This window comes from Tardiphaga sp. P9-11 (assembly GCF_008329525.1).
In the GTDB taxonomy this organism is placed as follows: domain Bacteria; phylum Pseudomonadota; class Alphaproteobacteria; order Rhizobiales; family Xanthobacteraceae; genus Tardiphaga.
This window is the reverse complement of sequence record NZ_NPKQ01000002.1, coordinates 730165-845507: the sequence shown is the minus strand read 5'-3', so window position 1 is coordinate 845507 and position 115343 is coordinate 730165. Positions and strand designations below refer to the sequence as shown.

Here is a 115343-nt window from a genome sequence, read left to right as displayed (position 1 = left end):
TTCTCTCCTGGCGTGCCACTCCGGTGCTGCCTGTCGAGATCATGCTGCTGCCGATGTGGTTTCCGTTCCACCTCAACAAGATGTCCTATTGGGCGCGTACGACGATTGTGCCGCTCATGGTACTCGCAGCCCTGAAGCCGCGCGCGCAGAACAAGAAGGGCATCGGTATCGACGAGCTGTTCCTGGAAGATCCGTCCAAGGTCGGTGGCATCAAACGTGCGCCGCATCAGAGTCGCGCGATGTTTGCCTTCTTCACCGGCATCGACATTCTGCTTCGCGCTGCCGAGCCGTATTTCCCCAAGAAGCTCCGCGCCCATTCAATCGCCAAAGCGGTCGAGTTCTGCGAAGAGCGCCTGAACGGCGAGGATGGTCTCGGCGCGATCTATCCGCCGATGGCTAATATGGTCATGATGTATGAAGTGCTCGGCTTCCCCGCCGACTATCCACCCCGCGCCATCCAGCGCCGCGGAATCGACAAGCTTTTGATTGTCGGCGAGGTCGAAGCCTATTGCCAGCCTTGCGTATCGCCGGTGTGGGACACCGCGCTGACCGCGCATGCGATGCTGGAGACCGGGGGCGATGAGGCGTTCGGTCCGGCGAAAGAAGGTCTCGACTGGCTGGCAACGAAGCAGGTGCTCGACGTCAAGGGCGACTGGGCGGTGAAGCGGCCGGATCTGCGTCCGGGCGGCTGGGCGTTCCAGTACAACAACGCGCATTACCCCGATCTCGACGACACGGCCGTGGTGATGATGGCGATGGACCGCGCCCGCCGTCAGACCGGCGGCAAGGAATACGACGTCGCCCTCGACCGTGGTCGGGAGTGGATTCTGGGCATGCAGAGCAGCGACGGCGGCTTCGCGGCGTTCGAGGTCGATAACCTCGAATATTACCTGAACAACATCCCGTTCTCGGACCATGGTGCGCTGCTCGATCCGCCGACCGAGGACGTCACCGCGCGCTGCGTCTCGATGCTGGCGCAGCTTGGCGACACCGTCGAGACCTCGAAGCCGCTGGCAGACGGTGTGGAATATCTGCGCCGCACCCAACTCGCCGAAGGCTCATGGTATGGCCGCTGGGGCCTGAACTACATCTATGGCACCTGGTCGGTGCTGTGCGCGCTCAATGCTGTCGGCATCGACCACCAGGATTCGGCGTTCCGCAAGGCGGTGGCCTGGCTGCTGTCGATCCAGAACGACGACGGCGGTTGGGGCGAAGATGCGGTCAGCTACCGACTCGATTACAAGGGATTCGAGGCGGCACCCAGCACATCGTCGCAAACGGCATGGGCCTTGCTTGCGCTTATGGCGGCAGGCGAGGTCGATAATCCGGCTGTGGCCCGTGGAACGCGGTACCTGATGGACACACAGACGGAAAAAGGACTCTGGGACGAGGCCCGTTACACGGCCACCGGCTTCCCCCGTGTGTTTTATCTGCGTTATCATGGCTACTCGAAATTCTTCCCGCTCTGGGCGTTGGCGCGGTTCCGGAATTTGAAGAGCACCAACAGCAAGACCGTAGGGGTTGGGATGTGATTTTGGGCGATGGGGGCATTTCGACAGCGGGCGACGCCGACCCGCGACCGGTATTGATTGTCACAGGGCTGGTCCAGGAGGCGAAGATCGCAGCCGGACCGGGAATGACCGTCATCTGCAGTTCAAGTGATCCCGTCCAGCTCCGCAGCCTGCTGGCGGACTTCGATTCCGCCACCGTCCGCGGTGTCGTTAGCTTTGGCGTTGCCGGAGGCCTCGATCCCGATCTCAAATCAGGCGCCGTCGTCGTGGCCACGGAAGTGGTGGCCGGCATGAGCCGCTGGTCGGCTTCTGAAGCGCTTAGCGACGAACTGATCGCCGGTGCCGGCGTCGGTCGTCAGAAGGTGTTTCGCGGTGGTCTTGTCGGTGTTGAGAAGGTCGTCACCGGACAGGCTGGCAAGGCCGCGCTGCGCTCGGAATTTGGCGCAGCTGCCGTCGATATGGAAAGCCACATCGCAGCCGAGTTCGCCGCCAGGGCCGGTTTGCCCTTCGCCGCGCTGCGCGTGGTCAGCGATCCCGCCCATCGCGCCCTGCCGGAAATCGCCACCACCGCGATCAAACCCAATGGCGATGTCGATCTGCGCAAGGTGTTGCGCGGCATCGCCCGCAATCCGCTGGTGATCCGGGCGCTGGTTTCGACCGGGCGCGACTTCAATCGCGCGCTGCGCAGCCTGCGCGACTGCCGCAGCTATTTGCTGGGTCACACCAACCTTGTTTCCGCGGACGTCTGAGCGCTGCGCCGGCGGCGTTTGCCAGGCGTCTCGCGAATTCAATCTTCCAAAGAAAAAAGAAAAGGGCGCGATTTCCATCGCGCCCTTTTTGTATCCAGCTTGAAATCGCTCAGGCGGCGGTCGAAGCCTTCTGCGCCTTTTCTTCCGCCTTGGCGGCAGCGGCGACAGCTTCTTCCTTACGGATGTCCGACAGGCGCTTCTGAACTTCCGACGAGAACACGTACTGCGCCGGGCGCTGCTTGGTAAGGTCGATTTCCGGCGCCATCGGGCCCGACGTCTTCACGCCGCGCATTGCCACCCACATGGCCTTGAACGGGTTGCTGATGGCTTCGTCCGCGGCGGTCGGCTCGTAACCGCAATGGGCCATACAGTCGGCGCACTTCTCGTACTTGCCGGTGCCGTAGGTGTCCCAATCGGTGGTGTCCATCAGCTCCTTGAAGGTCTTGGTATAGCCTTCACCGAGCAGGTAGCAGGGCTTCTGCCAGCCGAAGATGTTGCGTGCGGGCATGCCCCACGGCTTGCACTCGTATTCCTGGTTGCCGGCGAGGAAGTCCAGGAACAGGCCCGAATGCATGATGTTCCACTTCTTGCCCTTGCCGAGCGCAAAGACGTCGCGGAACAGTTTCTTGGTCTTGGTGCGATTCAGGAAGTGCTCCTGATCCGGCGCGCGCTCATAAGCATAACCGGGCGACATCGAAACACCGACGCCGAGTTCCACGGTGAAGTCCAGAAACTTGGCGATGTCTTCAGCGGCATGGCCGTCGAAGATGGTCGCGTTGACGTTGACGGCGAAGCCCTTGGCCTTGGCGGCCTTGATCGCGGAGACGGCGCGGTCGAATACGCCTTCCTGCGACACGGCCTTGTCATGGTGGTCCTTGAGGCCGTCGAGATGCACCGAGAAAAACAGGTAGGGCGACGGCGTGAACAGATCGAGCTTCTTCTCGAGCAACAGTGCGTTGGTGCAGAGCGAGACGAACTTCTTGCGCTCGACCAGGCCGCGCACGATCTCACCGATCTCCTTGTGGATCAGCGGTTCACCACCCGGGATCGCAACCATCGGCGCGCCGCACTCATCGGCGGCGTCCCAGCATTCCTGGGCCGACATACGGCGATTTAGAATCGCGTTCGGATAGTCGATCTTGCCGCAGCCGACGCAGGCCAGGTTGCAGCGGAAGAGGGGCTCAAGCATCAGGACAAGCGGATACCGCTTCTGGCCCGTCAGCTTCTTCTTCATCAGATAGGCGCCGATCTTCATTTCTTTAAAAAACGGAATGGCCATTCGTATTTTCTCTCTGCGCATCACATCGTGACGAAGGTGGATCAAACCGCGGTCAGTTCGGCGGGTAGCTTGAATTCGATATTCTCTTCGCGTCCGGGCAACACCGAAACCGCAACCGGTCCGATCCGCCGCAAGGTCTCAATCACGTCATCTACAAGCACTTCTGGCGCCGAAGCGCCAGCCGTGATGCCTACGGCACGCGCGTCCTTCAACCAGGCGGGGTTGAGTTCGCTGCCATCGGCAATGAGGTAGCTCGCGACACCGACTTCGGTGCCGATTTCGCGCAACCGGTTCGAGTTGGAACTGTTTGTCGCTCCGACGACCAGAATGACGTCCACGAGCTTGCTAAGGTCTCTTACCGCAGATTGGCGGTTTTGTGTTGCATAGCAGATATCACGGGTATCGGGGCCCTCAATGTCACTGAAACGCTGTTCCAGGGCCAAAATGATGTCCTTGGTGTCATCCACGCTGAGGGTCGTCTGGGTAATATAAGCGACGGGTTCATCAGGAGAAATTGGCAGAGTTTGGACGTCTCCGACGCTTTGGACCAAGTGTACCGGGCCGGGAACCTGTCCCATGGTACCGTCGACCTCCGGATGGCCCGCGTGGCCGATCAGGATAACCGTACGGCCCTTGGACATGTACCGTTTGCCTTGGTTGTGGACCTTGGTGACGAGCGGGCAGGTTGCATCCAAAACGGGCAGGCCACGGGTAGCTGCTTCTTCCTCGACGCTCCGGGCGACACCATGGGCGCTGAACACGGTCATGGCGTTCGGAGGCACTTCAGAGAGTTCCTCGACGAAAATGGCGCCCTTGGCCTTTAGGCTCTCGACCACGTATTTGTTATGGACGATCTCATGGCGGACATAGACCGGCGCCCCGTAACGCTCGAGAGCACGCTCGACGATCTCGATCGCACGCACGACGCCCGCGCAAAAGCCGCGCGGCTGAGCCAGAAAGATTTCGAGGGGACGACGGTCAAGCACGTGGTACAAAGTCCATAATCGATTCCGGTATAATCGTTAATTCTGTACCATAATCAGGCACATATCCAGCCCAGCTGGATATTTGAGGCGCTCTGTGTGACAAAAATCACTCAGTATGCAATCACGAACCGAAAACGTGGTTTGCGACGTTTGGCCGGATTGCGGTAATATCTTGCAGTTGCGCCCCAAGAACCTGAAAACCCTCACTTGTTCGTCACTTTACGGCGCGACGAGGCGTCGCTAACACGGCCGTTGCTACGGTGATCAGCACGTTTTATGCCATCCCATCACATTGCTGAAAGCAAAGCGCACCCAATGCGAAAGTAATGGTTTGCGGAACACTCCTGCGTGAACTGCATTCTTTGCGAGCCCTGCCCAAATAGAAAGAAAAAGCGTGCTGACAAGAGTTGTCGTCTCGATCGTGAACTTCTGCACCCGGTTTGCCCTGCCGGTGGTGCTGTTCTGTGTGCTTCTTTCGATTGGCGCGAGCTATTACACGGCGAAGAATTTCTCGATCAATACAGACATCAACAAGCTGATCTCGCCGAATCTCGATTGGCGTCAGCGCGACATTGCCTTCGACAAGGCCTTCGACCAGGAGCGTCTGATCATCGCGGTGGTTGAGGCGCCCACGCCTGAATTCGCCAATGCCGCAGCCAATGCGATGGAAGCGAAGTTGGTCACCAACAAGACGGACTTCGACTCGGTTCGCCGACTGGATGGCGGAGCGTTTTTCGAGAAGAACGGCTTGCTGTTCCTTCCGACCAAGGAAGTTGCGCAACTGACAGGCCAATTCCAGCAGGCTGCGCCGCTGATCGAAATCATGGCGGGTGATCCCAGCCTGCGCGGTCTCACCGGCGCGCTGGAGACCGGCCTCACTGGCATTCGTCGCGGGCAGCTTCAGCTCGATGCCGCAGCGCCGACCTTCAACGCCGTCTCGCAGACCATCGAGGACGTGCTGAAAAACGGCAAGGGCACCTTCTCATGGCGCGGGCTGGTCAGCGACAAGCCTCTGACAGATGGCGACAAGCGTGGCTTCATCGAAATCAAGCCCATCCTCGACTTCAATGCGCTTGAGCCCGGCAAGACCGCGACAGATGCGATTCGGCAGGCTGCCGTCGACTTGAACATCGCTGGGGAATACGGCGCACGCGTACGGTTGACCGGCCCGGTCCCCATCGCAAACGAAGAATTCTCCACGGTACAGGATGGTGCCGTCGTCAACGGTATCGGTACGGTCTTGATCGTGCTGGTCATCCTCTGGATGGCGCTGCACTCGGCCAAGATCATCGGCGCCGTCTTCGCAACGCTTTTCGTTGGCCTCGCCACAACCACCGCCGTGGGCCTCATGATGGTTGGTTCACTGAATTTGCTGTCGATTGCATTTGCGGTGTTGTTCGTCGGCCTCGGCGTCGACTTCGGCATCCAGTTCAGCGTGCGTTACCGCTCGGAGCGGTACAAGAATGACAACCTGCCGCTGGCTTTGACGAAGGCCGCCGAATATTGCGCAGTGCCGCTGTCGCTCGCCGCTTTCGCGACGGCTGCCGGTTTTCTGTCGTTCCTGCCGACCGATTACAAAGGCGTGTCCGAGCTCGGCAAGATCGCCGGCGCCGGCATGATGATCGCGTTCCTGACCAGCATCACCGTTCTGCCGGCGCTGCTCGACCTCTTGAATCCCGCAGGCGAAAAGGAGCCCGTTGGTTATGCGTTCCTGGCACCTGTCGACCGTTTCCTGGAAGAGAAGCGCTTCTGGATTATCGGCATCACACTGGCGCTCACGATCGCCGGTCTACCGTTGCTCTACTTCCTGAAGTTCGACTTCAATCCGATCAACCTGCGCAATCCGAACGTTGAGTCGATCGCGACGTTCCTCGATCTGCGCAAGGATCCCAACACCGGCGCCAACGCCGTCAACATCATGGCGCCGAACGAGGCCGCTGCGAAACAGGTCGAAGAGCGTCTCTCCAAGGTGCCCGAAGTCGCTCGTACGATTTCGCTGGATAGCTTTGTGCCAGAGGATCAGCCCGCCAAGCTAAAGGCGATCCAGGATGGCGCGAAGATTCTCGAGCCGGCTTTGAACCCTGAGTCGATCGACAAGGCGCCGACCGATGCAGAAAACGTCACCTCTCTGAAGGACTCGGCGGCGAGCCTGCGCAAACTTGCTGGAACGCAGACGAGCCCCGGTGCTGTTGCTGCCAAGCGTCTGGCGGATGCATTGGCGAAAACGGCTGATGCCAGCCAACCGGTGCGTGATCAGGTCCAGGCAACCTTCGTGGTTCCGCTCAAACTTGCGCTGGGGCAGTTGCGTAATCTGATGCAGGCGAGCCCGATCAGTTTGCAGAACTTGCCGTCTGCCCTCGTGAATTCGTGGAAGACCAAGGATGGCCAGATCCGCGTCGAGGCGCAGCCCAACGGCGATCCAAACGATAACGACACCTTGCGTAAATTCGCCGATGCCGTGCTGAAGTCTGAGCCGCTCGCCGTTGGTGGTCCGATCTCCATCCTGAAATCGGGCGACACCATCGTCACCGCCTTCATTCACGCGGGCCTCTGGGCGTTGATTTCGATCTCGTTGTTGCTTTGGCTGGCTTTGCGACGCATCAGCGACGTGTTGCTAACTATCGTTCCCTTGCTCGTGGCGGGAACCGTCACGCTGGAAATCTGCGTGTTGATCGGCCTGCCGCTGAACTTCGCCAACATCATCGCACTGCCGCTGCTACTCGGCGTCGGTGTGGCATTCAAGATTTATTATGTGACGGCATGGCGGGCAGGCCACAAGAACCTGCTGCAGTCATCGCTGACACGCGCGATCTTCTTCAGCGCGCTGACGACTGCCACCGCGTTCGGCAGCTTGTGGCTGTCGAACCATCCGGGCACCGCGAGCATGGGTAAACTGCTCGCGATGTCCTTTGTCGTGACGCTGGCGGCTGTGCTGCTGTTCCAGCCGGCTCTGATGGGTAAGCCGCGCGAGACTAGTGAGTGACCTTGTTGATCTCGGGCAGCAGGCAGATATCGCCGATGTCGGCCGGCTGTCCCGGCGCCGTTGCTGCAGCGGTTTTCTGACCGGCAGGAGCGGTGGCCTTGGGTGCGCCAGCAGCAGGAGTTGGTGCAGCCTTGGGGGCAGCAGCAGAAGCCGTCGGAGCAGCCCCGGGAGCCATTTTTCCGCCAGTGGCAGCGCCCGCCTTGGGCAGGGCGCCCTTGGCGGTCAGGTTCGAGGGGCTCGATGGAATCGACGGGCCTACGCGTGTCCAGGTCTGACCGCCGCACAGGAAACCAAGGACGCAGCCTTCGATTTCGAGTTCGTCAGACGTATCACCGAGTTTGATCGTTGATTTATAGAATTTTCCATCTTTGGCATTGTAAACCTGACCCGACCATTTGTCGTTTGCGGCATTCTTCTTCATGTCGATCAAGGTCACGATGCCCAGAGTGGGGCGCGCCTTCTTGGTGGCATCGGGATTGTTCTTGTCGATACCGCCGGGGATCTGTTCCCAGGCTACGGCACCCCACATGCTGCCGCCGCATTCGGCAACACGGATGTGGGCGACGCCATCTTCGACCTTCCAATCGCCGGTCGGGTCTGCTGCAAATGCGGGGGACAGCCCTGCCGAAAACAAGCCTGCTGAAAAAAAGATTCCGCAATATGTGAGACTGCGCGTAGTAATGCGTGGGCGCTGCAACATGTTTAGACCTATGCTTAAGTAGCGGTTCTCGGCGAAGTCAAATCGCCGCATTTACGGTTTTCAGTTGACGAAGCGACCATCAACCGACGTATGTAACTCATGGTATATCCGAATCTAGACGTTTCCGAGATGTTTGTTGAACGGGAGGCGCAGCGTAGCTCGATGCATACGCGCCACCTTAATGAACAGCTTGTCCGAGTCCTCAAGACCATCGGATATGACGTTGGCTTTCAGCGGGGCACCGGCCAGTATTTGTTCGACCGGGAAGGCGCTCGCTATCTCGATCTATTGAGCGGATTTGGCGTTTTTGCGATTGGCCGGAACCATCCGGTGATGCGGAATGCGCTCAAAAGCGTGCTCGACGCCGATATGCCCAATTTGGTGCAGATGGACGTCTCCACACTCGCAGGTATTCTCTCCGAAAAGTTGCTGGAAAATGTCCCTTATATGGACAAGGTGTTTTTCGCAAACTCGGGCGCGGAAACAGTCGAGGCGGCGATCAAATTTGCCCGCAATGCGACCGGGCGCGACGGCATCGTTTATTGCGACCATGCCTATCACGGACTGACCTATGGCGCGCTGTCGCTGACCGACGATACCAATTTCCGTACGGGCTTTGGCCCGTTGCTGTCGGGCTGCACCACGGTGCCGTTCAATGACCTCGAAGCGCTGGAGAAGGCGCTGTCGTCCAAGCAGGTCGCCGGCTTCATCGTTGAGCCGATCCAGGGCAAGGGCGTCAACCTGCCCACCGACGAATTCCTGTCGGGGGCGGCGGCGTTGTGTCGCAAATACGGAACGCTGTTCATCGCCGATGAAATCCAGACTGGCCTCGGACGTACAGGCAAATTCCTCGCGATCGAGCACTGGAATGTCGAACCCGACATGATCCTTCTCGCAAAGGCTCTGTCAGGAGGTCACGTTCCCATCGGCGCGCTGCTGACGCGTAAATCCATCTTTGACAAGATCTTCAACCGTATGGATCGTTCGCTGGTCCACGGCTCGACCTTCGGCAAAAACGATCTGGCGATGGCTGCCGGCATTGCCACGCTGGAGATCATGAAGCACGAGAAGCTGGTCGAGAATTCCGCCAAGCGCGGCGCCGAGTTGCGGCTCGCTTTGCAGAACATGATTCCCGGTTTTGAGCTGCTTAAGGAAGTGCGCGGCAAGGGCCTGATGATCGGCATCGAATTCGGGCCGCCGAAGTCGCTGCGCCTCAAGGCATCCTGGAACATTCTGGAGTCGGCCAACAAAGGCCTGTTCTGCCAGCTCATCACGGTGCCACTGTTCAAGGAACAGAAGATCCTCACCCAGGTCTCCGGGCACGGTAGCCATACCATCAAGCTGTTGCCGCCACTGACGATCAACGAAGACGACTGCACATGGATCACGAAGTCGTTCGATACGGTGATCGCCGACAGCCACCGCGTCCCAGGCGCGATCTGGTCGCTCGGCAAAACACTGGTCGATAACGCCGTGCGGAAGTCAGCCTAGGTTTCAGCTCGCTCCCATCGCAAGTTCGAACTTGCTGCCAAAATCGGCAAGTTCGTCTGCGTTCAAATCACTGATTGCCCAGTAAGTCAGGCCGTGCTCGCTCCAGTGGCGAATGTTGAAGCCCTGAACGGTCTCGATCCTGGCCGCGCGTGATTCCGCATTTGTCGTCTGTGCAACGAACAGATTGATCACATGGGTGCGCCGCCGGTAGACGATGGCACCGATCGTTCGTCCATTAACATAATCAAGCCGTCCGCCGATCAGCGTGAAGCCCTGCGCGGTGAGATCGACAACCGGCGGTGCCACGTCAAGCCGACCGTTGAACCAGGGCTTCACCGTATGCTGATCAGTGGAGAGCACGTCGGTGAGGTGTCCGGCCTGCAGCGCGCGCAGATGCGCCGACACCACATCCGAAAGAATGCGCTGCTCGTCTTCATGGCGAAGCACGACGACGACGAGGCCGGTCGCAGCTACGGCGGACAACACCGATCCCATCGCGAAGCCTTTCAGCACCGCGCGACGATTTGGCGTGTGCGCTTTGGGAAGTGCCGCTTCGATGCGTCGGCGCAGTAGTGGAGGCGCCGTGAACTGCAGGTCGCTGCCAGCCATTGCGGATCGCATGTCGCGATACGTCTTCAACTGAATTGCACAACGCTCGCAGGTGGCAATATGCGCCTCGACCTCGCGGACATGTCCGGCGTCGAGCTCGCCATCGAGCAATGCATGAAGAAGGATCTCGGCCTCGTCGCAGGTCATTTTTGCGGCTCCTCTTCGGCCATCCACGCGGTGCGGAGCATCGCGCGTGCGCGGGCGAGGCGGGACATCACGGTGCCGATGGGCGCGCCGACGATGTCGGAGATCTCGCGGTAAGACAGGTTTTGCATTTCTCGCAGCACCAGGATTTCCCTGAACGGCTCGGCGAGCGTGCTCACCAGGCGCTGGATCGTGGTGGCATCGCGACGTCGGAGCAATTCCGCTTCCGGCGAAGCTTGTGCCTCATGCCAGAGCGGCGCCGCTTCCTGCGATTCTGCCTCGGCTATGTCAGCGATCGCGGTTGGTGAGTTCGTGCGACGGGCGAACTCCGCATGGCAGATATTGCGCAGAATGGCGAACAGCCATGGTTTGATGGCAGGGCCACGATAGCTGTCGAAATGTTTCAGCGCGCGCAGATAGCACTCCTGTACGGCGTCTTCGGCGGCGTCCGCATCGCGCAGCAGATAGCGGGCCAACGTATAGACCTCGTCGAGGCATGGCAGGGCAGCCTCGCGGAAACGATGCGTTCTCTCGCCATCGTCGTCGGGTTTGTGTGCTGGCATCGACTTATCCTTGCCGGCCGATGCCCGGCTGCTGGGTTTCCAGAGGCCGGGCATCGTTGTGATGCCTTGGTTTTGGCTGCTACTCAACCTTGATCATCCCCGTCATATGTGGATGCAGCGAGCAAAAATACTTGTAGTCACCCGGTGACGTGAACGTGAAGGAATAGCTGTCGTCAGTGTCGAGCGTTTTCGACCTGAATTTGCCGGCTGAGACCACGGTGTGCGGGATGTCGTCTCGGTTCTTCCAGGTGACGGTCGTGCCGACCTTGATGGTGAGTTGCGCCGGCTCGAAGGTGAAGTTGTCGATCATCACCGCGAGGTCTTCGCAGCGCGCCGCTGTCATGAAAGAGGCCATGACGGCAGAAATGGCGACACGGATGCAGATGTTGCGTAAGGCTAAGGATGTCATATTGCGATGCCCTTAGCCCTGCAACGGGGTGTCGATGATGGCGAGGCGTTCATCGCCGGGTTTGAAGATGATGCTGGCGATCCCGAGCAGCCCGCGTAGCTTGTCGTCGGCCACCTTCATCGGCCCGGGTGAGGGGGCCGTGCCAGGCGCCGGTTGCGGAAACGCAGTTGAGCGTGCGGTGTGAAATGTGACGTTACCTTCCACTTTCTGCATCACCTGATGGATATGGCCGTTCAGCACCGTGACTGAGCCGAAGCCCTTGAGGTAGTCCAGCGCCCGCGCGCCGTCTTCCGTGCCCCATCCCCAGGTCGGATAAACGGTCCAGAGCGGAATGTGCGCAAACACCACGATAGGTGTCGATTTCGATCGGCCGCGGAGATCATCTTCCAGCCACGCGAGTTGTTCGGCGCCGAGGTTTCCGAGCCCGCCGGCCTTGAGATCGACGACGTTCACCAAGCCAATGAAATGTACGCCGCTTGCATCGAACGAATACCAGCCGGAGCCCTTGGTCCCGCGCCCGTAGCGCTCGCGGTAGAGCTTGACCTCCTCGTCGATGAAATCATGCTCGCCGGGGACGTAATGCACATCAAGCCGCGCTTGCGAGATGATGCGGTCGGCGTCGTCGAATTCGGAGGCCTTGGAGAGATGACTGATATCGCCGGTATGGATCATGAACGACGGCTTCACCGGCATGGCTTTGATCCGGCCTATGGCTTCCTCGAGGGTGCCAATGGCATTGGGATTGGCCGGCTTGTCGAAGCCGACATGGCTGTCGCTGATCTGCAGGAACGTCAGGCCGGCGGGCTCTGCCGCTTGTGCTGAATCAATCAGCCCAAGGGCGTGCGGAACGCCCCCGGAAATGCTCCAGAGCACGCCGGTGCCGGCCCAGGTCATGCACTCCAGTACCTTTCGGCGGCTGAGCCTCGGATCGTCCTGGGAATGATCGTGATCGAATGCACTCATTGCCAATCTCCATCGCCCCGCATTGGGCTATGGGGACTGGATTGGCGAAGGCGGAAGTTTATTCCCGCGAAATGAGCTTATCGCGAATCCGTGATGATCATCGATGCGCCTTTTTCCGCGATCATGGCGGTTGGCGTGTTGGTATTACCCGACGTGATCGTCGGCATCACCGAAGCGTCCACGACCCGCAATCCGGCGATCCCGTAGAATCGCAGCCGTTCGTCCACAACGGCCATCGGGTCCGATGCCGTGCCCATCTTCGCCGTCCCGACCGGATGGAAGATCGTAGTGCCAATGTCCCCCGCGGCCTTCGCCAGCGACTCCGCATCATCGCCAACAGATGGCCCCGGCAGATATTCTTCGGGACGATAGGCGGCGAGTGCGCTCTGCTTCATCAGCCTGCGCGTGACGCGAATTGCATCGGCAGCGACCTGTCGGTCGTCTTCCGTCGAGAGATAGTGTGGAGCAATTGCCGGTGCATCATCAGGCTTCGCAGAGCGTAGCTTGATTTCGCCGCGCGATGTCGGCTGCAGGTTGCAGGCAGCGATGGTGATTGCCGGAAAGCGATGCAGTGGATCACCAAATTTGTCGAGCGACAGCGGCTGCACGTGAAACTGGATGTTGGCGCGTTCGCGATGGGCGTCGGAACGCGTGAAGATGCCAAGCTGCGATGGCGCCATCGTCAACGGCCCGCGGCGGCGCAGCGCGTAGTCCACGCCCATCCAGCCGCGGCGGAACAGATTGTAGTAGGTCTCGTTCAGCGTGCGGACGCCGGAGACCTTGTAGATCGCACGCTGCTGCAGGTGGTCCTGCAGGTTGCGACCGACGCCCTGACGGTCAAGCCTGAGGTCGACGCCAGCTGCGGACAGCCACTGCGCAGGTCCGATGCCGGAGCGCTGCAACAGATGTGGCGATCCAACGGCGCCAGCGCAAAGGATCACTTCGCCCCTGGCGCGCGCCTCAATCTCCTGGCCGTTCTGAACGAAACGCACACCGACCGCGCGGCCGTTTTCGATAATCAGGCGATCGACCATCACCTTGGTTTCGAGCCGCAGGTTGGGGCGGTTCAATGCCGGCTTGAGGAAGCCACGTGCCGATGACCAGCGGCGGCCGCGCTTCTGGTTGACGTGAAAATAGCCGATGCCTTCATTGTCGCCGGTGTTGAAATCGGCGGTCCTGCGAATGCCCATTTCGGCCGCGGCATTGCCGACGGCGTCGAGTACCTTCCAGGACAGCCGCGGCTCTTCGATGCGCCAGCCGCCGCCCGCGCCGTGATGTTCGCTGGCGCCTAGGAAATGATCTTCCAATTTCTTGAACGCCGGGAGCACGTCATCATAGCCCCAGCCATTGAGGCCGAGCTGTCGCCAGTGATCGTAGTCCGCTGCCTGGCCGCGCATCGAGATCATGGCATTGATCGCGGAGGAGCCGCCGATCACCTTGCCGCGCGGATAGGCCAGCGCGCGGCCGTTGAGGCCGGGCTCTGGCTCGGTGCGAAACATCCAGTCCGAGCGGGGATTGCCGATGGCGAAAAGGTAACCGACCGGAATGTGAAACCAGATCCAGTTGTCGTTGCCGCCGGCTTCAAGGATCAGGACGCGCTTTGTTGGATCTGCCGAGAGCCGATTGGCGACGATGCAACCGGCAGTACCCGCGCCGACCACGATATAATCGAAATCACCCTCAAGCCGTGTCGCCATCGTTTTCCTGCCGCATCCATTCACGGTCTCATGCGCCGTGCCGAAAGGGATTAACGAGGCGGCGGGGGTCTGTACAGTGTGCGCCGGGGCTGGTGGGGTGGGCCGTTGGCACGCGGCGTGCTAGAGAAAGATATCGCCGTTCCACCGCATCGAGACCTTGACCCATGCCCATCATCAATCGCGTCGCCGATCTGCAACCGGAAATCATGGCCTGGCGCCGTGACCTGCATGCCCATCCGGAACTGATGTATGACGTGCACCGGACTGCGGGCTTCGTGGCGGAACGGCTCAAGGAATTCGGTTGCGACGAAGTTGTGACGGGCCTGGGACGAACCGGTGTCGTTGGCGTCATCAGGGGCCGCAAGCCGGCCTCGGGCGAGCACAAGGTGATCGGGCTGCGCGCCGACATGGACGCGCTGCCGATCGAGGAAGAGACCAATCTGCCATATGCCTCGAAGACCCCCGGCAAGATGCATGCCTGCGGTCACGATGGTCACACCTCCATGCTGCTGGGCGCGGCGCAATATCTCGCGGAGACCCGCAACTTCGCTGGCGATGCCGTGGTCATCTTCCAGCCGGCCGAAGAGGGCGGTGCGGGCGCTGCGGCGATGATCAAGGACGGCCTGATGGATCGCTTCAAGATCGATCAGGTCTACGGCATGCATAACAATCCCGGCATGCCCGTCGGCTCCTTCGCGCTACGTCCGGGCCCGATCATGGCAGCGATGGACCGCATCTCGATCCAGATCGAGGGCAAGGGCGGCCATGCTGCCTATCCGCACAAGACCATCGATTCCGTGCTGGTCGGCTCGCAGCTCGTGATGGCGCTGCAGACGATAGTCTCCCGCACCGTCAATCCCCTGGAATCCGCGGTGCTGTCGATCTGCGAATTCCATGCGGGGCACGCCAGCAACGTCATCCCGGCCACCGCCGAGCTGCGCGGCACCGTGCGAACGTTGAACGCCGAGGTGCGCGATCTCATGGAGAAGCGCATGAACGAGGTGGTCAACGGCGTTGCGCTGCAAACCGGCGCGAAGATTGTGCTCGATTATGACCGCGGCTATCCCGTCGTGGTCAACCACCGTGCCGAGACCGACATGGCGGTGCGCGTCGCCAGCGAAATATCCGGGGCCGAGAAGGTCAATGTGGACATGCCGCCGGTGATGGGCGCCGAAGACTTCGCCTATATGCTGGAAGCCCGCCCCGGCGCCTTCATCTTCTGCGGCAACGGCGACAGCGCCGGGCTGCATCACCCCGCCTATAATTTCAACGACGATGCCATCGTCTACGGCACGTCCTATTGGGTGAAGCTGGTCGAGACCACGCTGGCGGCTTAGTCGACGTTAAAATCAAGCCACCCGCGATTGATCGCGGGTGGCTTTTTTTCTGTTACTCGGCGGCCTGCGCGTAGTCTTCCATCGGAGGGCACGAGCACACCAGGTTGCGGTCGCCATAGACGTTGTCGACGCGGCCGACCGGGCACCAGTATTTGTCGGTGCGCGAGGTGCCCGCCGGGAAACAGCCTTCCGCGCGGGTGTAAGCGCGCTTCCAGTCGTCTTCGGCGATATCGTGCACCGTATGGGGCGCATGACGCAGCGGTGACGCTTCGACGTTCCAACGACCACTCTCGATATCCGTGATCTCTTTGCGGATCGAGATCATCGCCTCACAGAACCGATCAAGTTCGAGCTTCGATTCTGATTCCGTAGGCTCGATCATCAACGTGCCCACAACAGGGAAGCTCATGGTCGGCGCGTGGAAGCCGTAGTCGATCAGCCGCTTGGCGATATCGTCGACGGTGACGCCGGCGGAGGTCTTGAATGCGCGGGGATCGATGATGCATTCATGCGCGACGCGGCCCTTCTCGTTGCGATACAGCACCGGGAAGTGCGGATGCAGCCGGGTGGCGATGTAGTTTGCGTTGAGGATTGCAAGTTCGGTGGCCGAGGTGAGGCCCGCGCCGCCCATCATCAGGATGTAGATGTAGGAGATCGTCAGGATCGACGCCGAGCCGTAAGGTGCGGCCGACACCGGACCGACCGGCATATCGCCGTTGGCCGAGGGATGACCGGGCAGATACGGCGCCAGATGCGCCTTGACGCCGATCGGGCCCATGCCCGGTCCGCCGCCGCCATGCGGAATGCAGAACGTCTTGTGCAGGTTGAGATGGCTGACATCGGCGCCGTAGTCGCCGGGCCGCGACAGGCCGACCTGTGCGTTCATGTTGGCGCCGTCGAGATAGACCTGACCGCCATTGGCGTGAACGATCTCGCAGATCTCGCGGATATGTTCCTCGAACACGCCATGCGTCGACGGATAGGTGATCATGATCGCGGCGAGATTGGCCGCGTGTTTCTCTGCCTTGACGCGCAGGTCGTTGACGTCCACGTCACCGCGCTTGTCGCAGGCGACGACAACCACATCCATATTGACCATGCTCGCCGAGGCAGGATTGGTGCCGTGTGCCGATGACGGGATCAGGCAGATATTGCGATGGCTGTCGCCGCGCGCCGCGTGATAGGCGCGGATCGCGAGCAGGCCGGCATATTCGCCCTGCGCGCCGGAATTCGGCTGCAGCGATACAGCGTCGTAGCCGGTGATGTCGCACAGCCACTTTTCCAGTGTCGCGAAAAGCTGGTGATAGCCGGCGGCCTGTTCGTGGGGCACGAATGGATGCAGCGAGCCCCAGGCGGGCCAGGTCAGCGGGATCATCTCGGTCGTCGCGTTCAGCTTCATGGTGCAGGAGCCGAGCGGGATCATTGCGCGGTCGAGCGCCAGGTCGCGGTCCGAGAGCTTCCGCATGTAACGGAGGAGCTCGGTCTCGGAGCGATGGCTGTGGAAGACGGGATGCGTGAGGAAGGCCGAGCTGCGCTTCAGCGAGGCGGGCAGCGCATCGCTGACGCCATGCTCGACGTCGCTATAGCTGAGCTTGCCACCGAAGGCGCGCCAGATCGCCTCGACGGTTTCCGGCGTCGTGGTCTCGTCGAGCGCGATGCCGATGGTGCCGTCACCGATGCGCAGGTTGATTTTCTCGGCTTGGGCTGCGGCAATGATGCCGTCGCGCTTGTCGCCGACGGTCACGGTAAGCGTGTCGAAGAAGGCTTCGCTCTCCGGCGCGAAGCCGAGCTTCTTCAGGCCGGCGGCCAGCACCAGCGTGCGACGATGGACCGTGCGGGCGATGTGCTTGAGGCCCTCGGGGCCGTGATAGACCGCATACATCGAGGCAATGACGGCAAGCAACACCTGCGCGGTGCAGATATTCGAGGTCGCCTTTTCGCGGCGGATGTGTTGCTCGCGGGTCTGCAGCGCCAGACGATAAGCAGGCTCGCCGCGGGAATCGATGGAGAGGCCGACGAGGCGGCCCGGGATCGAGCGCTTGATCGCGTCGCGCACCGACATGTAGCCCGCATGCGGACCGCCATAGCCCATCGGCACGCCGAAGCGCTGCGCCGAGCCGATCGCGATGTCTGCGCCGAGTTCGCCCGGGGAGGCCAGCAGCGTTAGCGCCAGCAGGTCTGCGGCGATGACGGCGAGCGCCCCCTTTGCTTTCAGCGCCGCAATGGCCGGCTTGAAATCGCGGACGGCGCCTGATGTGCCGGGATATTGCAGGATCGCGCCGAACACGTCGGCTTTGTCGAGATCGGTCAGCGGATTGCCGACCTGAAGCTTCCAGCCAAGCGGTTCGGCGCGGGTGCGCAGCACTGCCAGCGTCTGCGGATGAACTTCATGATCGACGAAGAAGGTCTTGGTCTGAACGTTCGAGGCGCGCTCGGCCAGCGCCATGGCTTCCGCGGCAGCCGTGGCTTCATCGAGCAGCGAGGCATTGGCGACATCGAGGCCAGTGAGGTCGCAGATCATGGTCTGGAAGTTGAACAGCGCCTCGAGACGGCCCTGGCTGATTTCCGGCTGATACGGCGTATAGGCCGTGTACCAGGCCGGATTTTCCAGGATGTTGCGCTGGATCACCGTCGGCAGAACCGTGCCGGAATAGCCCTGGCCGATCAGCGACGTGAACACCGCGTTCTTCGCCGCCATCTCCGTCATATGCGCGAGCGCTTCGGTTTCGCTGCGTGCGGGGCCGAGATCGAGCGGCGCCTTCTGGCGAATCGAGGCGGGGAGTGTCTCGCTCATCAGCGCGGACAGGCTTTTTGCGCCGACCGTTTCAAGCATCGCACGAATATCGGCTTGCGAAGGGCCGATATGGCGGCGGACGAAATCGGTGGCGACGTCGCCGGAAGATTTGTTCAGGGTCATCTGTTGTTCCTCGAACGAATTTCAGAAGCTCGTCATGGCCGGGCTTGTCCCGGCAATGACGACTAGGCGGTATGGGCTTTGTAGGCGTCGGCATCCATCAGGCCATCGAGCTCGCTCTTGTCAGCGATCTTGATCTTGAAGAACCAGGCCTTGCCGTCGGCATCGGAATTTACCAGCGCCGGCTCAGCCGCGAGGGCGTCATTGATCGCGACGACTTCACCGGTGATGGGCGCATAGACGTCGGAGGCGGCCTTGACCGATTCGACCACAGCGGCGGCTTCCGCCTTCTTGAGCGCGCGGCCGACTTTCGGCAGTTCGACGAACACGACGTCGCCGAGCTGCGACTGTGCGTAGTCGGTGATGCCAACGGTGACGACGTCGCCGTCGATAGCGAGCCATTCATGGTCTTCGGTATACAGGGTGGTCATGGGGCAGTTCCTCAACGCTTGTAGCTGTGGGGGACGAAGGGCATGGGTGACACTTTCATCGGCATGCGCTGGCCGCGCAGTTCGGCGAAAACGGTAGTGCCGTCGGCTGCCTGCGCGTTGGGCAGATAGCCCATTGCAATTGGCGCGCCGAGACTGGGGCCGAAACCGCCCGAGGTGACGCTGCCGATGGATTCGGTGGAGGTCGTATCCGCGAACAGCAACACACCTTCACGCACTGGCGCGCGACCTTCCGGCAGCAGACCGATGCGCTTGCGCGGTGCACCGCCATCGAGCTGCGCCAGGATCTTGTCGCTGCCGAGAAAACCGCCGGCGCGGGCGCCGCCGGTACGGCGGCTCTTCTGGATCGACCAGTTCAACCCGCCTTCGATGGGCGTAGTCGTCGTGTCGATGTCGTGGCCATACAGACACAGCCCGGCCTCGAGACGCAGGCTGTCGCGGGCGCCGAGGCCGATCGGCAGCACGTCGGGATGATCGAGCAAGGCGGAGGTAAGGGCCTCGGCCTGATCGTTCGGGATCGAGATCTCGTAGCCGTCTTCACCGGTATAGCCGGAGCGCGAGACGAAGCAGGCAATGCCGTTCACGCTATGCGGACCAGCATCCATGAACTTCATGGCCGGCGCTTCTGGGCAGAGTGTCGCCAGCACGTCGGCGGCCTTCGGGCCCTGCAGTGCAATCAGCGCACGATTGGGCAGCGTCTCGATGACGCATATGTCGGAGAGATGCGCGCGCAGATGCGCCTCGTCTTCATCCTTGCAGGCAGCGTTGACGACCAGAAAGAGGTGATCGCCGAAATTCGCCACCATCAGGTCGTCGAGAATGCCGCCGACCTCATTGGTGAACTGCGCATAGCGCTGGCGGCCAGGTGCCAGTGCTAGAATGTCCATCGGCACCAGCTTCTCCAGCGCCAGAGCGGCGTCCTCGAGTTTGCCGGACTTCGCGCGCAGGGTCATCTGGCCCATATGCGAGACGTCGAACAGGCCGGCCGCAGCACGGGTGTGGAGGTGCTCCTTCAGCACGCCGGTGGCGTATTGCACCGGCATGTCATAACCGGCGAAGGGCACCATCTTGCCGCCACGGGCGACGTGGAGGGCGTGCAGCGGTGTTTGCTTCAAAATTGAGGATTTATCGGTCGCAAGCGCATCAACAGCAGACATATGACGGGTCCTCGCGGTTCTCCGGGACCATTCCCGGAGTGCCTCTACGAGCCCCATCTGTCGCTGTGCCTGAGAGTATTATCCCGTCGGCGGACGCCATCGGCCCATTCGGGCTCAAAGGCATCTCTTTCCAGATGCTAACCTGTCACGCGGTCCTTTTGCCTGAGAGTTTCCGGGGCGGTTGCTCCTTCGGCGCCGGCCCAAACAGGGGCCAGTCTCTCCCGACGTGACGTCGTTCAACGCTGGCACAAGAGCATGCGTTCCCTGAATCTGTCAACGCGATTGCAGCACCTATCAACGGCCCTGTGCTGTTGCGGCAAGCCCCTGATCCGCTTGAATGATCCCATGTAATCCCCTTGCACAGTTTCTGGACAGGCCTAGTGCCCCCGGTCTAAAAGCAACCGGTTGTGGCATTGGCCGGCGGCAGGGCCGTGGGCGATTTTTAGGCGCAAAGTCTTAGGCGCGATGGGACTGATATGAGCGGCGTTAACGAGATCAGGTCGGCATTTCTGAATTACTTCGCGGCGAACGGCCACGAGATCGTGTCGTCGTCGCCGCTGGTGCCGCGCAACGACCCCACGCTAATGTTCACCAATGCCGGCATGGTGCAGTTCAAGAACGTCTTTACCGGGGTCGAGAAGCGGCCCTATCAGCGCGCCACGACATCGCAGAAATGCGTGCGCGCTGGCGGCAAGCATAACGACCTCGACAATGTCGGCTATACCGCGCGCCATCACACGTTCTTCGAGATGCTCGGCAACTTCTCGTTTGGCGATTACTTCAAGGAACGCGCGATCGAGCTGGCCTGGAACCTGATCACCAAGGAATATGGCCTGGCGAAAGATCGCCTGCTGGTCACCGTCTATTCCGAGGACGATGAAGCCTTCGCTCTGTGGAAGAAGATTGGCCTGCCGGATTCCAAGATCATCCGCATCCCGACCTCGGACAATTTCTGGCAGATGGGCGATACCGGCCCGTGCGGTCCGTGTTCGGAAATCTTCTTCGACCACGGCGACAAGATTCCCGGTGGCCCTCCCGGATCCCCGGATGAAGACGGTGACCGTTTCATCGAGATCTGGAATCTCGTCTTTATGCAGTTCGACCAGCTTGCGCCGGGCAACCGCATCTCGCTGCCGAAGCCGTCGATCGACACCGGCATGGGCCTCGAGCGCATCGCTGCGGTGCTGCAGGGCAAGCACGACAATTACGATATCGATCTGTTCGTTGCGCTGATCCGCGCCATCGCGGATCTCACCGGCGCCGATCCGCACGGCCCGATGAAGGCCTCGCTGCGCGTCATCGCCGACCATCTCCGCGCATCCTCGTTCCTGATCGCTGACGGCGTGCTGCCGTCGAATGAAGGCCGTGGCTATGTGCTGCGCCGGATCATGCGCCGCGCCATGCGTCACGGCCAGTTGCTGGGCGCCAAGGAGCCATTGATGTGGCGCCTGGTGTGGGCGCTGGTGCGTGAGATGGGCCAGGCCTATCCGGAGCTGGTGCGCGCCGAAAGCCTGATCGAGGAAACGCTGCGCCTCGAAGAGACCCGTTTCCGCAAGACACTCGACCGTGGTCTCGGCATTCTCGATGACAAGAGCGCATCGCTGAAGAAGGGCGATATGTTCGACGGCGAGACCGCTTTCACATTGTACGACACCTACGGTTTCCCGCTCGATCTGACGCAGGATGCGCTGCGCAACCGCGGTATCTCGGTGGACATCGCGTCGTTCACTGATGCGATGGAAAAGCAGAAGGCCAAGGCGCGCGCGTCATGGTCGGGCTCGGGCGATACTGCGACTGAAACCGTGTGGTTCGGCCTGCGTGAAAAGCTCGGCGCCACTGAATTCCTTGGTTATGAAACCGAGTCCGCTGAAGGTGCAGTCACCGCGCTGGTGAAGGACGGCAAGGAAGTCGACAACCTCAAGGCCGGTGATACCGGCGCGATCGTTCTCAATCAGACGCCGTTCTATGCGGAGTCGGGCGGTCAGGTCGGCGATCTCGGTGTGATGACCGGTGAGGGCGTGACGTTCCGAGTCACGGAAACCCAGAAGCGCGCCGGCGATCTGTTCGTGCATATCGGCACGGTCGAACAGGGCACGCTGAAAATCGGCGCGGCGCTCGCGCTGGAAGTCGACCACGCCCGTCGCTCATCGATCCGCGCCAATCACTCGGCGACGCATCTGCTGCATGAAGCGCTGCGTCAGGTGCTCGGCGATCATATCGCGCAGCGCGGCTCGCTGGTGGCGCCGGATCGGCTGCGTTTCGATTTCGTGCATCAGAAGCCGATCACGGCCGACGAGCTCCGCCGCGTTGAGGATATCGCCAACAATGTCGTGCTGGAAAACGACGCCGTCACCACGCGCCTGATGGCGGTGGACGATGCGCGCGAGGCCGGCGCACGCGCACTGTTCGGCGAGAAATACGGCGACGAAGTCCGCGTTGTTTCCATGGGCAAGACGCCACGCGAGAGTGGCAGCAACGCGCTCGGCTGGTCGGTCGAACTCTGCGGCGGCACCCATGTGAAACGCACCGGCGATATCGGCATGATCTCGGTCACCGCTGAAAGCGCGGTCTCATCCGGTGTGCGCCGTATCGAGGCGCTGACCGGTAATCATGCACGTCATCACGCCAACGAGACGATGCAGCTCGCCAAGACCGCTGCCAACGAGCTCCGCACGACGCTCGACGATATGCCGGCGCGCATCGCTGCGCTGATGGACGAGCGCAAGAAGCTTGAGCGCGAATTGTCCGAGGCGAAGAAGACCATTGCCATGGGCGGTGGCGCGGCGGCTGGTACCTCGGCTGCGGCCGGTGCCGGCGCGGACGTCAAGACTGTCGGCGACGTCAAGCTGATGGCCAAGAGCGTCACGGGCATCGAGATGAAGGATCTCAAGAGCCTCGCCGATGCCGGCAAGAAACAGCTTGGCTCCGGCGTGGTCGCGATCATCAATGTCGGTGAAGACGGCAAGGCTGGCGTCGTGGTCGGCGTCACCGAAGATCTCGTCACGCGCTTCAACGCGGTCGAATTGGTGAAGATCGCGTCGGAAGCTCTGGGCGGGAAGGGCGGCGGTGGTCGCCCGGATATGGCGCAGGCCGGTGGTCCGGATGGCGGTAAGGCCGAGGCCGCATTGGCTGCGATCACAGCAGCGCTGGAGAAGTAATTCGTCTCTGTCGCCAATACGTCATCATTGCGAGTGCAGCGATGCAGTCCAGTACCACACCTAAGAACTGGATTGCTTTGTCGCAAGCGCTCCTTGCTCTGATGGTGCACGTTTTTGCTGCGACTATGAGTAGCCTTTAACAAGGGTGGCATCCCAAGTTCCGATGCGGCAAAATGCGGCATGGATCATAACACCCCCCTTATGTCGACCGTCGTCGTCGGCCTCGTGCTCGCTTTCATTCTTGGTTTGGTTGCGCAGCGTATTCGCGTGTCACCGCTGGTTGGCTATCTCGTCGCCGGTGTGCTGATGGGCCCGTTTACACCCGGTTATGTGGCGGACCAGAACATCGCCAATGAGCTCGCCGAGATCGGCATCATCCTGCTGATGTTCGGTGTCGGCCTGCATTTCTCAATGAAGGATCTGCTGTCGGTCAAGAATATCGCGATCCCCGGCGCCATCGTGCAGATTTTAGTGGCGACCTTGCTGGGTATCGGTCTTGGCGAGGCGCTGGGCTGGAGTTTCGGCGGCGGGCTGGTGTTCGGTCTGGCCCTGTCGGTAGCTTCCACCGTGGTGCTACTTCGCGCGCTGCAGGAGCGCCGGCTGGTCGATAGCGAGCGTGGCCGCATCGCGATCGGGTGGCTGATCGTCGAAGACCTGGCGATGGTGCTGACGCTGGTGCTGCTGCCCGCGATTGCGGGACTGCTGAAAGGCGAGGGCAACGGCGCAAGTTTATCGTCGCTGGCGATGCCGGTGCTGATCACGCTCGGCAAGGTCGCGGGCTTCATCATCTTCATGTTGGTGGTCGGCCGCCGCGTCATTCCGATGTTGTTGCATTATGTGGCGCATACCGGCTCGCGCGAGCTGTTCAGGCTGGCGGTCTTCGCGATTTCGCTCGGTGTCGCCTTCGGTGCGGCCATCGTGTTCGACGTGTCGTTCGCGCTCGGTGCGTTCTTCGCGGGCATGATCCTCAGCGAGTCCGAACTCAGCCAGCGCGCTGCCAATGAGACGCTGCCGCTGCGCGATGCGTTCGCGGTATTGTTCTTCGTGTCGGTCGGCATGCTGGTTGATCCGGCGATCATCCTGCGTGAGCCGCTGCCGCTGCTGGCCACGGTGTTCATCATCCTGTTCGGCAAATCCATCGCGGCTTTCGGCATCGTCCGGCTGTTCGGCTATCCGAATTCCACCGCGCTGACGATTTCGGCGTCGCTGGCGCAGATCGGCGAATTCTCCTTCATCCTCGTCAGCCTCGGCGTTGGTCTTGGCCTGTTGCCGGATCGCGGCCGCGATCTGGTGCTCGCAGGCGCCATCATCTCGATCATGCTCAACCCGTTGTTCTTTGCGCTGCTCGATCGCGTGTTGGCCGATAGCGATGCCAAGGCTGCGAAAGCGGCCGATGCTGCAGCGGCTGACAAGAAAGAGAAAGCCGCCCCACGCGTGCCGCTGCCGGAAACCAAGCTCATCGATCACGTCGTGCTGGTTGGTCACGGCCGTGTCGGCAGCGTGGTGAGCAGGGCGCTGCGCCTCAATAATACTCCGCTGCTGGTGATCGAGGACACGCCGGGCGTTGTCGAGCGACTGCAGAAGGAAGGCGTCGAGGTCATCACCGGCAATGCCGCCGCACCCGACATGCTGCAGGCTGCGAATGTGATGGGGGCCAAGGGATTGCTGGTCGCCATCCCCGATGCTTTCGAAGGCGGGCAGATCGTCTCCAAGGCGCGCGCACTGAGCGCGACGCTGCCGATCATCGCGCGCGCCCATTCTGAAGAGGAAATCGCGCATCTCAGGCATCACGGCGCCAATGTCGTGATCATGGGTGAGCAGGAAATCGCCAAGGCGATGCTCGCGCAAATTGGCGCGACGGGCGTGGCTTAGCCTCGCCGTCGCTACCGGGTCATACCGACCGTGTCATGCCGCCATCGACGCGGATGTTCTGGCCGGTGATATAGCCTCCGCCGTCCGATGCGAGGAATGCGACCGTGGCGGCTATCTCCTCGCTCTTGCCATAGCGCTGCATCGGCACGCTCTGACGCCGCTCTTCAGTGGCGGGCAGGCTGTCGATCCAGCCGGGCAGCACGTTGTTCATCCGTACATTGTCGGCAGCGAAGCTGTCCGCGAACAGTTTCGTGTAGGACGCGAGACCCGCGCGGAAAACGGCCGAGGTCGGAAACATTGGCGAGGGTTCGAATGCCCAGGCGGTGGAGATGTTGATGATCACGCCGGACTTCTGCTTCTGCATGATCGGCGTCACCAGCCGTGTCGGGCGGATCACGTTCATCAGATAGACGTCCATGCCGGTGTGCCACTGCTCGTCGGTGATATCGAGCAGCGGCGCACGCGGGCCATGGCCGGCACTGTTCACCAGCGCATCGATCCGCCCCCATTTCTCCAGTGTGCTGTCGACCAGTCGTTTCAAATCGTCGCTCGACTGGTTGGAGCCAGTCACGCCAAGGCCACCAAGTTCTTGCGCGAGCGCTTCTCCCTTGCCAGACGACGACAGGATCGCGACCTTGAATCCATCGGCTGCGAGGCGGCGGGCAGATGCCGCGCCCATGCCGCTTCCACCAGCGGTGATGATCGCGACTTTACTTGCTGACATGAGATGGTCTCCCTTGGATTTTTTGACAGGTTTGTTGCCTAGCGGCAAATCGTTCGGCGTGGAAACGCAAACCCAGCGCCTTGCTCTGTGCCTGCTTGGCATTCTCCACCGCGCCGGAGTGTCCGCCGGCGAAATGTCCTTAGCCCTTGCGCAGGAACACGTAGTCGGCCGAATAGGGCTCGCTCTGTAAAGTGCCGGCGCCGCTGCAGGTGCCGCCGAGCGTACCGCCAACGGTGTTGATGCGCTGTACCGTGGTCACGCCGCTCAACATGCCGCTGCCGCGATGCGAGGCGGTTTCGAGGCGGAGCCACGGAATGTCCTTGGCAGTGGTGCCTGGTGCGTTGCCGGTCACCTTGCCGACCACCGCGCTGCCATCGCTGTATTCCCAGTTCGGTCCGGCATAGTGCCGCCCCACGGTCTTGCCATCGGCCATCAGCGTGGCGATCGGCTCGCGGAACGTCCATGTCAGCTTTCCTGAAGCGTCGGCTTTGCACTCATAGACTTGCGCGCCTTCAGCATGCAGCTTGGCGATCTGCGTCTCGCCGGGGGCTGCAATCGCATCCGGCACCTGCGCCAAAGCAGAGAATGCGCCCGCGACACTGAGCGAGAGCGTGACAATCGTGGTCAGGATCGGGCGTTTGAAAACATGTGGCGTATTGCAGGTCATGTGAACCCTCTCTTGCTCTGGTCGGTAGTTGCTCTGTCGTTCGTTTTACGCAGCTCCAATCGTCCGCTGTAGAAACGCAAATCCCAGAGCCTGGCTCTGTGCCTGCTTGGTATTGTCGACGGCGCCGGAGTGTCCGCCTGCCACCGTCTCGTTGAACCAGACGGGATAACCGAGCTCTTCGAGCTTCGCTGCCATCTTGCGGGCATGGCCGGGATGAACGCGGTCGTCGGTGCGGTTGGTAGTGATGAAAATCGGCGGATAGGTCTTGCCGGATGCGATCAGATGATAGGGCGAGAATTTTTGGAGATAGGCCCATTCCTCCGGGATTTCTGGATCGCCGTATTCGGCGATCCAGCTCGCGCCGGCGAGCAGTTTGGTATAGCGCGCCATATCGAGCAGCGGCACGCTGCACCAGATGGCGCCGAACAGTTCCGGATAGCGCGTCAGCATGTTGCCGACCAGAAGTCCGCCATTGCTGCCGCCGTGGCAGGCGAGCTTCTGCGCCGTTGTTATGCCAGATGCAGCGAGATCCCGCGCCACACTCGCGAAGTCGTCATGGGCCACATGCTTGGTGATCTTGCGCGACGCCAGATGCCACGCCGGGCCGAACTCGCCGCCGCCGCGGATATTGGCGACTGCATAGACATGGCCGCGTTCAAGCCACAGCTTCCCGGCGATGGCCATATAGGACGGCGTCAGCGAGATTTCGAAGCCGCCGTAGCCGTAAAGCACGGTCGGCCGCGGCGGCCCGCCTGCCGACAGGTTCTTGCCGATCAGGAAGTAGGGAATTTTGGTGCCGTCCGCAGCCACTGAGTGACGCTGCTGCACCTCGATGCCATCAGGATCGAAGTTGCGCGGCGAGCTCTTCAGCGGCTCGGGCGCACTTTGGCCGTTCCACAGCGCCGTCGTGGTCGGCCTGTCGAAGCCGGTGATCGTGAGCAGCAAATCGGTCCCTAAATCCGGATCGTCTTCCCCACCAAAGTTCTGTGCCGAGATCGAAGCATTATCAGGCAGGCCGGGCAGTGGCGCTTCCTGCCAGCCAGCTTCGCTCCGTTGCAGCAGTGCGAGGCGGCCGCGGACGTTGTCGAGGATTTCGAGGACGATGCCGTGCCTCGTTTCCGTCCATGACTGCAGCGCGCGGGTCGGCGATGGGATGAACACGATCTCGAAGTCGCGCGCGCCGGACAGGAAGCGATCGAGATCGATGACGGCAAGCGCGCCAGTCGGGATGGTGAGATTGCCGACAGTCCAGTCCTGCTTCGGGCTGATCAGGAGGTCATTGGCTTCGGCCGAGATCGAAATTTCTTCCGGCAGCTCGAGGCGCAGGCGCTGTCCGGCATGCGGACCGTGCTTGCGCTGGACGAAGATATGCGAGCGCGTGAAATCCAGCGCGCGCCAGTACATCACGCCTTCATGGCCTGGTCGGCGGTTGACCCCGAACCACGCGGCGACGTCGTGCTTTTCGACCTCAAAGACGGTTTCAGCCGCAGCCAGCGGCGTACCGCGCGTCCATTTGCGTACGGTGCGGGCATAGCCGGCCTCCGTACTGTCCTCGGGCGTCTGCGCGCTGCCGAGCAGCAACGTGTCCTGATCAACCCAGCTCACCTGGGTCTTGGCCTTCGGGATGACGAAGCCGTCAGCGACGAAGCTCTTGGTCGGGATATCGAACTCACGGACCTCGATGGCGTCAGTGCCGTTGAACGACAGGCTGATCAGCGCGCGGGTCTTGTCTGGCGAACGCGCGGCACCTGCGAAAGCCCAGGAGATATCTTCAGCCTTGTTGAGCGCATCGATATCGAGCAGCACGTCCCACTTGGGCGTATCGGTCTTGTAGCTCTCCAGCGTCGTGCGGCGCCACAACCCGCGTGGATGCGCGGCGTCCTTCCAGAAATTATAGAGATGATCGCCCGACTTGCCGACGAAGGGAATGCGGTCATCGGCGTTGAGGATCGTCAGCACTGCGTCGTAATCGCGCTTGTAGCTGTCGTCGCAGAGGAAGGCGTCGGTGCGTTTGTTCTGCACCTCGACCCAGGCTACGGCCTTGTCGCCCTCGATCTCTTCGAGCCAGAGCAGCGGATCGTTGTGGCCGTCGGCGGGATTTGGTGCAGTCATGGATCACCTCGGAAACAGGTCGTCTCAAAAAGAAAGTCCGGGTGCCTGAGGCAGCCCGGACTTTCGGATGGTGTCGTCAAGAGAGGGCGGAAATCAGGCCGCCATCGCCTTGGTCAGGTTTTCCGCGACCTTGTCGAGGAAGCCTGTGGTGGAGAGCCAGCGCTGGTCGGCGCCGACCAGCAGCGCGAGATCCTTGGTCATGTAGCCGGCTTCGACGGTCTCGACGCAGACCTTCTCAAGGGTCTTGGCGAACTTGGCCAGTTCGGCATTGTTGTCGAGCTTGGCGCGGTGAGCGAGGCCCTGGGTCCAGGCGAAGATCGACGCGATGGAGTTGGTCGAGGTCTCCTTGCCCTTCTGGTGCTCGCGGTAGTGACGGGTCACCGTACCGTGGGCGGCTTCGGCTTCCACCACCTGGCCGTCCGGCGTCAGCAGCACCGAGGTCATCAGGCCGAGCGAGCCGTAGCCCTGGGCCACGGTGTCAGACTGCACGTCGCCATCGTAGTTCTTACAGGCCCAGACGTAGCCACCGGACCACTTCATCGCCGCGGCGACCATGTCGTCGATCAGGCGGTGCTCGTAGGTGATCTTCGCGGCTTCGAACTTGGTCTTGAATTCCGCGTCGAAGATCTCCTGGAAGATATCCTTGAAGCGGCCGTCATAGACCTTGAGGATGGTGTTCTTGGTCGACAGGTAGACCGGAACGCCGCGCGACAGGCCGTAGTTCAGAGACGCGCGGGCGAAGTCGCGGATCGAGTCGTCGAGGTTGTACATGGCCAGCGCGACGCCGGCGCCGGGCGACTGGAACACTTCGCGCTCGATCACGGCGCCGTCTTCGCCGACGAACTTCATCGTCAGGGTGCCCTTGCCGGGGAACTTGAAATCGGTCGCGCGGTACTGGTCGCCGAAGGCATGGCGGCCGATGATGATCGGCTTGGTCCAGCCAGGAACCAGACGCGGCACGTTCGAGCAGATGATCGGTTCGCGGAAAATCACGCCGCCGAGGATGTTGCGGATGGTGCCGTTGGGCGACTTCCACATCTGCTTGAGGTTGAATTCCTTCACGCGCGCTTCATCAGGGGTGATGGTGGCGCACTTCACGCCGACGCCGTATTTCTTGATCGCATGGGCGGCATCGATGGTGACCTGATCGTCGGTCTTATCGCGGTATTCCATCCCGAGGTCGAAATACATCAGGTTGACGTCAAGGAACGGGTTGATCAGCTTGTCCTTGATGTACTGCCAGATGATCCGGGTCATCTCGTCGCCGTCGAGTTCGACGACGGGGTTGGTTACCTTGATTTTTGCCATGGGTGATCGGGCCTTCGCGTTGCGGGAGGGGTGGTTTGCAGGGGGGCTATAGCACCGCGCAGGACCCGGCGAAAGCCGGGGCGTTATGCAGTTTCGGCCAATTTTCAGCCCAAAACGCAGGCTGTTTTTGCTCAAAATGCAGCCTGCGCCGCGGTGCCCGCCACCACCTACCAGCTCACCGGCAGGCTGCCGTGCGGTTACGTCGCTTCGCGCCGGTACAGACCGCCGGTGGTCACCAGGAAGTCGATCCGCCTGTCGAGCAGCGCCCGCAGCGCTTCGTCCGGGCTGTTGACGATAGGCTCCTCGTGGACATTGAAGCTGGTGTTGACCAGCACCGGCAATCCGCTGGCCTGCGCAAACCCCTCGACGATGTCGTAATAGAGCGGATTGTCCGGCCGCGCGATCACCTGCGGCCGCGCCGATCCATCGACATGGACCACCGCAGGGATGCGGTCGCGCCATTCCGGCCTGACGTCGCAGGCGATGGTCATGTAGCGGCAGGCACGCGCATTGACGGGATTGACGTCGAACACCTCCGCAGCCCGTTCGGCGGTGATGACGGGGGCAAACGGCATGAATTCGGAACGGCTCAGCCGTTCGTTCAAAAGGTCGTGGGTGCCGCGCCGGGCCGGATTGGCGAGGATGGTCCGGGCGCCCAGCGCGCGGGGGCCATATTCCATCCGGCCGTTGAAGATCGCGCCGATCTCGCCCGCCACCAGCCGCTTCACCGCGCCATCGACCGGCGCCTCATCCACGCGCTCAATCCCCGGGGTGGCTGCGATGCCGGCGTCGAGCCCTGCCTGAAAATCGCGGCCGAGATAGACATCTCCGAGATCGCGGCGGCGGTCGAGCCATGGCACCAGGCCGTCGCGCTGCATCAGATAGGACAGCGCACCGCCGATCGGCAGGCCGTCGTCGCCCATCGCCGGGAAAATGAAGAGTTCATCGATCGGCAGTTGCTCCGCGAGCAGGCGGTTGAGCTTGACGTTGGCGAACACCCCGCCGGACAGGCCGAGATGGCGCGCCGGATGCCGCTGCAAAAGGCGCTGCAGCGACAGCAGCATGGTGTCTTCCAGCACCTTCTGGATCGATGCCGCAAAATCCGCACGGCCGGCCTGTTTGGCGAGCCGGCGCATCAACGCGTTCATCTGGTGATAGCTGCGAAAGCTGGACTGGATACGTCCGTCCGGGGCGACCGAAAAATACCCGGCGATCGTCCTGGCCACGGTTGGTTGTCCCATGGCCGCGAGCCCGGTCAGCTTTCCCTCGTGGCGGTTGGGGCGAAATCCGAGCGACTTGGTCGCCGCGCTATAGGCACGGCCAAGGCTATCGACGGGATTGGGCAGGAACAGACAATCGTCGTCGCCATAGACCGTCGTCAGGCGGTGGTCGGCGAAGTGCCGGTAGCTGTAATTGACATTGTCGCCGCCGCCATCGGCCGTCACCAGCAGGGCATCCGGCCACGGGCTGTAGAACAAAGTGGGAAGCGCATGCGCTTCATGGTGGTTGTAAAAATGGATTGCGGCGTCGTCGCGGAAACCTCCGTCGCGCCGCCATGCCGCGGCATCGAAGACGTCCTCTGGGCGCGGTGCGCGGTAGCGATGCTGCTCGGCGCCGAGCAGCAGGCGATCCTTGCCGACCCGGCTGCGATACTGCTCGCGCAGCCAGCGCAAGCCGGCGAGGCGCGGGAAGTACGCCTTGGGAAACATCGCGCGGCTGGCGGTAACGACGTCGACATCGCGCCGCGTGGCGCCGGCGATCGACAGCGCCTCGTCGATGGCCGCATCGGGGTGAACGCTGCCATCGCTTTTGCGCCGGGTCAGTCGCTCCAGCGCAATGGCGGCCTTCAGATCGTAATCTTCGAAAACGGCGGCGGCAGCGTCATGGACGCCGGAGTGAATGCTGAGGATAAGCTGGGGCATAAAGGCTGCAAGGTCATTCCAGGGGACGGGCACATTACCCAGCCCCTGCTACGACCGGCAAATCACGAGCGCTTGGCCGGGAACTCGCATCCGGATCACGAGGCGGCAGACAGGTCGCGTCTGGCATCCGCCGGCATTCGTCTCGTCGCCGCATGAGAGCGGCACGGTCCGTGGCCTCGCGCGCAGGACCCGGCGAAAGCCGGGCCCTTATGCAGTTTCAGCCCAATTTCTGGCCTAGAATGCAGCCTGCGTCGCGGTGCCCGCCACCACGTACCATGTCACCAGCAGGCTGCAGATCAGGGCTCCCGGCAGGCTCGATCCGGTGCGCCGCCAGGTGAAGGTGGCAATCACGGCCACAATCGCCATCAGGGGCACGAACTGGATCGCCACGATGGTGTTCAGCGGCACCGAGGTGATCACCGCCGGCGCCGGGTCGATCAACTGGCCGTTCAGCCACAGCGCGCCGTACTGGATGCCCAGCAACAGCACGAAACCGAGCGCCAGCGCCGCCATATTGGTCAGATAAACCGCCGGCCGCGAGGCTGACAGCGTCGAGAAATTCCGGTGCATCACATGCAGCGCGATGACGAAGAAGGCGGTGATCGGGGCCAGATAGATCAGCGCCATAACAGCCTGTTTGCCGTTCATCAGCTTCAGCGCCACGATCCAGAACCGGAAATCGACCGTGAAGATCAGACCGGCCAGCCACAGCGCCAGATAGCCTGCGGCCACGGTGGCCAGTGCGATGGCGAGCGACAGGCCGACGATGCCGCGGCGGCTGGCGCGTTTCGGCGCGAACGGCATCAACACCAGCGCGATGGCGGCGTTGATCAGGGCCCAGACGGCGATCTGGTTGGTGATCGCCTGCGGCAGCCAGGGCTGCGCCTTGACCCAATTCCCGGCCAGCGTGAAGGCGGGATAATAAGTGAGGGCCGGGATCAGCACCGACAGGGCGAGGGCGCCGAGCCAGCGGCCGCGATTGACCGGCACCTCCAGCGGCTTCGAACCGTCAGCCGGCTCCGGCAGGATCAGCCGGGCGAACATCCGGGCCTCCAGCAACCCGTCGAACATGCCGATCAGGAAGGCGACGAAACCGAGCAGCGCGATGCCGGTGCCGATCTCCTTGCGGAACCAGATCTGGTCACCCGCCGGCAGCGGCGTGCCGCCGGTCAGCGTCTTGCCGAACCAGTCCAGCGCGTAGCCGATCGCCTCATGGGAGATGTGCTCGGCGGGATGGGTGAGGGCCGGGGTATAGAGCACCCGGGCGGTGCCGGCGGTGAGGTCGCCATAGACCTTGCCCGGTTCGACCGCCGCATTCGTGCCGAACAGCGCCCACAGCTTCGGGCTGCTGACGGTGTCGCGGGCCTTCGGGACGCCCCACATCAGGGTCGAGAATTCCTCGTATTTGGCGAACACCAGTGCGAGGTTGCGCGGCCAGGTGGGGGTGCCGTCGGCGGCGAAGGGTTTGCCGGTGGAGGAGCCTTCGAGCACCATGGCCTTGTAATCGTTCGGCATGGCGGTGGCCGCGGCGAGCACGGTCCAGCCACCCATCGAGTGGCCCTCGAGCCCGATATTGGTCTTGTCCACGATGTCCAGGCTGCGGAGCTTGGCGAGGCCATCCGGTCCGCCGAACCCGTTGGAGAATGCCGGGCCGTCGCTATAGCCGTGGCCGGTCTGGTCCAGCGCCAGCACCACATAGCCGCGACGGGCGAATTCGATGGCGAAGCCGTCCTGGGTCTCGCGGGAATTGATATAGCCGTGGACCGCCAAAATGCCCGGCGCCGGGGTCTGCGCGGTGGCATTCGGCGGGGTGTAGAGCAGGGCGCTCATGGTGTTGCCCTTGGCGCCCTTGAAGCGGATGTCCTCGACCTTGATGCCGCCCGAGGTCTGCGTCAGATGCGCCAGCAGGCTGCCGGCGACCATCGCCACAGCGCCAACTATCGCCAATGTCCATCTTGCGCGCATCGCATTCCTCCCATAATCCCGCGTCAGCCCCACCAGCGATCGGGTTGCGGTTAGTTTCGTTTTAGCTTTGTTACTATCGCTAACCGAAAATAAAGCGAAAGCAAACGGGCTGCATGAGCGCTCGGACCGGTTTTAGGGGAAATCTCACAAGATCCCGCCAAACCCTTCGTTCCGCTCGCGAAAATGCCGTGGCTCAAGAAAGACCGGTAACGCCCGGATGAGGTGTTGAATCAAAACCTTCAGCGGTTGATTCAACACCTTCAGAGATTGAATCAGAAAGTGAAGTGTATGTCCGGTTCAGGCACCGACTCCACCAAAGCCCATACCGACCTGGTCGGCCCCGTCGTCATCCTGGTCGAGCCGCAGCTCGGCGAGAATATCGGCATGTGTGCGCGGGCCATGGGCAATTTCGGCCTGACCCGGCTGCGCATCGTCAATCCGCGCGACGGCTGGCCGAACGTCCATGCCCGCCGGGCGGCGTCGGGCGCCGACCATATCCTCGACAAGGTCGAGCTGTTCGACACCGTCGAGCAGGCGGTCGCCGACTGCACGCTGCTGTTCGCCACCACCGCCCGCGCCCATGACCAGGCCAAGCCGGTGGTCGCCCCCGAGGCCGCCGCCGCCGAGACCATCGCCCATGTCGCCAGTGGTGCCACCGCCGGCATCCTGTTCGGCCGCGAGCGCTACGGGCTGCAGAACGAGGAGGTCGCGCTCGCCAACCGGATCATCACCTTCCCGGTCAATCCCGCTTTTGCCTCGCTTAACCTCGCCCAGGCGGTGCTCCTGTGCGGCTACGAATGGTTCAAGCAGGCGACGGCGAACGCGCTGCCCTATGCCATGCCGGAGCGCTCCGAGCCGGCCTCCCAGCACCAGATGAGTGCGTTTTTCGACAACCTCGTCGGCGAGCTCGACAAGGTCGAGTTCCTGCGCCCGCCGGAAAAGCGCGACACCATGCTGGTCAACCTGCGCAACATCTTCACCCGGATGGAGCCGACCAAGCAGGACATGCACACGCTGCACGGCGTGGTGATGGCCATCGCGGAAGGGCGCAAGGGCCCGGCCAAGGGCGGCGTGCTCGACGGCGAACAGGCCACCCGGCTGCGGGCGCTCTTGGCCGAACATGGACAGGGCGCGCAGGCGCATGAGAGCGGCACGGTGCGCGGTCTCGCGCGCATGCTCCGCCGCAACCCGACCGATGCCGAGCGCCTGTTGTGGGACCAGCTCCGCGCCGACCGCCGCTTCGCCGGCCAGTTCAAGCGCCAGACCCCGGTCGGCCGCCACATCCCGGATTTCGTTTCGTTCCCCGAGCGCATCGCCATCGAGCTGGTCAACGCCGGCGAGACCGAGGTGATTGTCAGCGACCGCGCGGCCCGTCAGACCTGGCTGCAGGAGCGCGGCTACCGCGTCATCGCGATGCGGGCGGACGATGTGACCCGGGACATTGCGGCGGAGCTCGATCGGCTTGAGGCGTTGCTGGCCAGCGGGATGCCGGGGCAGGGCTGATCTGAACAAGGATGACCTGAAATCGGGTGGCGCTTCCGCCTTCGCTCTGCGAGCTACGGCGGACAAGCCGCTTGATCCGGGCTACGAACGATGTGACCAGCCGCGATCAACGCGGCGGTCGAAACAAAGCGAGACGATGAATGACCATCTCCACCGCCGAGAAGCGCGCGAACTTCCGCAAGCTCCACGAGTCCGGCTGCTTCGTGCTGCCCAACCCCTGGGATGTCGGCAGCGCCCGCTATCTCGCGCATCTCGGCTTCAAGGCGCTGGCCTCGACGTCAGCCGGCTATGCCTGGTCCACCGGCCGTCCCGATAACAAGGTCACGGCAGACGATGTCATCGAACACCTCGCGCTGCTTTCCGCCGCCACCGATCTCCCCGTCAATGCCGATTTCGAGGCCGGCTTTGCCGATGACCCCGCAGGCGTCGCGGCCAATGTCGCCCGCGCGGTCAAAAGTGGAATCGCTGGCCTGTCCATCGAGAACTCCACCGGCAAGGCCGACAAGCCGCTCTATGACGACGCGCTCGCCGTCGAGCGCATCAAGGCCGCCCGCGCCGCCATCGTTTCAGTCGATCCCGCGGTGATGCTGGTCGCGCGCTGCGAAGGTTTTCTGCATGGCGAGCGCAACCTGACAAAGACCACGGCGCGGCTCGTCGCCTTCGCGGAGGCCGGCGCCGATTGCCTCTATGCGCCAGGCGTCGCCACCGACGAGGAGATCACCACGCTGGTGAAGGCGCTCGGCGGCAAGCCGCTCAATGTCCTCACCGTGCAGCCGACCATGACCGTGCAGCATCTCGCCAGTCTCGGCGTCCGCCGCATCAGCGTCGGCGGCGCGCTGGCGCGCGTCGCCTGGGCCGGCTTCATGCAGGCCTCGCAGGAGATCGCCGGGCAGGGAACGTTCACAGCCTTTGCGCAGGGCGCGAAGGGCGGGGAGCTGAACAAGCTGCTTGGTGCGTAGCGAAATTCCGGTCAGTCCCCGACCGCCACTTGACGTGCTAAGGGCGTGCGCGGCTCTTTGCGCGCGAAGCTCAACCACTCCAGTGGGAGCGGGTTGGAGTCCCTGTGACTGACTGAGTAGAGCCTCACAATGCGGGCGAATTGTTCGATCGCTCGAAATCCGAGAGTTTGACGCTCGGATGCTCGCACCTGCTGGCGTGTGGGTATGATGCGAGGATCCGTCAAATGCGGATCTACGCGGGACAATCAATCAGTGTCTTCAAACGCTTTTGCGTACGGAACGCTGCCTTCAGACATCGCGCCACGTAGCTTGAGGATATCAGCAGCTGTCTGCAAGCCAACTACGTGAATCTTTGCAACGAGATTCAATCGCTCAAAAAGAGCATTAAGTTGATCGATGATGTGCTCGCGGAGAACTGCCTGAGACCATCTGAAAGTCATGATTCGATAGAGCAGTGCGAACTCAGTGCGCTTCTCTAATGTGGTGTCACGACCACTCCAGCCCCATGTTCGCGTAACACGATCTCGATAAATATCGATCTGCCGTCTGTACTCTGAAAAGTCGAAAGAGGGTTGCGTATGCATGCGCCCGCTGTGCAGGTCGCTTTGCCAGAAGTCGGGTGCGGTCCAATTAAACCGAGCAAGTTGGCGCAACGTGCGTCGATATCCACGGTGTCCGCCGAATTCTTTAGGCATAGATACTAGCCAGATGCTGTCGCGCGGAAGGACAATTATAGATCTCCCCCAGTGCCGCCGATCGGCCCTCGGTACGATTTGAAGATAGTGTTTTGGCATCCGAACGAGCCTGCGCGCGGTAAATGGACTAAGCGCGAACTTGATCTCGCTATGTTCGTCGTCGGATCGCCAGATTTCGTAAGGCACCATTCCGTGCCAAGCCAACTCCTGAGCCACCTCGCGGATGGCATCAGATATCGTCTCTTGTGTATCGCCGTATCCGCTATCGCGACTTAGAGACTCTAAGACAGACAAGGCGTCGGACACATTAGTAGCTGTGCCGTCGATCCCTATTTTTAGCTCTGCATTTCGTGAGCTGCGATACGGCATCACTCCTAGGGGAATGTCTTGCGTAAACATCGAAACTAGCGGGTTTTCCGTTAAGGGGCTGAGGGTTTCTCGCAGGCTTCCGAAATGACGTGCCGCCCGATAGTGGGGGCGTCTTGGGAGCGTGTCTGGTTCTTCAGGTGAAGCGGTCAAGATACGGTATCCTCGCGACCAGTGTCCGCCGTGCGAGATTGAGTGCGTTGGATCTCCCTTGCAAGCGACCTAGAAAGATCGCGTCGAGTCGTGAATTTTACGCTGTCTCCGTCGCCTCGTTTGCGAACTAGCGTTTCGATGAAGATATCGATCCCGTTATACAGCGACATAAGCTGATCTGTGGCCAAAACGCGTACCAGCGGGCTCTTGTGTACTGCAACGGTGCGCGAAACGACAAAACTCCCGCGATCCGCTATCGATTCTCTTGGAAGCTCGCGGAGCAAATGTGCGACCTGTTGGCCCCACTGAGTTCTTATTATGCTTCGATGTGCAATTTCGAATGCTGAATTGGTGATGGAAATCGACGCTGCCAAGAGCGGCAATAAATCGTGGCCTTCAGCTTTGCGCCTGTCCAAGAAATTGTTCCATGTCTCGAAGATGAGTGCAGCGAGAGTGGGATTGTCGTGATATTCGGATAGCAAAAGCCCGTACCCGCTTAGACTCATTAGGTCCAAAATTGGCGCTATCGACACCTTTATGGTAGCCGCGTTTTGCGTTGTGCTCACATCAGCTATGTCGAGGCTGATTTGTTCTCGTTGGATAAAGCTCGCGATAAAAAAGTTAGCAAAAACTTCCCTGACATGGTTGTGGTCGTTCTTCAAAAAGGCTTCGATCAGGCTCTCGCCAACCGTATGAAGGAATTGACCGGCAAAGTCGGGGTAAGATTCTTTACGATTAACTGCGATTAGTGCTGGCATGTCTTCGGCCATCCGCCGAACAACGACGCGCCGCCTCGAGCTAATCATCTCACCAATTGCGTGGAGATCGATGGCGGCCCACGGTAACCCCTCTATTCTCCGATTTGAGTTGAGCGTTGTCGATTGCTCGCGGAATGTATGAAAGTGATAATCCATTTTTGCCCAATACTCTTCTTCTCGGGTGAGTATGTTCGCGCGAACCCAGGCGAGTTTCGCTGCTGAGCAGCTGTCCATCCATCTATCAAACAGAGATTGGACATCATCAACCAGTACCGTGAGGTTGTCTTTTAGGTTCTGAACGTGAGGCTGAAGCGCTAGTTCAGCCAAATACCAATCGGGGCTTACTCGAGCGCCTTCAGCGCTCGTCTCGAATTGGATGCGAGGGTGCATCCATTCTAGCTGAGGGATAATGTGCTTCGGTACGTTGAGATTATATATGTCTGCTTTTGAGCTCCATCTGAGCCCGACGATCGTTGATGCGATCGTTTCGCGGGGCGCGCGTCTTAGCGCGTCTATATATGCCAAAAGAATGTTTACTGGCGTAGATGCGATGGCGTCGGCGATTGCGATCTGCTCGATAGGTTCGATTTCTGCGCTTCCGTTGGGAGAGGCGAAGAGTAGATCGGTGCAGGCGCTTGTGAGGTCGGTCACCCTGTCTAATGCAAGTTTGACTTCATGCTCCGAAGATAGTGTGCGCACGTAGAGGTCGAACTGATGCATTAGACGTGAAGAAAGATCGTGTCTGCTGGACTCAATGTTCTTTCGCAGGCAAGCGTGCACAATGGGTAGCAGCGTGGCTTCTACCCATTGTGGGTCGCTGACTTCCTTGGGGGGCAGTCGCCCTGATCCGCGAAATGCGAGAGATGTTTGCGAGTCTTCAGTGCGATACCAATCTGGATGGACGTATTGCTTAGGATACCATCTGCTGTCGCTTGGAATCGATTTCTTGGCCAACTGGTAGGAGCGAAGAAGGTGAAGAAACTGAGTGCATAGCGTTACAAAGGGCTGGCCGCTCAACTGGCTCTGTTTGCTTGTAATTTCGGCGAGCGTCTTCGATGTATCGAGTGCCAAGCGCGCTCTTTGATGTGCGTGGTTCTGGAATGCAGCGTCGTTCCAACGGAATTGTCCCGCTCGGATCTTGGCAAATGCGTCGTGAATGTTTTCGACTAATTCACCTGAGAGTGTTGTGGGGTCGAAGAGATAAAAGGCGCGTGCGCCAAGTTTCACGAATGCGATTACGGAAATTCCAGTGCAGGCTACGAATAGTGAGGCCGCAAACGGGTTGGGTTCAAGTCCAGCAGCACGAAATCCGAGCAATACGATGCTGGCAAATGTCGTAAACGAAAGAAAACGCATGTAGATGTTGCCGACCCGATCTTGGGCGAGCAAATCTCGGACGTTATTGGGGACATTCGAGTAGATGGCGCCAGCAATGGCGGTGGTCGCTGCATAATACAAACCAATCAGAACGCCGCCAGTTGCAGCTACAGTGCCAAGTAATGTGGCGTAGGTGTCTGGTACAATCTTTAGGCCGGTCTGAGAATAGAGATCGAGAAGCCACGGATTTATCGCTTGAAGCCCTGTGACTAGAAGAACTGCCGCCAGCAATTGCCTTGTTGTCGTTACCGCTAACTGTACAAACGTCCCTGTTCTGCTACGGCCATCGCCGAACTGCCGCCGAACATTAAAGACGCTGCGTTGCAGCAAGAATGCGAAGTGCCGAAACTTGGCTCGTAAAGTCCAGAATGCGCGCGAGCTAGCAAGTCTTAGAAAGAGAGCAGTTGGCAACATCATGCCCTTTGCGGTTCTATGTCGGAAACTGAGCGCTTTGCGGCAAAGCGATAGGGCAATGCGCGAAGTAGCTTAGCGATAAGGCTGCAACTGGAAAAGGTCTGGCGTAACTTGACCACGGATAACCGAGGCTACGGCAGAATAGATCTGCGGTTCTCTATTTCGATCGCGCCCTGGCTCTTACTGCGCACCAAGGTTGATCAAGACGGCCTATCCCGCCATGCCCTACACTCCGGCCACGCCTCGAACAAGACCGCGCGGAGTGCGACTTCGACTCATAGGAAGCATTCATCCGACCCCAGCGCCTACACCCTCCGCCGTGGCCCCCTCGGGCGCAGCGCCGGGTGGTCCCGCTCCGGCGGCGTATGCGCGTCCTCCAGCAGGGCCATCGCCTCAACGGGGATGCGGTCGATGTTGACGCCGCCGCGGCGCATCTCCTTCAGCGCCGTGCGGATCGCGGTGTCGCGGTCAATCCAGTGCTGCCCGGTGCGCGCCGGCGCATCGGGGTGGCGGCGCGGGCGGCGGTTGCCCATGGCTTGCAGCCGCGCCATCTTCGCCACCTGCATGGCCTGGATCAGCCGGTCGAGATCGACCGTGGGGCTGTTCCACAGCTCGGTGACGCAGCGCTCGGCCAGCGCCTGCAGCTTCTCGCGCAGCACGCGCAGCTTCAGCCGGCGGCCGGCGCGGGCGCCCCGCAACGTATCGCTGGCCACAGGCGCAAACGGGTGACGTTGCCAGCCGCCCTCGCGGGCCCAGCGCCCGACGGTGCTGTGGGTCGCGCCGGTCCTCGCCGCAATCTGCTTGTAGGTCAGCGTGGTCTCCTCGATCAGGCGGCGCACGGCGGCAACCGTGGCATTGGTGTGCAGCCGCTTGCAGCCCTTGGGACGCCCGCCCTGCATCGGCGGCGGTCCGCTGTCCACATCATCAGTCACCCGGAGGCGCACCACCGGGTCCGCGGAGGAGTCGATGACGCGGATGTTGGAGGGAAACAGAGGATAGGCAGGATAGCGCATGCTGACTCCCTTTAGACCGCGGTCAATCGGAAGTGGAATATATACCCATTGCGGGAGAGCGCAAGCGGGGCGTGGCAGCGGTGTTGCCACGGCTGCGGTGGCGAGCTGAGCGCGCTGTTTTCGCGCACACGAACCTCAGCCACTCCAATTGGAGTGGCGGGGAATCTCTGAGTGTTTTGCAATCGGAGTTTCAACTATCTCGGGATTCCGGGTTCGCGCGGCTTTGCCGCGCGCCCCGGAATGACGCGTGTGTGGCGGCTTACGCGCCTATCCGTCCGCGTACCCCCTCGATCCCCAACACCTTCATCCTTGACGCCAGCGTCGTCGGCTTCACGTCGAGCAGCTCTGCCGCGCCGCCGGGGCCGAACACCTTGCCGGATGTCGCGGCAAGCGCCGCGAGGATGTTGCTGCGTTCGTGATCGCGCAGTTCGGCTGAGGTCATCACCGCCGGCCGGGCGTCGGACTTCACGCGATGCGCGCCCGCGGCATGATGCGGGCCGGGCGTATCGGGCAGGTCGATCCGCAGCCGGCCGTTCTGCGCCAGGATCACCGCGCGCTCGATCACGTTCTGCAGCTCGCGCACATTGCCCGGCCAGTCGTAGCGCGACAGTTTTCGCGCATCGCCCTCGGACAGGCGCAGGTCCGACTGCAGCCGCTCGCTGAGCAGGAAATGCTGTGCCAGCAGGGGAATGTCCTCGCGGCGGTCGCGCAGCGGCACCGACTCCACGGGAAACACGTTGAGCCGGAAATACAGATCCTCGCGAAATTTTCCGCGCGCCACTTCCTGTTTCAGGTTGCGGTTGGTGGCGGCGATGACGCGGACATCGACGGCGCGCGTGCGTTCCTCGCCGATCCTCTCGAAATTGCCTTCCTGCAACACGCGGAGCAGCTTGCCCTGCAGCTCCAGCGGGATTTCGCCGACCTCGTCGAGAAACAGGGTGCCGCCATCGGCGAGTTCGAATCGGCCGATGCGGTCGCGCACAGCACCCGTGAAGGCGCCGCGGACATGGCCGAAGAATTCGCTCTCGAACAATTCGCGCGGGATCGCCGCGCAATTGACGCGGATCAGCGGCCGGTCGCGGCGGCCGGAGGCTTCGTGGATCGCGCGCGCGATCAATTCCTTGCCGGTGCCGGACTCGCCGGTGATCATCACCGCGGCCGTGGTCGGCGCGACGAGCTTGACCTGCCGCAAGGTCTTCTGGATCGCCTCGGACTGCCCGATGATGCCGCGCGGATTGGTCTCGATGCGGATTTCCTCCTGCAGATAGGCGTTTTCGAGTTCGAGCCGCTCGCGCAACCGATCGACTTCGGCCAGTGCGGCGTGCAGCTTTTCATCGGCCTCGCGGCGCTGGCTGACATCGCGAAACACGATCACGGCGCCGACCACCATGTGGCGGTCGCGGATCGGCGTGGAGGTGTATTCGACCCAGACCGGCGTGCCGTCCTTGCGCCAGAACACCTCGTTGTCGACATTGTGCACGGCGCCGTCGCGAAACGCGGCATAGATCGGGCAGTCGTGATCGGGATAGTGGCTGCCGTCGTGATGGCTGTGATGCACGATGGGGTGGATTTCCTTGCCGACGAGTTCATCAGCGGTCCAGCCCAGCATGCGCTCGGCCGCGGGATTGACGAAGGTGGTCTTGCCGTCGGCATTGACGCCGTAAATGCCTTCGCCGGCGGCGCGCAGGATCAGCTGGTTCTCGCGCTCGATATCCTGAAACACGCGCTCGACGCGCTGCCAGGCGGCAATGCCGCCGCGCATGTGATCCTCGGCGGCGGCATCGACGTGGCGACGGCGGCGCTGTTCGAGATCGCTCATGGTGAGCAGCAGCAGTGTGCGCTCGCCCTGCGGCACGAGAGAGCCGGCATATTCGAGCTGCAACGCTTCGCCGGTGGCGTGGCGCGGCGTCAGCGTGTTGGTCCAGTAGGAGCCCTTGGCCAGCACCGCCTGGGTGAACACGATGAGCGCCGGCAACTGGCCCGCATGCAGCGCGCTGATCTTGATCTGGCGCAGCAGCGCGCGGTCATAGCCGAGCAGGGTGCAGGCGGCCGGATTGGCGTCGATGATCTGGTCGGCATGCGGATCGAGCAGCAGCGTAGGCTCGACCGAATAATCGAAGGCGATGGTGCGCAAGTCGTTCGGCGGGGCCGTTGCCAAATCCATCGGCGAAACTCCGAAAAATCGTAATCATGCTACGAATTTTCGTGTAGCACGAATTTTCGTAATCGCCAATGCCGGGCCGAAATGCCTGCGGCGATTGGACATTCCGCCGGGAGCAGGGCTGGCACACTCCTTGCGTAAATGACCGGAGCGTCACCGAGGAGGTCACATGTCCACATTCGACAATCCGTTCGATCCCGCCCGCCGTTTGCGCGCCGGCGCCTGCAGCTGCGGTCAGCACGCCAGCCAGTCCGAGCATGAGGCAACCCAGTTGCAATGTGTGGTGCCGGATAGCGAAGAGAAGCGCTACGAAGGCGTCGTCGCCTCGGCCGTGATGCGTGCGGTGTTCCCGAAGGAGATCGCGCGCCGTGCTTTCCTCAAATCTGTCGGCGCGTCCAGCGCGCTGGCGGCGCTGTCGCAGTTCTTCCCGATCAAGACGGCGACCGAGGTGTTCGCGCAAGGCGCGGGCAAACTGGAAAAGACGGACCTCAAGGTCGGCTTCATTCCGATCACCTGCGCGACGCCGATCATCATGGCCGATCCGCTAGGGTTCTACGCCAAGCAGGGGCTCAAGGTCGACGTGGTGAAGACCGCCGGCTGGGCCGTCATTCGCGACAAGACCATCAACAAGGAATACGACGCCTCGCATATGCTGGCGCCGATGCCGATCGCGATCTCATTGGGTCTGGGATCGCAGCCGATCCCGTTCACGGTGCCGGCAATCGAGAACATCAATGGCCAGGGCATTACGCTCGCCATGAAGCACAAGGACAAGCGCGACCCCAAGGATTGGAAAGGCTTCAAGCTCGCGGTGCCGTTCGACTATTCGATGCACAACTACCTGTTGCGCTACTATCTCGCCGAACACGGCATCGATCCCGACGCCGACATCCAGATCCGCTCGGTGCCGCCGCCGGAAATGGTCGCCAATCTGCGCGCCGACAATATCGATGGCTTCCTCGCGCCGGACAATATCTGCCAGCGCGCGATCTATGACGGCGTCGGCTTCATGCATATCCTGTCCAAGGAAATCTGGGACGGCCATCCGTGCTGCAGCTTCGCGGCAAGCCGCGAATTCATCACCACGTCGCCGAATTCCTTCGCCGCACTGACGCGTGCGATCGTCGATGCCACCGCCTATGCGTCGAAGGCGGAGAACCGCAAGTCGATCGCGGAAGCCATCGCGCCAGCCGCCTATCTCAACGCGCCGCCGGTGGTGCTGGAGCAGGTGCTGACCGGCACCTATGCCGACGGTCTCGGCGGCATCAAGACCGATCCGAAGCGCGTCGATTTCGATCCTTTCCCGTGGCAGTCCTTCGCGGTGTGGATGATGACCCAGATGCAGCGCTGGGGTCAGATCAAGGGCGATGTCGACTACAAGGGCGTTGCCGAACAGATCTATCTCGCCACCGACACCGCCAAGGTGATGAAGGAGATGGGCCTGACGCCACCGGCGAGCGCCTACAAGTCGTTCACGGTGATGGGCAAGAGTTTCGATCCGGAGAAGCCGAAGGAATATCTGGCGAGCTTCAAGATCAGGAAGGCGACGTGAGACGCCACGCACTCCGCATGTCGTCCCCGCATTTGCGGGGACGATCGGCTGAAAGAGAATGCTAGATGATCCAATCCCTTCGCTTCCGCGCCGCGGTCGTCTCCATCGCGATCTTCCTCGCTTTCATCGGCGTGTGGCACCTCGCCACGCGGTCGACCGCGAGTGTCGGCACCATGTCGCCGGAATACGCAAAGCTGATGGGCCTCACCGCCACATCGGGTAAATCGGCGATGCCCGGCCCGCTCGATGTCGGCGCCAAATTGTGGGAGCATCTGCGGCGGCCATTCTATGACAACGGGCCGAATGACAAGGGCCTCGGCATCCAGCTCGGTTATTCGATCGGTCGCGTCGGGCTCGGCTATTTCATTGCGGTGCTGGTCGCGATTCCGCTCGGCTTCCTGATCGGCATGTCGCCGCTGATGAACAAGGCGCTTGACCCCTTCATCCAGGTGCTGAAGCCGATCTCGCCTTTGGCATGGATGCCGCTCGCGCTCTACACGATCAAGGATTCCAGCCTCTCGGCGATCTTCGTGATCTTCATCTGCTCGGTCTGGCCGATGCTCTTGAACACCGCCTTCGGCGTCGCCGCCGTGCGCAAGGAGTGGATCAATGTCGCGCGCACGCTGGAAGTCGGCACCTTCCGCCGTGCCTTCACGGTGATCCTGCCGGCGGCCGCACCAACGATCCTCACCGGCATGCGCATTTCCATCGGCATCGCGTGGCTTGTGATCGTTGCGGCTGAAATGTTGGTCGGCGGGACGGGGATCGGTTACTTCGTCTGGAACGAATGGAATAATTTATCGATCACAAATGTGATTATTGCGATCCTGATGATCGGGGTCGTCGGCATGTTGCTCGATCAAACATTAGCACGCTTCACCCGCATGGTCACGTTTCCGGAGTGATGCCGATGTCATCGACCAAATTCATCTCCATCGAGGGCATCGCCAAGCGCTATCCCGCCGCCAACGGCGGCGCGACGACGATCTTCGAGGATCTCTGGCTGTCGATGCCCTCGGGCGAGTTCGGCTGCATCATCGGCCATTCCGGCTGCGGCAAGACCACGGTACTCAATATCCTCGCCGGGCTCGACGAGCCCTCCGAAGGCACCGTGATCGTCGACGGCCAGGCGATCTCCGGCACCAGCCTCGACCGTGCGGTGATCTTCCAGTCCCACGCGCTGCTGCCGTGGCTGACTGTGATGGGCAACATCGCCTATGCGGTGTCGTCGAAATGGCGCAAGTGGGACAAGGCCAAGGTCCGCGGCCATGCGCAGACCTATATCGACAAGGTCGGCCTCACGGGCTCCGAGCACAAACGGCCGTCGGAACTGTCCGGCGGCATGAAGCAGCGCGTCGGCATTGCGCGCGCGCTGTCGATCACGCCGAAAATCATGCTGATGGACGAGCCGTTCTCGGCGCTCGACGCGCTGACACGGGGGACGCTGCAGGACGAGGTGCGGCGCGTCACGCTGGAGACCGGCCAGACCACCTTCATGATCACCCATGACGTCGACGAGGCGATGTATCTCGCCGACAAGATCTTCCTGATGACCAACGGCCCCGGCGCCGTGCTGGCGGAGATCGTCGAGAACCCGCTGCCGCGGGATCGCTCGCGCATCGATCTGCACAAGCACCCGCACTATTACGCGCTGCGCAACCACATCATCGATTTCCTGGTGACGCGCAGCAAGACGTTCACCGCCACGACGCCGAACCACGACCCGCGCCGCGTGCCGGTGGTGCGACCCCAATTCACCGAGGCGCCAACGATGCCGTCTCTCACCAGCGCGTTGCGCTAACTGACTGCCTGAGCCCAAGGAGACAACCATGCTGCGATCCGACCTCACCGAAAAGCTGCTCGACATCAAGCGCGAGAAGGAATGGACCTGGAAATATATCTGCGAGCAGATCGGCGGCTACAGCGAAGTGCTGATCGTCGGCGCCGTTCTCGGCAACATGAAGCTGACCAAGCCGCAGGCGGCCAATGCCGGCGAGCTGTTCGGCCTCACCAAGGCCGAGACCGCGATGCTCAACGAGATCCCGATGCGCGCCGAAAACGTGCAGATGCCGCCGCAGGATCCGCTGATCTATCGCTTCTACGAGATGGTGATGGTGAACGGCCCGGCCTGGAAGGCGCTGATCGAGGAGGAATTCGGCGACGGCATCATGTCGGCGATCGATTTCGACATGGTGATGCAGCGCATCGCGAACCCGAAGGGCGACCGCGTCCAGATCACGATGTCCGGCAAGTTCCTGCCGTACAAGTATTACGGGGCATCAGGCAATGTGCCGGAATATGGGTTTAAGGAGGGGTAGGAGCGCGGTCAACTACGATCCAGCGTCATGGCCGGGCACGTCCCGGCCATTTCGCTATTGTAGTATGAAATTTTTCTTAGATAGATTCGATGTCGATCAAATTAGTCCGCTGCAGCAAGAACTGATAACTTTTGATATTTTCGCGTGCTTAGTAGGTGTGGTGCAGCGACTTGAATCTTTTTTAAAGCTTTGCCCAGTGCAAATACGCTGCCTGCTGAAGCTTCGCCGACCACCGCGGCGATTAAGTCGAGCATCTTCTCAGGTGCGGAAGCGTACAACGCATCGGAAATTTCAGAGATAGAGTAGATGATGGTGTGCGATCGAGTGTCGTCGGGGCGTATTAGTGGAATAATGAGGTCCGCCGCCTCCGGAAATGCGTCTCCGGTTGCCTTCAGGATTTGCACAAGCTTAAATGTCGACGCATGGCTTTGCAATTCGACATCAAGCGGCCAGATCGCTTTTAAGACTGGCCCAACGATCGTTCGCCAACAATTTACTTTCTCTTCGGATTTTGCTCCTTCCATTTCCATTGCTAGGCGATGCCCCGCGCTGGAAAGCGTTTCGCTCCCCGCCCGCCTTAGGGCTGCTCGCGCCTCGCTAGCTTTAAGAGGGTATCGATTCTCGGTTCGATGTTCGTTCGCAATAAGAATGGCGCATAGCCAATCCGCAAATGTCCGCATATCTTCTGACGGAATATCGTTGCGGCTGAAAATTTCAAGAAAGGGCTTCTTCACCAGTCCGAATAGCTCTGGTGAACCAATATAGTTTGAGTACTTTCTCGCTGCCCAAGCATCACTGGAATCTGGGGATGACCAATCAAATAGAGGAATGATCTTTCGCTTAACCCATTCGGGAGCACGCTCAAATAAATACGAAACTTCAGCGGCGAGAAAAGTGCGAGCGAGTTTGCCGGGGCGCCCGGGTGCATCGACCAGCTGGTCAAGACGCCCGCGCATCCCGTCCGAGAGCTCGTCCTCTGAGTCGTTTTTTGGGAGCTTTTTGACTACGATTTCGGCCAGCCGGCCAGCCGTAGAATTAATGGCTTCGCTGAAGACATCACGCATCGGTGGGCTCCGAGATTTCGGTCAGTGATGCAGTAGCGATTTTGTCCCACAGTGGCCATAGTAGCGCCTCGTCGAGCGTTGCGACGTGTTCGTTCAACCATGACGATGCCGCGCCTGCTACCAGCGCAAAGTTTATTTTAGGCCACTGCAGCAAGAGTACTGCAATGAAAGGCTCAGTGTCAGGGGATTGATATTCCTTTCTTGCCCACAAAAAATGCCGCCAAAAGTCTATGCTCCAGTCGTCTCTTTTTGCCGCTGCACTTAGGCCCCTGAAAGCTCGATCGGGATCTGCCAAGCAAAGCGCCTGCCAATCGTTGCCATCCAAGAAGTCGGCGTTATCCGCGAGATTCTTTGCAATTTCGACTAGCTCATCATCCGGTGCATTTTCGAGTTTTTCGGCGCTGCCTTCGATCCATGTCGTTCCTGTAGAATGCCATACGTGGAAGCCAGCTTGCTCGGGCGGACGCAGTCTCCACTCCGGCCATCGCTGGCGGATATCGTTCAGAAGGCGAGTCGCTTCTTCCGTTAGTTTGAGGCCGTCTCGCTCCATTTCAGCGAATATGTCATACCGGCAACGATCGATCACACCGTCGATATCGGCTCCCTCACGGAACCAGTCTCGCTCTGGGCCAGCGCAAAACCGCTGCAAGATGACGTTCTGCTTGTCACTGGGAAATGCATTCCAGCGTATTCGGATCAGTCGGTAAACTTCAACGGTCGAGTTGGTAAGGAAGAGCTCACGGCGCGGCAGCTCTATCAAGGCGTCTGCCGCGAAGTCCTGTGAGACGATCTGATCGGTGCAGGCAAAGAGAGCCAGTCGACGCAGTAGTCGGAAGTTGCTTGTTCGCCATGATTCGACAAATGGCAGTGCCAGTTGAGGTTCTTTTTGAGCGAGGCGTACCCAAAGCTCAGCAGTAACTCTCACAATAGTAAAGAAGCCATCTCGATATTCGTTTTGCTGATGATCTGCTACCGATGGGACGTCGCTGTCGGAGATGCTGTAGCCTTCGTTGCTTTCGACGCCGACATCAGTAGCGTCGGCAAGTGCCGAATCTAACGAAATCGTTAGCTTTGTGATTGCTCGTGCGTCTACTGAAGGTGATGCAGAAATAGGCCAAGCTTGCAGTACTTCGTTAGGAGAAAGGCCGTCATCTACCTCATATTCAATCGACATCAGATCGGAAGGGCGTTCTGGCTGCTCGCTCTCGTACAGCGATGAGCGCTGGCCAAGCTTAAGCTTTGGCCTAAGTGCGTCAGCCATTCGCTCTAGCAGCATAGCAGAATGTTCGCCCCGCGATATCTGCGGAGCGATTTCAAACCACTCACTTCGGAGAAGGCCTTGCTTGTTATCTTTCAGGTACCGAATAATCAGCCGCCAGCAATCGTGTAGCAACGTCGGAACGGCGTTCGCCTTGTTGAGACGATATTCCAACAAAGTTGCAGCGTCGGGCCCAAAGAATCTTAGATTGGCCGCTACGTCGCGAATTGCTTGAGCGTCTGTGAAGTTTTTCTCGATCCACGCGATCAGTTGATTGTCGCCGTGTATCACTTGCATCTGCTGCAAGACCGGTAGCCATGCCAACGATGGATTAAGTTGCGCGAGAGTTGACGCTACGTCATCCCCAGAAAGCAGAAAGCGCAACTGCTCTCGCTCAAACTCGGAAGCTTCGTCTGGTGTCTTTCTTGACGAATTGTTTTGGGGCGCGTGCTCTGTATTCATATTGCAGCACCGACCGCTGGCTTAGTAAGAATTGATCGCACACGAGAACTCTTATACTCGGCAGGATCCACAGCATACAGCGCCCATTCCGCAAGCGTGGCATATATGGCGTCGTAGTCGGGAAACTCAATCGGAGTGATCCCTTTAGCTTTCCATAGCGAAGCGGAATCAGGAGTACCGCGCTCTATAGCATAGATGCTTTTCATGTCGCGAAACCGGTCTCGATCGGCATCTAGCGTTTCTAAAAGAAGTCGCATCGCTGCATCTTCGGCCGCGTAACCAACCAGCACTAACGTTCCCAAACGCATTCGGTCTTCCATATACTGGGACGCCCAACCGTCGCGTAAGTAGGCGTCGCCGAAGTCCGCGCTTGTCAAAACGAGGTCGCTTGGCTCGAGTTTCAGAATTGGATCGCCTATCCTTCCATGTAAGTGCAGAATGCCATAATCGCGTTCGCCGCCTGGCCGGGGAATTGCCTTTCCGCAATGACTCGGAATATCGGGAAAGCCACCTGCTACCGCAGCATGTTCAAAAAGGGTGTCGAAGTTGGTCGTGATTAGTTTTGGCCGACCGTCGGCGTCACGCGACAGTTTGAGTAGCGATAGATGATCCGGTAACGGAGGGACTGGCATCGCTAGGAGATCGGTGGTTGCGATACGAACGCGAGAGTTCGTCTTTGGTAGGTGCGTTCTCTTTTCGAGCGAACGAAGGGCGCGATCATATTGCTCAGCGCCGATGGCTATTCGCTCTGCTGGCTCATCGTCCCAAGCCTCCCCCAGACGGCCGTAGACGCCTTCGGTTAGCGTCCTGAAGGAGGGCAGGCCGACGCGCACAGAGACGCCCGCGCCACAGAGAAAAGTGGCGCTGCCTTCGTTAACAGCCCGAATCAAGTCGTCGGGGATATCGATGCCTTTGTCTAGGAACCGCAACGAATTTGCCCTCTGTTTGCTAGTCTCGCGGCTGCAATCAAACTGGTATTGCAACGCAAATCGGTTGACGCAATCCAAGATTGCTTTGGGCTATAAGCACTAGACGTCATCGACCTGTCAAAGCCCTGATTTGACGTTCTGGAGTGTAATTCGTTGATCCAGCTGCAACGATGAGAATCAAAGCGGATATTCTCTCCTACGGAGGTCAGTAACAGTACATCCTGCGCTTTGGCGTCCAGTTTTCTTATTGATAGTTAGGGTTATGTTCCGATCGGTCACAGCAAGACCGATCAAGACACCCCCATCGGCCCATGCGATACCCGCCGCATGAACCAGCCCATGCCGCACCGTTCCCCTGATCTCCCCGCCGTTCTCGCCTGGATCGAGCAGCATCTCGATGAGCCCCTGAACGTCGAGGCCATCGCCGATCGCGCCGACCTCTCGCCCTATCACTTCTCCCGGCTGTTCTCCGCCGCGATGGGCCGCGGCGTGATGGCGCATGTGCGCGGGCGCAGGCTGGTGCGCGCGGCGCAGCGGCTGACCGCTGATCCCGATCTTCGCCTTGTTGATCTCGCGCTTGATTGCGGCTTCGACTCGCAGGAGGCGTTCACGCGAGCGTTCGCCCGCGTGTTCGGCGTCGCGCCCGGGCGGTTTCGGCGCGGCTTCAGTGTCACTCCCATCGAAGGACAATATCCGATGACCATACCCGATGACGTTGCCGTCGCTGTTACCCGCTTGCCGGACCTGGTGGCGCTGGAGACCTTGACCGTCGCAGGTCCTTCGGCGCGGTTCGATGAAGCGACCAAGGCCGAGATTCCGCAACTGTGGTCGAAGCTGATGGGCGCGTTGCCGTTCAAAGGGCAGGCGCCGAGCTGGACCACCTATGGCGTGGTCTGGAATGTCGATCGGGCCGAAGGCAGTTTCGATTACATGGCCGGCGTCGGCGTTAATGACGACGCGGCGCTGCCTTTGGGCTTTGCGGCGAAGCGCATCGAAGCGTCGACCTATGCGGTGTTTCGCATCGTGCTGAACGGCGGCGCGGTGCATCCGCAGATCAAGCGCGCGATGGCGACCATCTGGGGCGAGCTGGTGCCGGCCTCGGGCCTCACGGTCGCCGACCGGCCGGATTTCGAGCGCTATGACAGCGAGTTCGCGCCGACCAAGAAGGGCGCGGTGATCGATTTCTATCTGCCGGTGGAGGTGTGAGGGGCGGGGCCATCATCTCCGCCTGCTGCCCCTTGGCCGCAGCGCCGGGTGATCCCGCTCCGGCGGCGTATGCGCCGCTTCCAGCAGCGCCATCGCGTCGTCCGGAATCTGTGTCACGTCGACGCCGCCGCGGCGCATCTCCTTCAGCGCGGTGCGGATCGCATCGTCGCGCGCCATCATCTCGCGGCCGGTGCGCGCGGGCATGTCGATGTGGCGGCGCGGGCGCCGGCGGCCCATCGCCTCCAGCCGCGCCATCTTCACCAGTTGCAGCGCCTGCATCAGGCGGTCGATGTCGACATCGGGCTGCGCTTCCAGCTCGCGCACGGCGCGCTCCGCCAGCGCGTGAAGCCGTTCGGCGAGTTTGCGCAGCTTGAGCTTCTGCGAGGCGCGGGCGGAGGGCACAGTGTCGGTGGCGCGTGGCGCGAACAGCGGGCGCTTCCAGCCGCCGTCGCGCGTCCAGCGGCAGATCGAGGCGCGGCCGACGCCGGTTTTCTTCGATATCTCGCCATAGGTCAGCGTAGTCGTCTCGATCAGGCGGCGCACCTGCGCGCATTTGGCATCCCCATGCGGCCGCTTTGAGCCGCGCACGCGCGGGCCGCCCACAAAGGCATCCGGCGCCTCGGGCTCATCGGGCGTGACGCGAAGGCGGAGGATGGGGCCGAAGAAAGGATGGGTCATGCATAAGAATATATGCCTGTATGAGGTCTCGTGCAAGGCAGAGGCGAAAGCAGGCGCCTGCCGCGCTCCTTTGGAAACAATGAGTTTCCATCGTTTCCCTTTTCTCGCGCCAATTCGGGTCTAGATAGGGAGGCAGCAAACCCACTCCGAGACCATTCCCATGAAAAACATCGGCTTCCTCTCCTTCGGCCACTGGACCCCCTCGGCGTCGTCGCAGACCCGCTCGGCGGGCGACGCGCTGCTGCAATCGATCGACCTTGCGGTTGCCGCGGAAGAACTCGGCGCCGACGGCGCCTATTTCCGGGTGCATCATTTCGCCCGCCAGCTCGCCGCGCCGTTTCCGCTGCTCGCCGCTGTCGGCGCGCGCACCAAGAAGATCGAGATCGGCACCGCCGTGATCGACATGCGCTACGAGAACCCGCTCTATATGGCGGAGGATGCCGGCAGCGCGGATCTGATCGCGGGCGGGCGGCTCCAGCTCGGCATCAGCAGAGGCTCGCCGGAGCAGGTGATCGACGGCTATCGCTATTTCGGCTACGCGCCGCCGGAGGGCCAGACCGACGCCGACATGGCGCGGCGGCACACCGAGGTGTTTCTCGACGTCCTTCAAGGCAAGGGCTTTGCGCAGCCCAATCCCAATCCGATGTTTCCGAACCCGCCCGGCCTGCTGCGGCTCGAGCCGCATAGCGAAGGCCTGCGCGAGCGCATCTGGTGGGGCGCCTCCACCAATGCGACGGCGGAATGGGCAGCCAAGCAGGGCATGAACCTGCAGTCGTCGACGCTGAAGATCGACGAATCCGGCAAGCCGTTTCATGTGCAGCAGGCCGAGCAGATCCGGCTCTATCGTGACGCCTGGAAGGCGGCAGGGCACACGCGTGACCCGCGCGTCTCGGTCAGCCGAAGCATCTTCGCGCTGGTGGACGACCGCGACCGCGCCTATTTCGGCAGGGGCAACGAGGGCGAGGACAAGGTCGGCTACCTGCATGGCACCGAGCGCGCCATCTTCGGCCGCAGCTTTGCAGCAGAGCCGGACGCACTGATCGCGCAGCTCAAGGGCGACGAGGCGATCGCGGAAGCGGATACGCTGCTGCTGACGGTGCCCAATCAGCTGGGCGTCGATTACAACGCCCATGTGATCGAGGCGATCCTGAAACACGTCGCGCCCGGCATGGGCTGGCGGTGAGCTGTTGACCCTCCCCACCTAGCGAAGCTTCGCTTCGCGCGGGGGGAGGGATAAGAACGCCACTACTTCTCGAAGCCAACCTTCCTGATCAGCGCAATCGCCGCCTTCTGGCTGGCAGCGATTGCATCGATATCAAGCGTATCGCTCGGAAACACCCCCATCGCCGCCACCAGCGGGGCGCTCTCGGCGACTGATGTCACGGGATATTCCAGCTCGGCCGCCGCGTAGAGTTTCTGCGCAGCCGGCGTCACCAGAAATTCCAGAAATTTCAGCGCGGCTGCGCGATGCGGCGCGTGTTTCGCCAGCGCCGCGCCCGTAAGATTTACATGTGTGCCACCGCTCGCGAATGTCGTCGGCACGGTCTTCACGTTATTTGCCCAGGCGGTCCAGTCCGCGCCCTCGCGCCCGTCGCGCAATTGCGCCAGTGCCACGGTGTTGGCGATGCCGATGGTGCAGCGGCCCTTCGCGAGCTGGCGGATGACGTCGTTGTCCTTGCCTTCCGGCGCATGCGCTAGATTGGCCTTGATGCCGCGCAGCCAGGCTTCGGTGGCATCGGCACCGTGATGCACGAGATAGGCCGATATCAGCGCGACATTGTTCTGATGCAATGGCGAGCGGATGCAGAGCTGGCCGCGAAAACGGGGATCGGCGAGATCCTCGTAGCGGATCGCGTTCAGCGTGGAGTCATTGCGTACGACGACCACGCGCGGGCGCACCGACAGGCTGACCCACTGCGTGCCGCGGAGTTGCGGCGGAATTGCCTTGTCGAGCAGGGCAGAGGCTGCCGGCTGCGAGAGGTCGTTCGCTGCGAATTGCGAGGTCTTGTCGAGGCCGATGGTCATCAGCACGTCGGCGGGGGATGTCTCTCCCTCCGCCTTCATGCGCTTGACGAGATTGTCCTCGATGTAAGTGAGCCTGACCGTGATCCCGGTCGCCGCCGTGAAGGATGCGATGACCGGCGCGACGAGTTGCGGCTCGCGCGTCGAATAGAGATTGATTTCTTCGGCGCGGCTTGCGGCCGTGCCGAAGGAAAGCCACGTCGACGCCAGCGCGATCAGGAGTGCAGTGGCGCGACGCGGCATCTGCATGATCAGAACTTGACCGTCGCTGCCAGCGAGAAGCGCCGCGCATCGCCGACCGCAATGTTGGGAGCACTTACTGCCGAGGGATAGTAGACTTGGTTGAACAGGTTCTTGACGTTGAACTGATAGATCACAGGCAGCTTCTGATACTTGGTTTCATAGGTCGCGAACGTGTCGGCGACGGTGTAGGATGGCAGCACGAAGGTGTTGAGCGCATCGCCCGGGCGGTCGCCGGCATAATGCGCGCCGGCGCCGACCCGCAGGCGGCCGGGTAGTAGCGTTCCGAAGTCGTAGACCAAATACAGCGACGCGGTGTTCATCGCGACATTCTGCAGCTGCTTGCCAAAATAGACTGGGTCTTCGGTGACACGTGCATCGGTGTAGCTATAGCTGCCGATCATGCTCCAGTTGTCGGACAGCCGACCGGTGACGTCGAGTTCGATACCGCGCGAGCGGACCTTGCCCGCTGCCGTCGCTTCCGTGACATTGGTGGTGCTGTTGAGCTGCGCGACGAGGACGTTCTTCTTTTCGATATCGTAGAAAGCGAGCGTGCCGGAGATGCGCTTGTTGTCATATTTCAGGCCAGTTTCCCACTGCGTGCCTTCTTCGGGCTGCACGCCCCCCGTGATGACGTAGTCGGGATTGGTGGAGGAGAAGTTGGCAATCGTCGAGGTCGGCTTCAATGACTGCGTGTAGCTGACGTAAGTCGAGAGTTCGTCGGTGATCTTGTAGATCACGCCGCCGAGCGGCAGCACCTTGTTGCCGCTGAGGTTCGTATTGGTGTCGAACGGCCGTCCCTTGCCGGCCAGCTGGGTGTAGTCGATATAGCGCACGCCGCCGACAATCGAGAACTGGTTGGTCAGGTGCAGCGTGTCCTGGAAGAACAGGCCCTGGGTATCGAGCTTGTCGGTCTGGTCGCTATCCTCCGCTCTGACGGTCGTGCCCGGCAGCATCGTGCCATAGACGGGATTGTAGACGTTGAACGTGCCTACCGTCTGTCGAACCAGATCCTGGCGGTAGATCACGCGATGCTGCGCATCGCCGCCGAACAGTACATCGTTCTTCAGGCCGCCGACCCAGAAGCTACCGGAGATGTAGGCTGTTCCGTAGCTGGCGTTCGTCAGTGCGCCGTAGGTGCCATCATTGCTGCGCGTCGCGATGCCGGTGACCGGGTTGACCGCCGTGTTGCGGAGCTGCGCGGCATTGTAGGTCTCGACGTTGTAGCTGTAGCCCGCATAGATCTTCCAGTTTTCGTTGATCTTGTGATCGACCGAAATCTGGGTGAGGTCGGAGGTTCCCCACATGCTGTTGAAGGGCTCATCGATGCGGCGAGTCGCCGGGATCGCCAGCGGCTTCATTGTGCGGGTATCGAGTGCCGTGCCGCGGTCGAATGGCGAGTAAAAATCGCGGTGCTCGTAGTTGAACTGCACCGTGGTGTTGTCGCCGTACCAGGCTAGCGATGGCGCGTAGAGCGTCTCTTTACGCGTGCCGAAGTTGCGCCAGTAATCCTCGTTGATGCCATAGCCGATGAAGCGATAGGCGAGGCCGTCCTTGCCGATCGGACCCGTGATGTCGATCGTCGCATTGCCGCCGCTGCGCGAGCCGTAGGTCGCGCCTTCCAGCGTGACTTCACCGTGCTGGTAGAGTTCAGGCCGCTTGCTGATGGTGTTGACGATGCCGCCGGGATCGATGATGCCGTAAAGCAGCGATGCCGGACCTTTCAGCACCTCGACGCTTTCGACGGCGGCGGTGAGTGCGCGGCCCTGCACCAGCGGCATGCCGTTGCGCATGATCGAGCCGTCGCGATTGTCACCGAAGCCGCGACGCATGACGGCATCCTGCGTGCCGGCGAGCGTATTGGTCTGCGTGATGCCTGATATATTGACCAGCGCGTCGTCCAGATTGCGCGGCCTCTGATCCTTGATCACCTGCTCCGGCACGACGTTGACAGTCTGCGATGTATCGAGTGCCGATGTGGCGCCGCGCAGCGTCGTCGCATTCGGCATCGCGCGGTAGCCGAGGATCTGTTCGTATTTCGCAGCGGCGGCAGCGATGGCGCGCTCGGTCGGCGTCGGCGGGGCGGGCGGCGGATTGGCGTTGCGTCGGGCAGCAATCGTTTGGGCACGACGCTGCGTCGTGGTTGCCGCGCGCGCGGGCCGGCGCGCTTGCGTGGGCGACTCCACGGTGACGGGCGGCAAGGCCGTGCTTGATTGTGCGTTGGCGACCGACATCTCGGTGGAGAGAACGCCCAGCAGGAAGGTCGCGCCGATCAACCAATACGCGCGGCGCACCCTGAAGATGCTGCGTGCGTTGCTGTCGAGATTGCAATGGTTGTCCGTCGTCACTTTTGTCTCGCCTTCGCGTTTGAGAGATATGCGCAGGCGATCTAGCAGTAGCTTGGAATGAAAACTTCGAATGGGAGATTGAATCGCTCTAAAGCGACGAGATTGACGAGCCTGTGTGTCTTCGATGATGCAGTCGCAAGGCGAGCCGCGACACGATTGAACAATCGACGTGCAGTTTGAGCAATTTACAGCACGCGCATGCGAGCCGTCATCTGCGCGCTGTGCGACTCTGTTTCAGAATTTGCACATGGCAATTCGGTATCTTGAGGCAGACCCTGCGAGTCTGGAACGTTTCAAAAGACAAGAGCCGCGCCATCATGCGATGGGCGGCTCCGTGAAACGTCGTGAGTTGCGGAGATGTGTCTCGCTGCAACTCGAGGCTGTGGATCTCAGATCCCCGCCTTTACCTGCGCGACGGCCTCAGCGGTCAGCTGATCCATCTTCACGCGCAGCTGCGGCTCGGTGATCGCCACGCCTTTGGCACCGAGATCGGCGAGCACCTTGCGCACCACGTCGCCGTCGCCGGCTTCCTCGAAATCGGCTGCGACGACTTCCTTGGCATAGGCGGCGGCCTCGTCGCCGGACTTGCCGAGCTGTTCGGCGACCCACAGGCCCAGCAGCTTGTTGCGGCGGGCCTCGGCCTTGAACTTCTGGCTTTCATCGAGCGCATACTTGTTTTCGAAGGCTTCGCCGCGCTTGTCGAATGATGACATGGTTAAGGTTCCCGTCGGGGTTGGTGGGCAGTCAGGACGGCGTTGTAAACGCCGGTTCGGAGCTTAAATAAGGTCGAGATACCGTTGGAACAATCGGCCGCAAGGTCGCAGGCAAGACGGTATCGGACAGGGCTTATCGGACAAGGCTTGCGCGAGGTTGGGGTAAACCCCCGCTGGGCGGGCCGGGTCGATTGTAACGCCGGGGCTGATCGGGTAGGTTGCCCGTAGGCCCGGTTCTCGTTCTGTTTCCCGTACTGATTCCGGTTCTTGGCCTTCACGGCAGCTCCGTCGTGGGTCGACCCCGTTATTCGGAGCACACCACATCCATGGATTTCAACAACACCCGGTACATCCCCATGAGCCGTCGACGTCGCATTTATGAAGGCAAGGGCAAGGTCCTGTATGAAGGCCCGGAACCCGGCACCCTGATCCAGCACTTCAAGGACGACGCGACCGCGTTCAATGCAAAGAAACACCAGGTGATCGAGGGCAAGGGCGTCCTCAACAACCGGATTTCGGAATACCTGTTCCAGCATCTGAACGACATCGGCGTGCCGACCCATTTCATCCGCCGGCTCAACATGCGCGAGCAGCTGATTCGCGAAGTCGAGATCGTGCCGCTGGAAGTGGTGGTTCGGAACGTCGCGGCCGGCTCGCTGTCGCAGCGCCTCGGCATCGAGGAGGGCACCCAGCTGCCGCGCTCGATCATCGAGTTCTATTACAAGAACGACCAGCTCAACGACCCGATGGTCTCGGAAGAGCACATCACCGCGTTCGGCTGGGCCACGCCGCAGGAAATCGACGACATCATGGCGCTGGCCATACGCGTCAACGACTTCCTCACCGGTCTCTTCCTGGGCATCGGCATCCGTCTGGTCGATTTCAAGATGGAATGCGGTCGCCTGTTCGAGAACGACATGATGCGCATCATCGTCGCCGATGAAATCTCGCCCGACTCATGCCGGCTGTGGGATATCAAGTCGAACGAGAAGCTGGACAAGGATCGTTTCCGCCGGGATCTCGGCGGCGTGCTGGAGGCCTATACCGAGGTCGCCAAGCGTCTCGGCATTCTCTCCGAAAACGAACGCCCGATGGGCACCGGCCCAGTACTGGTCAAGAGCTAAGGAATCGACGTGAAAGCGCGTGTTACGGTTACATTGAAAAACGGCATCCTTGACCCGCAGGGCAAGGCCATCGAAGGCGCGCTGAAGTCGCTCGGCGTCGATGGCATTGCCTCTGTGCGGCAAGGCAAGGTGTTCGACATCGAACTCGCCGGCGCCGACAAGGCGAAAGCCGAAGAGGCGCTGAAGGCAGCGGCCGACAAGCTGCTGGCGAATACCGTGATCGAGAATTACCGCGTCGAAGTGCTGAGCTAGGTTACCCCTGATGAAATCCGCCGTTCTCGTCTTCCCCGGCATCAACCGCGAACGCGACATGGCGCGGGCGCTCAAGCTGGCATCGGGCCAGGAATCCACGATGGTCTGGCACGCCGAAACGGCGCTGCCCAAAGGCACCGATCTCGTCGTCGTGCCCGGCGGTTTCTCCTACGGTGACTATCTGCGATGCGGCGCCATCGCGGCGCGTTCGCCAGTGATGGATGCGGTCCGTGATTTCGCGGCCGGTGGCGGCCTCGTCATGGGCGTCTGCAACGGCTTTCAGATCCTGTGCGAGTCCGGTCTTTTGCCGGGCATCCTGATGCGCAATGCCAAGCTGAAATTCCTCTGTCATGACGTGCATCTGCGCGTCGAACGCTCCGACACGGCCTTCACGTCAGGCTACAATGCCGGGCAGGTGATCCGCGTGCCGATCGCCCATGGCGAGGGCAACTACACGGCTGACGCCGAAACGCTGAAGCGCCTCGAAGGCGACGGCCGCGTGCTTTATCGCTATTGCTCGCCGACGGGGGAAGTCGGCGACGTGCACAACATCAATGGCGCCGCCGCATCGATTGCCGGCATCGTCAGCGAGAAGGGCAACGTGCTCGGCATGATGCCGCATCCGGAAAACCACGTCGAAGACATCATGGGCTGCACCGACGGCCGCGGGTTGTTTGCTGGTCTTGTCGCGCATCTGGAGCGCGCTGCGTGATTGCCGCTGTGGCGCGGCTTTCAAAGCTCGCCGCAACTCTTGCGTTCGTGCTGGGGACGCTGACACCCGCGCTCGCCGACGACTATCCCAAGCGTCCCATCACGATGATCGTGCCCTTCGCAGCCGGCGGCACGTCGGACGTCATTGCCCGTGCGGTTGCCGAGCAGATGGCGGCGACGCTGGGGCAGACCATCATCATCGAGAACGTCGTCGGCGCCGGCGGCTCCACCGCGCTGGCCCGCGCGGCGCGGTCTGCGCCGGATGGCTACACCATCGTCATCGGCAATGCTGGCACCAGTGCGGCGACCTACACGATCTATCCGAAGCTGTCCTTCACGCCGGACTCCTTTGCCGCCATCGGCATGATCGCCAAGACTTTCGGCATCGTGGCGCTGCGCAAGGATTTCCCGGCAAATGATCTCAAGGGCTTCATCGCCTATGCCAAAGCCAATCCAGGCAAGGTCAATCTCGGCCATGCCGGGATCGGCTCGTCGAATTACCTGATCTGCAAGAGCTTCGTGCAGGCGGCCGGGATCGATGTCACGCTGGTCGGCTATCGCGGCGCGGCGCCGGCACTCACCGATGCCATCGGCGGCCAGATCGACGGCATCTGCGATTCCGCGGCGTCGGTTTCGCAGGCCATCGACGACAAGCTGGTGAAGGCCATCGTCGTCGGCTCCAATGTTCGCCTGGGCTCGCTGCCCGATCTGCCGACCTCGGCGGAAGCAGGGCTGCCTGAATTCGAGGCGCAGGGCTGGAACGGCCTGTTCGCGCCGAAGGGCACGCCGCCAGAGATCATCGCCAGGCTGAACGCCGCAGCTCGCGCGTCGGTTGAAAGCGATCTCGTGAAGAAGCGTTTCCAGGATCTGTCGACCGTGGCGCCCGACGCCAACGAGCACGCACCGGAGGTGCTGCAGCAACTGGTGACGCGCGATGTGGCGAAGTACAACAAGCTCCTGCGGGACAAATAGGCGAACGCATTCAGCCGGGCCGCTCGCCTTCTTTCTCTTTCACTCCCCGTCGTCATCATCCGGCTCCGCAGCGGAGGCATAACCGGACGAGGGGACGGTTCGATGCATGAATCCGTTCAGCAGGGATGCTTGCCGGACATCTTGCATTGCGCTCGATCATTCAGCTTGGCAGGCTGCGCAGAGTTGACCGTGCGCGGAGAGAATCGTGGCCAAGGCATCTGCAAAGACGAAACACGCAAAGACGAAATCGGTGAAGAAGACAGCTGCAAGGGCAGCGAGGGCATCCGCAGCGCCCAAGGTTGCGGCGAAAGCCAAACCCGTGGCCAAAGGCGCGGTGTCGGCGAAGCCGGGCGCAAGATCGCAAAAATCCGTTTCATCCAAGACGCTTTCGCCCAAGACTCTTGCACCCAAGACTCTTGCAAAGACTCTTGCCCCTAAGCCTGTCGCCCCCAAGGCGCGCCTTCCAAAGGGGCCGGTCTGGCAATGGTCGGCCGTGGACACGGCAGCGGCCATCACGTCCGGTATGGTGTCTGCGGTCGAGGTGACTGAGGCGCATATCGCGCATATGCATGCGGTGAATCCGAAGCTAAATGCCGTGGTCGTCGATCTGTCGGACGAAGCGTTGCGCGCGGCTCGCGCTGCGGACAAGTTGCGCAAGGGCGCCGACCGCGGCGCGCTGCACGGTGTGCCGATCACCATCAAGGAAAACGTCGACTACGCAGGGCGCCCGAACCCAAACGGCGTGCCCGCGCTGATGAGCGTTGTCGCGCCGTCGGATTCGCCGGTGGTCCGCAATCTGAGGCAGGCCGGCGCCATCGTGCTTGGCCTCACCAACACGCCGGAATTCTCGTTCCGCGGCTTCACCGACAATCCGCTGCACGGCCTGACGCTCAATCCGTGGCGCCCGGACATCACCTGCGGCGGCTCATCGGGCGGCGCCGGTTCGGCCGTCGCGGCCGGCATCGGCACCATCGCGCATGGCAACGACATCGGTGGCTCGCTGCGCTGGCCGGCACATTGCAATGGTGTCACCACCGTCAAGCCGACGCAGGGCCGCATTCCCGCCTTCAACGAAAGCGCGACAGCCGAGCGCCCGATGCTGGCGCATCTGATGTCGGCGCAGGGGCCGCTGGCGCGCAGCGTCGCCGATGTCAGGCTCGCGCTCGGTGTGATGAGCCAGCGCGATCCGCGTGACCCCTGGTGGGTGCCGGCACCGCTCGAAGGACCCAAACCGAAGGGCCCGATCAAGGTGGCGCTGGCGAAAATGCCCGCCGATATCAACGTTCATCCCTCTGTCACGGTGGCGCTGCGACAGGCTGCCGACCATCTCGAACGCGGCGGCTACCGCGTCACCGAGGTGGAGGTGCCCGACATCAACGGCGTCTGGCAGACCTGGTGCGACATCATCACCAACGAGACCATGGCGCTGCAGGAAGCCAAGATGCTGCCGGTGACGTCCGAGGACTTCCACAAGGCGTGGGGCGGCATCAAGGCCAAGGCCAATCCGCTCGACATGGTGGGCTGGATGAATGCAACGGCCGCGCGTAGCAGTCATATCCGCGCCTGGCAGATGTTCTTCGAGGACTATCCGGTGGTGCTGGCGCCTACGTCCGTTCAACCGACGCCGGGGCCGCGCGCCGACACAGAGAGCCCGGAGCGCACGCGCGAAATCTTCTGGAACGACCTGCGTTTCATCTCGGCGATCAACGTGCTCGGATTGCCCGGCGCGGTGGTGCCGGTCGCCTTGCATGATGGAAAGCCGGTCGGCGTGCAGCTGATTGCCGGACGTTATCGCGAGGACCTGGCTCTAGATGCGGCTGCAACGATCGAGAAACGGACCGGCATGCTGGTGCGGGAGCTGTGGAGTCGAGCGGATTGATCGCTGCGATCTTCCTCCCGCACGCTTGGGCGTATATGAGAGGAATTGTCACATCGCGATATCGCGCCTGTTCGTTGCAAGCTGGGAGCAGGCGCCTCCAAACCGGGGCATTGTATGGCAAACCGATCTATGACGGCGCAATTCACCATGCCGATGCGGCATCGGCGGCCTACCGTCCTTGCTGGGCTTGCAATCGCGGTCGCCCTCGTGGTGCTGGCCGACGATGCTTCGGCCAAGCAGGCTCGCCGCGCACAGACGACCGAGGCTGTGGCGCCGCGCGAGGCAGGTGAGCCGATCATGGCGATCGTGTCGATCAAGAGCCAGCAGGTCACATTCTACGATGCCGACGGATGGATTACGCGTGCACCGGTCTCGACCGGCGTGTCCGGTCGCGAGACGCCGGCAGGCGTCTTTGCGGTGCTTGAGAAGAACAAGGACCATCGCTCCAACATGTATGACGACGCCGCCATGCCGAACATGCAGCGGATCACATGGAACGGCGTCGCACTGCATGGCGGGCCGTTGCCCGGCTATGCCGCGTCGCATGGCTGTGTGCGGATGCCCTACGGCTTCGCGGACAGGTTGTTCGACAAGACGCGGATCGGGATGCGGGTGATCATTTCGCCGATCGACGCGGCGCCCGTCGAGTTCTCCCATCCAGCGCTTCTGACGCCGAAAGCGGAAGCCATCGCCGCTGCCCCCGGCCGTGTCGAGGTGCTCGCCCGCGAGGCTGCGGAGGCCGCGACTGCCGCCGACGCGGCGAAGAAGCTCGCAGCGACCTCGACACGCGAGGCGAAGCCGCTGCCGGCAGCCCTGCGCAAGCTGCAATCGCTGAAGGCGCGCGCCGATGTCGAGCTCGCATCCGCCGACAAGGCAGTAGCTGCGGCAAAGACCGATGAGGGCAAGGCGCGGGCTGAGGACGCGAAGCAGAAGGCTGCTGCCAGGGCAGCGGAGCTAGGTGCGCAATTCGAAACCGCAAGGGCCGATACGGCGTCGAAGCTCGATGCCGCCGCCGCCGCAAAGGACGCCGCCAAGGCGGCCGAGACCAAAAAGGTTGCCGCCACCAAGGCAGCGAGCGATGCGAAACTCGCGCTCGAGCCGGTCTCGATCTATATCAGCCGCGAGACGCAGATGCTTTACGTTCGGCGCAATACGCACAAGCCGGCGCCGGACGGCGGCGGCGAAGTGTTCGATTCAAGCATCGAGGTTCCCATCACCATCCGCGATCCCGGCAGGCCGATCGGCACGCATGTGTTTACGGCGATGGCGCGGAACGACGCAGGCCTGCGCTGGAGCGCCGTCACGATCGACGAAGGCGATAGCGCGAAGGCAGCCCTCGACCGCATCACTATTCCGCAGGAGGTGCTCGACCGGATCGCAGCGACTGCACTGCCACGGTCGTCGATCGTGATCTCCGACGAGCCGCTGAGCGCCGAAACCAACTATCGGACCGAATTCGTTGCGGTGCTGAATAACCAGCCTCAGGGTGGCTTTATCACGCGCAAGCCGACGCCGCCTGCCGATCTCATGGCGAGCAGCGACGATGCGGATGGCGATGGTTTTGGCTCGTTCTTCCAGCGCTGGAATGCGGACCCCGCGCCCGTGCAGGCTCGCCGCAGGGTCACGCCGTATCAGCGCCAGCCGCAAACCGGCTGGTGGTAGGTCGCGCCAGGGCGCGGACCTCCTTCTTGCGCCGACAGTCGGTCCGCAACCTCGGCACTCTCGTGTCGCGCCTGTCGTCGCAGCGCCTGTGGCGAGCTGCCGAAGGTGCGGATGAATGAGCGTCACGTCAGTTTGCGGTTGGGCGGCCGGGCGCATGCGTCCGGTCCGGTTACCAACGAGGGCGAAGCTGGCCAGCTTCAGACAACCTAGGGGGCATATCCTCGCGAAAACGAACGAGGAAGCATCGCGATGGTGTCGACATATGCCAACTACAACTCCGTCGTGCGCAATCTCGGGAGTTCGCTGACGCGCGTGGCGTTGCAGCCCGACGTGACGCGCGAGGCGACCTATTACAGAGATAATATCGGCAAGGTGAAGACCGCCGACGATCTCTTGAAGGATTATCGTCTCTATCAATATGCGATGAAGGCATATGGCCTCGAAGATATGGCCTATGCCAAGGCTTTCATGAAAAAGGTGCTGGATAGCGACCTCTCCGACGCCAACAGCTTCGCCAACAGATTGAACGACAAACGCTACCGGGAATTCGCTGCCGCATTTTCGTTCAACGGCACTGACGGATTGATCGCGCAGTCCGGCCATCAGACCGATGAGATGATCGGCCTGTATTCGGCCGCAGTGAAAAAGCAGGTGGACGCGATCGACGATCAGACGGGGTATTACAATAGCAAGATCGGCAGCATTCGCAGTGCCGACGCATTACTGAATGACGACAGCCTTCGCACCTATGTGTTTTCCGCCTTCGGAATCAGTGACACGCAATGGTCGCGTGACACGATCCGACAAGTCCTGAGCAGCGACGTGGCGGACCCGAATAGCTATGTCAATACGGTCTGGGTGCCGCAGATCGATGTACTTAATGACAAGGTCACCAAGGCCAATGCCCAAATCGCCGATGCCAATCTGAAGGTGGCTGACTACACGACGCAATTGGCGCAACCCGGCGCCAATCTCAACGATCTCCGGGCGAAGATCGTGATGGAACGCAGCCGGATCCTGAAAAACAGCGGCGATATCATCAGCGCCAATGATGGGATCACCATGATCGGGCGTTATCTCGATATCGCCCGGGCCTTCGAGTTCTCGGCTGACGGGACGCTGCCGGCGGGTGTCGACGCGCAGACAACGGCCAATCGCGACAGCACGAATGCGTATTTCGTGAACAGTCAGGGCGCGGCCTATCTCGCGGCAGATGAGGAAAACTCGGCCCTGATGGCCAGACTGTTCCGCGCGAATGTTGCGAATGTCAGATCGGTCGACGCATTCGTGAAGACGCCGAACCTGTATAATTACGCGCTGAAATCGGTCGGCCTCGATCCTGCGAAAGTGTCGCAAGCCACCATCAAGGCGGTCCTCAAGAGCGATCCGACAGACCCCAAGAGCTACGCGAACAGCTTGAAGGACGATCGGTATATCGCGCTCGCGCGTGCGTTCAATTTCGACAGCAAGGGCAATCTGACGACCTCATTGGTGGCGCAGGACACCACCAATGTCAGGGAGATCGCAAAGGATTATATCATCGCACAAACGCGATTTGCTGGTGAGACCGAACTGGCCGGGCTCCGCGCCAAGGCCGAGAAGGATGCGGTCTATTACCAGAACACGATCCCGGACATCGAGAGCGTGTCCGATCTGCTCGCCAATCGGAAGATGATCGATATCGTCCTGACCTCAAAGGGCCTGCAACCCGACAAGGTCAGCACCGATTTTCTCAAGCAGATCTTCAATTCCGACCTGTCGGATCCGCGCAGTTTTGCCAACAAGCAAAGCGATCCCCGGTTTGCGGAAATCGCGGCATCGTTCAATTTTGACAAGAATGGCAACGTCGCCCGTCTTGCGCCGATCGGTCCGCAGACGCGCGATCAACTGCTGGAAACCCAGAACAACTATCTCCAGCAAAGCCTCGAAACGCAGCAGGGCGACGTCAATCCGGGCGTGCGCCTGGCGCTCTACTTTCAGCGCAAGGCTGACAGCATCACGTCGGCTTACGACATCCTGGCCGACAAGGCGCTCGCGGAGGTGTTTCGTACCACTTTCAACTTGCCAGATTCGGTGGGCGCCATGGATGTCGATCAGCAGGCCAAGGTCGTGCAGAAGTATCTCAACCTGAAGGATCTCGCAGACCCCGCGAAACTGGCCAAAATGCTCAGCCGCTTCTCCGTGATGTATGACCTGAAGAATGACAGCGCGACATCGCCAGCCCTCGCCATCCTGCAGAGCTCTGGCACCGGCGTCGGTGCATCCACATTCCAGGCTATCGCGCGCAGCAAGCGCTGAGGAGCGCGCATCCAGCGATAGCGGAGCCCGTGCAATCTCGGCCGCGGTCACCGGCGACCGCGGCGGCATCCGCGCAAATACCGACTCCACTATTGTTCGCTATAACGCGCGAGTGGTTTGTGCGCTCTTGGTCGTCTTGCGGGCGATCGCCATGAAAGCGCGCGCGGCTGCCGTCTGGTAGCGATGGGCGTCCCACAGCAAGGCTCCGGAACGGCGTATCCACGGAGGCCCGATGGGAATGATCGCAAGGTCCTTTCGGGCGTTCAGGCTTCGGTCGGCAAGAACCGTCGGCAGCCCTCCCGATTTCGCGAGTTCGATCAAGGCCTCGACCGAGTTCATCTCCACGCGCACATCGAGCTTTGTATCCGGTGGCAGCGACGCGTCGAGAATGCGGCGGGTCGCAAAGGCGGTGGTCAGGAGTGCCAACGGCCGGCGGGCGAGCGACGGCAGCGTGATCGACTGTTGCCGTGGGTGATTTTGCGACTTCGCTAGCACCAGGACGAGCCGCTCCTCGAATAACAGATCGACACCCAATTCCGCGTGCTGGGGCGGCGCAAAAGCAATCGCGAGATCGAGATCCCCGGACAGGATGCGTCGCTCGACATCGTTTGCGGAGCCCACCTCGACGCTAAGCCGAACGTCGGGGTATTTTTCGCCGAAGCTGCCGATGATCTTCGGCAGGAATGTCGTGCTGTAGGTATAGATGACGCCGACACGAAGCGTGCCGGCCATGCCGCCCTCCAGCTCGGCTATCGCGGTGCGCGCAGCGTCGGTCTGAACCATCAGACGTTGTGCGTGTTCGCGCAATGCATGTCCTGTCTCGGTCAGTTGCATGCCCTGGGGCGTTCGGTTGAACAGAACAGTGCCGAGGTCCTGCTCGAGAGCGCGTATCTGCTGCGACAGAGTTGGCTGGGCGACGCCCAAAGCTTCCGCAGCCTTCGCCATGCGCTTGTGGGTCGCGATTGCCAGAAAATAGCCGAGACGTCTGGGATCCATAGCCAATTACAATCTTCTATCGCATCTATAGTTTCAGCTGTGTTGGCCTATCACGCGTCCCGTGCCAGTGTTTGTCAATATCGGACCTGGCCGGCACGCTTTTGTGCGGCCGTCGAAACATAAGAACCGACTGGGAGGCTCTTTCATGCTGTCACGACGCACCTTACTTGTCCGGGCGACCCATGCCGCGGTGGCGGCTTGCTGCATCGCCATGGGCGCAAACCGTGCGACGGCGCAGGACTATCCGACCAAGCCGGTCCAGCTGATCGTCCCGTTCGCCGCCGGCGGGGCCGCCGACATCATCGGCCGTACCATCGCGGAAAAGCTGAGCCAGACCTGGGGCCAGCAGGTCGTCGTCGAGAACAGGGGCGGGGCCGGATCGAATATCGGCATCAACGCTGCCGCCAAGAGCGCCCCCGATGGCTACACGCTGGTGCTCGCCTCGATCGCCGTAGCGGTCAATCCGTGGCTGTTCAAGTCGATGCCGTACGATCCCGTGAAGGACCTGACACCGCTGACGCTGGCGCTCGAGACGCCGAACGTGGTGCTTGTGCCGCCCTCATCGCCGATCAAGAACGTCAAGGATCTGATCGCCTTTGCGAAAGAAAAAGCGGCATCAGGTGGCGCCACCTATGGCTCCGCCGGCGTCGGTTCTTCTCTGCATCTGGCTGCGGAAGTGTTCCGGCAGCAGGCCAAGGTCGAGATGACCCACGTTCCCTATCGCGGCTCGTCGCCGGCCCTGACGGATCTGATGGCTGGCCGGATCGACCTGATGTTCGACAACGCCTCGACGGCGCTTCCGCAGGTGCAGGGTGGCAGCCTTCGCGCCATTGCCGTCACCACCAAGGAGCGCATCGCCGCATTGCCTGACGTGCCGACGATCAGCGAATCCGGTCTGCCGGGCTTCGAACTCGCCAACTGGTGGGCCATTTTTGGTCCGGGCCAGATGCCACCGGCGCTGGTAGAGCGCATCAGCGGCGATATCCGCAAGGTTCTGGCAGATCCCGATGTGCAGAAGCGTTTCGCCGATGTCAGTGGTCGTGTCATCGCGTCGTCCCCTCAGGAACTCGCTACGCATCTGGCGCAGGAGAGCGCCAAATGGAAGCAGATCGTCGACACCGCTGGCATTCGCGGGAGTCAGTGACGACGGACGCCTGACACATACGGCGATCGATCAACGACGAATATTAGGCAAGAGACGCGCGCTCAGGGTGAGCGCGCGCATGGAGAATAATGTGAAGAAGCTACTTTCGGGTCTGATGACATCGGTCATGGTCGCCGCCACCTCGGCGGCCATGGCACAGAGCACCGGGCCGCTGAAGCTGGGCGCCGTCCTCGACATGTCCGGCCTCTTTGCCGACATTACGGGCCCGGGCAGCGAGACCGCAGCCAAGATGGCCGTCGAGGATTTCGGCGGCGAGGTTCTCGGGCGCAAGGTCCAGATCGTGGTCGCCGACCATCTCAACAAGTCCGATCTGGCCGCTAATTTCACCCGTGAAATGTTCGACAACCAGGGTGTCGAGGCCATCGTCGATGTGGCTGGCTCTGCCACGGCGCTGGCTGCGGCGGAAATGGCCAGGACGCGCGGCAAGATCATCATGTTCAATGGTCCCGGCGCGGTCAGGCTGACCAACGAGGCGTGCGGTCCCTACATCGTCCACTACACCTACGATACCTATGCGCTGGCCAGCGTCACTGGTCTGGCTACAGTGAAGCGCGGGCTCAATAGCTGGTTCTTCCTCACGGCTGACTACGCATTCGGCCAGGAACTGGCCCGCGACACCTCCGACGTTATCGTCAAGGCCGGCGGCAAGGTTGTTGGCAGCGTGAAGCACCCGATCAACACCTCGGATTTTTCGTCATTCCTGCTCCAGGCGCAGAGCTCCAAGGCAAGCGTGATCGGCCTCGCCAATGCGGGTGGCGACACCATCAATGCGATCAAACAGGCGGCCGAGTTCGGCATCACCCAGTCCGGGCAGAAGCTGTCGCCCTTGCTGGCGTTCATTTCCGACATTGACAGCGTCGGACTTGAGACCGCGCAGGGGCTGTTGCTGGCCGAGGCGTTTTATTGGGATCTCAACGACGAAACGCGCGCATTCGCAAAGCGCTTCATGGAGCGGACCAAGCGCGCGCCGACATCAGCGCAGGCAGGCGTCTATTCGTCCGTCACGACCTACCTGAACGCGGTGAAGAAGGCAGGCACCACCGATTCAGCGGCCGTGATGAAGGCCATGAAGGACACGCCGATCAACGACATGTTCGCGAAGAACGGCCGGATCCGCGAGGACGGCCGCATGGTGCACGACATGTACCTGTTCGAAGTGAAGAAGCCGTCGGAATCGAAGGCGCGCTGGGACGACTACAAGCTGCTTGCAACTGTTTCCGGCGACGACGCGTTCCAGCCGCTCTCGGCTTCGCGCTGCCCGCTGATCAAGAAGTAGCGCGCAATAGCGGATGGCAAAGCGACGGGGCGCCGGGAAGGTCGCGGCGATCCGTTCGAGGCCCATCCATGGACAACAGGAAAATGCCTTCATGAGCACCAGCGTGGCAGTCCGCGTCGACGGGGTCGAGACCATCCTGATCGATGTGCCGACGATTCGTCCCCATCGGTTGTCGATGCATACGATGAACAGCCAGACCCTGGTCCTGGTCATCATCCGCTGCTCCGACGGAACGGTCGGCATCGGCGAGGGCACGACCATCGGCGGTCTCAGCTACGGCGAGGAGAGTCCCGAGGGCATCAAGCTGACCGTCGACACCTACATCGCTCCGGCCATTATCGGCATGGATGCGTCACGCGTCGCCGCGCTCATGGCGGACGTGAAACGACGGGTCAAAGGCAACCGCTTCGCCAAATGTGCGGTGGAGACGGCGCTGCTGGATGCGCTCGGCAAGCGCCTCGGTCTGCCGGTGTCGGAGCTGCTTGGCGGGCGCCAGCACGACACCTTGCCGGTCGCCTGGACATTGGCCAGCGGCGATACCACGCGCGACATCGAGGAAGCCGAGCGGATGCTCGATGCGCGCCGCCACAATATCTTCAAGCTGAAGATCGGTCTGCGATCCGTGGACGATGACGTGGCGCATGTGGCGGCCATCAAGCGCGCCCTCGGCGATCGCGCCAGCGTGCGGGTCGACGTGAACCAGGCCTGGAGCGAACCCGAGGCACGGCGCGGCATTCCCGCCTTGGAGGCGGCCGGTGTGGATCTTATCGAGCAGCCTTTGTCGCGCGACAATCGCGGTGCACAGGCCCGCCTCAGCGGTCGCTATGCCGTACCCATCATGGCGGATGAGGCACTGCATGGCACGACAGACGCCTTCGATGTTGCTTCACGGGGCGCCGCCGATGTGTTCGCTCTGAAGATCAATCAGGCAGGTGGTCTGTACGATGCGGTGAAGATGGCTGCGATCGGAGACGCTGCAGGCATCGGCCTGTATGGCGGCACGATGCTGGAAGGCGGTGTCGGCACCGCGGCGTCGGCCCAGGTCTTCTCCGTGCTGCCGAAACTCGCATGGGGCACCGAATTGTTCGGCCCGCTGCTTCTGACCGAGGAAATCCTCGCGACGCCGCTCCGCTATGGCGACTTCGTGTTGCAGGTGCCGACGGCGCCCGGCATCGGCGTCGAACTGGATATGGACCGCGTCGCATTCTTCCGCCGCGACGGTTACGCGCCACGCGTTCAACCGGCCGGCGCAACAACAGGAGTATGATCGATGCTTTTCCAGGTCGAAATGGACGTTCAGATCCCGCCGGGTCTCGCCCCCGAGGTGGTCGAGCAACTGAAAAAGACCGAGCGTGAACGCGCGCAGGAGCTGCAGAAGAGCGGCGAATGGCGCCATCTCTGGCGGGTTGCCGGACGTTACGCCAATGTCAGCATCTTCGATGTGGCGAGCAATGAGGCGCTGCACGATATTCTGTCGACATTGCCGCTCTTCCCCTTCATGCGCATCAGCGTGACGCCCTTGTGCCGGCATCCTTCGTCCGTTCGCTCGGACGATCGCTAGGCGCGGAGCCGATCTCCGCCAGTGACAAATCGCAGTATTGCGGCGACGGACGGTTCAAGCAGCCGCTTCATCAGCACAATCTCGCAAGCGTATCGAACAGCGCGAGGTTGAGCCGTTTCAGGTCGTTGTTCACCGGCTCCGGTTGCGACGAGAATTTTGCGACGACCAGTTCGGCGCGCGGATTCACATAGAGATATTGCCCGTGAATGCCGAGGGCGAAGAACGCGCCGCTCGCATCGCCAGTCTGATACCATTTGTTGCGATAACGGCCGTCCGGCAGCCATTCGACGAACTTGCCTGCGCGCCAGGCCTTGGCGGAGCCGTTCGTGATCGTATCCATCACCCAGTCCTGCGAGACGATCCGGCGGCCGTTGGTGGTGCCGCCCAGTCGCATCATCTCGCCGATGCGGGCGAGGTCGCGCGGGGTCATGCAGAAGCCGCCGCCGGTCCGGGCGCTGCCGATCGCATCGACGGTGATATAGGCATCCTGCCGCGCGCCGAGTGGCTGCCACAAACGCGCGGCGGCAAAGTCGGCGAAACGCTGGCCTGAGGCGCGCTCGATCACCAGCCCCAGCACATCCGAATTCGGCGAGCAGTAGTGAAAGGGGCCGCCATGGTCGCCGGGGCCCTTTTGCAGCGTAGCGAGGAAGGCGATCAGTGAGTCCGGAGTATCTCCCGGCACTGACGGCTCGAGCAGGCCGGCGCGGCGGTACCGCGCGAAATCGCCGCGGGGATCCTGATAGGTTTCCTCGAAATCGAGGCTGACCCGCATGTCGAGGACATCGCGCAGGCTCGCGTCCGAATAGGCGGAGGATTTGAGTTCGGGAACATAGTGCGCGACGGTCGCGTCGAGATCGATCAGTCCGTCGCCATGCAGGATTCCGGCGACGATTGATGTCACCGATTTGCTCGCGGAGAACAGAATGTGGCGTGATCGCTCGGTGAAATTCGGCGCATGGTAGTCCGCAACGACACGGCCGGATTTCATCACAACGAGGGCGTCAGTTGAAGTCTTGCGAAGAACGTCCTTGATCGTCGCGGTTTCTCCGTCGGTGGGGAATGCCTGCTTGATGAGATCTCTGGCGTCGACGGACGGATCCTCGATTAGTCCCGGCGTTGCAGCGATATGTGCCGTCGGAATGAGTTCGGACACGTGACGGAATGCCCAGACGTTCCAGGGGGCCTGACGCCAGTTCCCAAGGCGAACATCGCTTCGCTCAAAGCCATAGTCGGCTTCGAAAGCCGATGGCTGTCCCGGGCCCGTCATGACGCAATCTTCTCGCATTCGGTCGGCTGAACGGCGCCGCCGAGCCAGCAGCCGTTGAGATCGCCGTTGTCGAAGCTGAAGCGCACCTTGATCGCGGAGGGGCGATTCATGGCGCGTCCCTGGCGAATGGTGATCTGGCGTTCCGACGCGTCCACCATCCGGTTCGCCAGGAGACCGAAGGACAAAGCGGAGGCCGCGATGCCTGTTGCCGCATCTTCCGGGTAGCCCGATGAGCTCGGAAACTGCCGCGCATCGATGACCTGCGCGTCCTGGTCGGACACGGCGTAGGGGTAGAGACCCGTGGAGTTGATGCTGTTGCACACCCGCTCCATCCGCGAGAAGTCAGGCTTCAGCCCGTCGAGGATCGCGACGCTCTTCAACGGAATGAGGGTCTTGATCCGGCTGGTGCGTGCATTCTGGATCGGGAACGGCGCAAGGCAGTCGGCGCCGATACCGAGGACGTCGAGAATGTCGTCGACGCTTCGGGGTGTATCGGGGATCGGTTCGACGATTCCTGTGGGCTGCGAGACCTCGACCGAGATATCCTGTTCGTCTGATTGGCTGATCCGCGCATGGACGCGGCCGCTCTTTGTCAGGATCTTGATCCGATCGCGTTGCAGCCGGCCGAGCCGTTGAAGCAGCCATGTCGCGCCGACGGTGGCATGTCCGCACATGGACATCTCATGATTGGGCACCCAGAAGCGAAACTCGAAATCGCAGCCGGAATCCGCTGGGGGCGGCAATACAAATCCGCTCTCGTGACCGTAGTCGCGTGCGACCTGCTGCATCTCTGCATCACTCATGCGGGCAGCGTCGATCACGATCGGGGCGGGATTGCCGCCCTGCGGACCTGCCGCAAAGACACTGACAAATCGAACCTGCGGTTCGGGAGATGTCGTCATCATGTTTGCACCCTCTAGCAGCCTCGCGCGTTCGCAATACGCCTCAGCCAACGCTGCGCGGAATTCAACGGCATCAAGCTACGGAGGATGTTGCTGCGGCGCGCGTTCCAGCGGGCCCTAGATTTTGATCGGCCGGGCCATCCGCTTGCGGACTTCGCTTGGCGATTGGCCGTCTGCCCGGCGCATCGCATGGGCGAGCGCCGCGCCGCTGTCGAAGCCGACACGGAGCGCGATCTCGCCGATCGGAAGATCTGTAGCCTTCAACAGCTCGTTGGCATTGTCGAGGCGAATCCGTTGCTGGAATTCGCCGATCGACGCGCCGGTCCCCGCGCGAAACAGTCGGGTGATGTGACGCCGCGAAATGCCGAACCGTTCTTCCAGGGCATCGAGCGGAACATCCCGGTCGGCATGAAGGGTGAGATAGTCCCTCAGCTCTGCGACCAACGTCATGCCGTGTTCGCGATGGGAGGCACTGGATACGGCGTCGCCGGTCAGAGCCTCGGCGATGCACTGAACGAGCAGGGCAGAGGACAGTCCATGTTGGACATGGGCATTGCCATAGGCATGCCTGCCATCCCCGACCAGCAGCGCCTGCAGGGCGCGTAGTCTGTCTGACCGGCGAAACAGCCGGGTCGTCGATGTCCTGCGGCGGAATTCGCTCAGCGAGCCGTTCTCTCTTTCGAGGCGCTTGAGGACGGAGCCGGTTGCATAGATGGCGACGTGGCTGTGCGCACCGATCCCTGCGCGCGTCTCATGCGCCTGGTTCGCCGGGACGATCGCAAACCGGTCCTGCGACAGCCACGTGCCTTCGCGTCCGGTTTCGTGCTTGAGTTCGATCGTCCCGCGGCTCGGCAGGATGAACATCAGGCAATCATGCCAGTGCCACGGCATGGCGTAATCGCCGCGGCCGGCGACTGCCGCGTGCTCGTCGTCCGCCGCGATCAGGAGATCCGCGTTTGCCGGATGACGTAGCCGTTCGAATGAACTCAGCATGTCGATGCCCGCCTGTGTCGCGAGTGAGCCTAGCAGGATGCGCCAATGCCCGCCAATCGGCCCCGGTCACTCCGCCGCGATGGCCGCCGGCCTCGGGCGTTTCTTCACGCGCTTGATGGTGCCGGAAAAGGTCAGCAGCGAACGTTCGCCGGCTTTCAGGATTCCGCGCAGGAAGATCAATGAGCCGCCGATCCGGGTCATTTCGCCGTGGCATTCGACCAGCTCGCCTTCGCGGGCGGCATCGAGGAATTCGCAGCCGAACGAGACGGTGATGCCCGGACCCTGCAACTCGCGGGACGCCAGCGCGAACAGGCAATAATCGGCAAAGGTCATGAAGCAGCCGCCATGAACGTTTTTCATGCCGTTGAGGTGCTTTTTCTCGACCCGGAAGGCACAGCGGACGGAGCCATCGGCCTCGACCTTGTGCCAGAACGGGCCGGAGACCGATTCGAAGGAATCCCGCTTCCAGGTGGTCCAGCCCGCAAATTCCCCCTCCGTCGCGGTATAGGCGTCGGCGTGGAACGGGATGGTAGCATCGGCGGGCACATTCACGGTCTGAACTCCTTGGATTGGCTGCGAAAAGTGTTAAATCCGATCCATCCGGCGGGCGCAATCCGGCGCCGGCGCAGGGCCTTATGCAGGCTGTTTTTCGAGCAGTAAGGGCGTTGCCCGGGCAAAGCTTGGGACATGCGGGGAACGGGCCGGAATAGGCCTTTTCCGCATGCTCCGATCTCCCTATGAAGAAGCCTTACAGAGCCAAGAGACCCCATGACCGAGCCAAAGATCACTCCCGAACTCGTCGCCTCCCACGGCCTCAAGCCCGACGAGTACGAGCGCATCCTGAAACTGATCGGCCGCGAGCCGTCGTTCACCGAGCTCGGCATCTTCTCGGCCATGTGGAACGAGCACTGCTCGTATAAATCCTCGCGCATCCATCTGAAGGGGCTGCCCACCAAGGCGCCGTGGGTGCTGCAGGGGCCGGGCGAGAATGCCGGCGTGATCGATATCGGCGACAACCAGGCCATCGTGTTCAAGATGGAGAGCCACAACCACCCGAGCTATATCGAGCCCTATCAGGGCGCGACTACGGGTGTCGGCGGCATCCTGCGCGACGTCTTCACCATGGGCGCGCGGCCGATCGCCTGCCTCAATGCGCTGTCATTCGGTGCACCGGGACATCCGAAGACCCGTCATCTCGTGTCGGGCGTCGTTGCTGGCGTCGGCGGCTATGGCAATTCGTTCGGCGTGCCCACTGTCGGTGGCCAGACACGGTTTCATACGCGCTATGACGGCAACAACCTCGTCAACGCGATGGCCGTCGGTCTCGCCGATGCCGACAAGATTTTCCTCGCCGCGGCGTCAGGCGTGAACATGCCGATCGTCTATCTCGGCTCCAAGACCGGCCGCGACGGCATTCACGGCGCGTCGATGGCCTCGGCCGAATTCGATGAGGATTCCGAGGAGAAGCGTCCCACCGTGCAGGTCGGCGATCCCTTCGCCGAGAAGCTGCTGCTGGAAGCCTGCCTCGAAATCATGGCTGCGGATTGCGTGATCGCGATCCAGGACATGGGTGCTGCGGGCCTGACATGCTCTGCCGTCGAGATGGGCGCCAAGGGCGACCTCGGCGTCGAGCTCAATCTCGACATGGTCCCGACCCGCGAAGAGGGCATGACCGCCTATGAGATGATGCTCTCGGAAAGCCAGGAGCGCATGCTCATGGTGCTGAAGCCCGAGAAGGAAAAGCAGGCCGAGGATATCTTCAAGAAGTGGGGCCTCGACTTCGCCATCGTGGGCTACACCACGCCGACTTTGCGTTTTGTCGTAAAGCATGGCGGCAAGGTGATGGCCGACCTGCCGATCAAGGAATTGGGCGACGAAGCGCCGCTCTATGATCGTCCGCATGTGCCGTCACCGGTGTTGCCGGTGGTTCATGCGCGCGACATCGCCGCGCCGTCGTCGATCCCGGATGCGTTGGAGAAACTGATCGGCACGCCCGAACTGTGCTCGAAGCGCTGGGTGTGGGAACAGTATGACCACGTCATCGGCGGCAACACCGTGCAGCGCCCGGGCGGCGATGCCGCGGTGGTGCGCATCGAGGACGGCCCCAAGGGTCTCGCGATGTCCGTCGACGTCACGCCGCGCTATTGCGAGGCGGATCCCGCCGAGGGCGGCAAGCAGGCCGTCGCTGAAGCCTGGCGCAACATTACCGCCGTGGGCGGCAAGCCGCTGGCGGTCACCGACAATCTCAACTTCGGCAATCCCGAGCGGCCGGAGATCATGGGCCAGCTCGTCGGCTGCCTGAAGGGCATCGCGGAAGCCTGCATCGCGCTCGACTTCCCGATCGTGTCAGGCAACGTCTCGCTCTACAACGAGACCAACGGCCGCGGCATTCTTCCAACGCCGTCGATCGGCGGCGTCGGTGTGCTCGACGATTTCACCAAGTCTGCGACGCTGGCGTTCAAGAAGCCCGGCGAAGCGATCCTGCTGATCGGCGAGACCAAGGGCTGGCTCGGCCAATCGGTCTATCTGCGCGACATCTGCGGCAAGGAAGAGGGCGCTCCGCCGCCGGTCGACCTCGCCACCGAGAAACGTAACGGCGATGTGGTCCGCGGCATGATCCATGCGGGCACCGCGACCGCCGTGCATGACATCGCCGATGGCGGTCTCCTGGTCGCACTCACCGAAATGGCAATGGCCTCGGGCATCGGCGCCAAGCTCGATGCCGCGCCGTCATCGACGGTGCCGCATGCGTTCTGGTTCGGCGAGGATCAGGCGCGCTACATTGTGGCTGTCGCGGAAGATCAGCTGCTGACCGTGCTGTCGAAGCTGAAGAATGTTGGTGTGCCCTGCGTGCAGATCGGCAAGACCGGCGGCCATGCGGTGGCGATTGCCGGCGAACGCGCGGTGGATATCAAGGCGTTGCAGCATGCGCATGAGAGCTGGTTGCCGAACTATATGAGCGGCAAGGCGTCGTAAGGCGCACCGGCACAAGCGCAGTCGCATCGCACTTCAACCGCTTGCGGAGGAAGTGATGGCTCGCTTGCTTTCGGTCAATGTGGGCCTGCCGCGTGATATTGCGTGGCAGGGCAAGACCGTTCACACCGCGATCTGGAAAGCGCCGGTTCAAGAGCGGCGCATGGTCCGCCGGCTCAATATCGATGGCGACGGGCAGGGCGACCTGGCCGGCCATGGCGGCGAGCACCGGGCTGTATTCGTCTATCAGATGGACTCCTATCGCTTCTGGCAGAGCGAACTCGGCCGCAATGATTTTAGCTACGGACAATTCGGCGAGAATTTCACCGTCGATGGCCTGACCGACCGCGAGGTCTGCATCGGCGACCGCTACCGGATCGGCAGCGCGCTGTTCGAGGTGACGCAACCGCGTGTCACCTGCTATCGCGTCGGCATCCGCATGAACGAGCCGCAAATGGCCGCGCTGCTGGTGGCGCGCGGCAGGCCCGGTTTCTATCTACGTGTCATCGAGGAGGGCGAGGTCGGGGCCGGCGACGAGATCGTTCAGGTCACGGCCGGTGCTGAGCGCATGAGTGTCGCAGAGATCGACGCGCTGCTTTACAGGCCCGGTCATCCTCGCAACGAGCTCGTGCGCGCACTACGCATTCCCGCGCTTAGCGCGGGCTGGCGCGGATCCTTCGAGGCGCTGCTCGCACAAGAGAACAATGGCGAAGCGACGGGAAATGCCGGGCTTGGTCCCGCATCCGCGCCGCCGGCCTGGGTCGGCTTCCGTCCGCTCCGCGTGGCGCGCAAGGTCCGTGAAAGCGGCAGCGTGATGTCGCTGGTGTTTGAATCCGCCGATCAACATCCGCTGGCCGCAGCGCTTCCCGGGCAGTTCGTCGTGCTGCGTCTGCAGGCGTCGCCGAGCACACCCATGCTGTTGCGGAGCTATTCGCTATCCGGCGAACCCAGCGACAGCAGCTATCGCATCAGCGTCAAGCACGAGCCGCACGGCGTCGCGAGCGGCTATATCGACGAGAACGTGCAGATCGGTGACGTGCTGGAAGTGAGTGCGCCCCGCGGCAGCTTCACGCTTCGGCCGGGCGATGGTCCGGTTGTGCTGCTGAGTGCTGGAGTCGGAGTGACGCCTGTCATGGCGATGCTGCACGCATTGGCGGCCGAGGCGTCGCCGCGAAATATCTGGTGGCTCCACGGCGCCCGCCATGGACGCGAGCATCCGTTTGCCCAGGAAGCCAGAGCCATGCTCGACACTCTGGCGCACGGTCATCGCCACACCCGCTACAGCGCCCCCGATCCCGCAGACCGGTTGGGTGTGGATTTCGATGCCCAGGGCCATCTGGATATCGCAGCGCTGCGCGAGCTTGATGTCCCGCGCGATGCCGATTTCTTCATCTGCGGGCCGACGGCCTTCATCAGCGAACTGACCGCGGGGCTTGCAGCCTTGGGGATTGCCAAGGCTCGCATTCATGCCGAACTATTCGGCGCCGGTCCCTCAAGCACCCCGGGTATCGCAGCCCTTCCGCAGCGACCTCCGCATCTTCCGGAAGGAGCGGTCGGCGACGGACCAATGGTGTCGTTCGCACGCAGCGGCCTGAACGTGCATTGGGGGCCGGCGTTTCAGAACCTGCTTGAGCTTGCCGAAGCATGCGACGTGCCGGTGCGGTGGTCGTGCCGCACGGGCGTCTGTCATTCCTGCGAAAGCGGGCTTGTGGCCGGGACAGTCGCGTACCAGCCGGATCCTGTCGATTTGCCAGCGGCCGGCAATGTGCTGATCTGCTGCGCGCGGCCCGAGGGCGATGTGGTCGTCGATCTCTGACGTGGTCGCGGAGGCGCCACGCCAGCGTCTCAATAGCTCAGCGTCCGATCGACCAAATTCATCAGCGGCGTGCCGTTCTGCGCGCGCACGATATTGTCTGCGATGTTCTCGGCTGCCGTTCCAACACGCGTTGCTGCTGCGACGTGCGGTGAGATCGTCACCCCCGGATGCGACCAGAACGGATGGCCTGATGGTACGGGCTCGGTGCGGAAGACGTCCAGCGTCGCCTGGGCCACTTGTCCGCTGTCGAGTGCTGCGATGAGGGCGTCATCGTCGATCAGCGTGCCGCGTCCGGCATTCAGGATGAAACACCCCCTTGGCAAAAGCGCCAGCCGCTCGGCATTCAGGAGGTCGAGGGTCTCCGACGTTTGAGGCAGCAGTCCCACGAGGATTTCCGCCGAGGCCAGCGCCTGCGGCAGGTTCTCCGATCCCGCGACACAGCGGACGCCTGAAACCTCGTGCGTACTGCGGCTCCAGCCGGTGACGCGAAAGCCGAGTTGGGCAAGCGCCGTCGCCGCAGCCGATCCCAATTCGCCGAGACCCAGCACCGTCACCGATCGATCTGTGGCGAGTGGCGGAACATGCTGCGCCCACGTCAGCGGCTTTTGACAGACATAGCGGTCCATCCCGAGATGCGCGCGCAGGGCGTGGCCCACGACCCATTCGACCATACCCTGCCGCAGCCCATCATCGACCATGCGGCACAAAGGCTGCGTCAGCGTCGCATTGCCGACGATCTTCTCGACACCGGCCCAAAGGCTCAATACGGCGCGCGCATTGCTGAAAGGGGCGAAATCGGTGATGGGACCACCCGTCGCGTGGATGATGTAGTCCACGTCCTGATGCGCAATGTCACCCAGGAGACTGGCTCGTGCGTCGATGCTCCGGCGCCGGAGGGCATCCAGAATGGGTTCGCGATAGTCCTCGAACAGCGCCGGCGTGACGTTGAAAAGAAGATTGATCGCCTTGTCGCCGTTACGCGCGCACATGCTGGTCTCCTGCAGATCGTCGTTCATGTTGGAATGTGGAAAGGCCGGTGTGACGACGCTACAGTATGCGCGTTGCGCCCGGGATCTGCCGCAGTGCCCTTGTCGCTGCCCAGCTCGCCGCCAGCGTGCCCGCGAAGGCGATCAGTGCCTTCGACCCGGCGCCGAGCGGCGCGTTCAGCAGCGCATATTGCAGCCACAGCATCGGGATGTAGTGCAGCACGAAGATGCCATAGGCATCGCCGCGCAGCGGGTCGAAGATGCTCTTCTCGCGCTGGCCGAAGCGCAGGAACAGCGCCAGCACTGCGAGGCAGATCAGCGTGCAGGCGACCGCGTAGATCACGCCATAGCTCGACTGCCACCAGAACGGCGGCGCGCCAGTGAGATTGGCGAGCTTCATGCGGCGGAAGTTAACGAGATAAGCGAGCGAGCCAAAGGAGGCGGCGGCGGCGATGGTCCACCACAGCCATTGCCGCGCCAGCGCGCCGGTGCGGGCCAGCAGGCCCTGGTCGATATTGGCGGCGCCAATGCCCATGCCGGCGAAGAAGAACACGCCATAGATCGCCATGCGGCTGAACTGGACCTGCAGGGGGCCCCAGCTGAACCAGCGGACAGCGCCGACCGTAAACAGGAACGGCACATAGGAGATTACCGCGATGACGGCGAGCGCGGCGGCGAACAACCACGGTCGTTCGAAGGCACGGATCGACAGCCGGTTGATGCCGTCCACCAGTCGTGGTGCGAACAGGAAGACCGGGATCGCGACAAGGTCGAGGAACAACAGATACCAGATGAACCAGCCGGGGCCGGCGAACCATTGGCCCTGTTTGAAATTGTTCACGTAGAATTCGACAAAGCCGGTCTTGTGCGTCGACAGGCTGAACGACGCGTAATAGGCGATCGGCATCAGCACAAAGATCATCGCCAGGAAGGGCAGGCCGAGGCGCAGCGCGCGGTCGCGCAGGAAGTGGCCGATGCTCTTGCGTTTCAGGCTCGGCCAGACGAACAGGCCCGACAGCATGAACATCAGACACATGAAAAACGTGTCGTTGAACAGCGTCAGGATGTTGAAGCCGATCCAGCGCTGGCTATCGACGATCGGCGCCGACGACCACAGATAGTGGTTCGGGTAATAGCGGCCGAAAGCAGTGTAAGCGACAGCGGCGTGGTTCGCCAGCACGAGCAGCGTGACGAAAGTGCGGGCCCGATCGAGCGCAGCGTTACGGTCTGACATGTGAACGGCGAGCCCCCTCGCTTCCGCGCGCAACAGGCGTCGCCGGACGCATCAGTGATGCGCGCCGCTATGATAAATGTCTCAGACCGCTTCGGCAATCGGCCGAAAAATCAAACGGGAGGTTAAGCCGGTACTTCCTCGATTCTCACCTTGTCTGGATAAAATGCGAGATAATCCTTGATCTCGGCCATCGCCGGAAACGGTGTCTCATAGGTCCAGATCGCGTTGTCGAGAACCTTGTCGCCGGTCTTGATGCTGTAATAATTCGCGTCGCCCTTGTACGGGCAATGCGTCACACGGTCGGTGCGCGATACCGCGTCCATATTGGCGTCCGCGCGGGGGATATACAGCACTGCGGGGTAACTGGCCTCCTTGAGGGTCAGGGCATTGGTCGTGTCGGCGATCACGACGTCCCCGGCAGAAACACGGATGTGTTTGCCAGCGGGCGCAATGGTGATCGGGTGGTCCGGGCCGGGAAGCTTCATGGTCAAACCCTCATGCAGTCGCATTGTAACGGTCATATTTCACTTCTTCAGATGTGCGATCCCTCCGGCCTTTAAAAGGGGCATGCGAGGGATTATCGTTAGAAAGCCGTGACGTCATGCGGCAGTCGCGATAGGCTTGCAGTCCGAGGCGGCAGCGACTGGCCGCGATTCGAACCTTTCTGGAGACCCGATTAATGCCGATGGACGCCCGCGATATCGAGACCATGATCAAGGCCGCGATTCCCGACGCGCAGGTGACGATCCGTGATCTGGCCGGTGACGGCGACCATTACGCGGCAACCGTGATCTCGGAGTCTTTTCGGGGTAAATCCCGCGTCGCCCAGCACCAGATCGTCTATCAGTCGCTGAAAGGCCAGATGGGCGGCGTCCTGCACGCACTGGCGCTGCAGACGGGTGTGCCGGAGGCGTAGCGAAGCACTGTCGCTCCCTCGTCCCCTGGCAAGCTTCGCGTGGCTTGTGGGGAAGAGGGTTGGGTGAGGGGCTCTTCTGAGTAAAACTCTGACTCCCCTTCACGCGAATTGTGGTGCGCGCATTTCGACCTTTCCCCGCAAGCGGGGCGAGGTCGAGTAAGTTCACTCCGCCGCCATCAGCGCATGCACCGAGAACTGCTTGTCCGCGTCGGTCCATGACGCCTTGGGCTCCCAGTCCGAACCGCGGGCCAGCGCTGCAAAACGCTCGATGCTGTATTTATAGCTGCTCTCGGTGTGGATGCTCTCGCCGGCGCGGAAGTTGAAACTGCGACCGAGCACGTGCACGGTCTGTGGCTCCTTGGCGATCAGGTGCATCTCGATGCGGTGGCGCTCCCGATTGTAGATCGCGCGATGCACAAAGGCGCCGAGATCGAAATCGCCGCCGAGTTCGCGGTTGATGCGCACCAGCACATTCATGTTGAACTTGCCGGTGACGCCGGCCGCGTCGTTATAAGCGGCGTGCAGCAGTTTCTCGTCCTTTTCGAGATCGATGCCGATCAGCATCAATGCATCCTTGCCGAGAATGGCGCGGGCGGAGCGCAGAAAGGCGCAGGCCTCGTGCGGCTCGAAATTACCGAGCGTTGAGCCCGGGAAGAAGCCGACCTTCGACATCATCCGGATATCAGGGGGAAGGTCGAAGGGAGCGGTGAAGTCGGCATTCACCGGCAGCACCTTCAAGCCTGGGAAATCCTTGCGCAGTTCAGCGGCCTGTGCGTGCAGAAAGTCGCCGGAGATATCGACCGGCACATAGGCGCCGAAATCGCATTCATCCAGCAGCAGCCGCACCTTGGTGGTGGCCCCGGCGCCGAATTCGATCAGCGCGGCATTCTTCGGGATGATCGCGTTGATGTCCTTGCCGCGCGAGCGGAGGATGCCGAGCTCGGTGCGTGTCGGATAATATTCCGGCAGCTTGGTGATCTGCTCGAACAGTTCGGAGCCAGCCTCGTCATAGAAGTATTTCGGGGACAGTTTTTTCGGGTGCTGCGACAGGGCTTCAGCGACGTCCGCCGCAAATGCGGAGGCCGAGGCATTCAGCAGCGACAGTGCCAACGGGGCATGAACGTTCATGTCAGTCTCCTCAACGCTTTCGAAGCGCGGTGATGATGTCGGAAATCAGCTGCCGTAATCGGCCAGCCGCAGGCCCGTGAATTGCCAGCGATGGTGGGGATAGAAGAAATTGCGATAGGTGACGCGGCTGTGATCGTCCGGTGTCGCCAGCGACGAGCCGCGCAACACCAGCTGATTGATCATGAACTTGCCGTTGTATTCTCCGAGTGCGCCTTCGATGGCGCGGTAGCCCGGATAGGCCGCGTAAGCGGAGCGCGTCCATTGCCAGACGATGCCAAAGGCATCGTTGAGCTGGCCGGCGCGCGCCGCCACTTCCCATTCCATTTCGGTGGGCAGGTGCTTGCCGCTCCAGCGCGCGAAAGCGTCGCACTCGTAATAGCTGACATGGCAAACTGGCGCGTCGAGATCGATCGGCTTCAATCCGGCGAGAGTCATGATCTGCCATTCGCCATCGATCTTGCGCCAGTGACCGGGCGCCTGCCATTCCTCGCGGGCCACAGCGGCAAAGCCATCCATCAGCCACAGCGTGGCTTCCTCGTAACCGCCGGCCGCCATGAAGGCGAGCCATTCGCGGTTGGTGACGAGATTGCGCGCGAGCTTGACGGGGCCGACAAGCGCGCGATGCGCCGGTTTTTCATTGTCGAAATGAAACGTATCGCTCTGGTGACCGATGGTGTGGATGCCCTCGGTCAGCGTGGTCCATGCATCGCCCGATGTGGTCGACGCCGGAAACCGCCAGTCGGCATCATAGGCTGGCGGGATCGGGTTCTGCGCGAAGGCATGCAGGATGTCGGTCAGCATCAGCTCCTGATGCTGCTGTTCGTGATTGAACCCGACTTCGAGAAGCGGGATCAACGAGGTCAGCTTGTCGTCGGAGGTCTCGTTGAAGAATTTGATGACGGCCGCATCGACGTGTTTGCGATAGGCGGTCACTTCCTCGGCACCGGGCCGGGTGAGGTGGCCGCGCTGGGCGCGGGCATGGCGCGGGCCGGCGGAGACGTAATAGGAATTGAACAGATAGGCGTAATCGGGGTGATAGACCTTGTAAGCGGGGGCGTGGTCGCCGAGCAGGAATTGCTCCCAGAACCAGGTCACATGGGCGCGGTGCCATTTCGCCGGGCTGGCATCGGGCATCGATTGCACCAGTTGGTCTTCCGGGGAGAGCGGGGCGGCGCGGCGTTCGGTTTCGTTGCGGACCGTCAGGAAGGCGTCACCCAGTCTTTGGGACAGTGCGCCAGCGGGGGCGGATTTGGACGCTGGGGACGCGGTACCTGAACTCATGCCTGAACTCACGGCGGAAGCTGGATTCGTCACGAAAGTCTCCGATTTTGGAGAGAACGTTGCTCTTGGAGATGGGTTCCCGAGCGGCTTGTCCTAAATAGGTCGTCGGATCAGTTATAAAAGGCCTGTCGTCATATGATCTTTGGCGCGGCGGGACTTGGCAAAAACTGCGGAAAAGTGATCGGGGCGGGCCGGCAATGGGGCGCCCAATGCCTGTGATTTCAGGCTTTTGACCCTGTCCTTAAGACTTGGGGTGCGGAACGGATTCGGCTACATATATGACAAGTCTGACCGGGCGGTTCGCCCGATGGCTGGGCCGCCAACTCCAGACCTTGAATCTGGACCTTGAACAGGGACGTGACATGAGCATTGAGCAATTCATCGAGAACGAAGTGAAGACCAACGACGTGGTGCTGTTCATGAAGGGCACGCCGCAATTTCCGCAGTGCGGTTTCTCGGGCCAGGTGGTCCAGATCCTCGATCACGTTGGCGTGGGCTACAAGGGCCTCAACGTTCTCGAATCCGCCGATCTGCGCGACGGCATCAAGACCTATTCGAACTGGCCGACCATTCCGCAGCTCTATGTGAAGGGCGAGTTCGTCGGCGGTTGCGACATCATCCGTGAGATGTTCCAGGCTGGCGAGTTGCAGAGCCTGCTGGCCGAGAAGGGCGTGATTGCCGCCCCGGCCTCGGCCTGATTTCAAGTCGACAAATCGGCACCGCGACGCTGGACGTTGTCGTGGCCGACATCACGACTCTCCGCGTTGACGCCATCGTCAACGCGGCCAATTCGTCGCTTCTCGGAGGCGGCGGCGTGGACGGCGCTATCCATCGGGCTGCCGGCCCCGACTTGCTCGCCGAATGCCGCACCCTCAGGGGTTGCGAGACAGGCGATGCCAAAATCACCCAAGGTTACAAATTACCGGCAGCACATGTGATTCATGCGGTGGGTCCGGTCTGGCATGGTGGCCGGAGCGGCGAGGATGAGGCGCTGGCGTCCTGCTACCGGCAGGCGCTGATGTTGTGTCAGGCGCATGGCCTGGCCTCCGTTGCGTTTCCAGCCATCTCCACCGGTGTCTATGGTTTTCCGGCCGCCCGTGCGGCTCCCATCGCCGTCGGCTCAGTCATCCAGACGCTGAAAGACGCGCCGGTGGTCACAGCCGTCACCTTCTGCTGCTTTTCCGAGCCATCAGCGGATCTGCATCGCCTCGCGCTCGCCCGCGCACTTCCCCTTGTCTGAGACTGCCCCGCCGTTACACTCCTCTGATCAGGCAAAAGGAGCGGCGATGAATTTGCGGCACAGACTACGCGCGCTGCTTTGCGGAGCGCTGCTGCTCGCCGGATCGCCCGCTATCGCCCAGGATCGCTTCGCCGCTGAGGGCACATTCGACATTCCCGCCGGCGCAAAATTCTCGCAGAAGAAGCTGGCTGCCATTGGCGAGTTCTTCCGCAAGCAGATCGCCGACGGCAAGATCCCTGGCGCCATCGTCCTGATCCAGCAGCACGGCAAGCCGGTCTACAAGGAATTCTTCGGCGTCCGCGATCCTGACACGAAGCAGCCAATGACCGATGACACCATCTTCCGGCTGCATTCCATGACCAAGCCGATCACGTCTTTCGCGGCGATGATGCTGATCGATCAGGGCAAGTTGAAGCTCGACGATCCCGTCTCGCAATACATTCCGTCCTTTGCCAAGGCCAAGGTCGGCGTCGAGAAGAAGCTGGAGAATGGCGAGAAGGCGCTGGACATCGTCGCGCCCAACCGTCCGGTGACGATCCGCGACCTGCTGCTGCATACGTCCGGCATCCCCTACGGCTTTTATGGCGAAAGCCTGGTGCGACGCGCCTATGGCGATGCAGATATCTACAGCGGCGATTTCGACAACAAGGAATTCGCCGACCGCATCGCGCAATTGCCGCTGGAGCACCAGCCAGGCACGCTGTGGGACTATGGCCATTCCACCGATATTCTCGGCCGCGTGATCGAAATCGTCTCCGGCAAGTCGCTGCTAGGCTATGAGGAGCAGGCGTTTCTCGGACCGCTCGGCATGAAGGACACCGGCTTCTTCGTGAAGGAGAAGTCGAAGGAATTCATGCTCGCCAAACCGATGGCCTGGGATCGCGATTTCCGCACCGGGCGACAGGGGCGCCCCGACACCTATCGAAAATGGGAATCCGGCAGCGGCGGCATGGTATCGACGCTCGCGGACTACACAAAATTCGCGCAGATGCTGCTGAACGGTGGCGAATATGACGGCAAGCGCTTCATGAGCGCGGCGACGTTCAAGGACATGACCACGGATCATATCGGCAAGGACTCCGGCATTGCACGCGACTATCTGTATTTCCCCGGCGACGGTTTCGGTTTCGGTTATGGCTTTGCCGTGCGCACCGATCCCGGCAATGCCAAGCCGCCGCCGCCGGGGTCGCTCGGCGAATTGAAATGGGACGGTGCCAGCGGTTGCTATTTTGTCATCGATCCCAAGCAGGATTTCTTTTTCATCCTGCTGGAGCAGACGCCATCGGAGCGGCAACGCATACAAAGATCATTGAAGCTGTTGGTCTATGAAGCGCTGGAGAAATAGGCGCGCCGCACTCCTGCTGCTGACGCTCTGCTGCGTCGGCACTGTTATCGCGCCTTCGCCGCCGGCCCGGGCCGAAAAATCGCAATCCATCGCGCGCGAATTCTCTGCCGAGAAATTGCTGGAGCTCGATCGCTACTTTCTTGGCGAGGTCGCGGAGCGGAAGATTCCCGGCGTGGTGGTGCTGGTGCAACAGCACGGCAAGCCGGTCTATTCGGACGTGTTCGGCAATCTCGACAGCGGGCATCCGATGACGAGGGATGCTATCTTCCGGCTGTATTCGATGTCGAAGCCGATCACTTCGGTAGCCGCGATGATGCTGGTCGAGGATGGCAAACTGCACCTCGACGATCCCGTTGCGACATATATTCCATCCTTTGCGAACACGAAGGTCGGCATCTACACCAAGCCGGGCGATGAACACGCAACCTCCGGTCTGGTGCCGTTGCAGCGGCCGATCACTGTCGCCGATCTGCTCAAGCACACATCGGGCATCACCTACGGTTTCTATGGCGACGATCCCGCGCGCAAGCGCTATGCGGAGCTCGATATTTTCGGCCGCGATTGGGACAACGCGTCCTGGGCCGATCGCATCGCGAAGCTTCCGCTCGCAGAGCAGCCCGGCACGCTGTGGGACTATGGCCATTCCACCGACATTCTCGGCCGCGTTATCGAAGTCGTATCCGGCCAGTCGCTGTATCATTTCCTGGAGGAACGGCTGTTCGGTCCATTGGGGATGCGGGACACCTCGTTCTACATCACCGATGGCGAACGGCGCTCGCGTGTGGCCGAGCCATTTCCGGGAGATCGCATGGTTGGCCCGGTTGTCGGTATGCATGATCCCGCGGAAGTCATGCGATGGGAGGCGGGCGGTTCGGGTCTGGTTGGCACGGCGGCGGACTACGTGCGGTTCCTGCAGATGCTGCTCAATGGCGGCACGCTTGACGGCAAGCGTTATCTCAAACCGGAAACAGTGGCAGAGATGACGCGCGATCACGTCGGGCCTGATAGCGGTGTGAAGCGCGATTACTATTACTTTCCGGGCGCCGGCAGCGGCTTCGGCCTCGGCTTTGCCGTGCGAACGAAAGAGCTCGCGAGCGAGCCCGGCCCGGTCGGCGAATATCGCTGGGACGGCGTCGGCGGCACCTTCTTCTGGGTCGATCCGAAGAACGACATGTTCGTGCTGGTGATGACGCAGGCCCCGTCGCAGCGGGTGCGGATGGAGATCGACGTGCGGAAGATCATCGCCGAGGCGTTGAAGTAGGCCGCAGTCTAGGCCCTGCGTACCACGTCCCTGATCAATTCCAGCGTCTGTTCGATCATCTCAGCAGTGACGTCCAGATGCGTGCAGGCACGGATGCGGCCGTCCATGGTCGCGAGCAGCACGCCCTTCGCACGCAAGGCTTTCACCATGTCCGCGCCGCTGATACCTGCGCCCGCGGGATCGAAGAAGACGAGATTGGTCTCCGGCTGCTGCACAACGACGCCATTGATCTGCGCCAGTCCGCTCGCAAGTGCGCGCGCATGCGCGTGATCGTCGGCCAATCGATCCACATGGTGATCGAGTGAGTACAGACATCCCGCTGCGCTCATGCCGGCCTGACGCATCGCGCCGCCGAGTCGCTGCTTCCAGTGCCACACCTTGTCGATGAACGCGCGTGGTCCGGCCAATGCAGCTCCGAGCGGCGCGCCAAGGCCCTTGGTGAAATCGATCCAGACCGAATCCCAGCCGGCCGCCATGTCCTGCGCGCTGATACCGGTGGCGACGCAGGCGTTCAGCAGCCGCGCGCCATCCATATGTGTCGCCATGCCGCGCGCATGCGCGATGTCTGCGACCTCGTCGAGATGTTGTTTGGTCCAGATCGTACCGCCGCCGATATTGGCCGTCTGTTCGACGCTGACGACGGTTTGCGGCATCTCGTAGCGCGTATGTGGATGCAGGGCGGCGCGCAGTGCGTCCGGCGTGAATTGACCATCAGCGCCATCCAGCCCGGTGATCTGGAAGCCGCCGAGCGCGGCATGGGTGCCGCCTTCGCGCGAGAGAATATGTGCGGTCTTGTGCGCGATGATCTCATCGCCTGGCCGGCAATGCACCAGCAGCGCCGCGACATTGCACATGGTGCCGGAGGGCATGAACACCGCAGCTTCCTTGCCGAGCAGATCCGCGACGCGGGCGCAGAGCGCGTTGACGCTGGGGTCATCGCCGATCTGTTCGTCGCCGACCTCGGCCGAAGCGATCGCCGCGCGCATCGCGGGCGTCGGCCGCGTCTGTGTGTCGGACAGAAGATTGATGCGGACCGGCGGCTGTGACTGAGTGGGCGAGGCGGGGGTGTAGGGCATGATGGCGTCCGTGCATTGTGAGCGCTGAGCTTACACAACAAAAAAGGCCCCGGAAAATCCGGGGCCTTGATCTCGTCAGCGCTGTCAGAAATTAGCGCGAATAGAATTCGACGATCAGATGCGGTTCCATCTGCACGGCGAAGGGAACGTCCGACAGCTGCGGAATGCGGATGAACTTGGCGGTCATCTTGCTGTGGTCGGTTTCGACGTAATCAGGGGTGTCGCGTTCGCCGAGCTGGCTGGCTTCCAGAACGAAAGCGAGCTGCTTGGAGGATTCCTTGATCTCGATGACGTCGCCGACCTTCACGAGATAGCTCGCGATGTTGACGCGCTTGCCGTTCACCTTGATGTGGCCGTGGTTGATGAACTGACGGGCCGCGAACATGGTGGCGACGAACTTGGCGCGATACACGACGGTGTCGAGGCGGCGCTCGAGCAGGCCGATCAGGTTTTCACCGGTATCGCCCTTGAGACGGCCGGCTTCCACGTAGATGGAGTGGAACTGGCGCTCGGAAATGTTGGCGTAATAGCCCTTCAGCTTCTGCTTGGCGCGCAGCTGCGTGCCGAAGTCGGAGAGCTTGCCCTTGCGGCGCTGGCCGTGCTGGCCGGGGCCGTATTCACGCTTGTTGACCGGAGACTTGGGACGACCCCAAATGTTCTGGCCCATACGGCGGTCGATTTTGTATTTAGCTTCACTACGCTTTGTCATCGCGTCCTCGATGTTGTCAGCCATCGCGAAGCGATGGCTCTTTGTGGATGTGAGGAGACGCGCCCTCCTGTGTACCGGGATCAATCCATGGTCTGAAAACAGAGGTCAGGAAAATCTCGGCACCGACAGGTTCATTCCCAAAGCTGGGTGGAGAACCACGGGTGCGAAACGCTTCGCGGGCCGAAAACGGCCCGCGAGCAGGGCGGTTTCTAGGGGCAGAGACCGGTTATGTCAATTGAAAGACAGGCTTTTTGCCGTTTGGCGGGTTTATAGCGCCAATCCGGCCGGTTCCGGCGCAAAATCGGCATCGAAAGGGCAGTTTTACCGCCTGATGCCCTCGAATCCGGCGGCGATTCCGCGCTGGAACAGAGACCAGTCGAATCCCAGCGCCAGCAGGACATAGCCCCGCTCGATCATGGCATTCCCCATATCGGCGTTCAGCGCCGCGCCGCCCAGCGGGACGCCTGACTTGAGGATTCCCGCTTCGGCCCGCGCCACCAGCGCCTGCACCTCGGGATCGCCCGGCTGGCCACGCTTGCCGATGGATGTCGCGAGGTCTCCGACGCCGATCACCGCGACGTCGATGCCCGGTGTGGCCATGATCTCGTCGATCCGGTTCACTGCATCGATATGCTCGATGGTGATCATGCAGATCATGCTGTCGTCGGCGCGCGCCATATAGTCGGGCATCGGCACGTTCCAGCGGAATGGTGCGTGGAACGGTCCCCACAGCCGCTCGCCAGTCGGCGGATAGCGCAGGCTGCCGACGGCCTTCGCCGCGTCAGCCGCACTGTTGATCATCGGGAAGTTGATGCCCATCGCGCCGAAATCCATCGGCGCTTTCGCCAGCCATGGCTCGTTGGCGGCGACACGTACCAATGGCGTGCAGGGCGTGCCTGCGGTGGCCATGATCATCCCGTGAGCGGTGTTGAGATCGATCGGGCCGTGTTCGCAATCGACGATGAGCCAGTCCAGCGTCTGCGCCATGATGCGCACGGTCTGAATGCTGGGGATGGTGGCGATAGCCCCGAAAGTGGGGCGCCCCTCGCGCCATTTCTGCTTGAGATCATGAAATGGCGCGGGGGTCGTCATGTGCTTCGATTAATCCTGTTATTTCGGCGCGGGCGTCGCCACCGGCTTGCCCTCTTCGACAACATAGACTGCCATGAGCTTCAGGCCCTTGTCGCCGGTCTTCACGTCATGTGGGATCCCCGCCGGGACGGCATAGGAATCGCCGGCCTTCAGTACCTTGTCGGGCTGGCCCTCGACGATCAGCGTCGCGTCGCCATCGAGGACGTAACCGGTATCGACACCCGGATGGGTATGGCGGCCGGCGAGCTGGTTCGGGCCGATTTCGGCCACGACCGTCACGATGTGATGGCCGGCGGGATATTTGATGTCCTGCAGCGGCGTGCGCTTGATGCCTTGTGCACTGGCAGCACCGGCGCAGACGGTGATCGCTGCGCCAACAAGGAGTGTCTTGAGAAAGCTGGTCCTGAGCATGTCATTCTCCCTTGCCGTTCTCTTCTCGGAACGGCGTGCCGCAAAGCTAGCAGCGCGCGGGGGAAAGTCGAGTGATCGCGCGCTACGCCGCGACCTGTCCGCCAAAGAATGGCGCCAGCGCCTCCGGCCAGGCGTGGCGTTTGCCGGACGTGTACAGCAGTACGGCATCGCCAAGTGGCACGCCGGGCTGATGATCGCCGATCAGGCCGACCACGCGCCGCGCGATCGCCGGAGCCGGATCGATCCATGCGACGGGCCATGGTGCGATCCGATTGAGGTCGTCGAGCAGCAGCGGATAATGCGTGCAGGCGAGCACGATCGTGTCGGTACGGGCGCCGGCGGCGTCCTGCACGAAGCAGGGGGCGATCTCGCGAAACAGGTCGGCGTCGGCGATGCCTTGGCCGCCGAGTGCGCCTTCCGCCATTGCAGCTAGATCGGCCGAGCCGACCAGCGTGACGATGCAGCCGCTGCCGAATTCGCGGATCAGCGTCTGGGTATATTCGCGCTTCACGGTGCCAGAGGTGCCGAGCACCGAGACCCGCTTGGTGAGCGAGCGCGCGCAGGCCGGCTTGATCGCTGGCACGGTGCCGACGAAGGGTACGGTATAGGCAGCGCGCAGATGAGTGAGCACCAGCGTCGAAGCGGTGTTGCAGGCGATGACCACGAGGTCCGGCCGGTGCGCGGCAATCAATTCGCCCATCAGCGGCACGACGCGGCCGATCAGCGCCTCTTCGGTGTGCTGGCCGTAGGGAAAGAACGCGTCATCCGCCACATAGACATAGCGGGCATCCGGGCGTGCCTTCGCAACCTCGCGCTGGACGGTGAGGCCGCCGAGACCGGAGTCGAACACAAGGATGGTGGGACGCGTGGGCATCATGAGAGCCTAGGGGAGGATGGTTACTGCGAGGTTGTTAAGCTGAATTTGACCGAAGTGTCTTTGGGATTAGAACAATTCCAGAAGGATTTGCCCGGCGGGAGCCGTGCGATGCCTTGTTGCTAATCCTGACTCGTGGCCTTCCTAGGGCTGGGCGGGGACGGGGGACAACATGCTTCGAAACACCATGAGCAGTTGGGGCGGTCTGGCCCGGGCATTCCACTGGATTTTGGGCGTCGCGATCATCTTCATGCTGGCCTATGGCTGGTGGTTCAACCACATCGCGCCGCGGCCGGTGCGCTTCTTCCATCGCTCGATCCATGCCGATATCGGTTACATGATCCTGCTTTTGATGGCGATCCGCCTGATCTGGCGGGCTATCAATCCGGTGCCGCCGCTGCCGGCGGGATCGCCGCTGTGGGAGCGTGCGCTGGCCAAAGCCAATCACTGGGCGCTCTATGTGATCACCATGCTGGTGGCTGTGCTCGGCTGGGCGCATTCCGGCGCGCACAAGCCGGATTACGCGGACTTCTTCGGTCTGTTTCGCGTGCCGCAATTCACCGTAACCAACAAGGCCAATGCCGATCTCTATGAGGACTGGCACATCTACGCGGCCTATCTGCTGATCGCACTGGTGGTGATCCATCTGCTCGCGGCGATGTATCACCGTGTCGTGCGGAAGGATGCGGTGGTGATGCGAATGCTGCGTGGGGAGTGACAGTGTGTGGTTACACTGGCTCCAATGGACACTGCGTCCCACTCGGCAACTGAACTTCAATGCTGTCGCCCGGCCTGACATCGCCATCCGCGACGACAATTGCCATTACGCCGGCCTTGCAAATAACATTGCCACTCGCGTCGCGATCCTGCGTCGCGGCCTTCAGGCCCTGCTGGAAACGATCCATCAGCACGCAGGGCTCGCGCAGGCCGGTGAGTTCGATCACCGCACGCGCGCCGAGATGCAGCCGCGCGCCGGTCGGCAATGCAAGCAGATCGATATCTGATGTCGTGATGTTCTCGCCGAGATCGCCGGGCTGGATGGCGAAGCCCTTGGTGCGTAGCTCGTCAAGCAGTTCCGAGCCGATCAGATGCACCTGGCGCAGATTCTGTTTCATCGGCTCGCGGCGGCGGTCGTAGCGGTGCTGCACCGTCGCGCCCATATGGCCGTCGCCTTCGACGCCGAGACCGCTGAGCAGGCGAATGCTCAGCGACGCTATCTTGCTGAAGTGATGGCCGCGGCGGAGCGCCACGGCCACGACATAGCCCATGCGGTGATCAGCTCGCGCCGAACACGCGCTTGAAGATCGTATCGACGTGCTTGAAGTGATAGCCGAGGTCGAACTGCTCTTCGATGTCGGCATCCGTGAGATACTTCTTCACGTCGGCGTCCGCCTTCAGCAGCGTCATGAACTCGCCTTCGCCGCGCCATACCGGCATGGCGTTGCGCTGCACGAGCTTGTAGGCGTCCTCGCGCGATGCGCCCTTCTGGGTGAGCGCGATCAGCAGGCGCTGCGAATGCACGAGCCCGCCGAGGCGGTCGAGGTTCTTCTGCATGTTGGCGGGATACACCAGCAGCTTCTCGATCACGCCGGCCATGCGGTTCAGCGCGAAGTCCAGCGTCACCGTGGCATCCGGTCCGAACATGCGCTCGGCGGAGGAGTGCGAGATATCGCGCTCGTGCCACAGCACCACGTTCTCCATCGCCGGAGTCACATAGGCGCGCACCATGCGGGCCAAACCGGTGATGTTCTCGGTCAGCACCGGGTTGCGCTTGTGCGGCATCGCCGACGAACCCTTCTGGCCCTCGGAGAAGAACTCTTCCGCTTCCAGCACTTCGGTGCGCTGCATGTGGCGCACTTCCGTCGCAAGACGCTCCATCGACGAGGCGATGACGCCGAGCGTGGCGAAGAACATCGCGTGGCGGTCGCGCGGGATCACCTGCGTCGAGATCGGCTCCGGCTTGAGGCCCATCGCCTTGGCGACGTGTTCCTCAACGCGCGGATCGATCTGCGCGAAAGTGCCGACGGCGCCGGAGATCGCGCAGGTCGCGACTTCTTCACGCGCCGTCACAAGGCGGGCGCGCGCGCGGGTGAATTCGGCATAGGCGTAAGCGAGCTTGAGACCGAAGGTGACCGGCTCGGCATGGATGCCGTGGGAGCGGCCGATGGTCGGCGTCATCTTGTGCTCGAAGGCGCGGGTTTTCAGCGCGGCAAGGAGACGGTCCACGTCGGCGATCAGGATGTCGGCGCAGCGCGTCAGCTGCACGTTCAGGCAGGTGTCGAGCACGTCGGAGGAGGTCATGCCCTGATGCACGAAGCGCGCTTCGGGGCCGACGATTTCGGCCAGGTGGGTCAGGAACGCGATGACATCATGCTTGGTCTCGCGCTCGATTTCGTCGATGCGCTCCACATTGAAAGTGGCATCCTTGGCCTTGGCCCAGATCGTCTTCGCCGCATCCTTCGGAATGGTACCGAGTTCCGCCAGCGCATCGGCCGCATGGGCCTCGATCTCGAACCAGATCTTGAAGCGAGTCTGCGGCTCCCAAATGGAGGCCATTTCCGGACGGGTATAGCGAGGGATCATTGCGCACTCTGACGTTTGGGGGATTACGCCGCGCTTTAGCAGATCGGGACGGGGGAGGCCACCTCGGATGCGCCCGAAGGCCTGATTTTCCTGCGGAATTTACGGCTTCGGCAGCCTCGCCGTCACCGCCATGAACCGCCGGTTCGGCCCAGCATGAAACTGATGGGCGTCCACTGTCTCGACCAGCACCGCCAGCGTCTGCGTGCCGTCCTTGGCCTGGTGATGATAGGCCTCCGCGATCCCGTAAGCCGTCACGCAGCGGCGGCGTTTCGGCAGTTGCTTGTCCTGCTGCAGGGTGACGGGCGTGGCCCCGTCGATGCTCATCTGCAGTGTCACGCCGGTGACGATGACGCTGCCATAGGTGCCGCGGCCGCCGGCGCCATAGCATGACGCCTTGCCGAGGGCCTGGTCGGAAAGTGTGAGCACGAGCTTGCGGCCATCGGGCACGGTGATGGTCTGCGTGGTCGCCAGCGGCTTCGGGTCCATCTGATAGATGCCGATCTCGTCGGGATCCATCGATGGCTCGCCGGCGAAACGTGTGCCGGGCTCGGTGATATCAAGCTTGCCCAGCAGCGGCTTGGCCTTGGCCATCAGCTCGGCGCGAACGGCATCGACCTCCCGCTCATCGCCATCCCTGGTCGTGATCGACAGCGGCGTGCCTTTCACGAAGCTGTCGGTGCGGGTGTCGATCACCTGCATCTCGGCCATGATCTCCGTGGCATCGTAGAATTGCGTGAATTGCTCGAAGGCGAACGTCGCGCCGTCCGGCGAAAAACCGATCACCTTGCGCGCGGCGGCGTCGCCCGCGTGAGCATGGCTCAATAGCAGCAGGGCAAGAAGCGCTGCGATGAAAGCGCGGGTCGCGCACATGAGCGATGGATGTGTCATGTGCGTTGGTCGTCTATCGCGACCTAAAGTTCACGGCGACATCGATCCGGCGCCGCGGCGCCGGATCACTATCTGGCTCGCGCGGCTACTTGTCCGCCGGGGAGCGCACGCAGGCGACGGCGATGAAGGACACCACTGCGCAGGCCACGATATACGTCGCGATCGCAGCCCAGCCGTTGTATTGGCCGAGCAACCAGGTCGCGACCAGCGGTGCGGTGCCGCCGGCGACGGCGGCGCCGATCTGGGAGCCGAGGGTGATGCCTGTGTAGCGGACCTGGGTCGAGAAGATCTCGGCCATCAGGCTGCCGAGGGTGGCATTGATCGGCGCCCAGATCAGGCCGACGGCGACCACGGTGGCGAGCAGAATGCTCCAGGTGGTCTTGAGGTCCAGCAGCATGAAATAGGGGAAGGCGAACAGGGCCATCAGCGCGGTGCCGGTCAGGAACACCGTCTTGCGGCCGAACCGGTCCGATAGCATGCCCATGAACGGAATAGCCACGGTGGTGACGAGCGCTGCGAGGGTGATCGAATTCAGCACCGTGAACCGGTCGATCTTGAGATTGCCGGTGGCGTAGCTCACGACGAAGGTGGTGAAGACGTAGAACGGCGCCGTCTCGACGACCTTGGCGCCGGTGGCGATCAGCACGGCGCGCCAGTGATACTTGAGCGTATCGACCAGCGGGATGCGGGCGACGTTGCCGGTCTTCTTCATCTCGCGGAATGCGGGCGTCTCGTCGATGCCGATACGCATCCACAATCCGAGCAGCACCAGCACGGCGCTGAGCAGGAACGGTACGCGCCAGCCCCAGGCGAGGAAGTCCGCGTCGGGCAACAGCGTCATCATCGATAGGGCAAGGGTCGAGAACACCATGCCAAGCGGAATGCCCATCTGCGGGATCGAGCCGTATAAGCCTTTCTTGTCGGCGGGCGCGTATTCATAGGCGAGCAGCAACGCGCCGCCCCATTCGCCGGCGATGCCGATGCCCTGGATGACGCGCAGGATGACCAGCAGAATCGGAGCCCAGACGCCGATGCTGTCATAGCTCGGCAGCGTCCCGATCAGGAAGGTCGAGACGCCCATCAGGGTCAGCGTCAGGATCAGCGTTTGTTTGCGGCCGATCCGGTCACCGATATGCGAAAAAACAAATCCGCCGAAAGGGCGGACGAAAAACGGCAATGAGAATGACAGATAGGAGAGCATCAATCCGACCAGCGGATCGAAATTCGGAAAGAACAGCCGGTTGAACACCAGCGCGGCTACGGTGCCGTACAGAAAATAGTCGAACCACTCGATCGCGCTGCCGGTGAGGCTGGCAATGAGAACGCGGCGTCGCAGCAGGTTGCCTTCGGGCGCGGCGGCGAGAGCGTCAGTCGTAGCGTAAGCCGTATCGGTCGTCATAGGTTACACTCCATGCGTCGGTTGAAAGGGAAACCCCTCCGCTCATGCGGAGGGGAGTTAATGGATCACGCGGCTTGCTTGACGCCCTTGGCGAGGTCTTCGATCGTCTTGCTGATCACTGCAACGACGCGCGCGCGCTCTGCGCCTTCGATCGGCAGCCGGGGCGGCCGCACCCATTCAGGCGCGCCGTAGACGAGGTGCTCGGCGAGCTTGATGTACTGAACGAGCTTGACGTCGGTATCGAGATGGAATGCCGGCGTCATCAGCCGATATAGCGGAAGTGCTTCCGCGAAACGGCCGGCCGCGCACAGATTGAAGATCTCGACACACTGCTTCGGCCAGGCATTGGTCATGCCGGACACCCAGCCAACGGCACCGAGCGACATGCTCTCGACGATCAGGTCGTCGACTCCGCAGAAGATGCGGAAGCGGTTGCCGTGGGCATTGTACAGATCGGTGACGCGGCGGATGTCGCCGGTTTCTTCCTTGATGGCCACGATCGACGGCGTGCCGGCGAGTTCGTCGAGGATCGCCGGAGTGACATCGACGCCATAGGCGATCGGGTTGTTGTAGATCATGATCGGCAGGCCACAGCCGGCGCCGAGAGTCTTGTACCAGGCGGCGGTTTCGCGCGGATCGGTCTTGTAGCCGAGGCTCGGGAAGGCCATCAGGCCTTCCGCGCCGTAGCTCTCGAAGGCCCGTGCCGTCGCCACTGCGGATTCGGTCGAAATCTCGGCAAGGCCGGACAGCAGCGGGACCTTGCCCGCCACGGCTTCCTTGCCGGCGCGGATCACCGCTTCCTTCTCCGACATCCGCAAGGATGCGTTTTCTCCCAGCATCGGCAGCACAATGACGCCGGAGACGCCGTTGGCGACGAGTCTTTCGATACTGGACTGGGTGGCGGGAAGGTCGATCGACCCGTCTGCCTTCAGTTTGGTCGTAACCGCAGGGAATACGCCGGACCAGGGAGCCATAATGGATACCTCTTTTGATGCACCGCCGGTTCAGGATGAACGCGAGGTGGCAAAATTGTATCCAATTTGTGACTCTGGTTTTTCTGGCCGTCAAGTTGGTTTGGTGGGCAAGTCCCCGGAAAGATCGCCTGTTTGCTGAGCTTCGGGCGTTATTTTGCGGCGCTGACGCCGGCGTGGCCGTTGCGCGGCGGCGATCTTGCGCCCGAGCTCCACGCTTTCGACCAGCCTGTCGGAAACATCCAGGATGTGGTTGCGAAGCACGGCTTCGGAGCGGTGGAAGTCCTTGGCGCGGCACAGTTCGAGTAATTGGCGGTGGTCGGTTTGGGCCTTTTTGCGGCCGTCCGTCAGCTTCATGTGCATATGCAGGAAGCGGTCGATATTCTCGTGGGTCTTCCGCAGCATGGCGATGACGTGATCCTTGCGGGATGGGCTGTAGAGCGCTTCGTGGAAGCGCCAGTTCATCTGCCCCCAGCCCTCGAGGTCGGCGGTCTCCATCTCCTCGATGACGGCTTCGGCCTTGAGAAGGTCGGCCTCGGTCATGAAGGGCAGGGCCGCTCCCAGGATCCAGGTTTCCAGAACGGCGCGCATTTCAAAGGTTTGGCGGATCTCTTCCAGGGACCATTCGGCCACAATCGCGCCAATATGGGATACAATTTTGACAAGCCCTTCTGCCTCAAGCTGGGTCAGCGCCTCGCGGACGGGAATGCGGCTCACGCCCAGTTCGGTCGCGATCTTCTCCTGGCGCAGCGCGGTGCCTTCTTGCAGCGCCCCGGATAAAATCCGCTCGCGAAGGGTGCGGACGACTTCTGCAGCGGCATTTTTTCGGGTCATCGTTGTCCTGAGAGAGGGGCGCGGCCCTGGCAAGGGCAGATTCGGCCTGTGGTCGCGCCGGGCAGCGAGGCTATGCGTGTTGATAACAGATCGGCATGGCCGGAAAAAAGTCTATAGCATCCCAGCGCGCATCGGCGCGCACCGCTGTCCTTACCATCGTCGACGCATGAGCTGTCATTCCCCGACACGCCCATGGGTGAGTCGGGGAATGGCAGCGCGGGGCTAGACGGCGTCAAATATTTTTTCCTATCTTATACTGACAATATTCCATTCAGGATTATCCTCCGCACGTCCGGTTCGCGAGGGGCGCTTCTAGAGGCGTCTTGAGGTGGGATCTGGATTGCGGCGCCTGCGGGCACGAGGGAGACGTTCCCTTGCGCACCCGGGAGGCCTGGAGGTCACCGTCCGACCCCACTACGGGGGTCTGCCGCTAGCGTGCGGCTGGACTGGGACAGGTAGGCGCGGGAAATCCGCTACCGCCACGTCCCAGGAAGAACGGTCCCCGGCCCAAAATCGCCGCGGTGGCGCGCCGTGAGGCGTTGCGCGGTTGCAGCTTGCCGGCGTTCCGGTGGAGCGGATCGCGATAAAAACCACCCCTTGCGCCTCACGGCGCGCCGCCACCCCTCATGTTTTGAGGAGGAGTCGATCCGCATAACTCGGGCTCATTGAGCCGCGAGACTGCGGAAGCGTGGCTGTTTGATATTTGAACTTGAAAGGTAGGGAGGATTAGCCGAAGGCGTAATCTGCCCACCGCAAAGGCGGCGCAATACGCTTTGCTATTGCGCCCTAGGGGCTATTGCGCCGAGCGGGCCGGCTGTTCTTGAACGCAATCGCGACCGAGCAGCCAAAATATACGACAGCGGTCTTAGTCCGGATGTTGCTTTGTTCATCCGGGCTAGGCTTGCTTAGCTCCACCCGCGTTTTTCTCGCCGTACATCGCGACAATAAATTGGCAGGCTTTCAGAACGCTTGGGCGCGCTCTGCCGCTGTATTCCGCAATTTCTTGATCCAGTTTCGCAAGATATGTTTTTTCGTATGCGCTTCTCACTTCGCCTAAAGGATAGTCGTCGGTTTCTGATTCAAAGCCGACAATGGGCACCAGGTCGGGGTGGCTTAGTAGAGCATCGCAGCCGCGAGAAACCCGAATCAGTTTGCGGCATCCTTCGACAAGATCCAGATCTCCCGCGATCATCAATTTTGCGGTTTCAACAAGCAGTTGCTTCGCTTGCGCTGTCATTCGCTGCATGTCCTTCTGTTCGGCGTATACGCTTCGCTAGTGCTCCCTATGACCGCTCGATCTGAACCCATCGCTGCACCGACGCCTGCTGTTATTGCGCATCGACGTAGCGGCACAGCGCGGCCGGAACGGTGTCGCCGTTCGCGATCAGCAAGCCGTAGGGCGGATTAGCCGAAGGCGTAATCCGCGGATGCGCAAGCGGCGCAATACACTGTGCTATTGCGCCCTACGGCTACACCATCTCGCCGCGCGCATTTGCTGCCGCTGCGCGGATGCCGTCGATATTCGCTTTGTAGCTTTCCACCGTGCCGCCCTTGAACACGGCCGAGCCGGCGACGAAGGCATTGGCACCCGCTGCGGCGAGTTGCCCGGCGACTGCAGCGGACACACCGCCGTCGACTTCGATGTCGATCGGACGGCCCGCGGTCATCGCGCGCAGGTCGCTGATCTTGCCGAGCGCCGAGGGAATGAACGCCTGGCCGCCGAAGCCGGGATTGACCGACATCACCAGCACGAGATCGACGAGATCGATCACATATTCGATCGCTGAGATGGGCGTGCCGGGATTGAGCGAGACACCGGCCTTCTTGCCGAGCGCGCGGATCGCCTGCAGCGAGCGATGCAGATGCGGGCCCGCTTCGGCATGGACGGTGATGTGGTCGCAGCCGGCCTTGGCGAAGGCTTCGAGATAGGGATCGGCGGGCGCGATCATCAGATGCGCGTCGAAGATCTTCTTGGTGTGCGGGCGCATCGCCTTGATGACGTCTGGGCCGTAGGAAATGTTCGGCACGAAATGGCCGTCCATCACGTCGAGATGCATCCAGTCGGCGCCGGCGCTATCCACGGCGCGGACCTCTTCGCCAAGCCTGGCGAAATCAGCCGCCAGAATGGACGGGGCGATTACCAGCGGGCGGGGCGTGAAGCTCTGGGACATCGAGTTTTCCTGGGGTTTTCCTGAACGTTTTCTGACGGCAGCGAATGGACCGCCTCGCGTAACATGGGGCCGGGGGGCGGGCAACGCTCGCGGCGCGCCGGCAAGTTCTGCCGCAGCGGCATGATTTGCCGGGACATGTGCGCGCGGCCGTTGCTGCGGGCCATTGTTTTTGCGACGTTTTTTCGCTGGCACGCGGCTTGCTGAAATCCTTGCAGGGAATTGCGCCGCGGATGCGGCATGAGCAGGAGACACGCGATGTTGCAGGCCCTCGGTCTTGCCTCGTCCGCACTGGATGCGCTTCAGGCGCTGACGTCAAAGAAGACCACTGCGGCGAAGCCGACCACCGGCCTCACGCAGCAATCGGCGGCGAGCGTCTTCAATATCTCCAACACGACGTCGCAGGCCAGTTCGTCCAGTTCGTCCAGTTCGACAGCGAGCACGAGCTCGTCATCCTCGACCTCGATCTCGGCCAGCACGATGAGCGCGCTGCTGGATGCACAGAGCCAGTCGGTCTCGTCGTCCTCGAAGAGCCGGTCGGACGCGCTGAAGAGCCTGTTTGCGCAGCTCGATGGCGATGGCAGTGGCGGGATCAGCAAGGCGGAATTCGAGGACAAGCTCGGCGCCGGCGGCACCAATGTGGAGAATGCCGACAAGGTGTTCGCCAAGCTCGACAAGAACGGCGATGGGTCCGTCAGCCTCGATGAGCTAGGCTCGGCGCTGAAGGGCTCCGGCAAGGGGCATCACGCCGGCGGCGGCGGCGGGGCCGGGGCCGGTGGTGAATCCGATACTGCCGGTTCCACGACAACGACCACGGTGAATGCCGATGGCAGCACCACGACGTCTATCGCATATGCGGACGGATCGTCGGTGACGTCGACCACTGCCGTCCCGGCGTCGTCGACGACCACTACCGCGAACTCGTCCTATAACGCGGTCGAAAAGATGATCGCGCGTCAGGCGCAGCAGATCTCAAATGCGAAGTCGACGCTGGCGATCAGCGCCTGATCTGCGTTCTGATCCCGAACGCGGCAGTTCACGATAGGCAAACCGGTCGCGGATCCGGTGGTTGAAAAACGTGCCGCGTGACGCTGCGCTGCTGAGAGCCGCGTGAACTTCCGGCGGCACTTGCGCATAAGCATACCGACGGCCGCTGGTGAAAGTGACGCGCAACTCGCGAATCACCGGATCGTAGGTGATATGTCGAATCGCAGTCGACGGCATCGCACATCCTCCGAATGTCTCTCCGATAGAAACAAGTACCGGCGCGATTGGTTGCGGATCGCGGCTGATCGGTAGGAGCTTATGCGCGCAGCATGTTTCTGCGCGCGCGATGTCGCAGATGTCCTGCAAAGCCCGCGAACTTCATGTCTCGCTAACTATAACTCGCCACGCTTCCACGAGTTGGAAGTAATATTGGCGAGCTATGTTGCGTATGAAAGTATTTATTGCCGTCATAGGTATGTGTTTGCTCGGCGTTCCCGCGCATGCGGAAGACGAATTCGTCGGCTCGCTGCGGCTGCGCGGCGGCTATGATACCAATCCACAATTCACCTCGCGCGGCGCGCCGATCGGTAGTGCCTTCATCGCCACCGATGTTGCGCTCGCAGCGGCCGGCAAGGACGACAAGGACAAAACGAGCTGGGGCATCGTGGCCGAAGCCAGCGCGACGCGCTATGCGGCGCCCGAATTGGTGCCGGCGCTGACGGGCAAGGTGATCTTGCGCGGTTCGATGGGCGACGACGAGTTTCGCCTGAGTTCGACCACGACCATCGCCGACGTCAACACCTACAACCTGCGCACGACGGATTTGTTGCAGGCGATCAAGGTGGAGAGCCTGCAGAACAACATCAAGCTGTTTGCCACCGCTGAAGGCGGGCGTTCGACCATCAACCAGACCAATGCGATCTTCGCCGACTTTCTGCCGGTGCCTCTGCAATACTGGCGCGGTGCGATCATTCCCGGCGTGAGCGTGATCCGCGACAAGACCGAGATCGGCGTCTCGGTCAATCTGTCGGCGCGGCGCTACACCGAAGAATTCGACGTGTTCGGCTATCGCCGCGACAATGAACGCATTCAGCCGTTTCTGTTCGCCAAATACGACAGCGACACGATCACAGCTTCCGCGTCGGTGTCGCAACTGTTCGGCTATTTCCACGATGTTGATTTCAGCAACGTCAATCGCACCATGTATGACGCGACCCTGACCTGGCGGCTGAAGCCGGTAACCCTTGATTTTACGGCCTCGCGGCGTGCGGCGGAGACATCGTTTCCGATTTCCCCGATCACAATCGACACCATCTATTCGGCGAAAGCGGCCTGGCAGGTCGATCCCAAGCTGGCGATCACGGCGGGCGCGGCTTATGCGACGATGGAATATCTGGACTCGCCGTTCCGCAGCCAGACCTATTCGGTGGCGGTCGGCATGTCGCGCGAGATCATGAAGGACCTGAAGTGGGGGATGGATGTGTCGCGCACCTGGGGCACGCTGATCGATGGCGAGAAGAGCCAGGCTATCATCGTCGCCTCGTCGCTGACGAAGACGTTTTCACCGGATCTGGCAAAGACAAAGGCGGATGAAAGCGCCAAGCCTTTAAAGTAGAACCTGCAAATCGGCGGTCGGGAAGACGAGCAGGGCGTCCCCCGTTCGTCCGCTTCTTGAGTTCAGCTACGAATAGCTGCAGAGGCGAGTTCTTAGCAGCCGCAGCCACCGTGGCCGCCAAGTCCGCCGAGCAGGCCGCCACGGCCAAGCACAGCGCCAAGAATGCCGCCCTTGCCGGTGACGACACTAGCGTTGACCACCAGACCGCCACGACCGCTGAGCAGTCCGAGCACGCCGCCCGACCCAGTCAGCACGTTCGCATTCACGCCGAGGCCTTTACCACCACCGCCGGCAAAAGCCGGAGCACTGATCAATGCGGTTGCCATGGCTGCGACGTAGAGCATCTTCTTCATGACGTTTCTCCTCTGTTGTTTGTGCCCTTGTTGGACACGCTGGAAGATGCGTCGTTTGATTTGTCCCGGCAATCGAAAGCGATTTTTAACATTAAAGGGTGCGAGTTCTACTGATCGCGTACTACAGTTCAGGTAGATTTGTACGCTGTTGCAGAGAAGTATACCTGCCGCAATTCGTGCAGCGATGCTGCGGCAGCGTTGCGATCATCTAGTGACGGTCGCGAAACGCTGGAAGCGCGCCGGTAAACGGCAGCGCCGTCGCTTCATACACACCGCGTGCGATGGCACGCGTAATCACGTTGCCGGCGAGCATGCCGAGTTCAGTTAATCCGATCAGCGGATCGATGGGTTTTTCACCCGTCGCGGCTGCGAACACGATATCGCCATCGAGCGGCGCATGTACCGGATAGATTGCGCGCGCGAATCCGGTCTGCGCCATCATGGCGAGACGTTTTGCTTGCGCCTTGGTCAGGATCGCATCGGTAACGACGACGGCAAGTGTCGTGTTCTCGATCGACGTTGCTGCGGGGCCGCCCTTGATATGCATCGCAAGCATCTCGGGTTTCATTTTGTCGGGCATGCCGTGTCCGCCGAACTCGCTGCCGACTTCGAACGGCGCCGCCCAGAAATGCGGACCGTCGCCGATGGTGACGCTGCCGACCGCATTGACTGCCGCGAGCGCAGCCACGCGCACGCCCGATGGCGTGATGGCGGAGGCCGAGCCGAGGCCGCCCTTGAAATTGACCGTCGTGGCACCAAGCCCTGCGCCGACGCTGCCGAGCTTGAAGTCGTCACTGGCCGCGGCGGCCGCTGCATAGCCGAGATCGCGATAGGGCGGGAAACGGCCCCAGTTCTTGTCACCGCCATTGAGCAGATCGAACAGGATCGCGCCGGGCACGATGGGGATGACAGCATTGCCGATCTGGTAGCCACGGCCCTGCTCGGCGAGCCAGGCTTGCACGCCGCCGCCGGCTTCGAGTCCAAAGGCCGAGCCGCCGGCCAGCGCGAGGCCGTGGATGGCGTCCACGGTGTTCACAGGATCGAGCAGGGCGCTTTCGCGCGTGCCCGGTCCGCCGCCGCGTATGTCTACTGAGGCCACGGCTGGCCTGTCGAACAGGATGGCGGTGACGCCGGAGGCCAGTTGGGCGTCGTCGGAATGGCCGACGCGTACGCCGGCGATATCGGTGAGCAGGTTCTTCATGGCGGTTCCCTCTTGGCCCGACCAGACCGCAGCAAGGCTGCCCGGTCAACCGATCACGCGCGATCACAACAGCCGGAAGTGGCGGGCATTTGATCCATCCCGCTTGCATCCCGTCATGTCAGCAGTGCATCTAGCCGCATGATCTCCGATGTCACCATTCCCGCCGCATTGATTGCCGGTATTGTCTCGTTCCTGTCGCCCTGCGTGCTGCCGCTGGTGCCGCCCTATCTGATCTATCTGACGGGCGCGACCATCGAGCACGTCGCCAATGACGAACAGGAAGCAGCCTCCAAGCGCGCGGTGATGATCTCCGCTGCCGTGTTCGTGCTGGGTTTCTCCACGGTGTTTGTTGCGCTTGGCGCCAGCGCCAGTCTGGTCGGCAGCGTGATCCGCTCCTATGCGGCGGAACTGTCAATCGTTGCCGGCATCCTGATCATCCTGATGGGCCTGCATTTCCTTGGCCTCACGCGCATCGGGTTGCTGATGCGCGAGGGACGCCTGAGCATGCCCAAGCCGGTCGGCTTGTGGGGCGCCTATGTGATGGGCCTGGCTTTCGCGTTTGGCTGGACGCCGTGCATCGGCCCGATCCTCGCGGCGATCCTGTCGGTGGCGGCGGCGGAGGCGACGGTGACCAAAGGCGCGGGGCTGCTCGCGGTTTATTCCCTCGGCCTCGGCATCCCGTTCCTGATTGCGGCCTTCATGGTGGAGCAATTCTCCAGCATGTTCGCGCGCATGAAGAAGCATCTCGTCCATGTCGAGCGCGCCATGGGCGTGCTGATGGTGATCACCGGCGTCGCGTTTCTCACCGGTGCCGTTTCGAATGCCAGCATCTGGCTGCTGGAGACGTTTCCCGCGCTGCAGAATTTCGGGTAGGCTTTCTTTTACCTCGCCCCGCCGGGCGAAGCTTCACTTTGCCGGGGCGGGGAGAGGTTAGGAAAGCGCTGCCACTTAAGAGTTATCACGTTCCCTTCGCATCGATCTGGCTGTAGTTGCCCTTGGCGTCCCACTTGTAGACGACGTAGTCGATCGCCTTGATGTCGCCCTTGGCGTCGAACGCCATCTTGCCGAGTACGGTGTCCCATTCACCGGCCTTGATCACGTCCATCACTTTCTTGGTGTCGGTGGAGCCGGCCTTGGCGACGGCCTGCGACCAGACCTGGAATGCCGCGTAGGTGTAGAGCGTGTAGCCTTCCGGATCGATGTTCTTGGCCTTGAACTTCTCGACGATCGCTTTCGCGGTCGGCTTGTTGCGCGGGTCTGGGCCGAAGGTGAACAGCGTGCCTTCCGCAGCCGGGCCGGTGATGGAGGCGAATTCCTTGTCGTTCATGGCGTCGCCGGCCATCAACACGGTCTTGAGGCCCTGGTCGCGCATCTGGCGCAGGATCAGACCGGCTTCCTGATGATAGCCACCCACATAAACCAGATCGATATTGTCGCGCTTCAGGCGCGAGACGATCGAGTTAAAATCCTTGTCGCCCTTGTTGTAGCTCTCGAACATCTTTTCGGTGAAGCCGGCCTTGTTGAGTGCCTTCTTGGTCTCGTCGGCGAGACCCTTGCCGTAAGTGGTCTTGTCGTTGAGGATCGCAACGTTCTTGCCCTTGAAGTTCTTGGCAATGAAGTCGGCGGCAACGAGGCCCTGCTGATCGTCGCGGCCGCAGACGCGCAGCACATTGGCGAGCTTGCGCTCGGTGAACAGTGGATTGGTCGAGGCCGGTGTGATCTGCAGCACGTTGCCATCGGCATAGGCTTCGGAAGCGGGGATCGACGACGACGAGCAGAAATGGCCGGCGACGAACGGCACTTTGGAGCTTGCAAGCTTCTCGGCGATAGAGCGCGCCTGTTTGGGGTCGCAGGCATCGTCGCCGACCTGCAGCGCCAGCTTCTTGCCGAGCACGCCGCCGCCGGCATTGAGATCGGCCACGGCCTGTTCGGCGCCGTTCTTCATCTGGCGGCCGAAGGCAGATTCGCCGCCGGTCATCGGGCCGGCGACCGCGACGTTGATGTCCTGCGCAAAAGCTGCGGTTGAGAGCAGCGACGCGGCAAAGGCAAGACCGGTCAACTTGCCGATCACATTCAATGGTTTCATGGGGGATGATCCTCGCAAAGAGTTTTCGGCCGCAAAGGCAATCCGGCCGCCCGAACGATAGGATCATTCTCAACTTATTTTGATGCCGAGTCATCGGCAATTTTCGGCCGCAAACAGCCTGCCTGTGAGTCCGGCTGCGGCAGGTCGTCGCAATAGCTTTCGTTGCGTGAACCCGCTCCAGCGGATCAGAAAAGATGCCGAAGCCGCCCTGCTGGGCAGTCGCCTCACATCGGCTCAGGCATCGACATCATGACGTGAGGCGAGCCGCACCTCGCGCTATCCGCGGAGAGGTGCGGCCCTGCAGGCTTACTGCTTTAATTCGGCGTAGTCGCCCTTGGCGTCCCACTTGTAGACGACGTAGTCGATGGCCTTGATGTCGCCCTTGGCGTCGAAGGCCAGCTTGCCAAGCACGGTGTCCCATTCGCCGGCCTTGATCGTGTCCATCACCTTCTTGGTGTCGGTGGTGCCGGCCTTGGCGACGGCCTGCGACCAGACCTGGAACGCCGCATAGGTGTAGAGCGTATAGCCCTCGGGATCGATGTTCTTGGCCTTGAAGCGGTCGACGATCGCCTTGGCGGTCGGCTTGTTGCGCGGGTCGGGACCGAAGGTGAACAGCGTGCCTTCCGCAGCGGGGCCGGTGATCGAGGCGAACTCCTTGTCGTTGATAGCGTCGCCTGCCATCAGCACCGTCTTGAGGCCCTGGTCGCGCATCTGGCGCACGATGAGGCCGGCTTCCTGGTGATAGCCGCCGACATAAACCAGATCGATATTGTCGCGCTTCAGGCGCGACACGATCGCATTAAAATCCTTGTCGCCCTTGTTGTAGCTCTCGAACATCTTCTCGGTGACGCCGGCCTTGTTCAGCGCCTTCCTGGTCTCGTCGGCGAGGCCTTTTCCATAGGTCGTCTTGTCGTTGAGGATCGCGATATTCTTGCCCTTGTAGTTCTTGGCAATGTATTCGCCGGCGACAAAACCCTGCTGATCGTCGCGGCCGCAGACGCGCAGCACATTGGCGAGCTTGCGTTCGGTGAATAGCGGATTGGTCGAGCCCGGTGAGATCTGCAGCACATTGCCGTCGGCATAGGCTTCCGAGGCCGGGATCGACGACGACGAACAATAGTGACCGGCGACGAACGGAATGCGCGCGCTGGCGAATTTCTCGGCGATCGAGCGTGCCTGCTTGGGATCGCAGGCGTCATCGCCGACCTGTAGCGCCAGCTTCTTGTTCAACAGACCGCCGGCGGCGTTGATATCGGCGACGGCGAGTTCGGCACCATTCTTGAACTGGCGGCCGAAGGCGGATTCGCTGCCGGTCATCGATGACGCGACGGCGACAGGAATATCCTGTGCCAGTGCAACGGACGCCAGCGCAATCGAAGCACCCGCCGTCAAGCCGATAAGTTTGATGAATTTCATAGGAAGTCCCCGTGTTCCGTTCGAATGCGGGCAATTGCGACGCCGTGACGGAATCGCGATTGGCGCATCATTCTACCTTGAGAATAGTGTCGATTGTTTGCGTCGCTCTGCGTGTTTGATTGTCATACGGTGAAGAATGTCGATCCGTCAGCCGTGCCGGCCGCCTTCGAGATAGGCGGAGCGGATTTCCGGAGCCTTCAGCAATTCACTGCCCGTGCCTGACAGGGTGATCAGTCCGTTGACCATGACGTAGCCGCGATGAGCCAGACGCAGCGCGTGATTGGCATTCTGTTCGACGATCAGGACCGTCAGGCCGTCTTGCTTGTTGAGCACGCGGATGGCATCGAAAATCTGCTTGGCGATCAGCGGTGCGAGCCCGAGCGACGGCTCATCGAGCAGCAGCAGGCGCGGGCGGCTCATCAGTGCGCGACCGATGGCCAGCATCTGCTGTTCGCCGCCGGAGAGCGTGCCGCCACGTTGGGTCATGCGCTCCTTGAGGCGCGGAAACAGCGTCAGCACCTTGTCGAGGCTGCCGGCGCGCTCCGTTGGCGTGCTCTCGTTGACGTCGGCGCCCATCTGCAGATTTTCCGCGACACTCATACGCGGGAAAATCCGGCGGCCTTCGGGTGATTGCGCGATGCGCATGCGCGCGATCTCGTGGGTCGGCAGGTCGGTGATATCCGTTCCGTCATAGGTGATCACGCCCGAGCGCGCCCGCGGTTTGCCGAAGATCGTCATCATCAGTGTCGACTTGCCGGCGCCATTGGCACCGATCAGTGCGACGATCTCGCCGTGCTTGATGTCGAGATCGACGCCTTTCAGCGCTTCGATCTTGCCATAGGACGCGCGCAGGCCGGTGACGGTGAGGATGGGGGTGGCGCTCACGTCTCGCCCTCCATCACTGCAATCGCTTCTTCCTCGTCCGCACCAAGATAAGCCGCGATGACTTTAGGATTGTCGCGAATTTCCTGCGGCGTGCCGTCAGCGATCTGCACGCCATAGTCGAGCACGTTGATGTGGTCGGAGATCTCCATCACCACCGACATGTCATGCTCGATTAGAAGAATCGATGTGCCATGATCGGCGCGAATCTTCAGCAGCAGCTCATTGAGTGCGGCGCTCTCGCGCGCATTGAGGCCTGCGGCAGGTTCGTCGAGGCAGAGCAGTGCGGGTTCGGTACACATCGCACGCGCGATTTCGAGTCGGCGCTGGTCGCCGTAAGGCAGGTTGCCAGCGGCATCGTCAGCGCGCTCCAGAAGGTCGATCTGATCGAGCCAGTAGCGCGCGAGGTCGATCGCAGCCTTCTCGGCAGCGCGATAGCTGGGCACGCCGAACAGGCCGAGAAAGGTGAAGCCCGAGGCGCGCATCAGTGTGTTGTGCTGCGCCACCATCAGGTTTTCCAGCGCGGTCATGCCCGGAAACAGCCGGATGTTCTGGAAGGTGCGCGCGACCTTGGCGATCTTCGAGATACGGAAATCGTTGAGCTTCTCTAGTCGCCATTCGTCGTCACCGTTGCGCAGACGGATGGTCCCGGATGTCGGCTTGTAGAAGCCGGTGATGCAATTGAAGACGGTGGTCTTGCCGGCGCCGTTGGGACCTATCAGCGCGGTGATCTTGCCGCGCTCGGCGGTAAATGAGAGATCGTTGACGGCGACGATGCCTCCGAAGCGCATGGTCAGATTTTCGACGCTGAGGATGTCGTTGATGTTCATCCGTGCCCCTCTTTGACGAGGTCGGACGAGATCACCGTGTTGCGTTCGAGAAAGACGGTGGGCGCGCGGTGGCCGATCAACCCGCGCGGGCGCCAAATCATCAGCAGCACCATGGCGCCGCCGAATACCAGCATGCGGAATTGCTCAAGTCCTCGGAACAATTCAAAGCCGCCAATCATCGCCAGCGCTGCGAGCGCCACGCCGAGCTGCGAGCCCATGCCGCCGAGCACGACGATGGCCAGCACCAGCGCAGACTCATGGAAGGTGAAGGATTCCGGGCTGATGAAGCCCTGACGAGTCGCGAAGAACGCGCCGGCGAAGCCGCCGAACATGGCGCCGGTGGCAAAGGCGGTGAGCTTGGTGGTGGTGGTGTTGATGCCCAGCGCGCGGCAGGCGACTTCGTCCTCGCGCAGTGCTTCCCAGGCGCGGCCGATCGGCAGGCGGCGCAGGCGGATGGTGACCCAGTTGGTGAGGAGGGCGAGGGCGAGGATCAGATAGAACAGGAAGACGATGCGATGGGTCGGCGAGAATTCGATGCCGAGTAAAGCGGCAAGGCCGTCATCGCCCGGCGTCAGCGGAATGCCGAACATCGTGGGACGCGGAATGCCGGAGACGCCGTTGGGGCCGCCGGTGAGGGTCTGCCAGTTGATGATGACGAGGCGGATGATCTCGCCGAACGCCAGTGTAACGATCGCGAGGTAGTCGCCGCGCAGCCGCAATACCGGAAAGCCGAGCAGCACGCCGAAGAACGCGGCGAGAATGCCGGCGAGTGGCAGGCAGATCCAGAACGACAGGCCAAAATTGGTGGCCAGCAGCGCGTAGGAATAGGCGCCGACCGCGTAGAACGCGACATAGCCGAGATCGAGCAGGCCGGCGAGGCCGACAACTACATTGAGGCCCCAGCCGAGCATCACGTAAGTCAGCACGAGAATGCCGAGATCGAGGATGTAGCGCTCGTCATAGAAGATCACCGGGACGAGGAAGGTGAAGATCAACAGCGCCGGCACCAGCGCTCGGCCGGCGAAGGAAAATACCTTCTGCGCCGACGGCGGCACGACGCGCACGGTGTCCACTGGGCCCCACCAGCGGCGCAGCAGCTCCATGACGATACTGCCGCCGAACACCACGGCGACCATCGCGGCGAGATCGCCGAAGCGCGTCCACCAAGTCAGTTGCCCATCGGAGCCGGCCTCGGTGCGGATGCCGATCATCAGTGAGAACAGCACCAGCGCGACCAACGCGGAGATCACGGCCTTCTTCAGAATGAATGCGGCGTCCGGGCCGCGGGCAGTCTTAGCTTGTGATGCGTTTGCTGCCACTTGGATCCCGTCAGACTTTTTCGACTTCGGGACGGCCGAGGAGGCCGGTCGGCAGGAAGATCAGCACCACGATCAGAATCGAAAAGGCGGCGACGTCCTTGTATTCGGTGGAGAAGTAGGCGGCCCACAATGTCTCGATCAGGCCGATCAGCAAGCCGCCGAGCATCGCGCCGGGCAGCGAGCCGATACCGCCGAGCACGGCGGCCGTGAAGGCCTTGATGCCGGCGACGAAGCCCATGAAGAAATCTACGAGGCCGTAATAGAGCAGGTACATCATGCCCGCAACTGCAGCGAGTGCCGCGCCGATCACGAAGGTCATGGAGATGGTGCGGTCGACATCGACGCCGAGCAGCGAGGCCATGGTCTGGTCCTGCTCGCAGGCGCGCATGTCGCGGCCGAGGCGCGTGCGGGCCACCAGCCAGGTGAACAGCGCCAGCAGCACGATGGTGGTGATGACGACGATGATCTGGATGTTGGACAAGCGCACGGCGAAACCGTCGGCGCCTTCATGTAGCGTGTAGCCGCCGGTGATGATCGGCGGCACCGGCTTGACGCGGGCGCCCTGCGCGACCTGCGAAAAGTTCGTCAGCACGAAGGACATGCCGATCGCCGACAGCATCGGTGCGAGGCGGAAGGAATGGCGCAGGGGACGATAGGCGATGCGCTCGATGGTCCAGCCATAGAGCGAGGTGATCGCCATCGACACCAGCAGCACCAGCAGCAGGATCACCGGCACCGCGGTGAGGCCGATCGAGACGAGAATGAGAAAGGTGATCAGCGCGATGAAGCCGCCGATCATGAAGATATCGCCATGGGCGAAATTGATCATGCCGACGATGCCGTAGACCATCGTGTAGCCGATCGCGATCAGGCCATAGATGGAGCCGAGCACGAGACCGTTGATCAGTTGCTGGGCGAAATAATCCATGCGCTGCCGAATTCGAGTGAGGCGCCACCATGATCCGGCAGCCGGATCATTGCGTCGTTGTATCGTTTTCTAACAGCGGCCATTGGAGGCGGCAACAGGGGCTGGTGCGGCTAAAGTAGCCTGTACATGCTGTTTTTCGCGGCGATTGGCGTCCGTTCGCTTGCGCCGCAGCGCACACAAATCCGCGCCTTATTTGCGGCTGTTCCGGTGTCACAGTTGCGCCGTGCAACGGCCTTGCAATTATCACGCGGGAACCGAAACGAAGATCGGGGCTGCACGTTGTCGGGCGTTGAATGGTTCAACACAGGAGATTGAAGAATGTCCAATCAGAACCAGCAAAAGCCCGGTCAGCAGAAGCCGGGCCAGCAGAGCCAGAACCCGGGGCAGCAGGGCCAGAAACCCGGCCAGCAGCAGGGCGGTGGAATGAAGCCCGACCACGAGCAGGACCCGGGCCGGCAGGGCCAGAGATAGGCCGTCAGGCAGACATCAATTGAGGTTTGGGTCGTTCTCAGCGACCCATGTGGAAGGCCCCGCCGAAAGGCGGGGCTTTTCGTTTGGCAAGTCCCGATCGTATTCCCCCGCCGTTATCCCGGCAATTTTCGAATTAAGGTTACCAATTGGTTTACATTGTCCGTCTGATTGAACGGGCGTTACGTCGACGCAGGCGTGCGACTCCTGCGAGTCGCCGGCAGAGCGGTGGACGACGTGATGGATCAGAGCAGCGCAGACCAGACCGGAGCCCATCAGGGTGGAACTCTGCAGGCTGGCACGTTTCAGACCGGTACGTTTCAGACTTGGCGGATCAGCACGTTCACGGGCGCGCTGATCGCCTGCTATTTCATCCCGACCTGGACGATCTTCGCGTTCCGCATCATGGTCTCGCCGATCCAGGGCTTCTATGAGCGCCCCAATATTTCACTGGCGCTGTTTCTCAGCGACTACATGCAATTTTCCAGCATGGGCACGGTGCGCTATGCGTGGCTGCTCGCCGTCGGCAAGCTGACGGTGGTTGCTTTCTTCATGGTATTCCTGGTGTTCATCACACGGCCGAAAATCCGCAAGACGGGCGGCTGCGATGAGGCGTTGATGATGGCGCTCGGTATCGGCGGCGTGATCTCGTTCGCCAGTATGATCATGGCATCGAAAGTCGGCGAGATCGCCGCAATGCGCCTGCACATCACAGAATTGCTGCTGCTGCTGGGCACCGCGGTGCTGATGGCGATCGAGCCGCCGCTGCGTCGCGCGGCGGCGCAGGAGCTTGACCCCGGGCAGCCGGGCAAGGCAGCCAACGACGCACAGCTTCTGCAAAAAGTCGCCTAACTAAAAGGTCGCCTAAATGGCGAGTCCGAGTTCTTTAATGATCGCGCCGGCTTCCTTGGTGGCGTGATTGGCCGCCGGGACGCCGCAATAGATCGCCTGCTGCAACAGGATTTCCCTGATGTCGTCAGGTGTGAAGCCGCCTTCGGTGAGGGCGGCGCGCACATGCATGCGAAATTCGTCCCACTGGCCGAGCGCCAGCATGGTGCCGATCACCAATACGCGGCGCGTGCGATCATCGAAATGCGGCCGCGTCCAGATCTCGCCCCAGGCGTAGCGGCTGATCAGATCGAGAAAATCCGCATTGA

The 115343-nt window shown here is 61.7% G+C and carries 101 protein-coding genes and 1 riboswitch (2 of these 102 only partly in view); of the genes, 39 read left to right on the top strand and 62 right to left on the bottom strand.

The genetic code is table 11. The features are described from left to right. Both shc and CIW50_RS10385 read left to right on the top strand, forming a co-directional pair. Positions 1–1532, top strand: the 3' portion of a protein-coding gene (shc, locus tag CIW50_RS10390) for a squalene--hopene cyclase (protein ID WP_502707433.1). Its footprint begins 442 nt before the window's first position; the window shows 1532 of its 1974 coding nt (coding positions 443–1974); its start codon lies beyond the left edge, outside the window; the stop codon is at positions 1530–1532. After that, complete coding sequence (locus CIW50_RS10385) at positions 1529–2260, top strand: phosphorylase (protein ID WP_149531135.1); 732 nt, start codon at positions 1529–1531, stop codon at positions 2258–2260. Before shc ends, CIW50_RS10385 begins: the two co-directional genes overlap by 4 nt. Positions 2261–2369: 109 nt before the next feature. Here CIW50_RS10385 and hpnH read toward each other — a convergent pair whose 3' ends face one another. Beyond that, entirely contained in the window at positions 2370–3539 is a 1170-nt protein-coding gene (gene hpnH, locus CIW50_RS10380) for an adenosyl-hopene transferase HpnH (protein ID WP_116663010.1), read from the bottom strand. Between the two features lie 41 nt (positions 3540–3580). Continuing rightward, entirely contained in the window at positions 3581–4525 is a 945-nt protein-coding gene (gene ispH, locus CIW50_RS10375; RefSeq protein ID WP_149531134.1) for a 4-hydroxy-3-methylbut-2-enyl diphosphate reductase, read from the bottom strand. Positions 4526–4919: 394 nt separating this feature from the next. Between ispH and hpnN the strand changes: the two genes are divergently transcribed. After that, positions 4920–7508: a hopanoid transporter HpnN gene (gene hpnN / locus CIW50_RS10370; RefSeq protein ID WP_149531133.1), complete on the top strand. Its 2589-nt coding sequence runs from the start codon at positions 4920–4922 to the stop codon at positions 7506–7508. Here the strand turns inward: hpnN and CIW50_RS10365 are convergent. Further along, on the bottom strand, positions 7498–8208 hold the full coding sequence (locus CIW50_RS10365) for a DUF2147 domain-containing protein (RefSeq protein WP_149531132.1): 711 nt from the start codon (positions 8206–8208) through the stop codon (positions 7498–7500). The genes hpnN and CIW50_RS10365 overlap by 11 nt on opposite strands. Positions 8209–8307: 99 nt before the next feature. Between CIW50_RS10365 and hpnO the strand changes: the two genes are divergently transcribed. Then, on the top strand, positions 8308–9699 hold the full coding sequence (gene hpnO, locus CIW50_RS10360) for an aminobacteriohopanetriol synthase HpnO (RefSeq protein WP_149531131.1): 1392 nt from the start codon (positions 8308–8310) through the stop codon (positions 9697–9699). 3 nt (positions 9700–9702) lie between these two features. Here hpnO and CIW50_RS10355 read toward each other — a convergent pair whose 3' ends face one another. The 5 genes from CIW50_RS10355 to CIW50_RS10335 all read right to left on the bottom strand — a co-directional run bounded on the left by CIW50_RS10355 (position 9703) and on the right by CIW50_RS10335 (position 14084). Beyond that, complete coding sequence (locus CIW50_RS10355; RefSeq protein WP_149531130.1) at positions 9703–10455, bottom strand: anti-sigma factor family protein; 753 nt, start codon at positions 10453–10455, stop codon at positions 9703–9705. Continuing rightward, the gene (locus CIW50_RS10350; RefSeq protein ID WP_502707429.1) at positions 10452–11069 is read right to left on the bottom strand and encodes a sigma-70 family RNA polymerase sigma factor; all 618 of its coding nucleotides are present in this window, start codon (positions 11067–11069) and stop codon (positions 10452–10454) included. Before CIW50_RS10350 ends, CIW50_RS10355 begins: the two co-directional genes overlap by 4 nt. Before the next feature lie 25 nt (positions 11070–11094). Next, a complete protein-coding gene (locus CIW50_RS10345) occupies positions 11095–11424 on the bottom strand; it encodes a cupredoxin domain-containing protein (protein ID WP_149531129.1) in 330 nt (109 codons plus the stop codon). Positions 11425–11436: 12 nt separating this feature from the next. Beyond that, positions 11437–12387, bottom strand: a complete 951-nt coding sequence (locus CIW50_RS10340) for a metallophosphoesterase family protein (RefSeq protein WP_149531128.1) — start codon at positions 12385–12387, stop codon at positions 11437–11439. Between the two features lie 77 nt (positions 12388–12464). Next, positions 12465–14084, bottom strand: coding sequence for a GMC family oxidoreductase (locus CIW50_RS10335; RefSeq protein WP_149531127.1), 1620 nt, complete (start codon positions 14082–14084; stop codon positions 12465–12467). Positions 14085–14248: 164 nt separating this feature from the next. On the opposite strand from CIW50_RS10335, the gene CIW50_RS10330 reads away from it, so the two are divergent. Next, positions 14249–15421 (top strand): M20 aminoacylase family protein, encoded by a 1173-nt coding sequence (locus CIW50_RS10330; RefSeq protein WP_089265062.1) that lies wholly within the window; start codon positions 14249–14251, stop codon positions 15419–15421. Positions 15422–15473: 52 nt separating this feature from the next. On the opposite strand, the gene gcvP is transcribed toward CIW50_RS10330, so the two are convergent. The 3 genes from gcvP to gcvT form a co-directional block, all read right to left on the bottom strand. Further along, positions 15474–18338, bottom strand: a complete 2865-nt coding sequence (gene gcvP / locus CIW50_RS10325) for an aminomethyl-transferring glycine dehydrogenase (RefSeq protein ID WP_149531126.1) — start codon at positions 18336–18338, stop codon at positions 15474–15476. Between the two features lie 62 nt (positions 18339–18400). Next, entirely contained in the window at positions 18401–18766 is a 366-nt protein-coding gene (gene gcvH / locus CIW50_RS10320) for a glycine cleavage system protein GcvH (protein WP_149531125.1), read from the bottom strand. An 11-nt stretch (positions 18767–18777) separates the two neighbouring features. Further along, complete coding sequence (gene gcvT / locus CIW50_RS10315) at positions 18778–19941, bottom strand: glycine cleavage system aminomethyltransferase GcvT (protein ID WP_149531124.1); 1164 nt, start codon at positions 19939–19941, stop codon at positions 18778–18780. A 140-nt stretch (positions 19942–20081) separates the two neighbouring features. Beyond that, positions 20082–20176, bottom strand: a riboswitch (glycine riboswitch). A gap of 241 nt (positions 20177–20417) precedes the next feature. Between gcvT and alaS the strand changes: the two genes are divergently transcribed. Then, on the top strand, positions 20418–23099 hold the full coding sequence (alaS, locus tag CIW50_RS10310; protein WP_149531123.1) for an alanine--tRNA ligase: 2682 nt from the start codon (positions 20418–20420) through the stop codon (positions 23097–23099). 180 nt (positions 23100–23279) lie between these two features. Further along, positions 23280–24971, top strand: coding sequence for a YbaL family putative K(+) efflux transporter (gene ybaL / locus CIW50_RS10305; protein ID WP_149531122.1), 1692 nt, complete (start codon positions 23280–23282; stop codon positions 24969–24971). A gap of 19 nt (positions 24972–24990) precedes the next feature. Here the strand turns inward: ybaL and CIW50_RS10300 are convergent, their stop codons facing one another. The 6 genes from CIW50_RS10300 to CIW50_RS10275 all read right to left on the bottom strand — a co-directional run bounded on the left by CIW50_RS10300 (position 24991) and on the right by CIW50_RS10275 (position 33669). After that, positions 24991–25695 carry an SDR family oxidoreductase gene (locus tag CIW50_RS10300; RefSeq protein ID WP_149531121.1) on the bottom strand — a complete coding sequence of 235 codons (705 nt, stop codon included), beginning with the start codon at positions 25693–25695 and terminating at the stop codon, positions 24991–24993. Positions 25696–25834: 139 nt separating this feature from the next. Next, positions 25835–26362: a DUF3455 domain-containing protein gene (locus tag CIW50_RS10295; RefSeq protein ID WP_149531120.1), complete on the bottom strand. Its 528-nt coding sequence runs from the start codon at positions 26360–26362 to the stop codon at positions 25835–25837. A 45-nt stretch (positions 26363–26407) separates the two neighbouring features. Next, complete coding sequence (locus CIW50_RS10290; RefSeq protein WP_149531119.1) at positions 26408–28474, bottom strand: prolyl oligopeptidase family serine peptidase; 2067 nt, start codon at positions 28472–28474, stop codon at positions 26408–26410. 93 nt (positions 28475–28567) lie between these two features. Further along, positions 28568–29782, bottom strand: a complete 1215-nt coding sequence (locus tag CIW50_RS10285) for an NADP-dependent isocitrate dehydrogenase (RefSeq protein ID WP_149531118.1) — start codon at positions 29780–29782, stop codon at positions 28568–28570. 197 nt (positions 29783–29979) lie between these two features. Beyond that, positions 29980–31704, bottom strand: coding sequence for a carbamoyltransferase C-terminal domain-containing protein (locus tag CIW50_RS10280; protein ID WP_149531117.1), 1725 nt, complete (start codon positions 31702–31704; stop codon positions 29980–29982). A gap of 234 nt (positions 31705–31938) precedes the next feature. Next, entirely contained in the window at positions 31939–33669 is a 1731-nt protein-coding gene (locus CIW50_RS10275; RefSeq protein WP_149531116.1) for an alpha/beta hydrolase, read from the bottom strand. Between the two features lie 288 nt (positions 33670–33957). Between CIW50_RS10275 and CIW50_RS10270 the strand changes: the two genes are divergently transcribed. Together CIW50_RS10270 and CIW50_RS10265 are read left to right on the top strand one after the other, a co-directional pair. Beyond that, positions 33958–35172, top strand: coding sequence for a TrmJ/YjtD family RNA methyltransferase (locus tag CIW50_RS10270; RefSeq protein WP_149531115.1), 1215 nt, complete (start codon positions 33958–33960; stop codon positions 35170–35172). A gap of 140 nt (positions 35173–35312) precedes the next feature. After that, the gene (locus CIW50_RS10265; protein WP_149531114.1) at positions 35313–36131 is read left to right on the top strand and encodes an isocitrate lyase/PEP mutase family protein; all 819 of its coding nucleotides are present in this window, start codon (positions 35313–35315) and stop codon (positions 36129–36131) included. Between the two features lie 245 nt (positions 36132–36376). On the opposite strand, the gene CIW50_RS10260 is transcribed toward CIW50_RS10265, so the two are convergent. The 4 genes from CIW50_RS10260 to CIW50_RS10245 all read right to left on the bottom strand — a co-directional run bounded on the left by CIW50_RS10260 (position 36377) and on the right by CIW50_RS10245 (position 43071). After that, on the bottom strand, positions 36377–37345 hold the full coding sequence (locus CIW50_RS10260) for a hypothetical protein (protein WP_149531113.1): 969 nt from the start codon (positions 37343–37345) through the stop codon (positions 36377–36379). Then, positions 37342–39897 carry a hypothetical protein gene (locus CIW50_RS10255; RefSeq protein WP_149531112.1) on the bottom strand — a complete coding sequence of 852 codons (2556 nt, stop codon included), beginning with the start codon at positions 39895–39897 and terminating at the stop codon, positions 37342–37344. Before CIW50_RS10255 ends, CIW50_RS10260 begins: the two co-directional genes overlap by 4 nt. Positions 39898–40199: 302 nt before the next feature. Further along, positions 40200–40907, bottom strand: coding sequence for a hypothetical protein (locus CIW50_RS10250; protein ID WP_149531111.1), 708 nt, complete (start codon positions 40905–40907; stop codon positions 40200–40202). A gap of 259 nt (positions 40908–41166) precedes the next feature. Further along, positions 41167–43071, bottom strand: a complete 1905-nt coding sequence (locus tag CIW50_RS10245; RefSeq protein ID WP_149531110.1) for a sigma 54-interacting transcriptional regulator — start codon at positions 43069–43071, stop codon at positions 41167–41169. Between the two features lie 166 nt (positions 43072–43237). Between CIW50_RS10245 and CIW50_RS10240 the strand changes: the two genes are divergently transcribed. From CIW50_RS10240 to cynS, 4 genes are all read left to right on the top strand, one after another. Then, positions 43238–44620 carry a CmpA/NrtA family ABC transporter substrate-binding protein gene (locus tag CIW50_RS10240; protein ID WP_149531109.1) on the top strand — a complete coding sequence of 461 codons (1383 nt, stop codon included), beginning with the start codon at positions 43238–43240 and terminating at the stop codon, positions 44618–44620. Positions 44621–44685: 65 nt separating this feature from the next. Then, positions 44686–45525 carry a nitrate ABC transporter permease gene (gene ntrB / locus CIW50_RS10235; RefSeq protein ID WP_149531108.1) on the top strand — a complete coding sequence of 280 codons (840 nt, stop codon included), beginning with the start codon at positions 44686–44688 and terminating at the stop codon, positions 45523–45525. A 5-nt stretch (positions 45526–45530) separates the two neighbouring features. Next, the gene (locus CIW50_RS10230) at positions 45531–46421 is read left to right on the top strand and encodes an ABC transporter ATP-binding protein (protein WP_149531107.1); all 891 of its coding nucleotides are present in this window, start codon (positions 45531–45533) and stop codon (positions 46419–46421) included. Positions 46422–46449: 28 nt separating this feature from the next. Next, positions 46450–46938: a cyanase gene (gene cynS, locus CIW50_RS10225; protein ID WP_149531106.1), complete on the top strand. Its 489-nt coding sequence runs from the start codon at positions 46450–46452 to the stop codon at positions 46936–46938. A 101-nt stretch (positions 46939–47039) separates the two neighbouring features. On the opposite strand, the gene CIW50_RS10220 is transcribed toward cynS, so the two are convergent. From CIW50_RS10220 to CIW50_RS10210, 3 genes are read right to left on the bottom strand one after another with little or no spacing between them, the layout of a single operon-like run. Continuing rightward, complete coding sequence (locus CIW50_RS10220) at positions 47040–48002, bottom strand: hypothetical protein (RefSeq protein WP_149531105.1); 963 nt, start codon at positions 48000–48002, stop codon at positions 47040–47042. Then, a complete protein-coding gene (locus CIW50_RS10215) occupies positions 47995–49722 on the bottom strand; it encodes a hypothetical protein (RefSeq protein WP_149531104.1) in 1728 nt (575 codons plus the stop codon). Before CIW50_RS10215 ends, CIW50_RS10220 begins: the two co-directional genes overlap by 8 nt. Continuing rightward, positions 49719–50651: an SIR2 family protein gene (locus CIW50_RS10210; protein WP_149531103.1), complete on the bottom strand. Its 933-nt coding sequence runs from the start codon at positions 50649–50651 to the stop codon at positions 49719–49721. Before CIW50_RS10210 ends, CIW50_RS10215 begins: the two co-directional genes overlap by 4 nt. A 339-nt stretch (positions 50652–50990) precedes the next feature. Here CIW50_RS10210 and CIW50_RS10205 point away from each other — a divergent pair, with 339 nt between their 5' ends. Then, a complete protein-coding gene (locus tag CIW50_RS10205) occupies positions 50991–51857 on the top strand; it encodes an AraC family transcriptional regulator (protein WP_197738360.1) in 867 nt (288 codons plus the stop codon). 12 nt (positions 51858–51869) lie between these two features. On the opposite strand, the gene CIW50_RS10200 is transcribed toward CIW50_RS10205, so the two are convergent. Continuing rightward, the gene (locus tag CIW50_RS10200; RefSeq protein WP_149531101.1) at positions 51870–52535 is read right to left on the bottom strand and encodes a hypothetical protein; all 666 of its coding nucleotides are present in this window, start codon (positions 52533–52535) and stop codon (positions 51870–51872) included. A gap of 160 nt (positions 52536–52695) precedes the next feature. On the opposite strand from CIW50_RS10200, the gene CIW50_RS10195 reads away from it, so the two are divergent. Next, positions 52696–53718, top strand: coding sequence for an LLM class flavin-dependent oxidoreductase (locus tag CIW50_RS10195; protein WP_149531100.1), 1023 nt, complete (start codon positions 52696–52698; stop codon positions 53716–53718). Between the two features lie 62 nt (positions 53719–53780). Here CIW50_RS10195 and CIW50_RS10190 read toward each other — a convergent pair whose 3' ends face one another. The 3 genes from CIW50_RS10190 to CIW50_RS10180 all read right to left on the bottom strand — a co-directional run bounded on the left by CIW50_RS10190 (position 53781) and on the right by CIW50_RS10180 (position 57858). Beyond that, positions 53781–54806, bottom strand: coding sequence for an extracellular solute-binding protein (locus CIW50_RS10190; RefSeq protein ID WP_149531099.1), 1026 nt, complete (start codon positions 54804–54806; stop codon positions 53781–53783). Between the two features lie 2 nt (positions 54807–54808). Next, positions 54809–57031 (bottom strand): TonB-dependent siderophore receptor, encoded by a 2223-nt coding sequence (locus CIW50_RS10185; protein ID WP_149531592.1) that lies wholly within the window; start codon positions 57029–57031, stop codon positions 54809–54811. Positions 57032–57534: 503 nt separating this feature from the next. After that, on the bottom strand, positions 57535–57858 hold the full coding sequence (locus tag CIW50_RS10180) for a DUF1476 domain-containing protein (protein ID WP_149531098.1): 324 nt from the start codon (positions 57856–57858) through the stop codon (positions 57535–57537). Positions 57859–58214: 356 nt separating this feature from the next. On the opposite strand from CIW50_RS10180, the gene purC reads away from it, so the two are divergent. Genes purC through CIW50_RS10160 form a run of 4 tightly spaced genes read left to right on the top strand, consistent with a single transcriptional unit; the run spans position 58215 to position 60917 of the window. Beyond that, positions 58215–58982, top strand: coding sequence for a phosphoribosylaminoimidazolesuccinocarboxamide synthase (gene purC, locus CIW50_RS10175; RefSeq protein ID WP_170849540.1), 768 nt, complete (start codon positions 58215–58217; stop codon positions 58980–58982). Between the two features lie 9 nt (positions 58983–58991). Beyond that, the gene (purS, locus tag CIW50_RS10170; RefSeq protein ID WP_149531097.1) at positions 58992–59234 is read left to right on the top strand and encodes a phosphoribosylformylglycinamidine synthase subunit PurS; all 243 of its coding nucleotides are present in this window, start codon (positions 58992–58994) and stop codon (positions 59232–59234) included. Positions 59235–59244: 10 nt separating this feature from the next. After that, complete coding sequence (gene purQ / locus CIW50_RS10165; RefSeq protein WP_149531096.1) at positions 59245–59946, top strand: phosphoribosylformylglycinamidine synthase subunit PurQ; 702 nt, start codon at positions 59245–59247, stop codon at positions 59944–59946. After that, a complete protein-coding gene (locus CIW50_RS10160) occupies positions 59943–60917 on the top strand; it encodes a tripartite tricarboxylate transporter substrate-binding protein (RefSeq protein WP_149531095.1) in 975 nt (324 codons plus the stop codon). The genes purQ and CIW50_RS10160 overlap by 4 nt, the downstream gene beginning before the upstream one ends. Positions 60918–61073: 156 nt before the next feature. Here CIW50_RS10160 and CIW50_RS29020 read toward each other — a convergent pair whose 3' ends face one another. Further along, entirely contained in the window at positions 61074–61298 is a 225-nt protein-coding gene (locus CIW50_RS29020; RefSeq protein ID WP_172980240.1) for a hypothetical protein, read from the bottom strand. On the opposite strand from CIW50_RS29020, the gene CIW50_RS10155 reads away from it, so the two are divergent. The 3 genes from CIW50_RS10155 (at position 61252) to CIW50_RS10145 (ending at position 66756) form a co-directional block, all read left to right on the top strand. Further along, on the top strand, positions 61252–62796 hold the full coding sequence (locus CIW50_RS10155; RefSeq protein WP_246664246.1) for an amidase family protein: 1545 nt from the start codon (positions 61252–61254) through the stop codon (positions 62794–62796). The two genes, CIW50_RS29020 and CIW50_RS10155, sit on opposite strands and share 47 nt — an antisense overlap. A gap of 114 nt (positions 62797–62910) precedes the next feature. Then, positions 62911–64458 (top strand): L,D-transpeptidase, encoded by a 1548-nt coding sequence (locus tag CIW50_RS10150; protein ID WP_149531094.1) that lies wholly within the window; start codon positions 62911–62913, stop codon positions 64456–64458. Positions 64459–64707: 249 nt separating this feature from the next. After that, positions 64708–66756: a DUF1217 domain-containing protein gene (locus CIW50_RS10145; protein WP_149531093.1), complete on the top strand. Its 2049-nt coding sequence runs from the start codon at positions 64708–64710 to the stop codon at positions 66754–66756. Between the two features lie 99 nt (positions 66757–66855). Here CIW50_RS10145 and CIW50_RS10140 read toward each other — a convergent pair whose 3' ends face one another. Next, the gene (locus CIW50_RS10140; protein ID WP_149531092.1) at positions 66856–67752 is read right to left on the bottom strand and encodes a LysR substrate-binding domain-containing protein; all 897 of its coding nucleotides are present in this window, start codon (positions 67750–67752) and stop codon (positions 66856–66858) included. Positions 67753–67897: 145 nt separating this feature from the next. Between CIW50_RS10140 and CIW50_RS10135 the strand changes: the two genes are divergently transcribed. From CIW50_RS10135 to catC, 4 genes are all read left to right on the top strand, one after another. Further along, complete coding sequence (locus CIW50_RS10135) at positions 67898–68896, top strand: Bug family tripartite tricarboxylate transporter substrate binding protein (protein ID WP_149531091.1); 999 nt, start codon at positions 67898–67900, stop codon at positions 68894–68896. A 91-nt stretch (positions 68897–68987) separates the two neighbouring features. Beyond that, the gene (locus CIW50_RS10130) at positions 68988–70193 is read left to right on the top strand and encodes an ABC transporter substrate-binding protein (protein ID WP_149531090.1); all 1206 of its coding nucleotides are present in this window, start codon (positions 68988–68990) and stop codon (positions 70191–70193) included. A 91-nt stretch (positions 70194–70284) separates the two neighbouring features. Further along, entirely contained in the window at positions 70285–71460 is a 1176-nt protein-coding gene (locus tag CIW50_RS10125) for a muconate/chloromuconate family cycloisomerase (protein ID WP_149531089.1), read from the top strand. A gap of 3 nt (positions 71461–71463) precedes the next feature. Continuing rightward, positions 71464–71754: a muconolactone Delta-isomerase gene (gene catC, locus CIW50_RS10120; protein ID WP_149531088.1), complete on the top strand. Its 291-nt coding sequence runs from the start codon at positions 71464–71466 to the stop codon at positions 71752–71754. A gap of 70 nt (positions 71755–71824) precedes the next feature. On the opposite strand, the gene CIW50_RS10115 is transcribed toward catC, so the two are convergent. The 4 genes from CIW50_RS10115 to CIW50_RS10100 all read right to left on the bottom strand — a co-directional run bounded on the left by CIW50_RS10115 (position 71825) and on the right by CIW50_RS10100 (position 75462). Beyond that, positions 71825–73021 carry a serine hydrolase domain-containing protein gene (locus CIW50_RS10115; RefSeq protein ID WP_149531087.1) on the bottom strand — a complete coding sequence of 399 codons (1197 nt, stop codon included), beginning with the start codon at positions 73019–73021 and terminating at the stop codon, positions 71825–71827. Then, positions 73018–73926, bottom strand: coding sequence for a PhzF family phenazine biosynthesis protein (locus CIW50_RS10110; protein ID WP_246664210.1), 909 nt, complete (start codon positions 73924–73926; stop codon positions 73018–73020). Before CIW50_RS10110 ends, CIW50_RS10115 begins: the two co-directional genes overlap by 4 nt. A gap of 114 nt (positions 73927–74040) precedes the next feature. Next, the gene (locus tag CIW50_RS10105; RefSeq protein ID WP_149531086.1) at positions 74041–74916 is read right to left on the bottom strand and encodes a helix-turn-helix domain-containing protein; all 876 of its coding nucleotides are present in this window, start codon (positions 74914–74916) and stop codon (positions 74041–74043) included. Positions 74917–74982: 66 nt separating this feature from the next. Further along, entirely contained in the window at positions 74983–75462 is a 480-nt protein-coding gene (locus CIW50_RS10100) for a PaaI family thioesterase (protein ID WP_502707479.1), read from the bottom strand. A gap of 222 nt (positions 75463–75684) precedes the next feature. Between CIW50_RS10100 and purL the strand changes: the two genes are divergently transcribed. Together purL and CIW50_RS10090 are read left to right on the top strand one after the other, a co-directional pair. Then, positions 75685–77892, top strand: coding sequence for a phosphoribosylformylglycinamidine synthase subunit PurL (gene purL / locus CIW50_RS10095; protein ID WP_149531084.1), 2208 nt, complete (start codon positions 75685–75687; stop codon positions 77890–77892). A 55-nt stretch (positions 77893–77947) separates the two neighbouring features. Beyond that, entirely contained in the window at positions 77948–79705 is a 1758-nt protein-coding gene (locus tag CIW50_RS10090; RefSeq protein ID WP_149531083.1) for an MOSC and FAD-binding oxidoreductase domain-containing protein, read from the top strand. A gap of 29 nt (positions 79706–79734) precedes the next feature. Here the strand turns inward: CIW50_RS10090 and CIW50_RS10085 are convergent, their stop codons facing one another. The 3 genes from CIW50_RS10085 to CIW50_RS10075 all read right to left on the bottom strand — a co-directional run bounded on the left by CIW50_RS10085 (position 79735) and on the right by CIW50_RS10075 (position 82410). Next, positions 79735–80721, bottom strand: a complete 987-nt coding sequence (locus CIW50_RS10085; RefSeq protein ID WP_197738359.1) for a 2-hydroxyacid dehydrogenase — start codon at positions 80719–80721, stop codon at positions 79735–79737. Positions 80722–80752: 31 nt separating this feature from the next. Next, complete coding sequence (locus tag CIW50_RS10080) at positions 80753–81925, bottom strand: acyltransferase family protein (RefSeq protein ID WP_149531082.1); 1173 nt, start codon at positions 81923–81925, stop codon at positions 80753–80755. A gap of 122 nt (positions 81926–82047) precedes the next feature. Further along, complete coding sequence (locus CIW50_RS10075; RefSeq protein WP_149531588.1) at positions 82048–82410, bottom strand: DUF427 domain-containing protein; 363 nt, start codon at positions 82408–82410, stop codon at positions 82048–82050. 194 nt (positions 82411–82604) lie between these two features. Between CIW50_RS10075 and CIW50_RS10070 the strand changes: the two genes are divergently transcribed. Then, positions 82605–82841, top strand: a complete 237-nt coding sequence (locus CIW50_RS10070; RefSeq protein WP_068735968.1) for a BolA family protein — start codon at positions 82605–82607, stop codon at positions 82839–82841. Positions 82842–83003: 162 nt separating this feature from the next. On the opposite strand, the gene egtD is transcribed toward CIW50_RS10070, so the two are convergent. Next, the gene (gene egtD / locus CIW50_RS10065; RefSeq protein WP_149531081.1) at positions 83004–83969 is read right to left on the bottom strand and encodes an L-histidine N(alpha)-methyltransferase; all 966 of its coding nucleotides are present in this window, start codon (positions 83967–83969) and stop codon (positions 83004–83006) included. Between the two features lie 45 nt (positions 83970–84014). Further along, entirely contained in the window at positions 84015–85250 is a 1236-nt protein-coding gene (egtB, locus tag CIW50_RS10060; protein ID WP_149531080.1) for an ergothioneine biosynthesis protein EgtB, read from the bottom strand. Between the two features lie 362 nt (positions 85251–85612). Here egtB and grxD point away from each other — a divergent pair, with 362 nt between their 5' ends. The 4 genes from grxD to CIW50_RS10040 are packed head-to-tail and all read left to right on the top strand — an operon-like array spanning position 85613 to position 89096. After that, positions 85613–85948 (top strand): Grx4 family monothiol glutaredoxin, encoded by a 336-nt coding sequence (grxD, locus tag CIW50_RS10055; protein ID WP_068736311.1) that lies wholly within the window; start codon positions 85613–85615, stop codon positions 85946–85948. Next, positions 85948–86490 (top strand): O-acetyl-ADP-ribose deacetylase, encoded by a 543-nt coding sequence (locus tag CIW50_RS10050; RefSeq protein WP_149531079.1) that lies wholly within the window; start codon positions 85948–85950, stop codon positions 86488–86490. Before grxD ends, CIW50_RS10050 begins: the two co-directional genes overlap by 1 nt. A gap of 46 nt (positions 86491–86536) precedes the next feature. Continuing rightward, complete coding sequence (locus CIW50_RS10045) at positions 86537–87835, top strand: serine hydrolase domain-containing protein (RefSeq protein ID WP_149531078.1); 1299 nt, start codon at positions 86537–86539, stop codon at positions 87833–87835. Then, positions 87816–89096, top strand: coding sequence for a serine hydrolase domain-containing protein (locus CIW50_RS10040; RefSeq protein ID WP_149531077.1), 1281 nt, complete (start codon positions 87816–87818; stop codon positions 89094–89096). Before CIW50_RS10045 ends, CIW50_RS10040 begins: the two co-directional genes overlap by 20 nt. An 8-nt stretch (positions 89097–89104) precedes the next feature. On the opposite strand, the gene CIW50_RS10035 is transcribed toward CIW50_RS10040, so the two are convergent. From CIW50_RS10035 to murI, 5 genes are all read right to left on the bottom strand, one after another. Next, on the bottom strand, positions 89105–90172 hold the full coding sequence (locus CIW50_RS10035; RefSeq protein WP_149531076.1) for a threonine aldolase family protein: 1068 nt from the start codon (positions 90170–90172) through the stop codon (positions 89105–89107). A 91-nt stretch (positions 90173–90263) separates the two neighbouring features. Next, positions 90264–90881 (bottom strand): 30S ribosomal protein S4, encoded by a 618-nt coding sequence (gene rpsD / locus CIW50_RS10030; protein ID WP_089265666.1) that lies wholly within the window; start codon positions 90879–90881, stop codon positions 90264–90266. Positions 90882–91202: 321 nt separating this feature from the next. Continuing rightward, on the bottom strand, positions 91203–91973 hold the full coding sequence (locus tag CIW50_RS10025; protein ID WP_149531075.1) for an HpcH/HpaI aldolase family protein: 771 nt from the start codon (positions 91971–91973) through the stop codon (positions 91203–91205). Positions 91974–91991: 18 nt separating this feature from the next. Beyond that, on the bottom strand, positions 91992–92384 hold the full coding sequence (locus CIW50_RS10020; RefSeq protein ID WP_149531074.1) for a cupin domain-containing protein: 393 nt from the start codon (positions 92382–92384) through the stop codon (positions 91992–91994). An 82-nt stretch (positions 92385–92466) separates the two neighbouring features. Continuing rightward, on the bottom strand, positions 92467–93258 hold the full coding sequence (gene murI, locus CIW50_RS10015; protein WP_149531073.1) for a glutamate racemase: 792 nt from the start codon (positions 93256–93258) through the stop codon (positions 92467–92469). Positions 93259–93430: 172 nt separating this feature from the next. Here murI and CIW50_RS10010 point away from each other — a divergent pair, with 172 nt between their 5' ends. After that, entirely contained in the window at positions 93431–93976 is a 546-nt protein-coding gene (locus CIW50_RS10010; protein WP_149531072.1) for a cytochrome b, read from the top strand. Positions 93977–93986: 10 nt separating this feature from the next. Here the strand turns inward: CIW50_RS10010 and CIW50_RS10005 are convergent, their stop codons facing one another. From CIW50_RS10005 to rpe, 8 genes are all read right to left on the bottom strand, one after another. Next, a complete protein-coding gene (locus tag CIW50_RS10005) occupies positions 93987–94526 on the bottom strand; it encodes an MOSC domain-containing protein (RefSeq protein ID WP_149531071.1) in 540 nt (179 codons plus the stop codon). 7 nt (positions 94527–94533) lie between these two features. Further along, a complete protein-coding gene (gene purB, locus CIW50_RS10000; RefSeq protein ID WP_149531070.1) occupies positions 94534–95841 on the bottom strand; it encodes an adenylosuccinate lyase in 1308 nt (435 codons plus the stop codon). A 99-nt stretch (positions 95842–95940) separates the two neighbouring features. Next, on the bottom strand, positions 95941–96729 hold the full coding sequence (locus CIW50_RS09995) for a DUF2259 domain-containing protein (RefSeq protein ID WP_149531069.1): 789 nt from the start codon (positions 96727–96729) through the stop codon (positions 95941–95943). Between the two features lie 85 nt (positions 96730–96814). After that, positions 96815–98128, bottom strand: coding sequence for an MFS transporter (locus CIW50_RS09990; protein ID WP_149531068.1), 1314 nt, complete (start codon positions 98126–98128; stop codon positions 96815–96817). Positions 98129–98193: 65 nt separating this feature from the next. Then, positions 98194–99102, bottom strand: coding sequence for a dihydrodipicolinate synthase family protein (locus tag CIW50_RS09985; protein ID WP_149531067.1), 909 nt, complete (start codon positions 99100–99102; stop codon positions 98194–98196). A gap of 90 nt (positions 99103–99192) precedes the next feature. After that, on the bottom strand, positions 99193–99933 hold the full coding sequence (locus CIW50_RS09980; RefSeq protein WP_149531066.1) for a GntR family transcriptional regulator: 741 nt from the start codon (positions 99931–99933) through the stop codon (positions 99193–99195). An 895-nt stretch (positions 99934–100828) separates the two neighbouring features. Then, complete coding sequence (locus CIW50_RS09975) at positions 100829–101170, bottom strand: hypothetical protein (RefSeq protein WP_149531065.1); 342 nt, start codon at positions 101168–101170, stop codon at positions 100829–100831. Positions 101171–101402: 232 nt separating this feature from the next. After that, on the bottom strand, positions 101403–102104 hold the full coding sequence (gene rpe, locus CIW50_RS09970) for a ribulose-phosphate 3-epimerase (protein ID WP_149531064.1): 702 nt from the start codon (positions 102102–102104) through the stop codon (positions 101403–101405). A gap of 255 nt (positions 102105–102359) precedes the next feature. Between rpe and CIW50_RS09965 the strand changes: the two genes are divergently transcribed. Next, the gene (locus CIW50_RS09965) at positions 102360–103109 is read left to right on the top strand and encodes an EF-hand domain-containing protein (RefSeq protein ID WP_149531063.1); all 750 of its coding nucleotides are present in this window, start codon (positions 102360–102362) and stop codon (positions 103107–103109) included. Here CIW50_RS09965 and CIW50_RS09960 read toward each other — a convergent pair. Beyond that, a complete protein-coding gene (locus CIW50_RS09960) occupies positions 103074–103325 on the bottom strand; it encodes a KTSC domain-containing protein (RefSeq protein WP_149531587.1) in 252 nt (83 codons plus the stop codon). The two genes, CIW50_RS09965 and CIW50_RS09960, sit on opposite strands and share 36 nt — an antisense overlap. 211 nt (positions 103326–103536) lie before the next feature. Between CIW50_RS09960 and CIW50_RS09955 the strand changes: the two genes are divergently transcribed. Beyond that, positions 103537–104703 carry an outer membrane beta-barrel protein gene (locus CIW50_RS09955; protein WP_246664209.1) on the top strand — a complete coding sequence of 389 codons (1167 nt, stop codon included), beginning with the start codon at positions 103537–103539 and terminating at the stop codon, positions 104701–104703. Between the two features lie 92 nt (positions 104704–104795). Here the strand turns inward: CIW50_RS09955 and CIW50_RS09950 are convergent, their stop codons facing one another. Continuing rightward, positions 104796–105056: a hypothetical protein gene (locus tag CIW50_RS09950; RefSeq protein WP_149531061.1), complete on the bottom strand. Its 261-nt coding sequence runs from the start codon at positions 105054–105056 to the stop codon at positions 104796–104798. A 208-nt stretch (positions 105057–105264) separates the two neighbouring features. Beyond that, a complete protein-coding gene (locus tag CIW50_RS09945) occupies positions 105265–106257 on the bottom strand; it encodes a P1 family peptidase (protein ID WP_149531060.1) in 993 nt (330 codons plus the stop codon). Positions 106258–106395: 138 nt separating this feature from the next. On the opposite strand from CIW50_RS09945, the gene CIW50_RS09940 reads away from it, so the two are divergent. After that, a complete protein-coding gene (locus CIW50_RS09940) occupies positions 106396–107130 on the top strand; it encodes a cytochrome c biogenesis CcdA family protein (protein ID WP_149531059.1) in 735 nt (244 codons plus the stop codon). A gap of 85 nt (positions 107131–107215) precedes the next feature. Here the strand turns inward: CIW50_RS09940 and CIW50_RS09935 are convergent, their stop codons facing one another. The 6 genes from CIW50_RS09935 to CIW50_RS09910 form a co-directional block, all read right to left on the bottom strand. Next, positions 107216–108343, bottom strand: coding sequence for a branched-chain amino acid ABC transporter substrate-binding protein (locus CIW50_RS09935; RefSeq protein ID WP_149531058.1), 1128 nt, complete (start codon positions 108341–108343; stop codon positions 107216–107218). 306 nt (positions 108344–108649) lie between these two features. Further along, positions 108650–109759, bottom strand: a complete 1110-nt coding sequence (locus tag CIW50_RS09930) for a branched-chain amino acid ABC transporter substrate-binding protein (protein WP_089264999.1) — start codon at positions 109757–109759, stop codon at positions 108650–108652. Positions 109760–109906: 147 nt separating this feature from the next. Then, on the bottom strand, positions 109907–110644 hold the full coding sequence (locus CIW50_RS09925) for an ABC transporter ATP-binding protein (protein ID WP_149531057.1): 738 nt from the start codon (positions 110642–110644) through the stop codon (positions 109907–109909). Continuing rightward, positions 110641–111471 carry an ABC transporter ATP-binding protein gene (locus CIW50_RS09920; RefSeq protein ID WP_149531056.1) on the bottom strand — a complete coding sequence of 277 codons (831 nt, stop codon included), beginning with the start codon at positions 111469–111471 and terminating at the stop codon, positions 110641–110643. The genes CIW50_RS09925 and CIW50_RS09920 overlap by 4 nt, the downstream gene beginning before the upstream one ends. Further along, positions 111468–112790, bottom strand: a complete 1323-nt coding sequence (gene livM, locus CIW50_RS09915) for a high-affinity branched-chain amino acid ABC transporter permease LivM (protein WP_149531055.1) — start codon at positions 112788–112790, stop codon at positions 111468–111470. The genes CIW50_RS09920 and livM overlap by 4 nt, the downstream gene beginning before the upstream one ends. Before the next feature lie 10 nt (positions 112791–112800). Continuing rightward, positions 112801–113718, bottom strand: coding sequence for an ABC transporter permease subunit (locus tag CIW50_RS09910; RefSeq protein WP_089264995.1), 918 nt, complete (start codon positions 113716–113718; stop codon positions 112801–112803). 318 nt (positions 113719–114036) lie between these two features. Here CIW50_RS09910 and CIW50_RS29015 point away from each other — a divergent pair, with 318 nt between their 5' ends. Both CIW50_RS29015 and CIW50_RS09905 read left to right on the top strand, forming a co-directional pair. Further along, on the top strand, positions 114037–114189 hold the full coding sequence (locus CIW50_RS29015; RefSeq protein WP_170849538.1) for a hypothetical protein: 153 nt from the start codon (positions 114037–114039) through the stop codon (positions 114187–114189). 237 nt (positions 114190–114426) lie between these two features. Then, positions 114427–115038 (top strand): hypothetical protein, encoded by a 612-nt coding sequence (locus CIW50_RS09905; protein ID WP_197738358.1) that lies wholly within the window; start codon positions 114427–114429, stop codon positions 115036–115038. A gap of 12 nt (positions 115039–115050) precedes the next feature. On the opposite strand, the gene CIW50_RS09900 is transcribed toward CIW50_RS09905, so the two are convergent. Then, positions 115051–115343, bottom strand: the 3' portion of a protein-coding gene (locus CIW50_RS09900; protein ID WP_149531054.1) for a carboxymuconolactone decarboxylase family protein. Its footprint extends 97 nt past the window's final position; 293 of the gene's 390 nt are visible here — the last part of the coding sequence; the start codon falls outside the window, past its right edge — the gene reads right to left on this strand; its stop codon occupies positions 115051–115053.

Coding starts and splice junctions, on each gene's coding strand:
- hpnH (WP_116663010.1), bottom strand. CDS start 3,539: ATGGCCATTCCGTTTTTTAAAGAAATGAAGATCGGCGCCTATCTGATG.
- CIW50_RS10365 (WP_149531132.1), bottom strand. CDS start 8,208: ATGTTGCAGCGCCCACGCATTACTACGCGCAGTCTCACATATTGCGGA.
- hpnO (WP_149531131.1), top strand. CDS start 8,308: ATGGTATATCCGAATCTAGACGTTTCCGAGATGTTTGTTGAACGGGAG.
- CIW50_RS10355 (WP_149531130.1), bottom strand. CDS start 10,455: ATGACCTGCGACGAGGCCGAGATCCTTCTTCATGCATTGCTCGATGGC.
- CIW50_RS10350 (WP_502707429.1), bottom strand. CDS start 11,069: ATGCCCGGCCTCTGGAAACCCAGCAGCCGGGCATCGGCCGGCAAGGAT.
- CIW50_RS10345 (WP_149531129.1), bottom strand. CDS start 11,424: ATGACATCCTTAGCCTTACGCAACATCTGCATCCGTGTCGCCATTTCT.
- CIW50_RS10340 (WP_149531128.1), bottom strand. CDS start 12,387: ATGAGTGCATTCGATCACGATCATTCCCAGGACGATCCGAGGCTCAGC.
- CIW50_RS10335 (WP_149531127.1), bottom strand. CDS start 14,084: ATGGCGACACGGCTTGAGGGTGATTTCGATTATATCGTGGTCGGCGCG.
- CIW50_RS10330 (WP_089265062.1), top strand. CDS start 14,249: ATGCCCATCATCAATCGCGTCGCCGATCTGCAACCGGAAATCATGGCC.
- gcvP (WP_149531126.1), bottom strand. CDS start 18,338: ATGACCCTGAACAAATCTTCCGGCGACGTCGCCACCGATTTCGTCCGC.
- gcvH (WP_149531125.1), bottom strand. CDS start 18,766: ATGACCACCCTGTATACCGAAGACCATGAATGGCTCGCTATCGACGGC.
- gcvT (WP_149531124.1), bottom strand. CDS start 19,941: ATGTCTGCTGTTGATGCGCTTGCGACCGATAAATCCTCAATTTTGAAG.
- alaS (WP_149531123.1), top strand. CDS start 20,418: ATGAGCGGCGTTAACGAGATCAGGTCGGCATTTCTGAATTACTTCGCG.
- ybaL (WP_149531122.1), top strand. CDS start 23,280: ATGGATCATAACACCCCCCTTATGTCGACCGTCGTCGTCGGCCTCGTG.
- CIW50_RS10300 (WP_149531121.1), bottom strand. CDS start 25,695: ATGTCAGCAAGTAAAGTCGCGATCATCACCGCTGGTGGAAGCGGCATG.
- CIW50_RS10295 (WP_149531120.1), bottom strand. CDS start 26,362: ATGACCTGCAATACGCCACATGTTTTCAAACGCCCGATCCTGACCACG.
- CIW50_RS10290 (WP_149531119.1), bottom strand. CDS start 28,474: ATGACTGCACCAAATCCCGCCGACGGCCACAACGATCCGCTGCTCTGG.
- CIW50_RS10285 (WP_149531118.1), bottom strand. CDS start 29,782: ATGGCAAAAATCAAGGTAACCAACCCCGTCGTCGAACTCGACGGCGAC.
- CIW50_RS10280 (WP_149531117.1), bottom strand. CDS start 31,704: ATGCCCCAGCTTATCCTCAGCATTCACTCCGGCGTCCATGACGCTGCC.
- CIW50_RS10275 (WP_149531116.1), bottom strand. CDS start 33,669: ATGCGCGCAAGATGGACATTGGCGATAGTTGGCGCTGTGGCGATGGTC.
- CIW50_RS10270 (WP_149531115.1), top strand. CDS start 33,958: ATGTCCGGTTCAGGCACCGACTCCACCAAAGCCCATACCGACCTGGTC.
- CIW50_RS10265 (WP_149531114.1), top strand. CDS start 35,313: ATGACCATCTCCACCGCCGAGAAGCGCGCGAACTTCCGCAAGCTCCAC.
- CIW50_RS10255 (WP_149531112.1), bottom strand. CDS start 39,897: ATGATGTTGCCAACTGCTCTCTTTCTAAGACTTGCTAGCTCGCGCGCA.
- CIW50_RS10250 (WP_149531111.1), bottom strand. CDS start 40,907: ATGCGCTATCCTGCCTATCCTCTGTTTCCCTCCAACATCCGCGTCATC.
- CIW50_RS10245 (WP_149531110.1), bottom strand. CDS start 43,071: ATGGATTTGGCAACGGCCCCGCCGAACGACTTGCGCACCATCGCCTTC.
- CIW50_RS10240 (WP_149531109.1), top strand. CDS start 43,238: ATGTCCACATTCGACAATCCGTTCGATCCCGCCCGCCGTTTGCGCGCC.
- ntrB (WP_149531108.1), top strand. CDS start 44,686: ATGATCCAATCCCTTCGCTTCCGCGCCGCGGTCGTCTCCATCGCGATC.
- CIW50_RS10230 (WP_149531107.1), top strand. CDS start 45,531: ATGTCATCGACCAAATTCATCTCCATCGAGGGCATCGCCAAGCGCTAT.
- cynS (WP_149531106.1), top strand. CDS start 46,450: ATGCTGCGATCCGACCTCACCGAAAAGCTGCTCGACATCAAGCGCGAG.
- CIW50_RS10220 (WP_149531105.1), bottom strand. CDS start 48,002: ATGCGTGATGTCTTCAGCGAAGCCATTAATTCTACGGCTGGCCGGCTG.
- CIW50_RS10215 (WP_149531104.1), bottom strand. CDS start 49,722: ATGAATACAGAGCACGCGCCCCAAAACAATTCGTCAAGAAAGACACCA.
- CIW50_RS10205 (WP_197738360.1), top strand. CDS start 50,991: ATGCCGCACCGTTCCCCTGATCTCCCCGCCGTTCTCGCCTGGATCGAG.
- CIW50_RS10200 (WP_149531101.1), bottom strand. CDS start 52,535: ATGACCCATCCTTTCTTCGGCCCCATCCTCCGCCTTCGCGTCACGCCC.
- CIW50_RS10195 (WP_149531100.1), top strand. CDS start 52,696: ATGAAAAACATCGGCTTCCTCTCCTTCGGCCACTGGACCCCCTCGGCG.
- CIW50_RS10190 (WP_149531099.1), bottom strand. CDS start 54,806: ATGCAGATGCCGCGTCGCGCCACTGCACTCCTGATCGCGCTGGCGTCG.
- CIW50_RS10185 (WP_149531592.1), bottom strand. CDS start 57,031: ATGTCGGTCGCCAACGCACAATCAAGCACGGCCTTGCCGCCCGTCACC.
- CIW50_RS10180 (WP_149531098.1), bottom strand. CDS start 57,858: ATGTCATCATTCGACAAGCGCGGCGAAGCCTTCGAAAACAAGTATGCG.
- purC (WP_170849540.1), top strand. CDS start 58,215: ATGAGCCGTCGACGTCGCATTTATGAAGGCAAGGGCAAGGTCCTGTAT.
- purQ (WP_149531096.1), top strand. CDS start 59,245: ATGAAATCCGCCGTTCTCGTCTTCCCCGGCATCAACCGCGAACGCGAC.
- CIW50_RS10150 (WP_149531094.1), top strand. CDS start 62,911: ATGGCAAACCGATCTATGACGGCGCAATTCACCATGCCGATGCGGCAT.
- CIW50_RS10145 (WP_149531093.1), top strand. CDS start 64,708: ATGGTGTCGACATATGCCAACTACAACTCCGTCGTGCGCAATCTCGGG.
- CIW50_RS10140 (WP_149531092.1), bottom strand. CDS start 67,752: ATGGATCCCAGACGTCTCGGCTATTTTCTGGCAATCGCGACCCACAAG.
- CIW50_RS10135 (WP_149531091.1), top strand. CDS start 67,898: ATGCTGTCACGACGCACCTTACTTGTCCGGGCGACCCATGCCGCGGTG.
- CIW50_RS10125 (WP_149531089.1), top strand. CDS start 70,285: ATGAGCACCAGCGTGGCAGTCCGCGTCGACGGGGTCGAGACCATCCTG.
- catC (WP_149531088.1), top strand. CDS start 71,464: ATGCTTTTCCAGGTCGAAATGGACGTTCAGATCCCGCCGGGTCTCGCC.
- CIW50_RS10115 (WP_149531087.1), bottom strand. CDS start 73,021: ATGACGGGCCCGGGACAGCCATCGGCTTTCGAAGCCGACTATGGCTTT.
- CIW50_RS10110 (WP_246664210.1), bottom strand. CDS start 73,926: ATGATGACGACATCTCCCGAACCGCAGGTTCGATTTGTCAGTGTCTTT.
- CIW50_RS10105 (WP_149531086.1), bottom strand. CDS start 74,916: ATGCTGAGTTCATTCGAACGGCTACGTCATCCGGCAAACGCGGATCTC.
- purL (WP_149531084.1), top strand. CDS start 75,685: ATGACCGAGCCAAAGATCACTCCCGAACTCGTCGCCTCCCACGGCCTC.
- CIW50_RS10090 (WP_149531083.1), top strand. CDS start 77,948: ATGGCTCGCTTGCTTTCGGTCAATGTGGGCCTGCCGCGTGATATTGCG.
- CIW50_RS10085 (WP_197738359.1), bottom strand. CDS start 80,721: ATGAACGACGATCTGCAGGAGACCAGCATGTGCGCGCGTAACGGCGAC.
- CIW50_RS10080 (WP_149531082.1), bottom strand. CDS start 81,925: ATGTCAGACCGTAACGCTGCGCTCGATCGGGCCCGCACTTTCGTCACG.
- CIW50_RS10075 (WP_149531588.1), bottom strand. CDS start 82,410: ATGAAGCTTCCCGGCCCGGACCACCCGATCACCATTGCGCCCGCTGGC.
- CIW50_RS10070 (WP_068735968.1), top strand. CDS start 82,605: ATGCCGATGGACGCCCGCGATATCGAGACCATGATCAAGGCCGCGATT.
- egtD (WP_149531081.1), bottom strand. CDS start 83,969: ATGAACGTTCATGCCCCGTTGGCACTGTCGCTGCTGAATGCCTCGGCC.
- egtB (WP_149531080.1), bottom strand. CDS start 85,250: ATGAGTTCAGGTACCGCGTCCCCAGCGTCCAAATCCGCCCCCGCTGGC.
- grxD (WP_068736311.1), top strand. CDS start 85,613: ATGAGCATTGAGCAATTCATCGAGAACGAAGTGAAGACCAACGACGTG.
- CIW50_RS10045 (WP_149531078.1), top strand. CDS start 86,537: ATGAATTTGCGGCACAGACTACGCGCGCTGCTTTGCGGAGCGCTGCTG.
- CIW50_RS10040 (WP_149531077.1), top strand. CDS start 87,816: ATGAAGCGCTGGAGAAATAGGCGCGCCGCACTCCTGCTGCTGACGCTC.
- CIW50_RS10035 (WP_149531076.1), bottom strand. CDS start 90,172: ATGCCCTACACCCCCGCCTCGCCCACTCAGTCACAGCCGCCGGTCCGC.
- rpsD (WP_089265666.1), bottom strand. CDS start 90,881: ATGACAAAGCGTAGTGAAGCTAAATACAAAATCGACCGCCGTATGGGC.
- CIW50_RS10025 (WP_149531075.1), bottom strand. CDS start 91,973: ATGACGACCCCCGCGCCATTTCATGATCTCAAGCAGAAATGGCGCGAG.
- CIW50_RS10020 (WP_149531074.1), bottom strand. CDS start 92,384: ATGCTCAGGACCAGCTTTCTCAAGACACTCCTTGTTGGCGCAGCGATC.
- murI (WP_149531073.1), bottom strand. CDS start 93,258: ATGCCCACGCGTCCCACCATCCTTGTGTTCGACTCCGGTCTCGGCGGC.
- CIW50_RS10010 (WP_149531072.1), top strand. CDS start 93,431: ATGCTTCGAAACACCATGAGCAGTTGGGGCGGTCTGGCCCGGGCATTC.
- CIW50_RS10005 (WP_149531071.1), bottom strand. CDS start 94,526: ATGGGCTATGTCGTGGCCGTGGCGCTCCGCCGCGGCCATCACTTCAGC.
- purB (WP_149531070.1), bottom strand. CDS start 95,841: ATGATCCCTCGCTATACCCGTCCGGAAATGGCCTCCATTTGGGAGCCG.
- CIW50_RS09995 (WP_149531069.1), bottom strand. CDS start 96,729: ATGACACATCCATCGCTCATGTGCGCGACCCGCGCTTTCATCGCAGCG.
- CIW50_RS09990 (WP_149531068.1), bottom strand. CDS start 98,128: ATGACGACCGATACGGCTTACGCTACGACTGACGCTCTCGCCGCCGCG.
- CIW50_RS09985 (WP_149531067.1), bottom strand. CDS start 99,102: ATGGCTCCCTGGTCCGGCGTATTCCCTGCGGTTACGACCAAACTGAAG.
- CIW50_RS09980 (WP_149531066.1), bottom strand. CDS start 99,933: ATGACCCGAAAAAATGCCGCTGCAGAAGTCGTCCGCACCCTTCGCGAG.
- CIW50_RS09975 (WP_149531065.1), bottom strand. CDS start 101,170: ATGACAGCGCAAGCGAAGCAACTGCTTGTTGAAACCGCAAAATTGATG.
- rpe (WP_149531064.1), bottom strand. CDS start 102,104: ATGTCCCAGAGCTTCACGCCCCGCCCGCTGGTAATCGCCCCGTCCATT.
- CIW50_RS09965 (WP_149531063.1), top strand. CDS start 102,360: ATGTTGCAGGCCCTCGGTCTTGCCTCGTCCGCACTGGATGCGCTTCAG.
- CIW50_RS09960 (WP_149531587.1), bottom strand. CDS start 103,325: ATGCCGTCGACTGCGATTCGACATATCACCTACGATCCGGTGATTCGC.
- CIW50_RS09955 (WP_246664209.1), top strand. CDS start 103,537: ATGAAAGTATTTATTGCCGTCATAGGTATGTGTTTGCTCGGCGTTCCC.
- CIW50_RS09950 (WP_149531061.1), bottom strand. CDS start 105,056: ATGAAGAAGATGCTCTACGTCGCAGCCATGGCAACCGCATTGATCAGT.
- CIW50_RS09945 (WP_149531060.1), bottom strand. CDS start 106,257: ATGAAGAACCTGCTCACCGATATCGCCGGCGTACGCGTCGGCCATTCC.
- CIW50_RS09940 (WP_149531059.1), top strand. CDS start 106,396: ATGATCTCCGATGTCACCATTCCCGCCGCATTGATTGCCGGTATTGTC.
- CIW50_RS09935 (WP_149531058.1), bottom strand. CDS start 108,343: ATGAAACCATTGAATGTGATCGGCAAGTTGACCGGTCTTGCCTTTGCC.
- CIW50_RS09930 (WP_089264999.1), bottom strand. CDS start 109,759: ATGAAATTCATCAAACTTATCGGCTTGACGGCGGGTGCTTCGATTGCG.
- CIW50_RS09920 (WP_149531056.1), bottom strand. CDS start 111,471: ATGAACATCAACGACATCCTCAGCGTCGAAAATCTGACCATGCGCTTC.
- CIW50_RS09910 (WP_089264995.1), bottom strand. CDS start 113,718: ATGGATTATTTCGCCCAGCAACTGATCAACGGTCTCGTGCTCGGCTCC.
- CIW50_RS29015 (WP_170849538.1), top strand. CDS start 114,037: ATGTCCAATCAGAACCAGCAAAAGCCCGGTCAGCAGAAGCCGGGCCAG.
- CIW50_RS09905 (WP_197738358.1), top strand. CDS start 114,427: ATGGATCAGAGCAGCGCAGACCAGACCGGAGCCCATCAGGGTGGAACT.